This window comes from Mesorhizobium sp. WSM4310 (genome assembly GCF_007003935.1).
Lineage (GTDB): Bacteria > Pseudomonadota > Alphaproteobacteria > Rhizobiales > Rhizobiaceae > Mesorhizobium.
Genome location: NZ_VFTA01000012.1, coordinates 1 through 111,546 on the forward strand (window position 1 = coordinate 1; position 111,546 = coordinate 111,546).

Genomic DNA, 111,546 nt, shown 5'->3' on the forward strand with positions numbered 1-111,546 from the left:
CCCCCCCCCCCCCCCCCCCCCCCGCCCCCCCCCCCCCCCCCCCCGACCGGCAAATTGGTGGCAAGCTGCGGCATCGATCAGTCGTTCGACACGCTGGCCGGCTCGCCCTCGACAAGCACCGGCGTTGCGTAGCCGGGGGGCTTGTCGCCGGTTGCCGCACCACCGGTGACGCGCGCCTGTATCAGCGATCCGAAATAGGAATAGGGGAACGGCGCCGGCGTTCTGCTGACCGCATCCAGCCGGTCGCGAAGCCCTAGCGGAATCTCGAAATCCAGCGCGCCAAGATTGTCCTTGATCTGGGCAAGCGTCGTCGCACCGAGGATGACCGTGGCGATCCCCGGCTGCGTCGCCACCCAGTTGAGCGCGACCTGCGGCATGCTGCGGCCGAGTTCGGACGCGACCTTTTCGAGTTCGGCCACGATGGCCCAGTTGCGCTCCGTGAATTTCTGGAATCCCGGATGAGCCGAATTGCGGAAACCGTCGAGCCGGCCGGCATTTCCGGCCTGGGCCGGCCGATACTTGCCGCTGAGCAGCCCACTGGCGAGCGGGCTCCAGACCATGATGCCGGCGCCATGGCGCGTGCCGAAAGGCACGAACTCGTTCTCGATCGAGCGCTCGGCCAGGGAGTATTCGAGCTGCAGGGCAGAAACCGGCTCATACCCGCGCAGCTCGGCGATCGCCTGTGCCCGTCCCGCATACCAGGCCGGCACATCGGACAGGCCGACATGGCGAATTTTCCCCGCGCGCACGAGATCGTCCAGCGAGCGCATGACCTCCTCGGCCGGCGTCAGCCTGTCCCACACATGCATGAGATAGAGATCTATATAGTCGGTGCCCAGCCGCTTCAGCGAGGCATCGACCGCCCGCATGATGTTCTTGCGGCCGTTGCCGCCGGCATTCGGATTGCCCGGCTGCATGTTCATGGTGAACTTGCTGGCGATTACCGCGGTGTCGCGCAAGCCCCGCTCGGCGATGAATTCGCCAAGCCAGGCTTCGGCCGTGCCACCGGTGTAGAGGTCCGCCGTGTCGAAGAAATTGCCGCCCGTCTCGACATAGGCGTCGAACATCGCGCGGGCTGTCTCCCTGTCAGCTCCCCAGCCCCATTCCTTGCCGAAAGTCATCGTGCCGAGCGCCAGCCGGCTGACCCTGAGGCCGCTATTGCCGAGGGTGTAATAGGTCATGGTCATGATCGTTTTCCAATACTTGCTGGTGAAAGCTGTGGCCTCACAGGCCTGGGGTCGCCTTGACCCAAGGATTGCCGCGCTCATGCGTCATGCGGAACGTGAAGCCGTCGACTTTCCAGCCGGAGGAGGAGCGCGTCAGGTGATGCTCATAGGTACCCCAGACTTCCCAAAGCGGGTCGCCATTGCCTTCCATCCGGTTCCAGGCATAGCCATTCGAACAGACGGTCGCCGTGTCCGCCTTGAGAACGACCTGGTGATTGGTGCGCAAATGCAGGCTCCTCTTCGAGCCCTTGAGATTGCCGGCCCAGGTGCCGATCAGCTCGTCGGAGGCGATGTTGGCCGCAGGCTGCCCGGACAGGCTGCTGAAATCAGCGGTAATCCGATCCGCGAAGTAGCTGCGCGCCAGTTTCCAGTCCTGCGCGTCGACGGCGCGGTCGATGGCGTCCGCAATGCGGATGACCGCGCGTTCGTCCGCGAGCGCCTGCCAGCCGGAAGGTTCGGCCCCGCCGGCATCGATCGGCGCCAGCGCCATGCCTGCCGCGAACGTTACGTGCTTCAATGCATTCATGTCTCTTCTCCTTGATGCCATCGGCCGATTGCCGATGTGTGGGGGCGCCGACGTGTTGGCGACAATGTGGATCACCGCGTCGGCATCGATAAGATTGCATTGTCTGCAAACACCATGCGATATCGTGCATGAATGGATCGGGATCTCCTCACGCATCTGCCTGTCATCGTGGCCGTTGCCCGGCGTGGCGGCTTCGCGCTTGCCGCCGCCGAACTTGGCATGAGCCCGTCAGCGGTCAGCCATGCGGTGCGGCTGGTCGAGGAGCGCATCGGCCAGCCCTTGTTCGCGCGCACGACGCGCAGCGTCTCACTGACCGAAGCCGGCAAGGCGCTGGTGGAGACCGCGGCTCCTGCCCTTCAGGATATTGGCGAGCGGATCGATCGAATCCGCAGCGTCAAGGGCAGGCCCTCCGGCCTGCTCAGGATCAACGCCTCCACCATCGCGATTCCATTGGCGGTGACGCCTGTCGTCGCGGCGATGGCCGAGCGCTATCCGGACGTTACGGTGGAGATTTTCGCCGATCAGGGGCTGGTCGACATCGTCGGCGAAGGCTTTGACGCCGGCATCCGGCTGGGCGAGATGATCGCGCAGGACATGGTGGCCGTGCGGCTCACGCCTCCGTTCAAAACCGTCATCGTCGCTTCTCCCGCCTATATCGGGCGCCGCGGCCGTCCGCGCAGCGTCGCCGATCTCGCCAACCACAATTGCATCGGCTACCGGCTTGTCCGCTCCGGTGCCCTCTATCGCTGGGATTTGACCGAAGACGGCAAGGATGTCGTGATGCAGACCGGCGGTACGGTCGTCGTCACGGATTCGCTCGCGGCGATTGACCTGGCGCTAGCCGGAGTGGGCCTTGCCTATATGTTCGAACCGCTGGCGCGCGCCGATCTTGCGGCCGGCCGCCTGGTGCAGGTCCTGCCGCAATCGGCAATCGAGGAACCCGGCCTTTTCCTCTATTTCCCGCGCCGTGCGGCGATGGCGCCGAAACTACGGGCCTTTATCGACACCGCACAAGAAATCGGCCGGACATCCCTGCGGACATCCGGCCGAAAAACGCTTTCGGCATAAAGCGGTAGGAAGTTTACTTCTTGACCGCCGCCGCGACTTCCGCCGCGAAGTCGGTCTCTTCCTTCTCGATGCCCTCGCCGAGCGCGAAGCGCAAATAGGCCGTGATCTTGGCCGGCGCGCCGATTTCCTTCTCGGCATCCTTCAGCGCCTTCTCGACGGTGATGTCGGGATTGAGCACGAAGGCCTGCTTCAAGAGCACGACTTCCTCGTAGAACTTGCGCATGCGGCCCTCGACCATCTTTTCGATGATCGCTTCCGGCTTGCCGGACTGGCGCGCCTGATCGGAGAAGATCGCCTTCTCACGCTCGACCGCTGCCGGATCGATCTGCTCCGCCGTCAACGCCATCGGGTTGGTGGCGGCGACATGCATGGCGACCTGACGGCCGAAAGCATTGGCGGCATGCTCGTTGCCGGTGGTTTCGATCGCAACCAGCACGCCGAGCTTGCCGAGGCCGTCGGCGACCGCGTTGTGGACATAGGTCGCAACCGCGCCGTGCGGAACCGTCAGCTTGGCCGAGCGGCGGAAGCCCAGATTCTCGCCAATGGTGCCGACCGCATCCTTGATGGTGTCGGTGACCGACTTGTCCGAACCCGGATACTTCGCGGCAGCCACGGCTTCCGTCGTGCCGTAGGCGAGAGCAACCTTGGCAACGTTGGCGACGATCTCCTGGAACGCGGCGTTGCGGGCGACGAAGTCGGTCTCGGAATTGACCTCGACGACGGCAGCTTCGCGGACGCCGGCATCGACGCCGATCAGCCCCTCGGCCGCGGTGCGGCCGGCCTTCTTGTCAGCCTTGGAAATGCCCTTCTTGCGCAGCCAGTCGACGGCTTCTTCCATGTTGCCGTTGGTCTCGTTCAACGCCGCCTTGCAGTCCATCATGCCCGCGCCGGTCAAGTCGCGGAGTTCTTTGACCTGTGCAGCCGAAATGCTCATTGTCGCCTCTTTGTTTTAAATGCACCGACGCACCACCGCTACTCGATGATGCGTCCGTTTAGCGTGCCAAAATATTAGAAAGATGAAGGCCGGAACCGGCCCTCGCCGTTTTACGCCTGAGGGGTCTCGGTCGACGGAGCCGGATCGAGCGCCGGCTCGACCGGGGCTTCGACCGAAGCGCCGATATCGACGCCGAGCGCGCCCTGCTGACGGGCGATGCCGTCGATCGCAGCCTTGGCGATCAGGTCGCAATAGAGCTGGATGGCGCGGGCCGCGTCGTCATTGCCAGGGATCGGGAAGTCGATCTTGTCCGGATCGCAGTTCGAATCGATGATGGCGACGACCGGGATGCCGAGACGCTTGGCCTCGAGGATGGCGATCGCTTCCTTGTTGGTGTCGATCACGAACATCAGGTCAGGCGTCGAGCCCATGTCCTTGATGCCGCCCAGAGCCTTGTCGAGCTTCTCGCGCTCGCGGTCGAGGTTCAGGCGCTCCTTCTTGGTGAGGCCCTGGGCCTCGCCGGCCAGCATCTCGTCGAGCTTGCGCAGGCGCTGGATCGAATTCGAGATCGTCTTCCAGTTGGTCAGCATGCCGCCGAGCCAACGCGAATTGACATAGTACTGGGCCGAACGCTGCGCCGCATCGGCGACGATGTCGGACGCTTGGCGCTTGGTGCCGACGAACAGCACGCGGCCGCCCTTGGCAACGGTGTCGGAAACCTGCTTCAGCGCCTGGTGCAGCAAAGGCACCGTCTGCGAGAGGTCGATGATGTGGATGTTGTTGCGGGCGCCGTAGATGTACGGCGCCATTTTCGGGTTCCAGCGGTGGGTCTGGTGGCCGAAGTGAATGCCAGCTTCCAAAAGCTGGCGCATGCTGAAATCAGGCAGAGCCATTCTCATTTTCCTTTCCGGTTAGCCTCCACGGACACAGGCATTTTTGGACGATGTCCTCTAACGCCACCGGAGGTTTCAGCCGGATTTCTCCCGGGCAGACACCAAAGTCCGTGTGTGGAATGAGCGCGCATATAGAGGGGAAGCGCGACAAACGCAAGCGGGGCGGCGGTTTACCGCTCAACGTGCGGCAATCAGCGCTCCGGTGCCGATCATCGCGCTGCCGGCAAACCGGTTCATCAGCCGCATGCGCTTCGGTGTCCTGAACCAGCTAGACGCCCGGCCGGCAAGCGCCGCATAGACCCCCATGGTCAGGATATTGACGCTGATGACGGTGGCCACCACCAGCAGGCCGTCGACAAATGTCAGCGTGTCGAGGTTGAGGATCAGCGGCATGATCGAGGCGTGGAACAGGATCGCCTTGGGGTTGCCCAGCGCAATGGACGCGCCAAGGAAAAAAGACCGGGACAATCTCGCCTCGGCCGTCCGCGGCCCATTCGATTGCGCGGTCGAGGCGCGCCACATCCTGATGCCGAGAAAGATCAGGTAGGCGGCGCCGGCATATTTTAGCAGGAGAAAGATCCATTCGAAGGTTTGCGCCAGCGCCACCAGGCCGAGCAGCGCCAGGGTGACCAGCACGGCATCGCCGGCGGCGACCCCGACGCCGGCCATGAAGGCACGCAGGAAACCGCGTGACACACCATTGGTGATGACCGTGAACATAGCAGGCCCAGGCGTGGCGGCAGCGAGTGTGACGGCGGCGCAATAGGCGAGAAATGCTGTTGGTGTCATCGTTTGGCCTTTCCATTGGGCACCCGCACCCGCCGGAAGATCGCGACGATCTCCTCGCGGCTGCATTCGATGGCGCCGAGCCGCACCGCGCGGTCGCGCTCCAAGCCGGTTATGTCATAATGCGGAGCCGATGTCTTGGGCGGCCCCTGGTAGGATGAACGCTTGACGCCAAGCGCGGCGGCGAAACGATGCAGTTCGTCAGTGTCGTCGGCCATCAGGTGGCACCAGCGATGGCCGGCCCATTTCCAGATCGCCGCATCGACGTAGACCGCCATCAAGCCCGCCGCGGCCAGTTCAATTGAGCAACCCTGCTATTTCGAGACCGGGCAAGGCTTGGTCTGGTCGAACAGCGACAGGTTGACCAGCTTGCCGGTCATCGAGAAGTCGCCATAGTCCATGGTGAGATCGCGGGTGATGCCGTTGTCGTGCAGCTTGAAGCTGATCCGGTATTCCGGCACTTCTTCGCCGTTCTGGGCGCTGTCGTCGAAATAGGCGATGTCGACCGGCCAGTATTTGTCGGTGGCGAGCTTGGCCAGCGCCGGAGCCTCCGGATCGGCCTTGTCGGCTTCGGTCTTCTTGCCGACGACGACGGTGGTCGCCATTACCTTGTTGGCGTCCTCCGACCCGTCGAACAGGTTCGTCTGGTAGAAATTCTCGCCTTTTTCGGCCTTGCCGATCAGTTCGACCAAATGCTGGGTCGGAAACTGGGTCGCGGCGAGTTCCAGACTGCTCTTCTCGGGCTTGTCGATATCGACCTTGAGCCCCTTCTGATCTTTCGTGGCGATACCCTTGACCTCCTTGTCGAGGTTCTGGTCGACAAAGGATTTGGTCACAAATGAGAAGGTCTTGCCTTCGGCATCCTCGAAAGTCGTCGTCTGCTGGTCGGTCAATCGCGTATTGTCGTTGGTGACGATCTGGGTGACGAACCGGAATTTCACCGTATAGCCTTCGCAGGCCGAACCGTTGAATTCGTAGACCATGCGACCGGATATGCCTGTTATGCCGGAGCGGTCTGAGGCCTTTTTGAGGGTAAGGTCATACACGGCGCGATGCGCCTGCAGCGCCGGTACGGCGAAGGCGGGAACTATCGGGAACACCGCCGACAACAGAACGGCATGGAATGCAAGGCGCGCTGCGCGCATGGGGTACTCCGATCGTCGCGGCTGATGGCAGGCCGCAGGGAAAGATGGTCCAGCTTAAAAAAAGTCGTGGCGGAAGCGAGGCAAAAATAGCAATTTCGGCCCCGCCAGCGCGGCGCCTTCCAGCAATAGGGAAAAGCAATGAGTGAAACAATCGAAAAGCGGCTAAGCGATCTCGGCGTGACGCTTCCTGTCGCCGCCGCACCTGCCGCCAACTACGTCCCCTATTGCAGGTCGGGCACTCTGCTGTTCACCGCCGGGCAATTGCCGCTCAAGGACGGCAAGCTGCAGGCGAGCGGCCTGCTCGGCTGCGACGTCGACACGGCAGGCGGCAAGGACGCGGCGAAATACTGCGCGATCAACATTCTGGCGCAGGCCAAGGCCGCGCTCGGCGACCTGGAGAAGATCCGCCGGCTGGTGAAGATCACCGTCTTCGTTGCCTCTGCCCCCGACTTTGTCGAGCAGCATCTGGTTGCCAACGGCGCTTCCGATTTCCTGGTCGCCGCCCTTGGCGAGCGCGGCAAGCATGCCCGCTCCGCCGTCGGCACTGCCTCCCTGCCGCTTAATGCCGCAGTGGAAATCGAAGCCATCTTCGAAGTCGAATGAACGAAGGCCTGACATGACTGACCTATCCTGGCTGACTGCCCGGCCCGTTGCCCATCGCGGCTTCCACGACATGAACAAGACGCGCTGGGAAAACACGCTATCCGCCTTCACCGCCGCGGCCGAACGCGGCTACGCCATCGAATGCGACGTGCATCTGTCGTCTGATGGCGTTCCCATCATCATCCATGATGGCGACCTGAAAAGGCTGACCGGAGAGGACGGTTTCGTCTGGCAGCGCAGCGCGGCCGAACTGACCGCGCTCAGGGTTGGCGGCACATCCGACCGTGTGCCGACGCTGCAGGAAGCGCTCGACCTCGTCGACGGCCGCGTGCCCATGGTCGTCGAGCTGAAAGGGGTTCCAGGCCGCGACGAAGGCCTGGTGGCGCGCGTCGGCAAAATGCTCAAGCGCTACAAGGGCAAGGCGGCGATCATGTCGTTCGATCACTGGCTGATCCGCGATTTCCCGAAACATGCAGCCGGCATTCCCGCTGGCCTGACCGCCTACGGCAAGGACCTCAAGCTGATCGAGGCGCATTTTTCGATGCTGGCGCATGAGCTGTCCTTCACCTCCTACGCCGCCGGCGACCTGCCGAATCCGTTCGTCAGCTTCGTGCGTGAAAAGCTCAAAATGCCTGTCATCACCTGGACGGTGCACGATCAGCCCGCGATCGACTTGACCTTCAAATATGCTGATCAGATGACATTCGAAGGGTTCGAACCCGAGCTGGTCAAGGTCGCTTGAGCGGGGTGTCTGAAATGTGACTTGTAGCGGCCCGGATGGAGCTTAAATAAGCCTCATGGATCAGGGCGACGATGGCGACGGGCAAACTGCAAATGCGGATTATTCGATCCGTATCGCCGCAGGCATCGGCGCGTTCACCTGCGATGAGTGGAACGGCTTTGCAGGCACCACGCGCGGCGATGCGGAAAATGATTATAACCCGCTCGTTTCATTCGCTTTTTTAAGCGCGCTGGAAGATTCCGGCTGCGCCGTGCGACGCACCGGCTGGCAGGGGCATCATTTGCGGCTGGAGACCGCGCAAGGCAGGCTGCTGGGCGCCGTCCCCTGCTATCTCAAATCGCACAGCCAGGGCGAATATGTGTTCGACCACGGCTGGTCTGACGCCTTCGAGCGCGCCGGCGGCCGCTATTATCCAAAACTGCAATGCGCCGTGCCGTTCACGCCGGTCACCGGTCCTCGCCTGCTGGTCGGCAAGGGCGAGGATCCGGATGCGGTGAAGGCCGGGCTTGCCGCTGGCCTCAAAATGGTGACCGACAAGCTCGGCGTGTCCTCGGCGCATGTCACCTTCGCGCGGGAGAGCGATGTCGCAACGCTCGAGGCCGCCGGTTTCCTGCACCGTACAGACCAGCAATTCCACTTCTTCAACGAAGGCTTTTCGACCTATGACGACTTTCTCGCCACGCTTGCCTCGCGCAAGCGCAAGGCGATGAAGAAGGAACGGCGCGAGGCGCTCGCCGATGGCATCACCATCGACTGGCTGACCGGCAAGGACCTGACGGAAAAGGCGTGGGACAACTTCTTCGCCTTCTACATGGACACCGGCAGCCGCAAATGGGGCCGCCCCTATCTGAACCGCCAGTTCTTCTCGCTGATCGGCGAACGCATGGCCGACGACATCCTGCTGGTGATGGCCAGGCGAAACGGGCGCTACATTGCCGGCGCCATCAATTTCATCGGCTCCGACGCGCTCTACGGCCGCAACTGGGGCTGCATCGAGGATCACCCCTTCCTGCATTTCGAGGTCTGTTATCACCAGGCCATCGACTTCGCCATCGAACGCAAGCTGAAGGTGGTCGAGGCGGGCGCCCAGGGGGAGCACAAGCTGGCGCGCGGCTACCGGCCGGTAACGATGCATTCGGCCCACTACATTTCGCATCCCGGCTTGCGCAATGCGGTGGCCGACTATCTCCAGCGCGAGCGGCGCGAGGTGGAGCGGATGAGCGGCTATCTCGAAGAACACACGCCGTTTCGCAAGGATCTCGAGGAGTAGCAGGCCTTCTGGCATGGCCGATCTCGCCCGATCGCCCGTCCCATCGTCTTGCCGGTCCGGGACAGCTTCGCTACACGGGACGCGAGGCACAATCCGGAGTGTTCGCCATGGCTGAAACCGCCTATGAGACCGACAACATCTTCGCCAAGATCCTGCGCGGAGAAATTCCCTCGCACCGCGTCTACGAAGACGATGCCGTCGTCGCCTTCATGGATGTGATGCCGCAAGGGCCCGGCCATACGCTGGTGGTGCCAAAAGCCCCGTCGCGCAATCTGCTCGACGCCAACCCGTCGACCTTCGGCCCGCTCTTCAACGTCGTCCAGAAAGTGGCGCGGGCAGTCAAGAAGGCGCATAATGCCGACGGCGTTACCATCCTGCAGTTCAACGAGCCGGCCTCCGGCCAGACCGTCTATCACCTGCACGTCCATGTCATTCCGCGTTTCGACGGCATCCCGTTGAAGCCGCATAGCGGCGTGATGGAGAAACCCGAAGTGCTTGCCGGGAATGCCGAGAAAATACGGGCGGCGCTGGGAAGCTGAGCCGCAACTCGTTTCGCGGGCAGGAGAAAGTCTAGCTGGCGGCTCGAGCCAACCGCTCGATCGCGCCCGGCTGGGCGCCATCACGCAGGCGCCGGCGGATCGCTTGGGCGCACTGTTCAGGGCTGAGGACCGAGGTGTCGACCTCAAGATCATACACGCCCGGCCGGTGCACCGCTTCCTGCCACAGGCGCACGGGCAAAGGGGTGGGATCGTCCGAAGAGCGGGTGATATACCCCCTGCCCGCCTCGCTGGCGGCTCGCCTTTCCATGATGATTTCGATCGGACAGCGAACGCCGACAAACAGCACCGGCAGGCCGGCGAGACGGCGCGCGCAATCGGCCAGGCAATCGAGCGGCCTCGAATAGGCATCGTGATGGCCGACATCCGTCACGACGTTCAGCCCCAGCCGGCTATGCGCCGCGATCGATTCGTAAAGGGCGGCATAAAGGCGTGGCACGAACACTTCGAGGTCGGGGCGTTCGCCGCCGGGCCGCAGCCCTACTCCCGGGCGAAGTCGCGGCGGTATGATCTGGGCATAGCTGTCGACGCCCAGATTCATCCATGCGCCATCGAAGCTTTCCTGAATGGCGCGAGCGATGCTCGATTTTCCCGACCGCGGCGCGCCGTTGAGGATGACGATCTGGCCGGGCATAGCCACCCCATTGCTCAAAATGAAAAAGCCCCGTTGCCGGGGCTTTTTCGGGTGCGTGCCGATCAGCCCTTGCGGGGCAGTTGCGGGACCAAGCTGCGCTTGCCGCCATCCTTGCCCTTGGGCTCCGGCTTCTGCGCCACGACCTTCTTGGCGGCTGGCTTCTTGGCCGCGGTCTTGCGCGGCTTCGGCGCGTCTTCCGGCTCTTCCTTCTTCGGCTTGACAGGCGCCTCGTCGGCCAGCGATTCGAGCTTCAGGCCGGTCTCGCCGGTTTCCTTCTTCTCGACGGTGACGCGCACCGTGCCGCCCTTCTTGAGCTTGCCGAACAGCACCTCGTCAGCCAGCGGCTTCTTGATGTGCTCCTGGATCACACGGCCGAGCGGCCGCGCGCCCATGCGCTCGTCATAGCCCTTGTCGGCCAGCCACGCGATCGCATCCGGCGACAGGTCGAAGGTGACGCCACGCTCGGAGAGCTGCGCCTCGAGCTGCATGACGAACTTCTGCACCACCTGATGGATGACGGGAACCGGCAGCGAACCGAACGGGATGATCGCATCGAGACGGTTGCGGAACTCCGGCGTGAACAGCCGGTTGATCGCCTCGACATCGTCGCCTTCGCGCTTGGTCGACCCGAAACCGATCGCCGCGCGCTGCGCATCGGATGCGCCCGCATTGGTGGTCATGATCAGGATGACATTGCGGAAGTCGATCTGCTTGCCGTTGTGGTCGGTCAGCTTGCCGTGGTCCATCACCTGCAACAGGATGTTGAACAGGTCCGGATGCGCCTTCTCGACCTCGTCGAGCAGCAGCACGCAGTGCGGATGCTGGTCGACGCCGTCGGTGAGCAGGCCGCCCTGGTCGAAGCCGACATAGCCGGGAGGCGCGCCGATCAACCGCGAAACGGTGTGGCGTTCCATATATTCCGACATGTCGAAGCGGATCAGCTCGACGCCGAGCGAGGCAGCGAGTTGCTTGGCCACTTCCGTCTTGCCGACGCCGGTCGGACCCGAGAACAGATACGAGCCGATCGGCTTTTCCGGTTCGCGCAGGCCGGCACGGGCCAGCTTGATCGCCGAGGTCAGCGCCGTGATGGCGGTGTCCTGACCATAGACGACGCGCTTCAGCTCGATATCGAGGCCCTGCAGCACCTTCTCGTCATCGGCCGAAACCGTCTTCGGCGGGATGCGCGCCATGGTGGCGATCGTTGCTTCGATCTCCTTGATGCCGATGGTCTTCTTGCGCTTGGCTTCCGGCACCAGCATCTGCGAGGCACCGGTCTCGTCGATCACGTCGATCGCCTTGTCCGGCAGCTTGCGGTCGTTGATGTAGCGCGCCGACAACTCGACCGAGGCCTTGATCGCTTCGCTCGTGTAGCGGACCTTGTGGAACTCCTCGAAATAGGGCTTCAGGCCCTTCATGATCTCGATGGCATCCTCGATGGTCGGTTCGTTGACGTCGATCTTCTGGAAGCGCCGCACCAGAGCACGGTCCTTCTCGAAGAACTGGCGGAACTCCTTGTAGGTGGTCGAGCCGATGCAGCGGATCGCACCCGACGACAGAGCCGGCTTCAACAGGTTCGACGCGTCCATGGCGCCGCCCGAGGTGGCCCCTGCCCCGATCACCGTATGGATCTCGTCGATGAACAGTACCGCGCCCGGATAATCCTCGAGCTCCTTGACGACCTGCTTCAGCCGTTCCTCGAAATCGCCGCGGTAGCGCGTGCCGGCCAGCAACGTGCCCATGTCGAGCGCGAAGATGGTGGCGTTGTGCAGCACTTCGGGAACGTCGCCCTCGACGATGCGCTTGGCCAGACCTTCGGCGATCGCCGTCTTGCCGACCCCCGGGTCGCCGACATAAAGCGGGTTGTTCTTGGAGCGGCGGCACAGCACCTGGATGGTGCGGTTGATCTCCGACTCGCGGCCGATCAGCGGATCGATCTTGCCGGCCTTGGCCTTGTTGTTGAGGTTGACGCAATAAGCGGTCAGCGCATCCTGCTGCTGCTTTTTCTTGCCGCCTTCCTCCTGCGGCTCTGCGCCGTTCTGGCCGCCCTGCTCGTCATCGGCACCGCGCGGCGAGCGCGTCTCCGATGCGCCCGGACGCTTGGCGATGCCGTGCGAGATGTAGTTGACAGCGTCGTAGCGCGTCATCTGCTGTTCCTGCAGGAAATAGGCGGCGTGGCTTTCGCGCTCGGCGAAGATGGCGACGAGCACGTTGGCGCCCGACACTTCCTCGCGACCGGACGACTGCACATGGATCACCGCGCGCTGGATGACGCGCTGGAAGCCGGCGGTCGGCTTGGAATCCTCGTCGTAGCCGGTGACCAGATTGTCGAGCTCGGTGTCGATATAGGTCAGAACAGTGTGCTTGAGCTCGTCGAGATCGACGTTGCAGGCGCGCATGACGGCGGCCGCCTCGGTGTCGTCGATCAACGCGAGCAGCAGATGTTCAAGGGTTGCGTATTCATGGTGCCGCTCATTGGCGAGCGTCAGCGCCTGGTGAAGCGCCTTTTCCAGGCCTTGGGAGAAAGCCGGCATGTTACCTCACTTCTTCTCCATCACGCATTGCAGCGGATGCTGATTCTGTCGGGCGAAATCCATGACCTGAGACACTTTGGTCTCGGCCACCTCGAATGTATAGACCCCGCACTCGCCCACTCCATGATTGTGAACATGAAGCATGATGCGTGTGGCGGCTTCGCGGTCCTTCTGGAAAAAACGCTCCAGCACGTGAACCACGAACTCCATTGGAGTGTAGTCGTCGTTGAGGATGAGGACCCGATAAAGGCTGGGCTTCTTGGTCTTGGTTTTGGTGCGCGTGATGACGGCCGTCCCGCGGCCGGCCTCATTGCCGTCGCCGCCGCCGTTTTGCATCCGCGCCACTTGTCTCATGGCAGTCAAACCGATCGTCACGTAATCCTGCCTCTTTCGAATCCCCATGCGAGTTCAACATGTAGGTGTTCGATGGACGATTTTAAGCCCTTCTGGTTAGCTGACAATATGGCTAGGTGACCAAACTTGGCGGATTTTCGCAATCGTGAAGCGCCACGCCGCCGCAAACCGGAAATTAGCACGAAAAAACCCGGCCGCGTTTCCGCGACCGGGTTTCGCCCCGGGCCCAAAGGGTCCGGATCTAAAACTATTGGCCGAAATTACTTCGCCTTGGCAACGATCGATTCGAACGGCTTGTAGGCTTCCTTGGCGAGTTCGGCGTAGAGATCGCCGATCTTGGTGGCCTCGGCGACGAACGCCTCGTAGGACTGCTTGGCGTAGTCGGACTGGATCTCGATCGCCTTGTCCAGCGACTTGGCCGAAAACAGCTTCTCGAAAGCGGCGCTGCCGGCTTCGAAGCTCTTCTTGGTGTATTCACCGGCTTCGGTGGCGATCGCCTGAGCGCCCTTGGAGAGCGAAGCGAAGCTCTTCAAACCGGTGTCGGCGAATTCCTTACCGTATTTGCTGAAGTCCTCATAGGTCTGGGTCATTTCACGATTCCCTTGACGGTTGAGGCGTCCTTCTTCGGGGCGCCCTTGTGCAATGCACTAGAGTATATTGTGCGCCGCACAAAAGTCAATATTTCGCCGGCGGGCGCCGCCGCCTGCGCAGGCAATGGCTAAAAATCAAATAAAGTGCGTTTCAAGCCCGAAGAAAATGGTGAACGCGGCGGTTACCATAAACGGATTGGTAACGCTGCCCCGTTAGCTTGGCTGAAAGTGAGGCAGGACCCTTTGCCGCCTCCAACGCAACGAAGAATTCAAGGGAAATATCAGTGCGTAAGGCGTTGTTGGGCATCGTTTCCAAATCCACCTCCCCCCTCAAAGCGATGATGGTCTTCGCCCTGGCGATGACGTTCGTTTGCGCCGACGTTGCCTCCTCGCTGGCAGCACGGCCGGCCGCCATCGTCGTGGACGCCAAGACGGGCAAGGTGCTCTACTCCGCGGATGCCAACGGCAGGCGCTATCCGGCGTCGCTGACCAAGATGATGACGCTTTATCTGACCTTCGAAGCGATGGCGAAGGGCAAGATCAGCCGGAACACGCCTGTCGTGTTTTCCGCCAAGGCCTCCGCCGAAGCGCCGACGAAACTCGGCGTGAAGCCGGGCGGTTCGGTCTCGGTTGAAACCGCGATCCTGTCGATCGTCACCAAGTCCGCGAACGACTCGGCCACGGCACTTGGTGAAATGATTGGCGGCGATGAAACCACTTTTGCCCGCATGATGACCGCCAAGGCGCGGCAGCTCGGCATGAACGGCACGGTCTTCCGCAACGCCAACGGCCTGCCCGACCCCGGCCAGTTCACCACCGCGCGCGACATGGCGACGCTCGGCATCGCGCTCAGGGAGCATTTTCCCCAGTATTATGGCTACTTCTCGCAGCGTTCCTTTCTCTATGGCCGCCAGCGCATCAACGGCCACAACCGTCTGCTCGGACGCATCAAGGGCGTCGACGGCATCAAGACCGGCTACACCCGTGCCTCCGGCTTCAACCTCGTCTCATCCGTGGCCGACGGCAACCGTCGCCTCGTCGCCGTTGTCATGGGCGGCACGTCGGGCGGCAGCCGCGACAACCAGATGGCATCGTTGATCAACACCTACCTGCCGAGGGCCTCGACCCGCGGCGGCGGCGACCTGGTCGCCAAGGCCGACAGCAGCAACCCGATCAAGGCCCTTGCCAAGGTTCTCCTGCCCAAGCACGACGCGCCGACCCCGGACGAGAAGCCGGTCGCGGTGGCCAGCGCCGATGACGCCGTCGCCGACGACGCAACGGTTGCCGAGGATGACACCGCCGACAGCAATGCCCAGGCCGAAGCGCCCACGCTGGTCGCCCCGGCAAAGAAGGTGAAGACGGTCATCGTCTCCGCCCCCAAGGTCGCCACGGCGCAGGTCGTGGCCGCCTATGCCGAGCCGACGCAGGCCGCCGAGGCGGCGTCAAGCGTCGATCCGGTCAACACCGCTTCGGTGCCGTCGGGCTGGGCCATCCAAGTCGCCTCTTCACCGAAGCAGTCGGAAGCCCAGGCCGTCCTCGACAAGACCAGCAAGCAGGCACCAAAAGCGCTGGCGGATGCTTCCGGCTTCACCGTCGCGTTCGACAAGGACGGCGTCACCTACTACCGCGCCCGTTTCGGCGGCTTTGGCTCGAAAGACGCCGCCTGGAAGGCCTGTACCGCTTTGAAGAAGAAGAAAATCGAGTGCTACGCCGTCCAGCAGTAGGGCGGCGTGGAAGCATCTCCCGGAAAATTTTTTGCGTCGAAGGAGACTAGTTGTGATTGGAGAGCAAGACGTCCTTGGCTTCGTTGATTCGCGCCGCCAGGAAAGACGTGCCGCCGATATCGGGGTGCAGGCGCTGCATCAGGCGGCGGTGCGCCTTGCGGACATCCGCCGCGGCGGCCCCCGCTTCAAGACCAAGGACCTTGTAGGCCTCCTCCTTAGTCATGGCGCCCGGACCTGGCGCAACACCCAGCCCTTCGCCACCGTTCGTCTCAGTGTTTTTGCGCCAGACGGGAAATCTGCCGTCAAGATACGTCTCTAGCAGCTGGCGGCTCTCCGCATCGGCGGAGAGTTCGCGGTAGAGATGTTGCAACTCCGCAAGGCCCATAGCGCCAAGCATCTTGCCGTCATGGCGGCCGGCCAGAACCAGCCCTTCGAGGCCGCCGGTATCGTGATCCAGCTCCATTTCGAGCGCTGCCGTCCGCACCGTTGAGCGTTTTCCCGGCGCCGGCCTGGCATCAGGCCGGTTCGTGCGCGTGGCGGCATACCAGCCGATCGCCACGAACAGCATGATGCTGCCGATTCCGCTTCGGCCGACCAGAAGCACGGCGGTGCCTACCAGCGCCAGCAGGATCGGTCCCAGTGTTCTCATGCCGGTTGCCAGCCGGGCCGGATCGGCCCGCAGGAAGGCCGAGGCTATGCCCAGGAGCACCAGCAGCAATGCGACCAGACCGATAATTGCTGCTAACATTTCCCACCGCCCCGCAGATGCCCTGTCCGCCTGGACAGCCGCGTGATGTCATCCAACACTTTTTCTGCGCCGGAATGATGGCTTTCACCTGGACAGGACGAGAACCGCCACGCTGGCTGGCTCTCCAGCCCATTGGCCCTTGTCGGCTTCGTCAGCTTTTCATTGCGCATGAATTTCAAGATGTGGCGTTGTCGCGCCGCTTGCAAGTCCAGTGCGAAGCAAGATGGAGGGCCAGAAAAGCCCGCGCCAAAACAGGCAGCGCCTGCGTGCGACGGCCTACAGCAAGCCGAGATCGGCAAGCTCGCGCCTGAGTTTCGGCGGCATCTCGACCAGTCCCGCCTTGCCTTTGCCGAGATCAGGTGGTGCATCCGACGGTTTCAAATAGCGCCAACCCTGGAAGGCCCGGCGCGGCTGCCAGTCGGTGCGCACGACATGCGGATCAAGCATAAGGTGGCAGCGACCGATGCCCTCGTCGTCAATGAACGGCCGGATCTCGGTGATCAGCTGCCGGCATTGCACACTGCCCTTGATCACCCAGTAGAGCGAACCGCCATCGGTGATCTCGGCGCCACGCGTGGGCACCATGCGGGTGGTGTGCCAGTGTTCGGCCGGCTCGCCGGCCCGGCGCCGTTCGTCGAGACGGAACTCGATCCATTCCTCGAGATCCTCGACGCTGTCGCAGCCGACGCACAGTTTTAGGAGATTGAGATCCATTCGCTAAGGTTAGTCCGGAGCGCCGGGACGTCAACGGCATGAAGGGGCTTCTCCACAGTGGCCAGCGTTGCTCAGCACTCCACGACATTGACGGCGAGACCGCCGAGGCTGGTTTCCTTGTACTTCTCGTTCATGTCGAGACCGGTCTGGCGCATGGTCTCGATCGCCGCGTCGAGCGGCACGAAATGGACGCCGTCGCCCTTGATCGCCAGCGACGCGGCCGTCACCGCCTTGACCGCGCCAAGCGCATTGCGCTCGATGCACGGCACCTGGACCAGCCCGCCGACCGGATCGCAAGTCATGCCGAGATGGTGTTCGAGCGCGATTTCGGCGGCATTCTCGACCTGCTCGGGCGTGCCGCCCATGACGGCGCACAGGCCGGCAGCGGCCATCGCCGAGGCGGACCCGACCTCGCCCTGGCAGCCGACCTCGGCGCCCGAGATCGACGCATTGGTCTTGATGATGCCGCCGACGGCGGCAGCCGTCAGCAGGAAGTCGCGAATGCTGGGCTGGTCGGCCTCGGGATGGAAATGCAGCCAGTAGCGCAGTACTGCCGGCAGCGTGCCGGCCGCCCCGTTGGTCGGTGCGGTGACGACGCGGCCGCCGGCGGCATTCTCCTCGTTGACCGCCATGGCGTAGATCGACAGCCAGTCGTTGGCGAGCAGCGGATTTGGACGATTCTGCTGCCACTGTTCCTGCAGCTTGTCGTGCAACTGCCGGGCCCGGCGCCGCACCTTCAGCCCGCCCGGCATGATGCCGTCCTGCGACAGGCCACGGTCGATGCAGCTCTTCATCGCCCCCCAGATGGCGTCGAGGCCGGCGTCGAGCTCCTCGCGCGACATCTGCGTTTCCTCGTTGACGCGCTTCATCTCGGCGATGGAAAGCCCGCTCTTGGCCGCCATCTTGAGCATCTCGACGGCGTTCTTGAAGGGATAAGGCACTTTCTTGCCTTCCGATGTCACCGACCCCTTGGCCTTCATGCGCTGCAGCTCTTCTTCCGACACCACGAAGCCGCCGCCGATCGAATAGTAGATGCGCTTGAGCAGCAGGCGTCCGCCGGCGTCATAGGCATGGAACGCCATGCCGTTGGCGTGGCCGGTAAGCGGTGTCTTGCGGTCGAGCACCAGATCCGTGGCCGGGTCGAAATGGTAGGACGGGTGACCTGGCGGTGAAATCATCTTGTCGGCGGTGATGCGGCCGATGATGCCGTCGGCCTGGTCCGGATCGACCGTCTGCGGGGTCTGGCCGGCAAGGCCGAGGATGACGGCGCGGTCGCTGCCATGGCCGATGCCCGTATAGGCGAGCGAGCCATGCAGGCTGGCGCCGATGCGGGCGACCTTGGCGCCGGCGGGACGCGGCCAGTCGTCGCCCGCGACCTCGTCGAGAAACCGCCGCGCGGCCGTCATCGGCCCCATCGTGTGCGAGCTCGAGGGGCCGATGCCGATCTTGAACAGGTCGAAAACCGAAAGGAACACGCTGTCTCCTGGAGTCGCGTCGAGGATCCTACATATAGGAATTCCAAGGAATGTTTCCGCTCTTTTGACGGTCGCGGCGCAGCACCTGCCGACCTTGTTTGCTCCGGCAGCGACATTGCTGCCGATCGCGGGAGCCGGCATCGAAGCAACCACGCTGGATGTGATAAATTCAGCCCATGGGCGATTCCTTCTATCTTTCGATGGCTGATTTCGGGGCGCTGGCCTTCTTCCTGATCGCGTGGCTGCTGCACACGCTCGCCTCGGACGGCAAGCTGGTCAGCCGCATGTCGCTGACGACGGCGATGAATGCACAGCGCGAGGCCTGGATGCGCACCATGGCCGAGCGCGAAATCCGCATCGTCGACACCGCCATCATGAGCGGTCTGCAGCAAGGAACCGCCTTTTTCGCCTCAAGTTCGCTGATCGCGCTCGGCGGCTGCTTTGCCTTGCTCGGCGCGTCCGACCGGGTGCTGGAAGTGCTGAGCAACCTGCCGCTCGGCGGCGCGCCATCGCGCCCGGCCTTTCAGATCAAGGTGCTGGGACTGGTGCTGATCCTCGCCTTCTCCTTCTTCAAATTCGGCTGGGCCTACCGGCTGTTCAATTATTGCTCGATCCTGATCGGCGCGGTGCCGATCCCGCATGGCGAAGCCTCGCGCAATCCGGTCACGGAAACCGCGGTGTGGCGCGCGGCGCAGATGAACATGCTGGCCGGCAAGCATTTCAACTCGGGCCTGCGCGGCGTGTTCTTCTCGATCGGCTATCTCGGCTGGTTCGTCGATCCGGTGGTGTTCGTGCTGTCGACGCTTCTGCTGCTGGCCGTGCTGGTGCGACGCCAGTTCTTCTCGGCGGCGCGGCGCGCCGTCATCGGTCAGCCGCCCGGTCCTGGGAAAGGCTGATCGATGCGGCCGGAAAGCCAATAGGCGAAAAGCCCGATCCATTCGCGGAGCGCTATGGTGGTGTTCTGCACGGAATCAATCGCATTGTCGCGAAACAAGCCGACACCTTCCTTGCCGGAGGTGTGATAATCGACCGGCCATGGGATGGTTGGAAAACCAGCCTTGTCGAACAGCGCCTTGGCCCGCGGCATATGGAAGGCGGAGGTCACCAGCAGCCAGGTCTCGCCCGGCTTCGGGTCGACAAGTTTGCGGCTGAAGACGGCATTTTCATAGGTGTTGCGGGACTTGTCCTCCAGGACAAGACGATCGGCCGATACACCGAGCGGAACGAGCAGGCGGGACGCGGTGTCGGCGTCCCCCTCGGCGTCGATGAAAAACGCGCCGTGACCGCCTGATACAACCACCTTGGCCTGCGGGAAGCGCCGGGCGAGGATTGCGGTCTCGACCATGCGATCGCCGCTGCTGCTCAGTTCATAACCGCCACGCGCGAAGTTGATGGCGCCCTCGAAGCCGCCGCCGAGCACGACGATGCCGTCAACCTTTTGCGGCAGCGGCGGGCGCGCAAAGCGCTCCTCGAGCGGGTTGAGCATCATAGCGCCAAGCGACGTCCAGGTTGAGAGCGCCAGGATCAGAAACGCCAGGACACTGCCGGTGACGGCCAGCCGCCGCCGGCCGATCAGGCCGGCGATCAACCCGGCCAGAAGCAGGAAAATCGTCAGGTTGAGCGGCTGGATAAAGAACCAGAAGACCTTGGAAAGAAGAAAGAACATCGCACCCCTTCAGATGATCGATACCCTTACCACCACTTCTCAGGCTGAAATGTGCCAGCCGCCTGCTCGATGACGGCGGCAGTCTGGAACAGCGTCTCTTCCTCGAACGGCCGGCCGATGAGCTGCAGCCCGAGCGGCAGCCCCTTGGGGTCGAGGCCGGCAGGCACGGCGATGCCCGGCAGGCCGGCCATGTTCACGGTGACCGTGAAAATGTCGTTGAGGTACATTTTCACCGGATCGGCGGCCATGTCCTCATCCGCGATGCCGAAGGCGGCGGACGGCGTCGCCGGGGTCAGGATGACATCGACGCCGGCGGCGAACACATTTTCGAAGTCGCGCTTGATCAAATTGCGCACCTTCTGCGCCTGCAGGTAGTAGGCGTCGTAATAGCCTGCCGACAGCACATAGGTGCCGATCATGATTCGGCGCTTGACCTCGCGGCCGAAACCGGCGGCGCGGGTCTTTTCATACATCTCGACAATGTCCTTGCCCGGCACGCGCAGGCCGTAGCGGACGCCGTCATAGCGCGCCAGGTTGGACGAAGCCTCGGCGGGCGCCACGATGTAGTAGGCCGGCAGCGCGTATTTCGTATGCGGCAGGGAAATGTCGACGATCTCGGCGCCGGCATCCCTGAGCCAGGCAATGCCCTTCTGCCACAGCGCCTCGATCTCTTCCGGCATGCCGTCGACGCGGTATTCCTTGGGAATGCCGACCTTCATGCCCTTGATCGGCTTGCCGATCGCAGCCTCGTAGTCCGGCACCGGCCGGTCGACGGAAGTGGTGTCCTTCGGATCGACCGAGGCCATCGACCTGAGCAGGATCGCGGCGTCGCGCACGTCGCGCGCGATCGGGCCGGCCTGGTCGAGCGACGAGGCGAAGGCGACGATGCCCCAGCGCGAGCAGCGGCCATAGGTCGGCTTGATGCCGACGGTGCCGGTGAAGGCGGCCGGCTGGCGGATCGAGCCGCCCGTATCGGTCGCCGTCGCGCCGGCGCACAGGAACGCCGAGACGGCGGTCGCCGAGCCGCCGGAAGAGCCGCCTGGCACCAACTGCGCATTGTCCAGGGTGCGCTGGGTTTTCGTACCGCCGGCCGTCACGAAGCCGCCATCGCCCTGATGCGTCGTTGGCATCACCACCGTGTCGAGCCGCGAACGCCGCCACGGGTTGATGACCGGGCCATAATAGGACGTCTCGTTGGACGAGCCCATGGCGAACTCATCCATGTTGAGCTTGCCGAGCATGACCGCGCCATCCGCCCACAGATTGGCGGTGACGGTCGATTCGTAACGTGGCTTGAAGCCGTCGAGCACATGGCTGCAGGCCTGGGTATGGACACCTTCGGTGCCGAACAAATCCTTGATGCCCAGCGGAATGCCTTCCAGCGCACCGCCCTCGCCCTTGACCAGCCTGGCGTCGGACGCCTTGGCCATGTCGCGCGCCCTGTCGCCGGTCACCGCGACATAGGCATTGAGCGCCGGATTGGCGCGATCGATCGCCGAGAGATAGGCCTCGGTGATCTCGGTCGCGGTGATTTCCTTGCCACGCAGCTTGGCGCGGGCCTGCGAAATCGTCAGTCTGGTCAGGTCGCTCATCAAAGGCTCTTTTCGTAAAACACCGACCACTTGGAATCGGGATAATCCAGCACCGGGCCGCAGCGCGAAAACCCGGCACGTTCGTAGACGGTCCAGGCGGCGGGGTGGCGGTCGCCCGTCTCGAGCACCAGCCGCTTCAGCCCTTCCCGCCGCGCCAGTGCCTCGACGCGCTCAACGATGCTGGCGCCGATTTTCTGGCCGCGATGCGAAGGCCGCGTATACATGCGCTTGACCTCGCCAATGGCACCGCCATGGCGCTTCAGCGCGCCACAACCGATGGCGATGCCATTGTCGCGGGCGATGAAAACGGTCGTGTCTTGGCCGGCCATCTGCTCGACGGTCAGATGATAGCAGTGCTCCGGCGGCGTCAATTCGAGCAAGGTCTCGTTGAGTTCCTTGACCAGGCCGCGCACATCGTCCTGCAACGGTGTCTCGATGGCGATCTCGATTGCCATCGGCGCCCTACTCCACGACCTTCGGCACGAGGAAGAAATTCTCTTCGGTCGCAGGCGCATTGGCGACGATGTCGGTCGCCTTGCTGCCGTCGGTGACGACGTCCTGGCGCTTCTTCATCTCCATCGGCGTCACCGAGGTCATCGGCTCGACGCCGGAAACATCGACTTGGTTCAGCTGCTCGACGAAGCCCAGAATGGCGTTCAGTTCGCCGGTCATGCGTTCGGCATCTTCCTCGCTCACCGCAATGCGGGCGAGACGCGCGACGCGCTTCACAGTCTGAAGATCAACGGACATAGATTTGCCTCGGGGAAAACCAGTCCGGGCTATAGCGGCGCCGCGCGCGCGGCGCAACATGCATCATGCGAGAGACCAGGCGTGATGGCGGCCTGGTCTCGGCCATCGGTCCAAGGACAGGTCTATGGCAAGGCAACGCCCTCGCACAGATAATAGCTGCCGCTGTTGCCGCTCGCTTCGCTTTCGTCATCGATCGGCCGGACCGATACGAGATCGATCTGCGTCGGGCTGATCCGCGTCACCGACAGGACATCGGGAAAGACATAGCCCGGTTCCTGGCAGATGGCCGTCACCGCCCAGCTCGGCGAGCGTGTCGCCTTGCTGACCTGCACGAATTCGCAATTATATTCAACGCCCTGCAGGCCATGCACGGAAAGCACGACGTTGCCGGCATCGATCAGCGTCTGCAGCGTGTCCTTCCTGGCCTGCGTGCAAAGCTCCTCGGACTGCAGGTAGACGCCTTCGATGAAGTCATCCGCGGCGAGCGCGGGCGATGCCGCGACAAACATCGATACACAAAGAGATCGCCCCAACGCCATGGATTTGTTCCGCTTTGGCTGTTTCTAGATCGTAATCGTTTCACCGATTTTCGGCAACGCGACCTTCACACCGGACCCTTCGAGGCCGGCCTCGAATTTCTCGGACGTCGGATCGATCATCGGAAACGTGCCGAAATGGCAAGGGACGACCGTGTCGAACTTGAAGAAGCGCCGACAGGCAAGAGCCGCCACCGCGCCGCCCATGGTGAAACGATCCCCGATCGGCACGATGCCGATCTTCGGCTCATGCAATTCGTTGATCAGCGCCATGTCGGAAAAGATGTCGGTATCGCCCATATGGTAGAGCGTCGGGTCTTCCGGGAAATGCAGGACCAGCCCGCCCGGATTGCCGAGATAGACGTTCTTGCCGCCGTCTTCGCCAAACGAGGAAGAGTGCAGCGCCTGGACGAAAGTGGTGGTGAAGCCGCCGCAATCGACCGTGCCACCGATATTGCCGGGATTGATCTTGCTGCCGTCGGCGCCCTTGCCGACCAGATACATGCAGATCTCGAAATTGGCGACCAGCTGCGCGCCGCTCTTGCCGAGCACTTCCAGCGCGCCGCTGATGTGGTCGCTGTGTCCATGCGTCAGCAGGACATGCGTGATCCCTTCCGCCGGCCCTTCCCAGCCGCCCGTCCAGGACGGGTTGCCGATCAGATAGGGGTCGATGAGGATCTTGGCGTCGCCGGTTTCGATACGGAAGGCCGAATGGCCGTACCAGGTCAGTTTCATGAAATGCATTCCTCGATTATTGCCGGGCCAGAGGTTAAAACGCCGATGACCCCGATATCAAAGGGTATAGTGTCCGCCGCGCATCCGGAAGGACGCATGCTGCTGAAAAAGACAAGGAAAAACCGTTGGCTATCATCACGATTGAGCAATTGCCGGCATGGCTCGCCGACGGCAGGACGCTGGCGGGGCTCGATCTCGGCGACAAGACGATCGGCGTCGCGGTTTCCGACCGGGGATTCGCCTTCGCTCACCCGCGCCCGGTCATCATGCGGAAGAAATTCTCGCTCGATGCCGCCGTGCTTCTGGCCTTGCTGAAGAAGGAGAATGTCGGCGCGGTGGCGATCGGACTGCCGATCAACATGGATGGGTCGGAAGGTCCGCGTGCGCAGAAATCGCGCGCCTTCGTGCGCAACATGGCGCAGCTGAGTGACCTGCCCTTCGTGTTCTGGGACGAACGGCTGTCGACTGTGGCGGCGGAGCGGACGCTGATCGAAATGGATTTCTCGCGCGCCAAACGTGCCGGCAAGATCGATTCGGCGGCCGCGGCCTTTATTCTGCAGGGAGTCTTGGACCGGCTTCAGTCGCTCGATTCAGGCGATCGAAGGGAATTGGGCGGTCAAGCGGGACCGGGCCCGACCGACGCCGCCTGACCCAGTCCAGAATTTCGCGGCGACGGCGAAAAGCCCATATCGCCATCAGCAGAAAACCGTCGAAGATGCAGGCCTTCGCCACCATCCCCGGGATGATGGCCGGATCGATGCCGAGCATCTGGCCATAGAGCTGGAATACGAAATCGTGCAGCTGCCGGGTCAGCATCACATAGCCGAAATTCATGTCGTTGAGCGACAGGTAGAACCAGCCCCAGAACAGCGCCATCGGGGCCGCCCACAATGCGAAGATATAGCGCATCAGCGGCCTCCCTTCCCGTTCGGCCCGGTCCGGCCCGATATAAGGGAAAGCAGCGAATTATGCGCCGCTGCCTTCGCCATGCCGTGCGCCGTGGCGCGAAAATCAGCGTCATCAGACGCGGCCGCGGAGCGCCGCTCGGCGAGCATCGCGACATAGGAGGCCAGAAGCGCCGCCAATTGCACCGCAACGACCATGAACAGCCCGTTGATGCCTTGCGCGGCGCCACCGATCAGGATCATCGACAGGACGCCGGACGCGGAAATGAAGGCGATGCGAACGACGCTGTCGGCGCCCGGGCTGGCCGGATCGTTGATCAACGTATCGACAAAGGCCCAGAAGAACAGCACCGCCACGACCAGCAAGGCGATCGCCAGCGGCGCGACCACGACGACGTTCTGCAGATCGACGAACCGGGCGCTCTCGACGGTCACTCCAAGCACGCCGAGGGCTGCCGTCACACCGCGGTCTCCATCGATGCAGATCAGCGCCAGCAGGGCGAAGACGATCGCCCAGTGCACAGACAGAAAGGAGGTCAGTACGTGTCGCATCGTGGTTCCTGCTTCGGCAGGAATGACAGTGGGCTTTGCCGCCCGCCGCCGCAATGGAAACCATTTGTTAAGGTTAACGGCGATCCACAGGACGCACCCACTGCTCTCAGATGCGCTCAACTCATCGAAGAATCGGGCGATGCGGCCGCTCTCGGCTCAGGTCACCGGCGGGTAGAGCGTGTCGATGATCATGCGCGCGTCATGGCGCGAATCGATCATGCCGTAGGTGTTGCGCCACTGGCCGGCCAGGCGGGTCTCGACGAAGGCATCGGCAATCCGCCCTGCCCCCAGCCGGCGCAGCTCCGCCGCGGCGGCCGACAACGCCAGCTGTTCGGTCAGCAGCCGTGCCGAGCCCTCGTCGGTCGAAGCCACCTGCATCGCCGCCTTCAGAACGCCGATCGTGCCCCGCCCGCCGGCGCCGAGGTCGCGGTCGATGCCGGCCAGCACCTCTTCGAACAGGCCGGGCGCGCGCCCGAGCACGCGCAGCACGTCGAGCGCCATGACATTGCCCGACCCTTCCCAGATCGCGTTGACAGGCGCTTCGCGATAATAGCGGGCGAGCGGCGCCTCCTCGACATAGCCATTGCCGCCGAGACACTCCATCGCCTCATAGAGCAGCGGCGGCGCGATCTTGCACACCCAGTATTTGACGACCGGTGTCATGGCGCGGGCAAACGCCGCTTCGCCGCGATCGCTCGCCGCCTCGTCGAACGAGCGCGCCAGCCGGAACGACAGAGCGGTTGCGGCCGCAACATCCAGCGCCATGTCGGCCAGCACGCGCTGCATCAGCGGCTGTTCGATCAAGGTGGAGCCGAACACCTGGCGATGGCGGGCATGATGAACCGCTTCCGCCAGCCCTGCCCGCATGATCGCCGAGGACGCCACGGCGCAATCGAGCCGGGTCAAGGTCACCATGTCCATGATCGTCTTCACGCCGGCGCCGGGCTCGCCGACCATCTCGCCGATGGCGTTGACGAACTCGACCTCGGAAGAGGCGTTGGAGCGGTTGCCGAGCTTGTCCTTCAGCCGCTGGAATCGGAAGCCGTTGCCCGACCCGTCGCCGAGAACGCGCGGCACGAGGAAGCACGACAATCCCTCCGGCGCCTGCGCCAGCACCAGGAAGGCGTCCGACATCGGTGCCGACATGAACCATTTGTGGCCGGTCAGGCGATAGAAGCCGCTGCCGGCGCGCTCGGCCCTCGTCACATTGGCGCGCACATCCGTGCCGCCCTGTTTTTCGGTCATGCCCATGCCGAGCGTCAGCCCGGTCTTCTCGACCGGCGGCTTCTGGCTCTGGTCGTATTTGCGCGTCGTCACGCGCGGCGCCCATTCGCGAAACAGCTTTGGGCTGGCCATCAACGCCGCCAGCGAGGCGCTGGTCATGGTGATGGGGCAGAGATGCCCGGTCTCGAGTTCGGCGGTCAGGTAGAAACGGGCGGCGCGCACCTGGTGGCGGCGGCCGATCTCCGCGTCGCCATTTTCCCAGACCGAGGAATGCAACCCGTTCGCCACCGAGCGGCGCATCAAGGCGTGGTAGGCGGGGTGGAACTCGACGAGATCGATGCGCCGTCCCTGGCGGTCATGGGTCCTGAGCTTCGGCGTCTCGACATTGGCCAGGCGCGCCAGCTCCTGCGCCTCCTGCGTCAGGACGAAACGGCCGAGACCGTCGAGGTCCTTGCGCACCGGGTCGGAAAAGCGCTCGGCAAGCTGGATCAGCAACGGATCGCCTCGCCAGGCGTTGCCGCCCGTCAGCGGCGGCGGCTGGTTCGTCACGTCGTCGGTCACAATTCGTCCCTATCGTCGGAAAGCCTCGAATCCGGGGCCACCGGCTAGATATAGCCAAGCGTTGGCGCGTGCGCGACGAAAATACCGGGGAGAAAGGCGCCAATCCAAAGCTGGTGCTTGCGGGCGCAAAATCCGCACCCTATAGCAGCGCCTTGAGATGACCGACGCTTCGTCCCTGCCACTCTACCCTCACCGCCATCTTCTAGGCATCAGCGATCTTTCGCCCGCCGACATCGAGCTGTTGCTCGACCGGGCTGATCGGGCCGTCGCGATTTCGCGGCAGTCCGAGAAAAAGACCTCGACGCTGCGCGGCCGCACCCAGATCAATCTCTTCTACGAGGCCTCGACCCGCACGCAGTCCTCGTTCGAGCTGGCTGGAAAGCGGCTCGGCGCCGATGTCATGAACATGTCGGTGGCGAGTTCTTCGGTGAAGAAGGGCGAAACGCTCATCGACACGGCGATGACGCTGAATGCCATGCGGCCCGATATCTTGATCATCCGCCATCAGTCGGCGGGTGCCGCCGCCCTGCTGGCGCAGAAGGTCGGCTGTTCGGTGGTCAATGCCGGCGACGGCGCGCATGAACACCCGACCCAGGCGCTGCTCGATGCGCTGACCATCCGCCGCGCCAAGGGGCCGCTGTCGAAATTGATCGTGGCGATCTGCGGTGACATCCTGCATTCGCGCGTGGCGCGCTCCAACATCATGCTGCTCAACGCGCTTGGCGCGCAGGTGCGCGTGGTGGCGCCTTCGACGCTGCTGCCGTCCGGCATCGAGAAGATGGGCGTTATCGTCACGCGCTCGATGGCCGAAGGCCTCAAGGACGCCGACGTGGTGATGATGCTGCGCCTGCAGCGCGAGCGCATGGAAGGCGCCTTCGTGCCTTCGGTGCGCGAATATTTCCGCTATTTCGGCCTCGACGCCGAAAAGCTGAAGGCAGCCAAGGACGACGCGCTGGTGATGCATCCCGGCCCGATGAACCGCGGCGTCGAAATCGCCTCGGAAATAGCCGACGGCCCGCAAAGCGTGATCCAGGAGCAGGTGGAGATGGGCGTCGCCGTGCGCATGGCGGTGATGGAAGCACTGCTCGACCCCCGTCGCAACCAAGAGGGCCGCAATCAAGAGGGTCGCGGCGCATGAGCACGACAGTCTTTGAACGCGCCCGCATCGTCGACCCCTCGCGCGGCCTCGACGAAGTCGGCTCCGTCATCGTCGAGGGCCGCAAGATCGTTGCCGCCGGCAAAGCGGCGTTGAACCAGGGCGCGCCCGATGGCGCCACGACAATCGATTGCGCCGGCAAGGCGATCATTCCCGGACTGATCGATGGCCGCGTCTTTATCGGCGAGCCGGGCGGCGAACATCGCGAAACCATCGCCTCGGCAAGCGTCGCCGCAGCCGCCGGCGGCGTGACTTCCGTCGTCATGATGCCTGACACCGATCCGGTGATCGACAATGTCGCGCTGGTCGAGTTCGTGCTGCGCACCGCCAAGGACACGGCGATCGTCAACATCTTCCCGGCGGCGGCGATCACCAAGGGGCTCGACGGCCGCGAGATGACCGAGTTCGGCCTGCTGCGCGAGGCCGGCGCCGTCGCCTTCACCGATGGCCGCCACACCATCGCCAGTTCGCTGGTGATGCGCCGGGCGCTCACCTATGCCCGCGATTTCGGCGCCACCATCGTGCACGAGACGCAGGATGCAGATCTCGGTTCGTCCGGCGTGATGAATGAAGGTCTCTACGCCAGTTGGCTCGGCCTTTCCGGCATTCCGCGTGAAGCCGAATCGATCCCGCTCGAGCGCGATCTGGCTTTGGCGCGACTGACGCGCGGCTCCTATCACGCGGCCAAGATTTCGACGGCGATGGCCGCACACGCCGTGACGCGCGCCAAAGCCGATGGAGCTGATGTGACATCAGGCGTGTCGATCCACAACCTGTCGCTCAATGAAAACGATGTCGGTGAGTACCGCACCTTCTTCCGCCTGACGCCGCCATTGCGCGCCGAGGAAGACCGGCTGGCGATGATCGAGGCGGTCAGGGACGGCACGGTCGACATCATCGTCTCCTCGCACGATCCGCAGGATGTCGACACCAAGCGCCTGCCCTTCGCCGATGCCGCGGCCGGCGCGATCGGGCTGGAGACGCTGCTGGGTGCCGCCTTGCGGCTCTACCACAATGGCGACGTGCCCTTGCTGCGGCTGGTCGAAGCGCTGTCCACCGCGCCGGCAAGGCTGTTCGGACTGCCCGGCGGCGCGCTGAAGCCGGGCTCAGTCGCCGACCTCGCGCTCGTCGATCTCGACGAACCCTGGATCGTCAGTGAAGGCGGCATCCGCTCGCGCTCGAAGAACACCTGCTTCGAAGGCGCGCGCCTGCAAGGCAAGGTCTTGCAAACGCTGGTGGCGGGCCGCACAGTGTTCTCGGCATAGACCGGCAACGGGCGTCGCGCCCGATCGGGTTTAGTTGGGGGAAATGCGGGGGAAACAATGACTTACGGCCTGATCCTGGCGCTGGTATTCGGCTACCTCTTAGGCTCGATTCCCTTCGGGCTGCTGCTGACCCGCGCCGCCGGCCTTGGTGATGTGCGCAAGATCGGCTCCGGCAATATCGGCGCCACCAACGTGCTGCGCACCGGCAACAAGGGCCTGGCCGCCGCGACCTTGCTGCTCGATGCGCTGAAGGGCACCGCCGCCGTGGTGATATCAGGCCATTTCGCGCCGGAAACGGCGGTCTGGGCCGGCCTCGGCGCCTTTCTCGGGCATCTCTTCCCGGTCTGGCTTGGCTTCAAGGGCGGCAAGGGCGTCGCGACCTATCTCGGGGTGCTGATCGGCCTTGCCTGGCAGGTGGCGCTGATCTTCGCCGTCATCTGGCTGGCGATGGCATTCCTGTTCCGTTACTCGTCGCTTGCGGCACTTGCAGCGGCCGTCGTCGTGCCGATAGCCCTCTACTTTATGAGCGCACCGCAGATTGCCGTTCTGTTCGTGGTGATGAGCATCATCGTCTTTATCAAGCACAGGGCGAACATTTCGCGGCTGCTTGCCGGCACCGAGGGCAAGATCGGAGCCAAGGGATGAGCGAGCCGGCCGCCGGGCCGCGCCTCAGCGACCGGCAGCGGCTGAGCTGGCTGCGGCTGATCCGCACCCAGAATGTCGGCCCCGCCTCCTTTCGCGACCTGATCAACCGCTTCGGGTCGGCCGAAGTGGCGCTGGAAATCCTGCCGGAACTGATGATTTCGGGCGGCGCCAGCCGGATCGCCCGCATTCCGTCAATCGCCGAGGCCGAGTCCGAACTCGAGGCGGCCCGCCGGGTAGGCGCGCGTTTTGTCGGCATCGGCGAGCCCGACTATCCCCTGCTGCTGAGAAGCATGGACAATCCTCCGCCCCTTCTGGCGGTCAAGGGCAATGCCGCTGTGTTCCGGCTACCTGGGGTCGCCATCGTCGGCGCCCGCAACGCATCGCTTGCCGGCATCAAGATGGCGCGCATGTTGGCGGCCGAGCTTGGCGGCGACGGCTATGGCATTATCTCGGGGTTGGCGCGCGGCATCGACACGGCGGCGCATCAGGGCAGCCTGCAAACCGGCACGGTCGGTGTGCTGGCCGGAGGCCTCGACCTTCCCTACCCGCCCGAAAATGCCGGCCTGTGCGCGGAAATCGCCGAGCGTGGCGCCATCATCTCCGAAATGCCATTCGGCTGGCAGCCGCGCGCCCAGGATTTTCCACGCCGCAACCGTCTTGTCGCTGGCGCGGCCCTCGGGCTGGTGGTGGTCGAGGCCGCCCAGCGTTCGGGCTCGCTGATCAGCGCCAGGCTTGCCGGCGAAATGGGCCGGCTGGTTTTTGCCGTGCCCGGCTCCCCGCTCGATCCGCGCGCCGCAGGCACCAACGGCCTGCTCAAGGACGGCGCCACGCTGGTCACCGAGGCATCGGACATTTCCAGGGCGATCGCGCCGCTGACCGGCATGCGGGCGCCTGCCGTGCCACCATTCGAGGACCCGCCCGACTTTTCGGCCACACCGCCACCCGGCGAGAGCGACCGCGCCAAGGTCATCGAAGCGCTAGGCCCGACACCGGTGCCAGTCGACGACATCATCCGCCACACCGGTCTTCACCCGGCCCAGGTCTTCATGGTTCTGCTGGAACTCGACCTCGCTGGCCGGCTCGAACGCCATGCCGGCGGTAATGTTTCGCTGATTTTCGGGGAAGGCTGAGCACAGCCGTCAATGACGGTTAGGCTTCTTCTCCCCGGTGTCGGCATAATCCGGCGTGTTGGCTCCAAACAGATCGTTTTCGACGGCCTTGCGCCAGACTGCGTCCGCATCTTCGGGACGCAACGGCTCAGCTGTCGCCTGGCGATCTCGGCTGTTCGTCTTGGATTGCCGCCGGAGCCAGACGGGCATGATTTCCTCGATGAGGCTGGTCAGTTGGGTCATTGCAACTTCTTCCATGCGCGTGAACCGGCAATTAGGGCAGTCCGGTTCATTTGGACGTTGCGGCAAGCGTCGCCGCTTTCGCGGTCTCGCGTCTGCTCATCTCGTTCAGCCAGGCCAGGGCCGCATCCACGCCAGCCAGCGAAAAAGGCGCCGCTGTCGATCCCTGCGGCTTTATGCGAACCGAAATGCCGTCCAATTCGTTGACGGTCTCGAACCCGTTCTCGTCGGATGTATCGTCCCCAAGGAACACCGGGCGCCGTCCCCTGAAGGCCGGAACTTGCAGGAAGCGCCGGATGGCCGCTCCCTTCGCCGCCTCCAGCGGCATCAGTTCCACACCGGCATTTCCGGCCAGGATCCGATATCCCGCAGGCAATCTGTCCAGTGCCTGTTCGACCAACTCGGTCGCTCGCTGCAGCAGATGCGGTGCCGCGCGCGTATGAATGGCCAGGATTGGTCCCTTGCGCTCGATATAGACATCCGCATTGTCCAGTTCCGTAGCGATTTCGTTGGCGAGCGCGGCAATATCAGCCGGTTCGTCGGCCGCCTCGACCGGACCATCGCGCGCCAGCCTGTGCTCGAGGCCATAAAGCCCCGCGGCGCGCAATCTGAGAGGCTGGAAGAGATGGTCGACGGCAGCGATCGACCGTCCCGTGATGAACGCCAGCGCTCCATCCAATTGCGCTTCGAGCCGCACCAGCAGCGTGCGCAATTCGTCACCGACGACCACCGCATCGGGATGCGCGGCATGTTCGAGAAGCGTGCCATCGATATCGAGGAACAGGCTCCATGGCCCTTGCGGAACGACAGGCACGGCGAGGTTCGGCGAGATCGACATCATAGCGCCGCCACGCGTCTGCGATCGAGCAGCGATATCACATTGCCTGGGGCCGTTGGAGCGGTGGCAACGGCGCGATCGACGGCGTCGCGCTTGCGCAAGCGCGCCGCATCGAGAAGCATGCTGCCCGCCCACCGATAGACATTGTTGTCGCGCACGATTTCGCGCATGCGTCGCATGCGCTGGCTTTGCTCTTCCGGCGACATGGTCAAGGCCTGCAGCAAGGCATCGCCCATCATCGCCGCGTCATAGGGATTGACGATCAGTGCGTCCAGAAGCTCCTTGGAGGCGCCGGCGAACATGCTGAGCAGCAGCACGCCCTGTTCGTCCTCGCGCGCCGCGACAAACTCCTTGGCGACCAGGTTCATGCCGTCATGCAGGCTGGTGACCATGCAAACGTCGGCGGCACGGTAGATTTCGTAGACCTGCTGCTGCGAGTGATGTTCCGTTATCATCAGGATGGGTGTGTAGCCGTCGCGACCATAGCGCCGGTTGAGATCCCCGGCATGGCGCAGGCACTCCTCGTAGAGTTGCTGATAGGCTGGCAAGGTGCCCCGGCTGGGCGCGGCGATCTGCAGGAACGCCACCTTGCCGATCCATTCGGGATGAAGCGTCAGCAGTTCATCAAGTGCATTGAAGCGATCGAGGATGCCTTTGGTGTAGTCGAGACGTTCAACGCCCACGCACAGTTTGACATCTTCGGCCAGGCCGAATTTCTCCTGAACCTGCCGGCGGCACTGCGCCACGTCAGGCAGTTTGCCCAGTTGCGCCGGCGGCCATTCGATTGAGATAGGATAGGCATGGACCAGGCTGATCTGGCCACCATAGGAAATGGCCGAATCCTCGCGCTCGATCCGGCTTTCCAGGAAACGGTCGACGCTGTCGATAAAGTTGTTGCAATGGAACTGGGTGTGGAAACCGACGATCGAACTGCCGAGCAGGCCCTCGAGAATCCTCTCGCGCCATGGGCAGATGCTGAACACTTCGGAATTCGGCCACGGGATATGCCAGAAGGTGATGATGATCGCCTCCGGCAGACGCTCACGGATCATTCGCGGCAGCAGCGCGAAATGATAATCCTGGACCAGCACGATCGGCCGCTCGTTGCGGGCTTCCGCGATGACGGTGTCGGCGAATTTGCGGTTGACCGCCTCGTAGGCCTCCCAATCCGAGGCGCGGAATATCGGCCGGGTGAAGGCGATATGGCACAGCGGCCAGAGTCCTTCATTGGCAAAGCCGAGATAATAGCCTTGCTGTTCTTCCTCGCTCAGCCAGACACGGCGCAGCGTGTAGGAAGGATTGTCCGGCGGCACCTCGATCCGATCGTTCTTGTCGACCACCAGCTTGTCGGCCGAACCGCCGCCATAGGCGATCCACGTGCCCGCACAGGCGCGCGTGATCGGCTCCAGGGCCGAGACGAGCCCGCTCGCGGGTACGACCAGTTGGATGTCGTCGCCCTCGCGGTTGTGGATATACGGCTCGCGGTTTGAGACGACGATCACCTGGGCATCGGGAAGTTCGGTCGCCAGGATGTGACGCAGCGTTTCGGGCGACCACTGTACCAGTGCCGCGGCCGCCGACTGCCCGTTCTTCGCGAATTCCGGCAATGGGCCGCGAGCAGGGTCAACCTCCGCAGCGGCCAACCTGCCGCCCTTGCGCGCCCGCAACACCATCGTCACCAGCACAATAACCAGGACGCCGAGGGCTGCAACAACAAAGAGCCACAATGCGAATACGGGAACGACTAGATACGAACTGTTGTCGGGCATTGAAATCGATTACCTTTCAATGGGATACTGCTGCGGCTTTATGGACTGGAGTTTCGGCATCCCATGGCGTGGTGGTCCAACGCTCACGGTGCAGGATGGTTCCGATTTTTCAGCTCCTGACCACGAGTGGCACCAGCCCCTCATGCGGTTCGGCAAGGAAGGCGCCGACGCGATCTCCCACGCGCTGGAACGTCAGATCCACTGCCGCCTGCCCCACCGAAAGATGGCGGATGACGAGGTTGTCGATGCCGATCGGCAGGCGCGGCCGGGTCACATGGATCTCGCCTGTCCAGCCGTCGATCTGCAGGCCGAGGCACGATTGCATGAGCATGAAGGCCGAGCCGGCGGACCAGGCTTGCGGCAGGCAAGCCACCGGATAGGCGATCGGCGCTTCGCCGGCCGCGCGCGTGAAACCGCAAAACAGTTCCGGTAACCGCATGTTGAAATGGACGGCGGATTCGAAGGTGCCGCTCATCAGCCGCACGACGCTGTCGCGGCTGCCGTACCGTGCCAGTCCGGCAGCGCAGATCGCTGTATCGTGCGGCCAGATGGAGCCGTTGTGATAGGACATCGGATTGAAGAAGATCGCATCGTCCGCCAGCGTCCGCAGCCCCCAGCCGGAATGAAACGAGGCCGACAGCAGCTGGTCGGCGACCATGCGCGCGCGATCCGGGTCGGGAAGGCCGACATAGAGCAGGTGACCGGCATTGGACGTGCGCACCTTGCAAGGTTGACCATCGCCGTCCAGCGCGAGCGCATAGTAGCCGAGGTCTTCCATCCAGAAATGGCGCTCGACTGCTTGGCGAATGGCGTCGGCGCGTATTTCCCAGCTCTCGGCGCGTTCCGCCTCGCCACGCAGCCGTGCCAGCTTCGCCAACCCCTGGAACGCTGCAAAGACGTAGCCCTGCACCTCGACCAGCGCGATCGGCCCCTTCGGGATGCGGCCATCGGCGTGGAAGACGGAATCGAAACTGTCCTTCCATCCCTGGTTGGCAAGGCCGGATTCCGCGGCGCGCTGGTAGGTGAGGAATCCAGTCGAACGGCTCGCCGTTTCGATCCATTCGGCCGCGGCGCACAGTGAGGGCCACAGCGTATCAAGGAAGGCCGTGTCGCCCGTGCGGTCAGCATAGGCGCAGGCAAGATGGATATAGAGCGGCGTCGTGTCGACGCCGCCATAATAGCGGCCGAACGGCAACTCGCTCAGCGCCACCATCTCGCCCTTGCGGGTCTCGTGCATGATCTTGCCAGGTTCGGAATCGCTGAACGGAGAGGTTTCGGTCGCCTGGTGCTGAGCGAGAAACGCCAGGACGCCGCGCGCCAGGCCGGGATTGAGCCAAAGCATCTGCAAGGCGGAGATCACACCATCCCGGCCGAAGGCTGTGGAGAACCAGGGAATGCCGGCATAGGGATAGGGCCCGGTCGCCAGTTCCGTGGTGAGCAGCGCGACATCGGCGCGCGCCCGCTCCATCCAGTCGTTGAAGACGCGGCCGGAACTGTGCAGCGTCGCGCCATGCCGGCGCTTGGCGCGCATGCCGAAGCGAGCGCGGGCGGCAGCCGCGCGAAACCGGCGGCTTTCGGGGCGATCGTCCGTCGCGTTGCCCACTTCCACATAAAGCGTCTGGCTGCTGCGCTTGGTGACGGCGATGACGAAATCGGCGCGCTCGGAAGTCAGTTGATCGGGCGTCTGTGAGAAGGAAATCGCCGATGTCCGCACGACCTTGTCCAGGCCTTCGTAGCGAAGCACGACCGCATTCCCTGTGATCTCGGCCGTATGGGCGGTTCCACGCTTCGAGCGGGTCGAACCGCGGACCTCGAACATGTCGCGGAAATCGGCGGCAAAACGCAGCGATAGCAGGATCGTCGAATGCTCGCGGCTGTAGTTGGACAGTGTTATGCGCTCATACAGCCTTTCCTCCCACAACAGCCGCACGCGCTCGATATGCATAGCGCCTTGGGGAATCTGGCGCCCAGCGGCGCTCTCGATCGGCAGATTGGTGAGGTTGGTGGTGAAGAGCACGTTGTCCTGGCTGAGCGACGCGCCCAGCAACGACGTCGACCGCCCGCCGACGGTGAGGCGAAATTCGGAGAGCACGCGCGTGTCGTCGCGGAAGAACCCATCGCCGACACCGCGTATGTCGCCATAGGCATCGGCTACGGCAAAGCAATCGCCATGCTTGAGGGCGAACAGCCGATGCGGCTCCCTCGGCGCGGTTTCGTCCAGGGAAGCCAGAGCTATGGCAGGATCAAGCTTGCGCTCGTCGAGTTGGGTGATGGTCAACAGGATTGTCCCGTGCTGGGTTTTTCGGACGGGTGAAGGCCTACGAAGCTCTGCTTTGCTCATGGCCGTTGCGCAGCCGGGAATAAGCCTCGACGTAGTCCCTGGCCATTCTGTCGGCTGAAAACCGCCTTTCGAACACCGCCCTTATGCGCCGCCTGTCGAGCTGCAGGAGAGCCGGCATCGTGGCGACCGCATCCTCGATGGTCTCGACGACGAAGCCGGTAACCCCATAGTCGACGATTTCGGGCATGGCGCCGCAACTCCAGGCCATGACCGGAGTTCCACAGGCCATGGCTTCGATCACGGCAAGACCGAAGGGTTCGGGCCAATCGATCGGAAACAGCAGGGCGGCAGCATTGCCAAGAAACCTGCTCTTCTGGTCCTCGCCGATTTCGCCCACATATTCGACCCGGTCGCCATCGATCATCTGTTGCACGACTTCCTCGAAATAGGCGCGGTCGCCATCGCCGATCTTAGCCGCTAGCTTGAGTTTCAGCCCGGTGCGGCGGGCGATGTCGATCGCCCGGTCCGGCCGCTTGTCGCGCGACATCCTGCCGAGAAAGGCAAGATAGCCGCCATCCGAACCTGCCTCGAAATCGGGTTCGTAGAGATCGACGGGCAGGCCGTGATGGATCGTGGCAAGCCAGTTGGCGGACGCAAACCGCGCCCGCTGGCTGCGCGATATGGAAACCATCGGGAAGCGTGGGAACCGGTCATAGGCCTGCGCGAGATCCGCGTAATCCAGCCTGCCATGCGGCGTCGTCACCGTGCGCTGCGGCATGTCGCGGAAAAACGGGAAATGCAGAAAATGGCTGAGGTGGAAATGAATTACGTCAAAATCGTCGGCGCGTTTCCTCACCTCGTCGAGCATCGACAGATGCGCCGCGATCTCGGACTTCAGCGGGCGCGGATCGAGACGAAGCGCCCGCTCGCGGCATGGCACGAGTTTGGCGGAGGTCTTCGTGTCGCCGCTGGCGAACAGGGTCACGTCGTGGCCGAGGTCGACGAGGGCTTCGGTCAGGTAGGAGATGATGCGCTCGGTGCCGCCATAGAGCCTTGGCGGAACGGATTCGTACAGCGGCGCGACATGAGCGACCTTCATGGCCCGGCCTTCCCTCAATGCACTGGTCATGGAACGAAATGCTTCAGCCGCAGGATCGTTCCGGCCCATTGGCGGGTGCGACGAAATGATCGAAGGACGTTTGATGTCCGATCAAGCCGCCCTATTTCCTTTTGGCCGCCGAATTTGCGCGCACGGCAGGCCAGGGAGGCTCCGGTGGAACCCAAGGATGTGCAGGAACCCAGGGACATTGCAGCCCGCCGCCTGAGGATGATCATCGAACAATATGTCGAGGCCAGAAAACGGAGTTATGACTTCGTGTCGACGGATCTGGCCGCCAGGGTGATCCGCAAGATCCTGAAACCCGCGGACCCAGCCCTCTCCGACCGTAAGCTCGACGATATGGTCGCCGCCGTCGCCGTCAAGAACGGCCTTGCGGTCGTCTTCGATCGTGGCGTCAGAGCACCGACCGATGGCACCGTGGCCGACCTGAGCAGAAAGGAACCGACCATGCGAGCACCAAGGGAGACTCCCGATGTTGCCGGCGCGGTGGATGCCATTCTGGCCACCCAGACCGCCCCGATTTCCCAAAACTCCCCGCTTTCCCAAATTACTCCGCTTTCAATGAGCGCAGTGATCTCGTTGCTGCGCGAACGAACCGGCACCAAGCGATCGGACGCGGATCTGGAAGGCCTGATCGCCAAGAAGGCTGCCGTCCTGGACGTGCATTTGTCGCGGAACGGCTGAACGGTCGGTCGCAACGCGCTGCGGAGGCCTGCGAGCGAGGCGAATGTCCTCCCTCGCGACATTCGGTTGCAGCCGAAAGCCACGGACCGGCCCCACAACGCCCTCGAACGAAACAAATCCTGTGTCCGGCCTTTCCCATGATCGGCACATCCTGTAATTGCCCGCAGGTTCAGGCTGCCGCGCTTCAACTGGCGTCTGGCTGGCCTTAACCGGAACGTTATCCGATCGGATTTCTTACCTACAAGAACGTGTGTTTCGTCCAATGGCCGATAATTTTGGTTCGACGTCGGAACGCTCGTCGAAGGACTATCTGGCTTTCCTTGACGGGCTCCGGGCCATCGCGATCCTGTCAGTAGTGTTCTACCATCTGTATGGCGACCGCTTCCCCAATGGTTTTTTAGGGGTTGATGTTTTCTTCGTAATTTCTGGTTTCGTCGTCAGCTATACCGTGTCGAGGCGCTACCGCGGCCAGTCCGCTTTTCATTTTGTCTTGGAATTCTATGCGCGCCGATTCACAAGAATCATGCCGGCCCTGTTGCTGTGCTTATTGGTCAGTGCACTCGCCACCTTTCTGTTTGTTCCGGACGCATGGCTGAGCACATCAATCAGCAAAACCGCTTCTTCGGCCTTCGTCGGCCTGAGCAACATCTTCCTGGCCAAGGGAACCGACTATTTTTCACCCGTGACCGAGTTTAACCCATTCACCCACACGTGGTCTCTTGGGGTTGAGGAACAATTCTACGTCGTCTTCCCGCTGCTGTTCTTTCCTTGGGTCATGGGACCGCGCGGGAAGAGATTCTCGGCGCTTGTATACGGTGCGCTCGCCGTCGCGTCGGTGGCGATATGGCTTCATCTACTGGATGCGAAACCGCTTCAGGCCTTCTATATGCCCCATGCTCGCTTTTGGCAGTTGGCATGCGGCATATTGTGCTTTCAGCTTGTCAGCCGGATAGGGGAACGGACGGGCTTCGAAAGGCATTGCAATCTTGCAGCCACGACCGCGCTGATAGGACTCGTGGCAACGTTCGCGCTCGACTTTGGCCAGGGCTCCGAAGGGCTTGAGAACATCGCTGCGGTTGCCTGCACAACAGTCTTGATCGGATGCCTCTACTACCTGGGAAGCGACCGTGCGCCACACTTTGCGGTGTTGGAAATAAAGCCCGTCAGGTTCGTCGGATGGATCTCTTATTCTCTCTACCTGTGGCATTGGCCAGTCTTCGTGATCGCAAGATGGACGATGGGCACCGAAACCACCGCCACAAAATTGGCGGCGTTGCTGGTCGCCGTGGCGTTCAGCCTCGGCTCGTATTTCTGGATCGAAACACCGACGCGTCGAATGCGGCTTCTGAGAACCGCCCCCGACATAGCCGTTGTCGCCCTCTTTCTGGCTGTCATCGCTGCTGCATTTTTTAGCTTCAAACTGATGCGCGACAATCGATATGAAATCGCCTTGAGCACGGTCATGAGGAATCGAGGCGAATGGTATGCGACCTCACCAGACACCTCTCCCCAGTCTCCTGGTTGCGCCGTCGTCACGGAAACTGTGGAAGAAGCGCTGTTCTTCACCAAAGGTGGGTGCCCGGCCGAAGGGCGTAGCGAGACCATGTTCGTGCTGGGCGACTCTCACGCGGGAGCCTACATTCCTCTCCTGAAGCGCTTCACGCTCGAAACCGGTATCCGAACAGTGGTGGTGTCGACCGCCGGTTGCCCGTTTGTCAGCTTGGATCTTCGCCACGACACTGAGCCGACGTGCGCTCATGCCACGGCTGCCGGTGCGGCCTACATAGCCAAGCTTGCCAAGCCTCGCGACCTGCTGTTCCTGCCCTCGCTCCGGCTGACTCGACTTAGCCTTCAATGGGCTTCTGGCCCCGACAGCAGCCCGCAGAGCAGCGAGCAGCAGAGGGAACAAGCCGTCAAGAACGCTATCGATCAACTTACCCCCCTCTCCAAGGCGGGACTGTCGATTGTTTTCGAAGGCCCAAAGCCAATCTTCAGGGCCCCGGCATTTCGATGCAGTGATTGGTTCAATTCAATGAACCCGTCCTGTACCAACGGATTCGACATCGATCGAAAGCTGATAGTAAATCTTCGATCACCAATTTTGAAGGGCTACGCTGAGATATCAGCGGCTGTGCCGAATGTTCACGTCTGGGACCCTTTGCCTACGCTGTGCCCACAAGTTACATGTTCGGCATTCAGGAACGGACACCCGTTGTTCTTCGACGGCGATCATGTCACGGCCTATGCCAATTCGCTTCTGGTGGAGGACTTCGTGTCGAAGATCGAGTCCACAATCTCCAAAGACCAAGTAGCACGCTTTGGGATGTGAACCACGTGCCGGCCGGCTTTGATCGCAGCAATGCCACAAGGGCGGCCTGGTTGTGCGCCTTGGCTTTGGACGCGGAACCGTGACACGCGGGTTGTAACGATCGCCATTCCTCTGATCGAAATTTGCGGTGCATTTCTGGTCACTGCGACGGCCTACCACGGTGGACTGCTTGTCTACGAACTTGGCGTGAACGTCGCCAAGACCGCGATAGCTGGTCGACCGGTTCGCGCCCTGTCATTCACGGCTCCAGCCTTGGACCATTTGCCTCCACCGACAAATGATTCAGATCAAGGCGCTTCGTGCATATGAAAGCTAAAGAAGCCGGACGTTGGAGAAACTCCGGAGAGCGAACATGCAAGCCGAAGCCATAATGAGCAAGCCAGTCGTCGGCATAGATCCGTCCGCATCGATCGCCGAGGCCGCCGGGTTGATGCTCTCCAAAAAGCTCAGCGGCCTCCCCGTCATTCGCAACGACGGCAGGATGGTGGGGATCGTCAGCGAGGGCGATTTCCTGCGACGCGGGGAACTGGGTACGGAGCGCAAGCGCTCGCGCTGGCTGGAATTTCTCGTCAGCCCAGGAAAGGCCGCCGACGAATATGTCCGCGCCAATGGTCGACGGGTTGAAGAGGTGATGTCGCAGGATGTCGTGACGGCATCCCCTGCGGCATCACTCGCGAAAGTCGTCGAGCTCATGACGCGTCACCATGTCAAACGCATTCCCGTCGTAGAAGCTGGGAAAGTCGTTGGCATCATCACCCGCTCTGATCTTCTGCGGGCATTGCTCGGCGTCCTTCCGGATGGAGGCGCTACGGTCATCGATGACGAACAGATTCGGCAGAACATCGCTACCGAGCTTGCGAGGCAGAAATGGGCTGGCAACGATTTGATCAACGTGATGGTGGACAAGGGCGTGGTGACACTGAGCGGCGCCATCTTCGACGAACGCGAGCGCCAGGCAGCAATAGTCGCCGCCGAAAACGTCGCCGGCGTCAATGCAGTCAAGGACAATCTCTTCTGCGCCGATCCCGTGTCGGTCGTCCTTGTTTCGTAGCGGAGCTGACATTGATCCGCAGCAAGGCACCATTGCCCTCTGTGTTGCCAGTCCTCGCCCAAGGCTTCGTCGCGCCTAGGGCGCGACCATGGGTATCAATGGTCGAAGGAGCAACAGGGCAAAGGCAATAAGCGCCGCGCCCGCAACTTTTTCTGCCAGTGTTTTGCCTCCGCAGAAGCGCCGCCCCAGCAAAAGCCACACCCGGTGGAACGTAAACCTATCAACTGCAACACGTGGCTTGCGTTGACTCTCGTTAAAAACACGGACAGCACGACATCGTCCAGGCTGAGTATTCGAATGATTACCGTTGACCGGCCGCATGCCGCAACCGAGCGATCAGGTCGCTGTTGCGGCAATAGTCTGGCGGGTTATCGGCTTGCTGATGTTCGTCGAGCCAAACCGAGCATTCGTCCTGGTGCCCGCAGGATTGGCAGCGGTCCACCGCCCGGTTGGTGACGGCGGTATGGTCTGCCACGACCTTCAATTGTCTGTCGACGCCCAGCTTCCGCATCATGCGGTCCATCAAGGTGGTTCTGGCATCAATTGAAATCAGGTAATCCAGAAAGGTCATGGTGATCACTCCTGCCTAGTGGCCATCATTGGCATGTTGGCGGCAGGCGGCGTTGATCTCGATCAACAGGCGGCATCGTTGCCGATCCCTGAGCCCCCAACAGGGAGCATGGCGTTAAACCTTGGCCACAAGGCGATCGAGAAAGGACCGCTGACCGGCAAGCAACTTCTTGCGGGCCCGGCTCTCTTGTCCGAAAAACCAGCGCTTGGTCGCCTCCGAGGCGAGTAGATAGAGCGCGGTAATTGCGACAAGTCCGGCAAGTACGGGCAGAGGCAAGGGCACGAAGCCGAACCAGGCCGCAAACGGCAGATAGGGGATCATGATCGCGATAATCCCGACAGCCAATGTAAGCCAGGCAAGCAACGGGCTTGGACGGCTCGCCCAGAAAGCCCTGTGCGTGCGCACAATGAGCACGATGGCAAGCTCCGTCAGCAACGACTCGACAAACCAGGCGGTCTGGAATGCGGCCTCCGTGGCATGCGCGAAGAACAGAAGGAATGCGAAGGTCGCGAAGTCGAACAGCGAACTGACCAAGCCAAAGCTGATCATGAACCGCCGCACAAAACGGATATCCCAGTGGCGAGGTCTGTGCAGTTGGTCGGGATCGACGTTGTCACTTGCAATGGCGAGTGAAGGAACGTCGGAAAGGAAATTGTTGAGCAGGATCTGCTTGGCCAGAAGCGGCAGGAAAGGCAGGAACAGCGAGGCGACAGCCATGCTGATCATGTTGCCGAAATTGGCGCTGGTGGTGATGGAAATGTACTTCATCGTGTTCGCGAAGGTCTTGCGGCCATCGTCGACGCCGCGCACCAGCACGCCGAGATCCTGCTTGAGAAGGATGATATCGGCCGCCTCGCGCGCGACATCGACGGCGCTGTCGACCGAGATGCCTATGTCTGCCTCATGAAGGGCGGGCGCATCATTGATGCCGTCGCCCAGGTAACCAACGACACGGCCCCTGCTCCGCAAAGCCTGAACGATGCGCTCCTTCTGGTTGGGGTCGATCTCGACGAAGACGTCGGTGTGCTGCACGCCTGCGAAGAGCGCGCTCTTCGTCAATTTCGAAAGCTCCTCGCCGGTCATGATCCTGTCGGCCCGCAAGCCGATCGCCTGGGCGAGATGCGCGGCAACGTAACGGTTGTCGCCAGAAATGACCTTTACCGCGATGCCGCGCTGGGCGAGTTCGGCAAGCGTCTCCTTGACGCCTCTCTTTGGCGGGTCGAGGAAAAGCAGGAAGCCCGCGAAGGCGAGATCGATCTCGTCTTTCCTGCTGAACGTTTTCTGGCGCTCAAACCGACGGATTGCCAAGCCCAGAACGCGGTAGCCGCCCGCGCTCCAGCGTCGGAATTTTTCCTCGATTGCCGCCCGGTCCATTTCATTGAGAGGTTCCAGCCCCTTGGCTGTTCGGACGAAGCTGCAGGTTTCGAGGACATTTTGTACGGCACCTTTGGTAATCAGAAGATCCTGGGCGTCCTTGTTCCGCACCACGACCGATAGTCGCTTGCGAATGAAATCGTAGGGGATTTCGTCGACTTTCGTGAAGGCCGCCAATGATGCGCCCTCGCCTGGCGCACCGGCGATTGCTTCGTCCAGTGGATTCTTCAGTCCGGTCTGCAGGGTCGCGTTGAGACGTCCCCAGAGCAGGATATCGGTTGATGGATTGCCGTCGACATCGAGCCATCCATCCAGGTGGATAACGCCTTCAGTCAGCGTCCCCGTTTTGTCGGTGCACAACAAATCCATGCTGCCCAGGTTCTCGATGGCATCGAGACGGCGCACGATGACGCCATTGACTGCCATCGCGCGAGCCCCTCGAGCCAGTGTCACGCTGATGATGGCCGGGAGAAGTTCGGGCGTAAGACCAACCGCCAGTGCCAGCGAAAACAGCAGCGATTCAATGAGCGGCCGATGCAGCATCAGGTTGGCGAAGAACACCAGGATGACAATCGCCAGCATGATCTCAGTCATCAGATAGCCGAACAGCCTGATGCCCCGGGCAAACCCTGTTTCGGGGATTTGTCGCTCCAGGGCCGCGGCGATCGACGCAAATTCCGTGCGGGGGCCGGTTGCTGCTGCAAGCACGGTTGCGGTGCCGCTACGGACGGATGTTCCCGTAAAGACCGCGTTGGTGCGCAGCGTGAGCGCGGCATCCGGCGCCGAGCGTCCCGGTGTCTTCACGGCGGGAAAGGTCTCGCCGGTCAGCACGGCCTCGCTGACATTGAAATCGCGCGCTTCCAGAATGATACCGTCGACAGGGATGAGGTTTCCGGCCGAAAGCCGGATCACGTCGCCCGGCACGATGTCGTCGGCGGCGACCGAGCACTCGGCGCCGTCGCGCAACACAATAGCCTTGCGCGAAATACGCTGTTTCAGTGCTTCGGTCGCCCGCGACGCACCGTACTCTTGGGTGAAGCTCAGGACGCAGCTTGCCAGCACGATCGCGCCGATGATCGCAGCCTCCTGGCCATCCCCGACGAAGGCCGATACGCAGGCCGCGAAAATGAGGATTAGGACCAGCGGGCTGCGGAACTGGCGGGCAAACACTGCCAAGGCCGACGCGCTTGACGTCGACGCGGGTGTGTTTCGGCCGAATTTTGCGAGCCTCGATGCCGCCTCGGACGAAGCAAGCCCCGAGACTGAGGTCTCAAGGCGTAGCAGGAGGTCATTGGTCTCGATCGACCAATAGGCACCGTCCTCTGGTGAGACGGATTGCTGGTCAGCCTCGCCTATCATCAATACGACATGAAGCGGTTGATGCCGCTCTCTTCGATCAGCGTGCGGGTAACACCGCCGAACGCCCATTCCCGCAAGCGACTATGGCCATAGGCGCCCGAGACGATGAGGTCCGTATGGATCGAGCGTGCGAATGTCAGCAACCGGTCGCCATCAGCCTCACCGGCGATCAGCTCGGTTCGCGCCTTGATGCCATGGTGCTCGAGAAAGACCGCGACATCGGCGAGGCTGTCGCGAATGCTTTCGTCGCGGTCGGTGTCAATCGTGGCAATCACGACTTCGCTGGCTTTGGCCAGGAAAGGCAACGCATCAGCCATCGCCCGCCGCGCCTCCCTGGTGTCCTTCCACGCGACAAGAACGGTTTTTGCAAGGACGTGCTCGACGTTGGTTGCGGCGACCAGGACCGGACGCCCGGTGCCCAGTGTCAGGCTGCCGACATCCACGGCGCGAAACACATTGTCTCCTGCCTGGCCGGTAACGACGAGGTCGGCCGCTCTGGCGGAAACACAGAGGAACCGGGTCGGACTGCAAACAGCTTGCCCCCATTCGCTGAAGATCGAAGCCGGAACCAGCCTTTCGAACTCGGCTCGCAGTTCTGCAAGCCGCTTTTCGATTTCCGTCCGTTGGATCTGCATGATCTCGCCTTCGTAGACCATGCCCTGGCCAGTCGCGACCAGGGGCGGAACATCCGCTGCCGCCAGACCGATGAGACGGGCTCCAAACCGTTCCGCCAGTTCGACCCCAACGTTTACGATCGGTGCGGGAGGTGCATCCACCGCAAGGTTTACGATGATCGACTTGTAGCACATTGCCGGCCTCTTTTCTGAAACGCAGGAATGCGCGATGAATTGCATTCGCGGGCGCCCGGCACCTTGATGCGCATCAAATGGCCCGACGCTGGCATTCCACGCGGAAGCCCCGATCCGTTTTGCGTGTGTGGCGAGAAGTGATAACTACGCCTTCGGCAAGTCTTTCGAATCCAGGGGCGTCAGCAGGTGAGCCAAGACGAAGCGCTTATTTTGTCGGCCGACGGGCCGATGCTGAAATCCGTCTTGTCGCAGATGTTCGAGCAGGCACCGGGCTTCATGGCGCTGCTGCAAGGACCAGACCATGTCTTCGAACTGACCAATGCGGCCTACCAAAGGCTTATCGGAGACCGGCAAGTCATTGGAAAGTCCATCCGCGATGCCTTTCCGGAACTTGAGGGACACGAATTTTTCGAACATCTGGATCAGGTGCACAAGACCGGCGTGCCCTACAGGGGACAAGGTGTGAAGGTCGGCCTCCGCAACCATGAAGACGGGCCGATCGAAGAGCGCATCCTTGATTTCGTCTATCAGCCGATCAAGGGCGATGACGGGCGGATCACCGCGATCTTCATTGAAGGCACGGATGTCAGCGAACTCTCCTTTGCCAACGCCGCCCTTCGGTTGCGTGAGGATCATTTGCGTTCGATCCTGGCCACTGTGCCCGACGCCATGGTCGTCATCGACGAACAGGGGCGGATCCAGTCCTTCAGCACCGCTGCCGAAACGCTGTTCGGCTACCAGTCAAGCGAGGTCATCGGGCAAAACGTCAATCTGCTGATGCCCTCGCCCTATCGCGACGAGCATGATGCCTATCTGCTTCGCTATTTGACGACAGGAGAGCGTCGGATCATCGGGCTCGGCCGCACCGTTACCGGGGCACGCAAGGACGGCACGACTTTCCCGATGGAGCTTTCCGTCGGCGAGATGCACCCGGGAACCGGACGCTTCTTCACGGGCTTCTGCCGCGACCTGACCGAACGCCACCGGGCGGAAGCGAGAATCCAGGAGCAGCAGCAGGAGCTTCTCCATATGGCGCGGTTTACCGCTCTCGGCGAAATGGCTTCGACCTTGGCCCATGAGATCAACCAGCCGCTTACGGCGATCACGAACTATTTGAAAGGCAGCCGGCGACTTCTCGAGAACAGCAAGGAAGAAAATGCGCCAATGCTGCGGGATGCCGTGGATAAAGCCGCCGAGCAGGCCCTGAGGGCGGGAAACGTCATCAGGCATCTGAGGGATTTCGTTGCAAGAGGCGAAAGCGAGCGCCAGGTCGAACGACTGCCGACGCTGATCGAGGAAGCTTCGTCCCTGGCACTGGTCGGAGCACGGGAGATAAACGTCCTCGTCAGCTACAAGCTCGACCGTGCCGCCGAACTGGTGTTGACCGATCGCATCCAGATCCAGCAGGTTCTGCTCAACCTGATGCGCAATGCCGTAGAGGCAATGCAAGGCTCGCCGCGCCGCGAATTGACGGTCACAACTGTCGCCCGCGATGATGGAATGGCCGAAGTGAGCGTGATCGATACTGGCCCAGGCCTTGCCCCGGAGGTCTCGGCGCAACTCTTCCAGCCCTTTGTGACCACCAAGAAGCACGGCATGGGCGTCGGGCTTTCGATTTGCCGCACCATCGTTGAATCGCATGGCGGTCACATATGGGCCGAGGCAATGCCGACCGGCGGGACGGCTTTCCGGTTCACCTTGCGCATCGTGGAGAAGGAAGAGGTCTCAAATGGCCGATAGTGATCTGGTGCACGTGGTCGACGACGATGTGGATGTTCGCAAGTCGCTCGGTTTTCTTCTGGCGACAGCGGATTTTGCGGTGCGCCTGTACGAATCGGCCACCGCTTTTCTGTCAACGGCAACGGGCAGGCTCGAGGGCTGCATCGTCACCGACGTACGCATGCCGGGTATAGACGGTATCGAGTTCCTGCGGCAGCTCAGAGCCGGCGGCCATACGATTCCGGTTATTGTCATGACAGGCCATGCCGATGTGGCGCTCGCCGTCCAGGCGATGAAGGAGGGAGCCGCCGACTTCATCGAGAAGCCGTTCGATGACGAGATGCTGATCGAGGCGATCCGTTCCGCATTGGCCAACCGCAACCAGGCGCATGCGGCGCATCCCCGGTCGGCGGATATCCGCGATCGCCTGTCCACCTTGTCGGAGCGCGAGCGCCAGGTGCTGGATGGGCTGGTGTCCGGCCTGCCGAACAAGACGATCGCATATGATCTGGGCATCAGCCCGCGCACCGTCGAAATCCACCGGGCCAATGTCATGAGCAAGATGGCGGCAGGCAGCCTGTCACACCTCGTGCGCATGGCACTTATCGTGGAGTCCAAATCCTAGACTTATCGGCCAGGCTGAAGTCCATCGTCCTCGTTGAGCGTTTTCTCCATCATCCAATCGCGCCAATGGGTCGGTCGGATATCGACACGCGCGCCGGTGGTCACGTTCTTCCAACCCTCCCCCACCCTTTGGCAGGGAAATACAAGCGCGTGCGCGCCGTCCTCGTCAAGGACGGCAAGTTCGAGATCGCGACCAAACGGAGCGTTTAGGATTGGCTTCCACATCGTATCAAGATGTCCGCAAACGATGGGCCGCGCTTTGATCTGCATCATTTTCTGGAATCGCCCCGATCGCCGTCGGAATGAGGTCGTTCTTGCCGCTCCTGATCGGATCCACCCCGGCTGTGCCTACTCTGCTGGTGTCTCGATCACGGTTGCTGCAGGCTGCTGATATAGGCGATGATCGCCTCGATCTGGTCAGGGCTCGCAACCCACTCAGGCATGTCCGGATGTCCCGTCGAGATGCCTTCCGCGAGAGCTTCCTCGAGATCCGCGATCGGATAGCGCTTCGACAAGGTGCGAAAGGCGGGCGCATCCGGATGGCTGCTCTTGTCGGTTCTGCCAACCGCGTGGCATCCGGCGCAATTGAACTCAACCAATGCCTTGCCGCGTTCGACCGTGCTATTTGCCAAGGCTGGCGGTGCGCAGCCAAGCCAAACCGCCACCAACACGGAAATCCACGCGCAATATCTGCGGCTGCTATTGTCCATACGGGTGTTCATGGCTGCCAGCCTCCGCATTTCCCCTCAAGCGACTGTCCTCGCCGCTATGCCTTCAATCGCGTTTCTGGCTTCCTTGCGCACCAGCCCGGCCGATTCCGATGCAAGCTTGGACGTCAGTGTCGCAACCTTGCCGGCTTCGGTGACATAGTCCGAGGCCGCATTCTGCAGGAAGGTGGAGACGACCTCGAAGGCATCATTGAATTCAGGACCACCGATGAGATCGTCCGCCAGCTTGATATCCCGCTCGCAACGATGCCTCAGAAAGGCAAGCGTTTCGATCTGATAACGCATCATCGCCTTGAAGGCGTGCGCCTGGAGTGACACGGCGGCAAGAACCGCCTTCTGGCCATTTTCCGCCATTGGCAGCAGCTGCGTGCCGGATCGCGGCGGTCCTGGATAGCTGTGCATGATCGGCTGCTCCGTTGCGAGATGCCGCAACGCTAATGCCATTCGCCTCGGGGTCGTTGATCAGGATCAAGCCCTTTGACCTTTGCCGGGTAGGCAGCCCTTCAGATTGGTCGAGAGATTTACGGCTGATCTGATCATTGCGGGCGGTTACGGCCCAGCCGTGTCCGTGAAATGGCCTTTGGCGGCGTGACGCATTCTGTGCTGCGCAGCGGATCGCTGCATCGATTCATATCGAACTGAGCAAAAACACCTTCGCCCCTGAAGTTGACCTGAATCAAGGTCGCCCCTTCCCGCAAGGGGTTACGTCTAGCCCCGCCAAATGAGCGAGGAACCGGTGCGGCGACACCTGCGATCGTTCCACAGAAAAGGAGTTCGGACATGAACTACCAGCGGTTCTTCGAAGAAGCGATCGACCAGCTCCACGCGGAGCGGCGCTATCGTGTCTTCGCCGACCTCGAGCGCATCGCGGGCAAGTTTCCGCGTGCCATCTGGCGCTCCAATGGCCGCGCCGAGGAAATCACCGTCTGGTGCTCCAACGATTATCTCGGCATGGGCCAGCACCCCGACGTCATCGCCGCGTTCCAGGACGCGGCCGGCAAGATGGGCTCGGGCGCCGGCGGCACCCGCAACATTTCCGGCACCTCCAACCCGCTGGTCGAGCTCGAGCATGAGCTTGCCGACCTGCACGGCAAGGACGCGGCCCTGGTCTTCACCTCCGGCTTCGTCTCCAACGAAGCCTCGATCTCGACCATCGCCCGGCTGTTGCCCAACTGCCTGATCATCTCGGACGAGCTGAACCACGCCTCGATGATCGAAGGTGTTAGGCGCTCCGGCGCCGAGAAGAAGATCTTCCGGCACAATGACGTCGCGCATCTGGAAAGCCTGCTGCAGGCGGCGGGGCGCGAACGCGCCAAGCTGATCGTCTTCGAAAGCGTCTATTCGATGGACGGCGACATCGCGCCGATCCGGGAGATCGTCGAGCTCGCCGAGCGCTACAACGCCATGACCTATATCGACGAGGTGCATGCGGTCGGCATGTACGGACCGCGCGGCGGCGGCATCACCGAGCGCGAGGGCCTGGCCGACCGCATCGACATCATCGAAGGCACGCTGGCCAAGGCATTCGGCACGCTGGGCGGCTACATCACCGGCACCAGCGCGGTCATCGACGCGGTGCGCTCCTATGCGCCGGGCTTCATCTTCACCACGGCGCTGCCGCCGGCGATCGCGGCCGCGGCCACCATCTCGATCCGCCATCTCAAGCACTCGCAGGCCGAGCGCGACGCCCAGCAGCGGCAGGCCGCGCGGACCAAGCAGATCCTGTCGGCCGCCGGCCTGCCGGTGATGGACTCGCCAACCCATATCGTGCCGGTGCTGGTCGGCGATCCCGAACTCTGCAAGATGGCCAGCGACCGCCTGCTCGGCGTGCACGGCATCTACATCCAGCCGATCAACTACCCGACCGTGCCGCGCGGCACCGAACGTCTGCGCATCACGCCGACACCGTTCCATTCCGATGCGCTGATCGCCGAGCTGCAGGACGCGCTGGTCGAGACCTGGGATGCGCTCGGCATTCCCTACGGCTCGGCAGGACGGCCCATTGTTGCGAAGAGCGATCGGATCGTTCCGCTGATCATGGCGAAGGCCGGAGGCTGAAGCGGCCATGTGCTCAGTCGTCTTCATCCATTTCGGCTTCCTCTGAATTTTAGGGAGTAGAACCATGAGCCACATGTCCCACACCTCTTTTTCCGGCTTCACCCACGCTGCGCAGCAGGCACAGCAGTGGGTAAAAGAGCTCGCCGCTGATCTCCGCTGGAGCGAGCCAAGTGCGTGCCGGCTTCTAAGGTCCGTTCTGCACGCGATGCGAGATTGGTTGCCGCCGGCGGAAACGGCCGATTTCTCGGCGCAACTGCCCGTTTTGATTCGCGGCATATACTTCGAGGGCTGGGCCCCATCGGCGCCTGGGCATGAGCGCAAGAAGCGTGATTTTGTCCTCACCGTCAGAAACAGCTTCGGCTACGATGACGACGTCGATTTCGACGTCGCCATCAGGGCGGTGTTCAAGCTGCTCGATCGCCATATATCGCATGGTGAGATCACTCAGGTGAGAAACTCGATGAAGAAGTCCCTTCGCGAACTCTGGCCGGCGGATTGAACAATGTTTCGCGACCGTAAGCAGGCAGGAGAGAGACTCGGCATCGAATTGGCCGGGCTCGATCTTTGCCAGCCGGTCGTTCTCGCGCTGCCTCGCGGTGGGGTTCCTGTCGCCGCCGAAGTCGCCAAAGCCCTGGGCGCGCCTCTCGACGTACTCGTCGTCCGCAAAGTCGGTGCCCCGGGCAACGCGGAACTGGCGGTAGCCGCTGTCGTGGATGGCAATCCACCCGACGTCGTGCTCAACCGGGAGATCGTCGAGGCTTATGCGCTCGACGATGCCGAACTTGCCTCGCTGGTCGCTCTCGAACGCCCGGAACTCGAACGTCGGCGCCTCGCCTACAAGGGTAATCGCAGGTCGTTGTCAGTAGGAGGTAAAACGGTGATCCTCGTCGACGACGGGGCAGCAACCGGAACGACCATGAAAGTCGCCATACGCGCGCTCAGGCACCGGGCGCCCAGGGAGATCATCGTGGCGGTTCCGGTGTCTCCTCCGGATACATTGGCCGATTTGGCGACGGAGGCCGATCGCGTGGTATGTCTTAGCCAGCCAGGGCGGTTCCGTGCATTGGGTTATCACTACCTGCGGTTCCCGCAGCTTTCCGACAGTGAAGTGACAGCCGCGCTGGATGAGGCTGGCCGGCTGTACAAGACCCGCAAGCGCCATATGGTGGGCGACGGGTCGGCGGCAGAGAAGAACAGGAGATCACATTGATGCTGGTCCGCACGCTTTCTGCCTTGGAATGCACGAAAATCCTGACGGCCAATCGTGTTGGCCGCCTGGCATGCGCGAAGGACGGGCAGCCCTACGTCGTGCCCCTCTACTATGCCCATTCGGATGCTCATCTTTATGCTTTTTCCATGCCAGGCAAAAAAATCGAATGGATGCGGGCCAATCCGCTGGTGTCGGTCCAGGTCGACGAACACGGGCAGGGCCGAGGATGGAGAAGCGTCATTGTCGATGGCCGATATGAAGAGCTGCCGGATCGTATCGGGTACAAGCTTCAGCGGGATCATGCCTGGTCTGTGTTGAGCAAGCACACCGACTGGTGGGAACCCGGCTCACTCAAGCCGGTCGCGCCTCCCGCTGCCGACAATGCACCGCATGTTTTCTTCCGGATTCTGATCGAGCAGGTCTCCGGGCGAGAGGCGAGCGAGTAAATACGCGACCCTTCAAGAATGGGAGCGGGCCGGCGCAAACCGCACCGGCCCGCTTTTTCCTCGTGCGAACCGCTACCGCGCCATCAAGACCGGCAGCGATTGCCCCTCAAGCATCGACTTGGTGACGCCGCCGAAAACGCGCTCGCGCAACCGGGAATGACCGTAGGCACCCATGACCATCAACTCGGCCGCAACGTCGCCGGCATGCTGGCGAAGCACTTCGGCAACCGAATGGTTCGAGCTCGGCAGCCGGTCAACCGTAACCTTCACGCCGTGCCGGGCAAGATAGGTCGCGGCATCGGCCCCCGGTTCGGCCCCGTGATGGAATTCGCCCTCCAACGGATCGACCATCACGAGGCGCACGTCATCGGCGCCTTTCAGCAGATCCAGCGACTCGCGAACAGCGCGCGATGACTCAAGGCGAGCGTCCCATGCGACCAGGATGCGTTTCGGTGTCAGCGTTGGCCGCGAGCCCTCGGGAACCACGAGCATGGGCTTTCCCGATGAGAACAAGACGCCCTCGATGACCTTATCCTTCAAAGTGTGGCCGGCCAGCAGATCCGGCCCCAGAATGGTCAGATCGGCGTAGCGAGCACGCCTCCCGATCACGTCGTCGGCCCATCCAATGTCGGGATAGTCGTCACTCAGATCAGCCGATACCGCACTTCGGGAAAGAAAGGCGGCGACATCCGAAATTCGTTTCTCAAGCCTCTTCAGCTCGGCCTGCCGCTCCTCCAGCCAGGCTGGCGAGACGACAGCAGCATACTCACCACCCGAGGGCGGTGCGGCAATCTCGAGGACGAGCACGGAAAGGTGCGCATCGATCTGTTCGCACAGGTCAGCGGCGAGCTTCAGATCGCCCCTGCCCTGGTTCGGCCCGGTAACTGTAAGCAGTGTCCTGAAAGTCACGCCGGCGACTCCTGATTTCGAGTGAAGGTTCAGTCGTGATGTCAGTCATTAGCGGCGGCGCCCGGTGATATCATTGCGCTGAGTCAAACACCGGAGTGGCGGCATTTGATCCGTATCAACGTGCGGGGAAGCCAACGCTGTAGTTTCGGTCGATCAATCGGGGAAACGCAGATGAAATTCCTGATCGCGGCGATTCTGGCGGGATTGGCCCTCAACGCGGCTGGCGCCCAGGAACTCGGCAACGGCAAGGCGGAATACATGAACTCATGCGCCGTCTGCCATGGCCCAGACGGCAAGGGCGACGGCCCGTTGGGCGACGAGTTGTTGAAGCGGCCGAGCGACCTGACGCGCCTCTCCAGGCGCAATGGCGGCGAATTCCCTTATTGGCGCGTTTTTGCCGTCATCGACGGTCGCGGCATGGTGCCGGCGCATGGCGATCGCGACATGCCGGTCTGGGGCCGGCAATTCCTTCCCGGTGACGTGAAGAAATATGGCCCGAATGCCGGGGAAATCGTCACCAGGGAACGGATCCATGATCTGGCCGGTTATGTCGAGACGTTGCAGCAATGAAAGCACAAGGCCCAAACAGTCTCAGCACGATGCCTGCATGGAAGAGGCCGGACATGGTCGTTGACGAGCAGCAATCCGCTATCGCGTTCCTGCTTGATCCCGCCTCCTATGGCATGACGGGACCGGTCGAAGCGATCGAGACCCATATATCGCGAATTTTCTTGATTGGTGGACGTGCCTTTAAGATCAAACGGGCGGTCAAGCTGCCCTATGTCGATTTCTCGACGCCAGCACTAAGGCTGGCCGCTTGCGAGAAAGAGGTGGAACTCAACGCCAAGACCGCACCCGGCCTTTATCTGGGCGTGCGGCGCATTACCCGCGAAGTCGACGGCAAACTCGTTTTCGATGGTGCCGGCCAAATGGTCGATGCGGTGATCGAGATGGTCCGGTTTGATCAGTCGAGGCTCCTTGATCGGATGGCGACCGCAGGAGAACTGACGCCAGCGTTGATGACGGCCGTCGCACGCATGGTCGTGGGATATCATCGTGCCGCGCCGAAGATCCACAACGGCACCGGCTCGTTCAATTTGATGGGCGTGCTCGACATCAACGAGGCCGGCTTTGGCACCAGCCATGTTTTTACAAAGCGGGAGATCGAGACGTTTGCCGCGGCTTTCCGCACCGCACTCGCGCGCCATTCCGGATTGCTGGATCGCCGGGAGGCTGCGGGCAAAATCCGCCAGTGTCATGGCGATCTGCACCTGCGCAACATCTGCCTTTTCGATGGCGAGCCTCGCCTCTTCGATTGCATCGAATTCAATGACCAGATCGCCAGCATCGATGTCTTGTACGACCTTGCCTTCTTGCTGATGGACCTTTGGCATCGCGGTTTCCCAGAGCTCGCCAATCTCGTGATGAACCGCTACCTCGACGAGGCCGATGACGAGGATGGCTTTGTCCTGCTGCCTTTCTTCATGGCGGTGCGCGCAGCGGTGCGCGCGCATGTCACAGCCACCCAGGTCGAGGAAGGCAGCGCCGATTCCGGCAAATTGACTGCCGAGGCCCGATCCTATTTCGAACTGGCCCGAACATTTCTGCAGCAAACGCCGCCGAGGCTCGTTGCCATCGGCGGCCTCAGTGGTTCAGGCAAGACGACTATTGCCGAGGCGCTCGCCGCCCTCGTCGGTGCGCCGCCCGGAGCGCGCATAGTCGAAAGCGACCGCATCCGCAAAGCGATGCACGGCGTCCCCGCCGAGACCAGGCTGCCGGACAAGGCCTACCGACCGGATGTGTCCGACCGCGTCTACAACGAAATGGCATGGCGCGCCGGCCTGATTCTCTCCGAGGGCGGCTCGGTTGTAGCTGATGCGGTCTTCGACAGACCGGCCGATCGTGAGCGGATCGAGAAGGCGGCGCGAGACCGGGGTATTCCATTCTTCGGTTTCTGGCTGGAGGCGGATCCACTCGTCCTTTGGCAACGGGTCAGCGAACGCAAGGGCGGTCCCTCGGATGCAACGGTGGATATCCTCTCGCGTCAATTGCAGCGAAAAGCCGGCAAGGCCAGCTGGCGCAGGACCGATTCCGATCGAAAGCCCGTCGACATCGCCGCGGAACTGAGGAGATGTTGGCAGCGCGATGCTTCCGAGACCTTGCGCACGGCCTCCTGACTGTTGCGGATGATCGACCTCAACCGAGTTCGAGCTTGGCCTCGACAAGCCCCGGCTCGTTCGGAAGGCGCATGATGGAGAAGCCGAATTCACGGCACATTGCCAGCATCTTGCTGTTCTCACTGAGCACGATACCTTCGATGCAGCGGATCCCGTCGGCCTTTGCATAATCGATGATCTGGCTGAGCAACTCCCAACCCAGACCATGACCCTGCAAGTCCGTCCGCACCAGCAACGCGTATTCGGCGCTGACGTGGTCGGGATCGCAGGACAAGCGGCTGATGCCTGCCAGCGCGCCAGTGCTCGTGTCCAATGCGACGAAAGCCATGTTGCGGTCGTAGTCGAGCTGGGTGAGCCGCTTCAACATCTGGTCGGAGAAGCCTTTGCGCGGCGACAGAAACCGCAGGCGCAGATCGTCGGGCGAAATCCTGCCGAGGAATTCGGGATAGAGCGCAATGTCCGCCGGCCTGATCGGCCGGATACGATAGCGAGCGCCTCCTGCCGAAATTTCCTTCTCCCAACCTGACGGGTAAGGCCGGATGCACAGTGCGGGATTTGGCCCGGCTTCTTCCACGCGCTCCGGTTCGATCTCGATGCGTGCATCCAATGCGATCACACCGTCGGTGTCGGCGAGCAACGGATTGATGTCCATTGATACGAGGCACGGAAAGTCGACGACCATCTGCGACAGCCCGTTGAGCACCGCGACGATCGCCTGCCGATCCGCGGGTTTGCGATCGCGGAATCCGGCGAGCAGCCGGCCGATCCGCGTTTGCCCGATCAGGTCACCGGCAAGAACGTCGTCGAGCGGCGGCAACGCGATTGCGGTATCGTCGGTCACTTCAACGGCGACGCCACCCGCCCCGAACAGCAGAACCGGGCCGAAAATTGGATCGCGGCTGACACCAAGGATCAGTTCCTGAGCCTGCTTTCGCACCACCATCGGCTGTACGGCATAACCCTCGATATCGGCCTGGGGGTCGTGCTTGCGCAACCGGGCCTTCACCGAGCGGGCGGCCTCCTCGGCTGCCGCCGCGGATGCTATGCCGAGCACCACCCCGCCAATGTCCGATTTGTGCGAGATCGCCTTTGACAGCAGCTTGACGACGACCTGCTCGGATGTCTTGAGAAGCCGGCTCGCCGCTTTCCCCGCTTCGGCAGGGGATCTGGCGATGATCGTTTCGGGCACCGGGATGCCGTAGGCGGAAATCGCCGCCTTGGCCTCGGGTTCGGTCAGCATGCACCGGCCTTCCCTGGCGACCCGCCTGAATAGGGCAAGCACCGCTTCTCGACCGCTCGTGGCGGCCTCGCCGTGGCTCGACGGCGTACGCAGCAGGGCCCGCTGCGCTCGCGACCAGTCGGCGAGGTAGGATACGGCCGTCGCGGCATCAGCGGGTGTCTCGAGGCTGGCAATCCCGGCGTCCTGAAGAACACGTCGCCCTTCGCGCGCCGTGTGTTCGCCAAGCCAGCAGGTCAGGACCGGTTTGCCGCCGATCTTGCCGTCCTGCGCGAGCGTTGCCACCGCGCTTGCCGCAGCGAGCGGCGAGCCGAGCCCGGTTGGGCAGTTCATGACCAGGACAACGTCGGTCCCGGCATCGGCCGCGATGGCCTCGACCGCGGCCCGGTAACGCTCAGGCGGAGCGTCGCCGATGATGTCGACCGGATTGGCATGCGACCATGTGGCCGGCAGGACGGCATCCAGGCGGGCAATCGTTCCCGGTGCGAGTACGGCCAGTTCCCCGTTGCAGTCGACAAGTTGGTCGACGGCAAGCACGCCGGCGCCACCGCCATTGGTGACGATGCCGACGCGGGCTCGCTCCAGCGGAGCGAAGCGGGCGGTCGTTTCAACCGCATCGAACAACTCGGCCAGGCCTTTGACGCGCAGGATGCCTGCGCGCAGCAATGCGGCATCGACCACACGATCCGCCCCGGACAGCGCGCCGGTATGGGTGGCGGCGGCCTTGGCCGCCTGCTCGTGCCGGCCCGATTTGATAACGATCACCGGCTTGAGGCGCGCGGCGGCGCGCGCCGCCGACATGAACTTGCGCGGATTGGGAATGGTTTCGAGATACATCACGATGGCGTGGGTGTGCATGTCGCCCGCCAGCATGTCGAGGCAGTCCCCCACATCGACATCGGCCATGTCGCCGAGCGAGACGATCTGGGAGAAGCCGACATTGTTATCGCCTGCCCAGTCGATCAGCGACGTGGCAATGGCGCCTGATTGCGACAGCAGTGCGATGTTGCCAGGCTTGGCGGCCATATGCGCAAATCCGGCGTTGAGTTTGACGGGCGGGATCATCAGTCCGACCGTATTCGGCCCGATGATGCGGAACAGTGTGGGCTTGGCAGCGTCGAGCATGGCCTGACGCAGGCCGTTCTCGCGGGTAAGCCCGGCGGTGATCACGACCGCGGCCCGCGTCCCCCTGTCACCGAGCTCGCGCACGATGCCGGGAACCGTGTCCGGCGGCGTGACGATGACACCGAGGTCTGGAATATCAGGCAGAACGGCAGTCTTGGCGTAGCACGGCCGATTTCCAATTTCGGAATATTTCGGGTTGACCGGCCAGATCTCGCCTTCAAAGCCGCCGTTGACGATGTTGTCGAACACGACACGGCCGACCGAGCCGTCACGCCCTGATGCACCGAAGATGGCGACCGACTTCGGAGCGAACGCATATTCGAGATTTCGGATCGTCACCCCTATGCCTCCTGTTCGTAGCGATAATCGCCTGTCGATCTTGCCCGTTCGTTGCGTTGGATCAAAGTCTTCACCAGCCTGTCGGGACTAGCTGTTTGCTTGAGTTCGACACGCCCGTCAGTGCCAGCGAGAATTGGTGGGCATCGATCAAATCGGAAGGCATCGCATGAACGAGTCCACTCTGCGGCGCGCATTGCTGGTCATCGCGATCCTGGGTTTCGCTGGCGGCATCGGAGCCTGGCGAAGCGGGCTCGGGCCCTTTGATGCCGGCACGATCTGGACGGTGGCCACCTTGCCCGTGGTGGCGGCTCTCGCCATCTCCATTCTGCGTGATTTCTGGATCGGCCGCTTTGGTGTCGATGCAATTGCGTTGGTGTCCATGTCCGCCGCGCTGCTGCTTGGACAACCGCTGGCCGCGATAGTGGTCGCCATCATGTATGCCGGCGGCACCGTGCTCGAGGATTTTGCCCGCGGCCGTGCCGAGCGGAACCTCAAGGCACTCACCGACCGGTCACCGCGTGTCGCACACCGCGAATCGACACACGGAACGGAAAGGATTTCCGTCGAAAAGGTCGTTGTCGGCGACACCCTTCTGGTACGCGCCGGCGAACTGCTTCCGGTCGACGGTATCCTGCTCGATGCTTCAGCCTCGATCGATGAGTCCGCGGTGACCGGAGAGCCGCTGCCGGAACGACGGACCGCGGGCGACATGCTGCGTAGCGGTACTGTCAATGCGGGCGAGACCTTCAGCATGCGGGCTTCGGCCCTCGCCGAGGAAAGCACTTATGCAGCGATCGTGCGCATGGTCGCCGCAGCACAGACCGCGAAATCTCCGTTCATTCGCATGGCGGACCGCTTTGCCCTGTTCCTGTTGCCAGCCACTCTGCTGGTTTCCGGCGCCGCCTGGTATATTTCCGGCGACCCGATCAGGGCGCTTGCGGTGCTGGTCGTCGCAACGCCCTGCCCGCTCATCCTCGCTGCTCCTGTTGCGTTCATCGGCGGCGTCTCGCGAGCCGCACGGGCTGGCATCCTGATGAAAGGCAGCACGGCCCTGGAGGCCCTCGCGCAAGCCCGAACAGCGATCTTCGACAAGACGGGGACCTTGACCATCGGCGGCGCCGAGCTCATCGAAATCGAAGCCGCGCCCGGCCGCGACGCGAACCATCTGCTGCGCCTGTTGGCATCCCTGGAGCAGGCCTCGCACCATGTGCTCGCCGACTCGATCATCCGGACGGCGCGCGGCAGACAGCTGATGCTTTCGCCTCCGCGTGATGTCCGCGAGCATCGCGGCGCGGGCCTGAAGGGTCGGGTCGAAAACATGGCGATCGCGGCGGGATCGCGGGCTCTCGTGCTCGCCGACAAGCCGCTGCCCGGCTGGGCGAAAAGCGGCGAAGAAAAATACCGGGACGAGCCGGTGCTCAGGATTTTTGTCGCACTTGGCGGACGACTTGCCGGCGTGTTTACTTTCGGCGATGCGATGCGTGCCGATGCACACGACACGCTCGTCAACCTGCGCTCGGCCGGCATCACGCGCATGGTCTTGCTGACGGGTGATGACGGTGCCGCCGCAAAGCGTATCTCTTCCATGCTGGATCTGGACGCCGTCGTCGCCGATGCCATTCCCGCGGACAAGGTCGCGATCGTCGAGGCCGAGAAAGCAAGAGCGCCGACAATGATGGTTGGCGATGGCATCAACGATGCGCCCGCCCTTGCCGCGGCGACGGTCGGCGTCGCCATGGGCGCGCGCGGGGCGACAGCCTCGTCCGAAGCGGCCGATGTCATCGTTCTCACCGACCGGCTGGGGCCTGTCGCCGAGGCGGTGCGGATCGCCCGACGGACGCGTGCGATCGCCCTGCAGAGCATCGTTGTCGGGCTGGCGCTCTCGGGTGTGGCAATGGCTGCGGCGGCCATGGGGCAGATCGCACCGGTGGCAGGTGCATTGCTTCAGGAAGGGATCGACGTGGCGGTCATCTTGAACGCACTGCGCGCCCTTGGCGACGGACGTCTCCGGCGCGCATAGTGGACAACAACGGATCGGTGAACGGGCATGGCACAGCAGAATCTGGTGGTTTGCGGCAAATGCGGCGGGGTCAATCGCCTGCCGCCGGCGCGCAATGCCGACGAGGCCAAATGCGGAAAGTGCGGGAACAGGCTGTTTTCAGGTCACCCGCTGGACGTCGACGCCAAGGCGTTCGACCACGAGATTGCGCGCAGCAGTATTCCCGTTGTCGTCGACATCTGGGCACCATGGTGTGGCCCGTGCAAGATGATGGCTCCGGCCTACGAAGCGGCGGCGCGCGAACTGGAGCCACATGTTCGCCTGCTCAAGCTCAACTCAGACAATGAGCAGGGTGTTGCGGCAAGGCTCGGCATTCGCGGCATCCCGACGATGATCCTCTTCCATGGCGGGCGTGAAATCGCGCGCAGATCAGGCGCAATGACGGCAGGCCAGATCGTCGGGTGGGTTCGCGACCGTCTGTCGACGGTCGCCGCCTGAAAGCCGCAGCGGCAATGGATCCGCTTATCGCCCGGCTCGGACTGGCCCTGGCAATTGGCTTGCTCGTTGGACTGGAACGTGGCTGGCGCGAACGGGAGGCGCCCGATCGCAGCCGCACGGCGGGCATTCGCACCTTTGGCATATCCGGCCTGCTCGGCGGCGTTCTGGCCGCACTTGCCAACGCACTCGGTGCAGTATCGGTGCTGGTCGGCGGGTTCATCGCCTTTGCCGCAATCTTTGCCTGGTACAAGGCGCGCGAAGCTGCCCATGACGAGGATTTCAGTGTCACGAGCGTGATCGCGGGGCTTGGCGTTTTTGCGCTGGGCGCGCTTTCGGTCACCGACGACTATCGGGCGGCTGCCGCCGGCGGTGCGGCATTGGCGGCAATCCTGGCCAGCCGAGAGGTGCTGCACGGCCTGCTGAAGCGACTGACCTGGATCGAACTGCGATCGGCTCTCATCCTGGCGGTGATGACGGCGATCGTCCTGCCCTTGCTGCCGAACCGGACGATGGACCCGTGGGGAGGTTTCAATCCGTGGGAGGTCTGGTTCCTGACGGTGCTGATGGCCTCGATTTCGTTCGCTGGCTATGTGGCTGTTCGTATTCTGGGAAATACGCGCGGCCTGCTCGTCAGTTCGCTCGCCGGGGCGATCGTCTCGTCCACCGCCGTGACCTTGGCGCTTGCCCGCAACGCCGCTTCGGCAAGCAACCCGCTTTCGCTCGCAGGAGCGGCATCATTGGCTGCATTGGTTTCCGTGCTCCGCGTCTGCGCCGTGGTTCTGATCATCGAGCCGAGCGTCTTCGCCTGGGTCGGCATTCCGGCCATCGCGGCTGCCCTCGTCTTCGCTGCCTGCGGCGCATTGCTGCTGACCCGCGATAAAGGGAATGGCGAAGGGAGCGCCATGGCACGCAATCCGTTCGAACTTGGCCCATTGCTGCTCTTCGCCTTGCTCTTCGCGATCGTCGCGACCGCGAGCGCCGGATTGGCCGCCCAATTCGGCGGGCGCGGCTTGCTGGCGAGTTCGGCGCTTGCAGGTACGTTCGATGTCGATGTTGCGGTGCTCGGCGCGTTGCGCCTGGTCAAGCATTCCGTGTCCATCGAGACGGTGGGCCGGGCCGTGCTCGCGGCGCTGGCGGCAAATGCTGTCGGCCGGCTGTCGCTCGCGGTATTTGCCGGTCCGGTCAGATTCTGGGTGCCTCTGGCCGGCGCAACCCTGGCCGCTGCGGCCGCCGGCTACGGCGCCATGCTGTTGCTCGGCACCTGAAAGACGCGCGGCGACCGGGTTTTGTTTGATGCGGATCAAGGGCCAGGTCCAGCCACCGCTCTATGAAACTCCGTAAAGGAGTTTCCCATGACCAGTTTGAAGGATCTCACCCCCAAATTCCGCCACGTCCGGCTGCTGCTGGCCCGTGAAAAGGGTCACCCGGAAGGCGACCGCGAAGAGGGCTACGACGTGCTGGCTCCGCTGACCGGCGAAGGCCGGATCGATGCGGAAGAGTGGAAATCGCACAGGGCTTCCTGTCGCGTTCGCCGCTTCCGCACCGGCGAGGAGGACCTGATCGGCAGACTGAGGCGCAAGCCGGGCGGACAATGGTATTTCGACTACGCCGAAGGCGATCGCGACGACGAAATCGGCTTTCATCTCGGCGACGAACGGTTCGTGACCGGCGAATATGTGTCGATCGAGCGCAACGGCGCCATGCACACCTACCAGGTGGCACGGGTCGAGCGGCCTTGACGCCGCGACGACAGATTTGCTGCGAGTAGACCATGTCGCGACGCATCCTCATTGTGGTCGGCCATCCCGACCCGTCCCCCGAGCGGCTCTGCCGCGGCCTTGCCAAAGCCTATGGCGATGGCGCGGAGAAGGCGGGACACGCCGTGCGCCGGGTCGATCTGGCGGCGCTCGATTTTCCAATGCTGCGGACAATGCAGGAGTTCGAGCATGGTGCGGTTCCCGCCGGCCTCAGGGAGGCCGCCGACGCGATCGTCTGGGCCGAGCACATCGTCTTTGTCTTTCCACTGTGGCTCGGAACCATGCCGGCCATGCTCAAGGCATTCCTGGAACAGGTCATGCGGCCGGGAACCGCCTTTGCCTACCCGGACAAGGGCGGCGGCTTCACCAAGACATTGCTTCGCGGCCGCTCCGCACGCGTCGTGGTGACGATGGGCATGCCTGCCGTTCTCTACCGCCTGTGGTTCCTTGGACATGGCCTGGCCGGCATGCGGCGGAGCATCCTGCATTTCGTCGGCATCAGTCCGGTGCGTGAGACATTGTTCGGCATGGTCGCCGGCGCCGGCGATGCGACCCGTGCGAAGTGGATCCGGCAAATGCGCGGTCTGGGAGGACGGGCCGGATAATTCTCGACTGTCAATCACGGCACCAGGACGGCGGCGCCGCTCAATCTGCCTTGCCTCAGATCGCCCAGTGCCTGGTTGGCCTGTTCCAGCGGGTACACCTTGGTGTGCGTGTGCACCTGGGCGCACCAGTTCACGCTCTTGCCAGAGCAACTCATAGGCCATCGCCGGAATGTCGCTCATGTGGATGCCGCCGCAAACCACCCTGCCGCCCTTGCGGACAGCGCCAAGCGCGATCGGCACCAGGTCACCGACGGGAGCGAAGATGATCGCGGCATCGAGCTGCCTTGGCGGAAGTTCATCAGACCCGCCCGCCCAGGTCGCTCCGAGCGAACGAGCAAATTCCTGCGCTTGCTTGTCACCCGGCCGGGTGACAGCGAAGATCTCACGACCTTGCCAGATCGCGATCTGGGCGACGATATGCGCGGCAGCGCCGAAGCCGTAGATCCCGAGCCGCTTGCCGTCACCGGCCTTCTTCAGGCATCGCCAGCCGATCAGGCCAGCGCAAAGCAACGGCGCCAGCGATACGGGATCGGCATCCCGGTTCAGATCGAAAGCGAATTGCGCGTCCGCAATGACATGGCTGGCGAAGCCGCCATCGCGCGTGTAGCCCGTGAAATCCGGCTGATCGCAAAGGTTTTCACTCCCTGCGAGGCAGTAGGGACAATGCCCGCAAGTGTCACCGAGCCAAGGTACGCCAACTCGGCGCCCCACCCTGGACCGCGCGACGCCCTTGCCCACAGAATCGACGATGCCGACGATTTCGTGACCCGGAATGAGCGGCAGTTTTGGATGACGCAGATCCCCATCAATCACGTGCAGATCAGTGCGACAGACAGCGCATGCCTCGACCTTCAGCCTTATCTCGCCCGTCCCAGGCATGGGATCGGGCCTGTCGACCAGCTTCAAGGGGGCGCCGACCTTTTCGAGCACCATCGCTTTCATGACGCGCTCCATACGCCGCAGGAAAAAATGCCCAGACCGCCCAATCCGTCTGTTTCGTCGAGCCAACGCTCGGCCCAACCGTTGACCTTGCCTTCGGTCGTAACCTTGCCGTCCTGCGGCAGCCAAACCGACAGGACCGGCGATCCCGGCGAGCTTTCAAAAACTGCGACAATCGCAGGGTCGCCAGGTTCAAGGCCTATGGATCGACAGTGAATTCGGTCCACATGCCGGCTCCATAGTGACCCGGTACGTTGCAGACAAGCAGGTATTTTCCAGCCTTCAGTTCGACGGTCAATGCGCCTGATTTGCCGGGATCGAGCTCTGAAACCTCGCCCTTGTCGCCTGCTTTGTCTTCGTCGACCCGGTTCTCGGCATCCAGATAGGGAAGCGGCTTGCCGGGATCGGCAAGATACATGACGATCATTTCGTGAACGGTGTCCTTGGAGTCATTTTTCACGTTGAATGTGACCTCCCCGGCCTTCACCGCTCCGGGGGAAGCCTTCATACCCATGGTGGCCTTCGAAAGATCGATCCCGGGCGTCGCATAAGCGAGCCCCATGGGCATTTGCACGCTTGCCCCCTTGTCCCACAAAGAGACCTGGACAATCGAAGCAGCCCGGGTCGCGCTGGCGCTGCCGAGCATAAGCATTATGGCGGCAACCCCAAGCGAAGCTCTCCTCAACATGGTTTTCATGACTTTTCTCCTTGGGATAGTAGCAGAAGCGCTCTGTATCCCGGCCACCATCCTGCTCGCGGCGCCACCCGCGATCCTTGCGCCAAATCAAACCGACCGGCGGTGAGCCCGATCGGCGATGCCGAAGCCGCTGTCAGCCAGTTGTCAGGTTGAATTGGCTATCCCGCACCAATGACGGTCATACCGCCGTCTGGCCGAACCGGTCGAAATCCACCCCTCAAGGCGCAACATCAGCGCCCAACCTCTCGAATGGAGCCATTATGTATCGCACACTCGTCCTCGCCGCGCTCGCCGGCATGCTTGCAGGACCGGCGCTCGCTGCTGGCGGCAGCTGCAGCACCGCGCCGAAATCACAGTTCAAGCCCAAGGCAACGCTCGAGGCGCAATTGGTCGGCGAAGGTCTCACCGTCCGCCAGATCAAGGTCGAGAAGGGTTGCTATGAAGTCTACGCAGTCGACAAGGCCGGCAAGAAAGTGAATCTCGCCTACAATGCCGAGACCCTTGAAAAGCTCGATAATGCCGAAGCCGGCGAAAACTGATCGGAACGCTTCAATAGCGGCGGACGCGCAACCATCGCTGGAGATGGTGCGCGTCTGGGACCGAGTCGTGCGAGGCTTTCACTGGGCGCTGGTGCTCAGCTTCGTCACGGCCTGGCTCACTTCCCATTCTTCGGAGGACGTCCACTATTGGGCTGGCTACACTGCTGCCGGGCTGGTCGTGACGCGGCTCGTGTGGGGTGTCCTTGGCACACCCTATGCGCGCTTCTCGCAATTCGTGCGTGACCCGGAAACGGTGCTGCGTTACCTATGGGCGTTGCTGCACGGTCGCGAAGCCCGCTACATCGGCCACAACCCTGCCGGCGGCGCAATGATACTCATGCTGATCGCGGCGATGGGTTCAACCGCACTGACCGGTTGGCTGATGACGACGGACGCCTATTTCGGCGTGTCGTGGGTCGAAACGATGCACAGCCTCAGCGCACACGGTCTACTTCTGCTGGTCCTTTTCCATATAGGCGGCGTCGTTCTGGCAAGCTTTCGCCATCGCGAAAACCTGGTACGGGCCATGATCACGGGGCGAAAACGCAAAGCCGAGCCGGCGGACATTGCCTGACAGCCATTAGCCGACCGGATCCGATTTGCGCCCTGGACGATTTCTGGGGCGCAAGTCGGTCGCTCCTGTTCGACACGGCTCGGAAAGCACGCGATGCGACCCAGAAACCGGAACACCATCGCCACTCTTTTATTCAGTTTTATTCAGCAAAGGCTTATTGACCCGCATCAAAGCCGTTGGTGCTGGCTTCCTGTCTATTGCCTCCCATCAGAGCCTTCAGATTAGGGAGAGCGCCCATGACTACGACTGATATCAACGTCCCAGTTCGGAAAGTCGCGACTGCGGCGCCAACGAAACTTCGTGTAGGAGCCCTCACCGCACTGGTGATCGGTTCGATGGTCGGCTCCGGCGTATTCAGCCTTCCGCAAAATATGGCTGCAGGGGCCGCCCCCCTTGCCATCCTGATCGGCTGGGCGATCACAGCCGTGGGCATGCTGGCACTGGTCTTCGTCTATCAATCGCTAGCCACCCGCAAGCCCGAGCTGGACGCAGGGCCCTACGCCTACGCCAAGGCCGGTTTCGGCCCCTTCATCGGCTTCAACAGCGCCTGGGGCTACTGGATCAGCGCCTGGGTCGGCAACGTCTCCTACGCAGTGATCGTGTTCAGCGCGTTGTCCTATTTCTTTCCGGCCTTCGGTGATGGGAACACATGGCAGGCGGTGCTCGGCGCATCGATCCTGCTTTGGCTAATCCACGTCCTGGTTCTCGCCGGTATCCGGCAGGCAGCGATCGTGAACCTCATCGTCACGGCGGCAAAGATCGCTCCGATCGTCTTGTTCGTCGGGGTTGTCGTGGTTGCCTTCAAACTGCAAGTCTGGTCGCTCGACTTCACCGGTCTGGGCAACGCCAGTCTCGGTTCGATTACCGCACAGGTGAAGAGCACGATGCTGGTGACCCTGTGGGTGTTCATCGGCATCGAAGGCGCCAGCGTCTTTTCCGGCCGCGCAGAACGTCGCAAGGACATCGCCACGGCAACTGTTCTCGGCTTCTTCACCTGCCTTGCGCTCTACGCCCTGGTGTCGCTGCTGTCGCTCGGCATCCTCAGCCAACCCGAGCTCGCAGTGCTGAAGAATCCGTCTATGGCGGGCGTGCTGGAAGCGGTTGTCGGTCCCTTCGGCGCTATCCTGATCAACCTCGCGCTTGTGGTATCGGTGGTTGGCGCCTTCCTGAGCTGGACGCTGCTCGCGGCAGAAATTCCACATGTCGCCGCCAAGGATGGGACAATGCCGAAATTCTTCGGCCGTGAAAGCGATCACGGTGTGCCGGCGACCTCACTTCTGATCACCAACCTCCTTGTCCAGGCTTTCCTGGTGATCACGCTGTTCGCGCAAAGCACCTATCAGGCATTGTTCTACATCGCGTCGGCCGCAATCCTTGTTCCCTATATCTTTTCTGGAGCTTACGCTGCCAAGCTCGCGCTGACCGGCGAGAGCTACGAGAGCGGCGAGCAACGCACTGGCCCGCTTTTGGCCGGGTTGGTGGCAACGGTCTACGGCTTGTGGCTCGTCTATGCAGCAGGCCCGGCCTACCTGTTCATGTGCGCGATCCTCTATGCCCCAGGCATCATCTTCTACGTCTGGGCGCGCCGTGAAACCAATCAGCGCGTGTTCCATACCGCCGAGGCCGCCCTCGCCGGGATCCTCATCGCGGTCGCCATCCTCGCGGTCTACGAGATGTGGACCGGCGCCGTCAGTCCGCTGTGAGAGGCCCGCTGTGCGAGGGTTGACGCGATGACAAGCCTGGGTGTCCATTCCGAAGTCGGCCGGCTGCGCGAGGTGATGGTCCACCGTCCGGACCTCAGCCTACGCAGGCTGACACCGGACAACTGCAAGGCGCTGCTCTTCGACGACGTGCTGTGGGTCAAGCGAGCCCGCCACGAGCATGACGTCTTCGTCGATGCCTTGCGCGAACGCGGCGTGCTGGTGCATTCCTTCGGGGAACTCCTGGCTGAGACAATGCGCCTGAGCAAGGCGCGCGACTGGCTCCTCGACCGCCGGATTCATCCCGGCGTCGTCGGGCTGGACATGGTCGGCGAACTGCGGGGATGGCTCAACGAGATGTCATCGGAGCAATTGTCGTCCTGCCTTGTCGGCGGCATTGCCCGGGCAGAGCTTCCTTTCGAACCCAAAGGCCTGACCGGAAGGACGCTCGCTCCTCAAGATTTCGTAGTGCCGCCGCTGCCGAACCAGCTTTTCACGCGTGACAGCTCCTGCTGGATCTACGGGTCGGTCTCGGTCAATTCCATGTATTGGCCTGCAAGGCGCCCGGAGGCGGCCAATGTCGAAGCCGTCTACCGCTTCCATCCCCGCTTCCGCGACAGCGGGGTGCCCTTTGTTTCGCCGGATCTGGGAACAGGAACCAGCCTGGAAGGCGGCGACGTCATGCCGATCGGTGGTGGAGCGGTTCTCGTCGGCATGGGCGAGCGCACCACGCCGCAAGCCGTCGGCGATCTCGCGCGCAGCCTGTTTGCCTCCGGCGAGGCGACGCGTGTGATTGCTGCGCTGATGCCCAGGGACCGAAGTTTCATGCATCTCGACACCGTCTTCACTTTCTGCGATCGCGACCTTGTCACGTTGTATCCGCCGGTGGTCGACCGGATGCGCACTTTCTCACTGCGGCCTGGCGATGGAGAGACGGCCGTCGAGGTCACCGATGAGGCAAAGCCGTTCACGACGGTGGTTGCGGAAGCCCTTGGTCTGAAGTCGCTGCGCATCATCGCCACCGGCGGCGACCGCTACGAGGCCGAGCGCGAGCAATGGGATGATGGCAACAACGTCGTTGCGGTCGAGCCCGGCGTGGTCATCGGCTACGACCGCAACGTCTACACCAACACACTGCTGCGCCGTGCCGGGATTGAAGTGATCACGGTCGAAGGCGCCGAACTCAGCCGCGGCCGAGGCGGCGGGCACTGCATGACCTGCCCGATTGTGCGCGACCCGATCTGAACCGAAAGGAATTCCCATGTCGATCAATCTTCATGGCCGCTCCGTCCTGACCTTGGACGATCTCACGGCCGACGAGATCCGTTTCCTGCTGAAGCTCGCAGCCGACCTGAAGGCAGCCAAGCTCGCCGGCCACGAAATCCCGCGTCTTGTCCGGAAGAACATCGCGTTGATCTTCGAGAAGGATTCGACGCGCACGCGGACCGGGTTCGAGGTAGCGGCCTATGACCAGGGCGCTCATGTTACCTATTTCGGCCCCACCGGCAGTCATATCGGCCACAAGGAATCGATGAAGGATACTGCTCGCGTGCTCGGCCGGATGTACGACGCGATCGAATACCGAGGCTTTGGCCAGCATCAGGCCGAACTGCTTGCCGCGCATGCCGGCGTGCCCGTCTACAACGGCCTCACCGATGAGGCGCATCCGACCCAGATTCTCGCCGACTTCATGACCATGCGCGAATTCACGCACAAGCATCTTTCTGACATGACCGTCGCCTTCGTTGGTGAAGGGCGCGACAATGTCGCGCTGTCGCTGGCGCTTGGAGCTGCCAAGGTCGGCATCGACATGCGCATAGCCTCGCCAAGGGAGCTCTGGCCGGATGAGGCATTCTGCGCCCATGTCCGAGGGCTGGCAGCACAAAGCGGCGGCCGCTTCCGGCTCGACGAGGACGTGCCGAGTTGCGTGCAGGATGCTGATTTCATCTACACCGACGTGTGGATGTCGATGGGCGAGGACAAATCGGGCTGGGCCGAGCGCATTCGCCTTCTGACACCATATCGGGTCACCGGCGAGGTGATGGCTGCCGCCGGCAATCCCCACGTCAAATTCATGCATTGCCTGCCGGCGTTCCACGACACCGGTACCGAGATCGGCGAGTTCATCGCAAAGGAGTACGGCATCGACTGCATGGAGGTCACCGACGACGTATTCGAGTCGGCTGCGTCGATTGTCTTCGACCAGGCCGAAAACCGGATGCACACGATCAAGGCCCTGCTCGTCGCCACGATCGGCAACTGAGATGCTTGTCGTTGTTGCGCTCGGCGGAAACGCATTGCTGCGTCGTGGAGAACCGATGACAGCCGACAACCAGCGCGCCAACATCGTGCGCGCCGCTTCGGTGCTCGCGGAACTTGTCGACGACGGGCACTCGATTGTCGTCACACACGGCAATGGGCCCCAGGTGGGACTTCTGGCCCTGCAGGCAGCGGCAACGTCGGACGGCGGCACGTTTCCGCTCGACGTGCTTGGCGCCGAGAGCGCCGGCATGATCGGTTACGTGATCGAGCAGGAGCTCGGCAACCTCCTCAAGGAGAGGCTTTTTGCGACCCTGCTGACGCAGGTGAAAGTAGATCCGCAAGATCAGGCTTTCGCTCACCCGACGAAGCCGATCGGCCCGGTCTACGACAAGGCAACCGCGCATAGGCTTGCCGGCGAGCGCGGCTGGCAGATCGCGCCCGATGGCGAAAAATGGCGCCGTGTCGTGGCCTCGCCCAAGCCGTTGGAGATTCTGGAAGCGTCCGTGATTTCGTTTTTGGTCGAACGTGGCGTGATCGTCGTCTGCACCGGCGGCGGCGGGGTTCCGGTGATAGCCCGGGATGACGGCAGTCTTTGCGGCGTGGAGGCCGTCATCGACAAGGATCTGGCAAGCTCGCTTCTCGCTCGCGCGTTAAAGGCCGACATGCTGCTCATGCTGACGGATGTCGACGCCGTCTATGTCGACTATGGAACGGCTGCCGCGCATGCGCTTCGGCGCGTGACCGCCAAGGAGATCTCGGAACGGAATTTTCCAGCCGGCTCCATGGGGCCCAAGGTCGGTGCCGCAATCGAATTCGCTGAAGAAACGGGGAAACCCGCGGCGATCGGCAAGCTCGATGATGCCGTCGCAATCGTCAGAGGGGAACGCGGTACCTGGGTCGAGCCCGGCGCTCCAGCCACCGAACCTGGACGATCCTAGGCCACCGCCGCGATGGCGACGACATAGTTCTTGCCGTAGGCTTCGGCGCATTTCGGGCATGTCGTGTAGAAGAAATAGACCTCGCGCCCCTCTGCGTTTCGATGACGCGCAATTTCCCGCATTTCTTCGTCCCACGCCCTCGCCTGGCTGTATGGCCCCTCGAACAATTTGGTCACATAGTCGCCGCTCAGCGTGGTCATCTCTTCGTTGGCGACAGGTTTCGAGGCCGCAAACAGATGCTCGCTGCTCCAGGGCGAGACATCCCTGCTGAGAACGATGAGCTGATCGGGATCGGAAGCACCGGCGTCCTCGATGTGTTTGTTGACGCGCGCGAAGACGCTGCCCATGTTCACCGGGATATGCATGACGCTGTGGGTCGTGGCTTTGACAAACCGTTTGTCCCTGAAGTGCAGTTCCTGACCGTCCCAGCCCTCGGGATTGAATCTGGGGCAGCAACCGGTCGTGTTGACGCTGGCGTCGTATCGAGGCGTTGCATTCGTCTGCATGGCTCTTCTCCATTTGAACAGCCATCTGACGGGCAAGGACACCAGCCTTCCTTGATCGGAGTCAAACACCCTAGAACGCATCAAAGCGGCCGCGCTTGTTCCTCGACGACCTTCAGTCGGACCACCGAGACCGAGCAAAGAGCCTGTGCGACCACTTTGGTCGAAACGCTGCCGAGGTGGCGGCGGATTGCCGAAGATGCCCGGGCACCAACGACGATGTGGCCGACGTCATTGTGCTCGGCATAGTCGAGGATCGCATCAGCGGGGCTGACCGCTTCGAGCACATGATAACTGATGCGGTCTTCCGGCAGATGAAGTGGGTGAGCCCAATCCTTCAGCGCCACCAGCCGTTTCAAGTAGACGGGGCGTCCGGATTCGTCGACCGCCCGCGTCTCGCCTATGATCTCGGTCCTCAGGACCGTCACGCAGGCCAGGCGGGAATCCTCGCGCGAAGCAAGCACACGAGCGGTTTCATTGAGGACCTCGCCCGCCAGCGCATCGCTGCCATTGGCCAGATCGACCGCGGCGAGGACAATAGACGGGCCGGCCTGCGCCCTCGACAAGGTCGGCTTGCCGACAAGCGATCTGTCATCCGTCTTGCGAAACAGCCTGGCGATCGCGGCCCATACTCCCTTGTCCTGGGGTTTGCGCCTGGCGACCACCACCTGGTCGGGGTTCCTCAGGTCGGACAGAAGGTGCGCCGCCTCGACATATCGTCGAGACCTGTCCACTTCCATGCATCTCAGGATGATGGCTTCCAGCCAGCGCGGAATGGCATCGTTGATATCTCTCGGCGACCTTGGAGCGTGATAGAGCCTGCGCTTCATCCCCGCAAAAGTCGCCGGCCGCCCGAACGGCTCCTCGCCCGTTGCCAGCTGATAGAGGATGCAACCCAGAGCAAACAAGTCACTTGCAGGATCGGACCGCTCTCCGAGCACCTGTTCTGGTGAAATATAGGCGGCCGTGCCCATCGGCACCGAGCTTTCCGCGCCGAGAAGATCGGGAAGCTCCGCGTGCCAAGCGAGCCCGAAGTCGAGGAGCACTGCCCCGCGCTCGGCGAGAATGACATTCTCGGGTTTGAGATCGAGATGGACGACCTTCTGCCGGTGCAGGGCAGCGAGTGCGGTCGCGATCTCGGCGCCGATCCTTGTCACCTCGTCCACGGGGAGCGGCGCGTTGCCGACGAGATCCGCCAGGCCGGTGCCCGCCACGAACTCCATGGCAAGATAGGGCACCCGCGACAAGCTGCCGGCTGCCGCAAAACGCGGCACATGCGGGCCTGACAGGCGTTTGAGGATCAGCTCCTCAGCCTCGAAACCGAGGATGACGGAAACCTCCCCGCCCGGGTCGAGAAACGGTATCTTCAGCACAAGCGGGAATTCGTATCGCGGGTTGGTCGCCCGCCAGAGCGAGGCCATGCCGCCGGCAGGCAGCTTTTCCACCAGCTCGAAGCCATCGATGACTGCCCCTGCCTCAAACCTTTGCATGGGAATACGTCTCCTCAGCGGCCGATCTTCAAACGCATGCCAAGCCAACCGGGCAGACCGGCGGCCTGGATCTTGCGTGCCGTTTCTTCATGATCATAGGGGACACGAACCATCGTGACCTCGTGGCGTTGCGGGTCGACAAGAACAAAGCATGCCGCCGGGTTGCCATCGCGAGGTTGACCAACAGCGCCGGCAATTATCAGATGCCTCCTCAGCGCCGACAGTGGCGCCGCCACGTTGTCCAGCGGCTGAAAATGCATCGGTCGACGCCCGGGTAACGCATAATAGATGGCCGGCACGTGGGTATGGCCGCAGAAAATGAACTGGGCATCCGTTGAAGACAGGCAGCGTTCTGCCGCATCGACGTCGCGTATATACGACCATCTTTCTGGCCTCTCGGCACTGGCGTGCACATACAGCCGGTTCTCGGATTGCAGTGAAAGCGGCAATCGCGCCAGGAAATCGAGGTGCGTGGAAGCGAGGCGTTCACGGGTCCACTGGGCCGCGAACCGTGCATTCTCAGTCATGTTGCTCAGGTTCCGCGCCACTGCCTCGTCGTGGTTGCCCATGATGCAAAGCGCGCCGCGCGCCACCAGATCGATGGCCTTCTCGATCACATAGATGGGATCCGGCCCGTAGCCGACCAGATCGCCGAGCAACACCACCTCGTCCGGATCGTGCCTTCGGACGGCCTCCAGGGCTGCGTCGAACGCCTCGCGATTGGCATGGATATCAGACAGGATCGCGATGCGCATTCAACCTATCCCGAGCGTAGGCAAACCATAGGCAATCGGCGGCGCGAATGATTTGATCCGGCTCAACACCCATGCGCGAGATAATCGGGAGGAGCAATAACCAAGCTGCCAACCACGACAGTCGCATCCGCGGAGCCGGTATATCGCGGATATCACGACACCATCTGCAAAGTCGAAGACGCAGGGTCGGATGGCAGCGGGATCGCAGCCGACGCCAGGGCGGCCGCCTGACGTCCAGGCCCCGCCTAGGTAGTTTCCCGTAGGGACATAACCGAATTTCGGCACCCGCCGATTTGCGCGATTGCTGTGTCACGGATCAACCGGGAAGACAGCCATGCAAGCCTACACCTCCTCCAGGATTTCATTGTCGTCGCATCTTGCTCAGCCGGGCCTGCCAGCGCCACTCGATTCCGGGCCGGTGCAGCCGGTCAGCTTCTTCCCAGCGGGTTCAGAGATCTATGCCCAGGGCGGGAAGGCGGGAGCCTTCTACCAGGTCGAGTTCGGCGCCGTTCGCATCTACCGACTGCTTGCCGATGGCCGCCGGCAGATAAGTGCCTTCCACCTGGCTGGAGAGACATTCGGCTTCGAAGCTGGCACGACGCACCACTTCTTCGCCGAAGCGATCAATGCCACCTGTGTTCGTGTCTTCCGCTTCAATGCTGGGGCGGACATGTCACATCAGTTGCTGCCCCTGGCGCTCAAGGGGTTGACCAGGGCCCAGGAACACCTCCTCGTCCTGGGTCGCCAGAACGCCATCGAACGCGTGGCCGCCTTCCTGGTGGATATGGTGGAGCGCCAAGGCGGCCTGCGGCAGGTGGAACTTCCGATGTCGCGCATGGACATCGGCGACTATCTGGGACTCACCATCGAGACCGTGTCACGGGTTTTCACCCGGCTGAAGGACAAGGGCGTCATCCGCCTGCTCAACCTGCGCAGCGTCGAAATCCTCAAGCAGGACGTGTTACGGACCATGGGCGAATGAGCCCTCCCAAGCAGCGAGCGTAACGTCAGCCTCAGATCAGGGATCTTGTTGTCATGAACGATACACTTACCACCCACACCGGATTTCGCTTCGAAGTGCGTCGCGCGCGCCCTGAAGACGAGGCCGGGCTGGCCGAGTTCTTCACGCATGTGACCGCGGAAGATCTGCGCTTCCGCTTTCTCGGCGCTGTGAAGGAAGTTTCGCATGAACGGCTGGTGGCGATGACGCGTTCAGACGACGCGCATATCCATAATTTCGTGGCCTTCTCGACCGACGGGATGTTGATCGCCGTTGCGACGCTGGCAAGCGATCGCGCCGACCGAACCGGCGAGGTCGCAATCTGCATTCGCGCGGATCGCAAGCATCTGGGCGTTGGCTGGGAACTGCTCGCCTATATCTCGAAATATGCCGAAAAACTTGGACTCGAAGCGATCGAAGCGATCGAGAGCCGTGAAAACCGTGCCGCCATCGAGGTCGAGCGCGACATGGGTTTCACCGTGACCACCGATCCCGACGATGCGACACTCGTCCAGGTTCGAAGGGAACTGGGCGCACGATCAGCCGGTTAGGGGCTCGGCCCCTCCTGGTTTGCCGAAGACGCAAAGATCGACATCTCTACCGCGACGGCACGTTCTTCATCTGCTGGAATGACAAGGACATCGACGCGGGAATTGCGATTGCTAACAACGTCCTCGCCTCGTCGGTTTCGTTGTTCATCGATGCCAACTCCAAGCCAGGCCGCGGCGGCGCCGATCCTTTCCCGGACCAACGGCGCGTTTTCGCCAATGCCGGCAGTGAACACCAGTGTGTCCAGTCCTCCCATGGCAGCGGCCAGCGATCCTATCTCGCGTCCGATCCGATAAACGAAGAGATCGACAGCCTGAACGGCAGCAGGATCCTCCGAGCCGATCAGGGTCCGCATATCGCCAGATATACCAGACACGCCGAGTAGGCCTGATTGCTCGTAGAGAAGCATGACCAGTTCTTCGGCGGACAGCCGCCGTTCCTGCAGCAAGTGGAGGATGACCCCCGGATCGAGCGCACCGCAACGCGTGTTCATGACAAGGCCGTCCAGGGTCGAAAACCCCATGGTCGTGGCGACGCTTCGTCCAGAGTCCATGGCGCACAGGCTGGCGCCGCTGCCGAGATGAGCGACGATCGTGCGGCCGCCGGCGACGGCGCCGTATCGGTCATGCAGCTTCGCAGCGATGTGGCTGTAGGACAGCCCATGAAAGCCGTAGGAAACGATGCCCGCCTCGGTCATCGCGCGCGGCAGCCCGTAGGTTTTGGCAAGCTCCGGCCGGGTCGAATGAAACGCCGTGTCGAAGCATCCTACCTGGACGGCCTGCGGGAGGAGTGCAGTGGCCAGCGCGACAATCTCGAGATTGATCCGTTGGTGGATGGGCGCCATTGGCTCGAGCAAGCGCAGTGCTTTGAGCGTGCGTTCGTCGAGCTGCGTTGCTTCGGTGAAGTCGCGCCCGCCGTGAACGATCCTGTGCCCTACCCTGTCGATGCGACGCAAGAGATCGTTTTCGACGAGCACGGAGGCAACCGCCGCGAACGCCTTGTCCATATCGATTGGTTCTTTGCTCAGGCTCCTGTCGACTTTGGAGCTGCCGGCTACGGCCTCGACACGCAGCCGCGGTTGTTGACCCAGAGAGGAGACGTTGCCGCGCAGCAGCAGCGCCAGCTCACCGCGTCGCCCGAATACGGCGAACTTCAGGCTCGAAGAACCGCCGTTGAGAACAAGGATCGCGTCGGTCATGAAGCCATCCGAAATGTTGCCGTTCCCATGCGCTTGCGAACGGGTGTCCGTTCAATCCGGACGCTTCGGCGCCGCATCAGCATCCTGTCCCCACTTCCAGTCAAGGATCTCCGGCATGTCCTGCCCATGGGCGCGAATATAGGCTCGATGTTTAAGCAGCTTGCTGTCCATCGCCTGCTTCAGGCTGACCCGCATGCCCTTCAGTCGCGGAACCCAGTCGAGGACGCTTTGGACGATATGAAAGCGGTCAAGGCCGTTCAGCACCGTCATATCGAAAGGGGTCGTCGTCGTCCCTTCCTCGTTGTAGCCGCGCACATGGATGTTGTCATGGTTGGTGCGCCGATAGGTCAGGCGGTGAATGGTCCAGGGATAGCCATGATAGGCAAAGATGACCGGTTTATCCGGGGTGAACAGCGCATCGAAATCACGATCCGACAGACCGTGCGGATGATATTCCTTCGGCTGAAGCGTCATCAGGTCGACGATATTGACCACCCTGATCCTGAGGTCGGGAGCCTGTTGCCTGAGGATCTGCACGGCGGCCAGCGTTTCGAGGGTCGGGACGTCGCCGGCGCAAGCCATCACGACGTCGGGCTCAGCCCCATCGTCCGTCGACGCCCAGTCCCAGATGCCGATCCCTGCCCGGCAGTGAACGATCGCCTTGTCCATCGGCAGCCACTGCCATGACGGCGGCTTGCCTGCGACGATGACGTTGATGCGGTTCCAGGTCTGCAGCACATGGTCGGTCACGCACAGCAAGGTGTTGGCGTCCGGTGGCAGGTAGACCCGTACGATGTCGGCCTTCTTGTTGAGGGCGACGTCGATGAAACCAGGGTCCTGATGGCTGAAGCCGTTATGTTCCTGATGCCAGACATGGCTGGACAACAGATAGTTCAGCGATGCGATCGGCCGGCGCCACGGGATCTCGCGGCAGGCATCCAGCCATTTCGCATGCTGGTTGAACATGGAATCGACGATGTGGATAAACGCCTCGTAGCAGGAAAACAGGCCGTGGCGCCCGGTGAGCAGGTAGCCTTCCAGCCAGCCCTGGCAGGTGTGCTCGGAGAGGATTTCGAGAACTCGGCCGTCGCGCCCGAGATGAACGTCTTCGGGCAGAATCTTTTCCATCCAGCCGCGCTCGGTGACTTCAAACACGTCCTGAAGACGGTTTGAGGCAGTCTCGTCCGGGCCGACGATGCGGAAGTTCTTCGCGGCCTCATTCAACCGCATGACGTCCCGCAGGAAGCTGCCCATCGCCCGCGTCGACTCGGCCTTGATGGCGCCGGGGCGCTCGACCGCAATGGCGTGGTCATGCAACCCGGGCAGTTCGAGGGACCTGCGCAGCAGCCCGCCATTGGCGTGCGGGTTGGCACTCATTCGTTTCGTTGCCTGCGGGGCCGTGGCGCGGATCGAAGCGACAGGAGCGCCAGCGGCGTCGAACAGTTCCTCGGGCCGGTAGCTTCTCAGCCACTCCTCAAGCAGCTTGAGATGCGCGGGGTTTTCGGCAAGGCCCGACAATGGAACCTGGTGCGAGCGCCAGAAGCCCTCTGTCTTCAGGCCGTCGACCTCTTTCGGCCCGGTCCACCCCTTAGGGCTGCGCAGCACGATCATCGGCCATTTTGGTCTTGGCTCGGTCGGGGCTAGTCCGTTGCGCGCGGCATGCTGGATAAGCTTGATGCGATCAAACGCATCGTCGAGCACGCTCGCCATCCGCTCATGCATCAGGACCGGCTCGTGGCCTTCCACGAACAGCGGCTCATAGCCGTAGCCGGCAAACAGCGCGCGCAATTCCTCTTCGGGAATGCGGGCCAGTATAGTTGGATTGGCGATCTTATAGCCGTTGAGATGCAGGATCGGCAGCACGGCCCCGTCGCGCGTCGGGTTGAGGAATTTGTTGGAGTGCCACGCGGCCGCCGACGGTCCGGTTTCTGCTTCACCGTCACCGACGACGCAGGCAACGATGAGATCAGGATTGTCAAAGGCCGCGCCATAGGCGTGCGAAAGCGAATAGCCCAACTCGCCGCCCTCATGGATCGAGCCCGGCACGTCCGGTGCGGCATGGCTCGGTATGCCGCCGGGAAACGAGAACTGCCGGAACAGCTTGCGCATCCCCTGCTCGTCCATCGCAATGTCCGGATTGAGCTCGCTGTAGGTGCCTTCCAGATAGGTATTCGCCACCATTGCCGGGCCGCCATGACCGGGTCCGCAGATATAGATCACATTCGCGTCCCTGAGCCGGATGACGCGATTGAGGTGGGCATAGATGAAACTCAATCCGGGCGACGTTCCCCAGTGGCCGAGGAGACGCGGCTTGACGTGCTCAAGCCGCAACGGTTCGCGCAGCAGCGGATTGTCGAGCAGGTAGATCTGGCCGATCGTCAGATAGTTGGCTGCGCGCCAATAGGCATCGATATCATGCAGCTCGCGATCCGACCGAAGGCCGCCGGAAGCTGGTATCGTCCTATGCTCGGTCATGTCTGGCTCCCATCCTGTTGGCGCCCTGTCGCCGGAGCGCGACATGGGCTTGTGTTCGTCGATCCGCGGGGAATGGACACCAACGCGTGTGCACGCTTTCCGTTCATCGCTTCGCAACCTTACGTATCCGTGTCCTCGAGCGCGCGCGCCTCCGGGTATGTCGCCATGCAGAGACATGCTATTGGCTTCATGAGATTTCGCGTCCTTCGCAACATGCCTGCGCTCGCGACATCTATGGAGGCCGCGGACAGCGCTGCATTGATTCACCGCAAATGCCGCCATCGGTGCGACCAAGGAATGAAGGTTGGGCATGCTCGGTCGGGAGGCCCACCCGCGAATGCTGACATTCACTGCTCCTGAACGACCTAGCGGGTTGTGGTGCCGCTGATAGTGCTCCGTTACCGGCGCCGAATGGATCGAGGCAAGGCCCGACTTGAACAGCCCCGACTTGAACAGCAGGTGAGGGTCGAAGCGTCCGATTTGAAGAACTCTAGCGTGTCGAAGGACTTGCACGACCATTGACGGCCAATGGCAAGCTTAGCCACCTCTCCTTACGGGCACTACGCGGACACAAATGCGGCGCTGTGGCAAAACAATCCCGTCAGCCTCGTGTAATTTATTGATTTCATTGAAATATTGGTGAGCGCGATGGGATTCGAACCCATGACCTACTGATTAAAAGTCAGTTGCTCTACCGGCTGAGCTACGCGCTCCCGCGGGCGCGAAAGGGCGGCCCTCGAAATTGCGCGGAACATAGGGAGAGTGCCTCGACCGGTCAACCGGAAAAAGAGCATCCGCAAGCCATACCGCGCAAGCATTCCCACTGTGGCACTCCGCCTGCTTCGATCAACGGCGCAACGCCCCCGGCGAAGCGCTGGCGTCACCCCACGTCGGCGCTGGTGGGAGGTCGGAGAAACATTACAATTCATCAACTTGGGATTTAGCGAGGAACCTTCCCCAAAGACCACCCGTTGTCTCGCCTCAAGGGACGTCAATCACGCTTTCGAAGGAGAAGGTCATGAACAAGATCGTATCGGGTATGCTGGCGACCACCCTGTCGGCTTCGTTTGCCGCGACTGCTCTGCCTGCCAATGCCTCACAGATGTTGGTGCCGCAGGCGGCTTCGAGTGATGTGCAGACGGTCGATTACAAGCCGTGGATGAAGAACCGCCATTTCGACGGCAATCGTAACTTCGCGCGTAACGGCGACGCCTATTGGAATGGCCATCGCGGCTATCGCGAATATCATCGCGGCTATCGCCGCCACGGCGACTACTGGTTCCCGCTGGCAGCTTTCGCGACTGGCGCGCTGATTACGGGTGCCATCGTCAACAGCGAGAACAACCGCGTCTCCGAAGGCAATGCGCATGTGCAGTGGTGCTACGACCGCTATCGCAGCTATCGTGCTTCGGACAACACATTCCAGCCGAACTACGGACCGCGCCAGGAGTGCCGTTCGCCTTACTGACCCAGGGATGAGTGTCAGTGGCTGGCAAGTCTGATTACAAGGCCCGCGTTGGAAATGGCGCGGGCCTTTTCGTTGAGACTTTCAGCATCCCGGTCAACGGAATGAAGTTTCCTGTCAGTTGGTCCAGCTTGCGCTTTTGAGTATCAGATAAAGGCCTCCACCTTCTCCGCGCGGAGAGCGATAGGCTCCGAGCGCGTCGCAGACTCGCACCATTGCAGCGGCCAGTTCCCAGCCGAGTGCTTCCAGGTCATCTGTCGTGTCGGTCACAAAAGCCTGCTGAAGTTCGGCAATATCATTCTCCTCGCCGAAGGAACGAACGCGATTGGCGTCGGCAAGAAGTTCGTTGGGCAAGTTGGAATTCGACCACGCCCAAAGCCAGTTGCCGGCCTTGGCGCTTGTCGAGCCAGCAATCTGAATCTCGGCAACGACCTTGACGGCACCATTGTCCGAAAACAAAAGCCTGCCGGTCGTCAGGTCATAGTCATAGCGCGGCCAGCGGCCGAGGCGAAACTCCTTCTCCAAAATGGCATTCTTCGCGGTCAGCTGTTCAAAAGCCTCGTCCCGCCAAGCAGGATACCAGTCTGGCTGCATGTCCCCCACCTCAAGTCCGTTCCTGTGGTGACCGTTATGACACGCTCAGAGTCCTGCGCACAGCATCGCGCCAGCCTGCCAGCTTGGTGGATCGCGTGGCGCTATCCATCTCCGGCTTGAACCGCCGCTCGAGCGCCCAGCTCTTGGCGAATTCCTTCGCCTTGGGCCAGACACCAGCCTTCGAACCGGCAAGCCAGGCCGCACCCAGCGCGGTCGTCTCGAGGATGGTCGGGCGATCGACGGGAGCATCGAGAATGTCGGCCAGCCGCTGCATGGTCCAGTCCGACGCGACCATGCCGCCATCGACCCTCAGCACCGTTTTCGCCGAAGTGCCCTTCCAGTCCTTGCGCATGGCGTCGAGCAGGTCGCGGGTCTGATAGGCGACTGCCTCCAGGGCGGCGCGCGCGAACTCCGCAGGACCGGAATTGCGTGTCAGTCCGAAAATCGCGCCGCGCGCCTCGGCGTCCCAATGCGGCGCGCCGAGACCGACAAAGGCCGGCACCAGATAGACGTTTTGCGTCGGATCGGCTTCATCAGCGAGTTTGCCGCTCTGCTCGGCCTTGCCGATCACCTTGATGCCGTCCCGCAGCCATTGCACGGCAGCGCCGGCAATGAAGATCGAGCCTTCCAGGGCATAGGTGGTCTTGCCGTTCAGCCGATAGGCGATGGTGGTCAAGAGCCGGTTCTTCGAACGCACCAGATCGCCGCCGGTGTTGAGCAGCGCGAAGCAGCCGGTGCCATAGGTGGATTTCATCATGCCCGGCTCGAAGCAGGCCTGGCCGATGGTCGCGGCGTGCTGGTCGCCGGCAACGCCGAGAATCCTTATTGCGGCGCCGAAGAGATTCTTCTCCGTGACGCCATAGTCATCTGCGCAATCCTTCACTTCGGGCAGCATCGCGGGGGGAATGCGCAGGATGGCCAGTAGCTCGTCGTCCCAGACATTTTTCTCGATGTTGTAGACCAGCGTGCGCGAAGCGTTGGTGGCATCGGTGGCGTGGAGCTTGCCGCCGGTCAGCCGCCAGATCAAAAAGCTGTCAATCGTGCCGGCGAGCAGCTCGCCCTTCTCGGCACGCTTCCTCGCCCCCTTCACCTTGTCCAGCATCCAGGCGATCTTGGTGCCCGAGAAATAGGGATCGAGCAGAAGGCCGGTCTTGCGCGTGAAATTCTTCTCCAGCCCCTGCTTCTTCAGTTTCTGGCAGAGCGGCGCGGTGCGCCGATCCTGCCAGACGATGGCGTTGTGGATCGGCTTGCCGGTCGCCCTGTCCCAGATCACGACGGTCTCGCGTTGGTTCGTGATGCCGATGGCGGCGACATCAGATCCTTCGCGGCCAGCATTCTTCAGCGCAGCCTTCACGGTCGTCACGACGCTTGCCCAGATCTCTTCCGGGTCATGCTCGACCCAGCCCGAGGCCGGATAGTGCTGGGTGAATTCCTTCTGCCCGCTGCCGGCGACTTTCATCTCACCGTCAAACAGGATCGCCCGGGTCGATGTCGTTCCCTGGTCGATTGCCAGCACAAAACCGCTCATTGCGTCCTCCGCCTTCACACAAACAGGGGAGACGGCAACATGCCGCCTCCCCCAATTTCACACGGGCGCGAGCGCCCGCATAGGGCAGTCCTATTTCTGCCAGCTCTTCACCAGTTCGTCGTAGTTGATGGTGATCGGCTTGTCCTTCTCCTTCTCGAGCTTCAGCTGAGGCGCCAGATTGCCGCCCTTGACCGCGTCGGCGTTCCAGTAAGCAAGGTCATGCTCTTCGGCCATCTTCGGTCCGATGTCGCCCTGGACACCGGATTTCTCGATACGTGCCATGACTTTTTCCTGATCGGCGCAGAGCGAGTCCATGGCTTCCTGCGGTGTTTTGGCACCAGACGATGCGTCACCGATGTTCTGCCACCAGAGCTGAGCCAGCTTCGGATAGTCCGGCACGTTGGTACCGGTCGGCGTCCACTGCACACGGGCCGGCGAGCGATAGAACTCGATCAGACCGCCGAGCTTCGGCGCACGTTCGGTGAAGCTCTTGTCATGGATGGTGGAGTCGCGAATGAAGGTCAGGCCAACCTGGCTCTTCTTCACATCGACGGTCTTCGAGGTGACGAACTGGGCATAAAGCCAGGCGGCCTTGGCGCGGTCGGTCGGCGTCGACTTCATCAGCGTCCAGGAGCCGACGTCCTGATAGCCGAGCTTCATGCCGTCCTTCCAGTAGGAGCCGTGCGGAGACGGCGCCATGCGCCACTTCGGCGTGCCGTCCTCGTTCATGACCGGCAGGCCGGGTTTGACCATGTCGGCGGTGAAGGCGGTGTACCAGAAGATCTGCTGAGCGACATTGCCTTGCGACGGCACGGGGCCGGATTCGGAGAAGGTCATGCCCTGGGCTTCCGGCGGCGCATAGGCTTTCAGCCAATCAAGATACTTCTGGATGGCATAGACCGATGCTGGTCCATTGGTGTCGCCGCCGCGCGCGGTGCACGAGCCGACAGGCCGCGAATTCGCATCGACCTTAATGCCCCATTCGTCGACCGGCACACCGTTCGGCAGGCCCTTGTCGCCATTGCCGGCCATCGACAGCCAGGCGTCCGTGAACCGCCAGCCGAGCGACGGGTCCTTCTTGCCGTAGTCCATGTGGCCATAGACCTTCTTGCCGTTGACGTCGCGGCCAGTGAAGAATTCGGCGATATCCTCATAAGCCGACCAGTTGACCGGCACGCCGAGATCATAGCCGTACTTGGCCTTGAAGTCGGCCTTGTTCTTCTCATCGTTGAACCAGTCGTAACGGAACCAGTAGAGGTTCGCGAACTGCTGGTCGGGCAGTTGGTAGAGTTTCTTGTCCGGCGCGGTGGTGAACTTCGTGCCGATGAAGTCGTCGACGTCGAGCATCGGATCGGTGACGTCCTTGCCTTCGCCCGCCATCCAGTCGGTCAGGTTGCGCACCTGCTGGTAACGCCAGTGGGTGCCGATCAGATCGGAATCGTTGACCCAGCCGTCATAGATGTTCTGGCCGGTCTGCATCTGGGTCTGGATCTTCTCGACGACGTCGCCTTCCTGGATGACGTCATGCGTGACCTTGATGCCGGTGATGGCGGTAAAGGCCGGTGCCAGCACCTGAGACTCGTACTGGTGGGTGGTCAAGGTTTCAGACACGACTTTGATTTCCATGCCGGCGAAGGGCTTGGCCGCGTCGATGAACCACTGCATTTGCTTTTCCTGGTCGGCGCGGGAAAGCGTCGACACGCCGCCTATCTCTTTGTCCAAAAAGGCTTTTGCCTCATCCATCCCGGCATAGGCATTGCCGACGCCGAGCAACAGGACAAGGGCCGTTGTTGATGTTAAAAATTGCCGTCGCATGTGTTTCCTCCACTGTTTCAGGTTTGAAGTGCGATCTGGTGCGGTCGCCGGCATGCGGCCGCTCCAACAGTATCCCCCTCTATACGTAGCGGAACACGCCGATGGCGTAGACCACGGAGAGAGCGAGAGCCCACCACAGGTTGGATCCAACGAGACCCAGCCAAGCGAGATGAATAAAGGCGCTGCCAAGCAGCGACAGGAAAAGACGATCGCCGCGCGTCGTCTCGAAGCGCAGGATGCCGACGCGCGGATTGCCGCCCGGCGAGGCGTATTCCCAGGCCGCCATGCCGCACAGCAACAGCAGAACAGTCGCGAAGAAGGCCGCCGTCGGCCACGTCCACGCCATCCAGGAGAGATCTAGGTTCATGATCATACCCTCCCCAGGGCAAAGCCCTTGGCGATATAATTTCGCACGAACCAGATGACGAGCGCGCCGGGGATCAGCGTCAGCACGCCGGCGGCGGCGAGCAGGCCCCAATCCATGCCTGCGGCCGAAACGGTGCGCGTCATGGTGGCGGCGATCGGCTTGGCGTCGGTTGTGGTCAGCGTGCGTGCGATCAGCAATTCGACCCACGAGAACATGAAGCAGAAGAAGCAGGCGACACCGATGCCGCTCGCGATCAGCGGCATGAAGATTTTTACGAAGAAGCGCGGGAAGGAATAGCCGTCGATATAGGCGGTCTCGTCGATTTCCTTCGGCACGCCCGACATGAAGCCCTCGAGAATCCACACCGCCAGCGGAACGTTGAACAGGCAATGCGCCAGCGCCACGGCGATATGCGTGTCGATAAGCCCGAAGGCCGAGTAGAGTTGGAAGAACGGCAGCGCGAACACCGCTGGCGGCGCCATGCGGTTGGTCAGCAGCCAGAAGAACAGATGCTTGTCGCCAAGGAAGCGGTAGCGCGAGAAGGCATAGGCCGCCGGCAGCGCCACCGATACCGAAATCACCATGTTCATGACCACATAGGTGATCGAGTTGATGTAGCCGGAGTACCAGGCCTTCTCGGTGAAGATGGTGACGTAGTTGGCGATTGTCGGCGCGTGCGGGTAGAGCGTCATCGAGTTGACGATCTCGGCATTGGTCTTGAAGCTCATATTGATGAGCCAGTAGATCGGCAGCAAAAGTACGATGATGTAGAGCGTCGGCACGATCCACCACCAGCGCGATTCCTCGCCGCGCCGGCGCATGCGCCTGTCGAGATCGCTCTGCGACAGCGTACCGGCGAGACCTCCCGAAGCAGTCCCGTTCATCGCATTGCGCTCGGTTCGTTCATTGGCGCCAGCCATTTCAGCGCTCCGCGTCGTAATTGGTCATCACGGTGTAGAACACCCATGACAACAACAGGATGATGAGGAAGTAGACCAGCGACATGGCGGCCGCCGGGCCAAGGTCGAACTGGCCGAGCGCCGTCTTGACGAGGTCGATCGACAGGAAGGTCGTCGAGTTGCCCGGCCCGCCGCCGGTGACGACGAACGGTTCGGTGTAGATCATGAAACTGTCCATGAAGCGCAGCAGCACGGCGATCAAAAGCACGCGCTGCATCTTCGGCAGCTGGATGTAGCGGAACACCGCCCAGCGCGAGGCCCCGTCGATCTTGGCCGCCTGGTAGAAGGCATCGGGGATCGAGACCAGTCCGGCGTAGCAGAGCAGCACGACGAGGCTGGTCCAGTGCCAGACATCCATGACGATGATCGTCACCCAGGCATCGAACGGATCCTGCACGTAATTGTAGTCGATGCCGATCGCGTTGAGGTAATAGCCCAACAGTCCGATGTCGTTGCGTCCGAACACCTGCCAGATGGTGCCGACGACGTTCCACGGGATCAGCAGTGGCAGCGACATCAGCACCAGGCAGACCGGCACGCCCCAGCCCTTCTTCGGCATGTTGAGCGCGATGAAGATGCCGAGCGGCACCTCAATCGCCAGGATGACGAAGGAAAAGATCAGGTTGCGGACCATCGCTTCCCAGAAGCGGCTGGACGACAGCAGTTCCTCGAACCATTCGGTGCCGGCCCAGGTGAAGACATTGTTGCCGAATGTGTCCTGCACCGAATAGTTGACGACCGTCATCAGCGGGACGACGGCGGTGAAGGCTACCAGCACCAGCACCGGCAGCACGAGGAACCAGGCCTTGTTGTTCCAGGTCTTGTCCATCTATGCCCCCATCTCGACACGCCAGGAATCGGCATAGATGTTGATGCCGGCCGGATCGAACCGCACCTTCGGTTCGGCTGGCACGGTCTCGTCCTCACCGATGACGGCAGCGATGTCCCTGCCTTCCAGCTTGGCGCGCACCACCTTGTGGCGCCCGACATCCTCGACCTTGCTGATCGAAACGGCCATGCCGTCGCGGCCGAGCCGCACATATTCGGGGCGGATGCCAAGTTCGATGGCGCCGCTGTCGGCCTTCGGCGCGCCCGGCAGTTCGATCCGCTGCGACCCGAGCGTCGCCGTCCTGCCGTCGATCGCCACCGGCATGACGTTCATGCCGGGCGAGCCGATGAAATAGCCGACAAAAGTGTGGCGCGGCCGTTCGAACAGTTCCGCCGGCGTGCCGATCTGGACGATGCCGCCATCATACATCACCACGACTTGGTCGGCGAAGGTCAGCGCCTCGGTCTGGTCGTGGGTGACATAGACCATGGTGTAGCCGAAGCGGCGATGCAGCTGCTTCAATTGCGAGCGCAGCACCCACTTCATATGCGGGTCGATGACGGTCAACGGCTCGTCGAACAGGATGGCGTTGACGTCGGAGCGCACCAGGCCGCGGCCGAGCGAGATTTTCTGCTTCTGGTCGGCGGTCAGGCCCCTCGCCTTCTTCCTGGCCCAGGACGCCAGATCGATCATCTCCAGCGTCTCGCGCACCTTGCGGTCGACATCGGCCTCCGGCACGCCGCGATTGCGCAGCGGAAAGGCCAGATTGTCGTAGACGGTCATGGTGTCGTAGATGACCGGAAACTGAAACACCTGCGCGATGTTGCGCTCCTGCGTCGACAGATTGGTCACGTCCCTGCCGTTGAACAGCAACTGGCCGTGCGAGGGATGCAGCAAGCCCGAAATGATGTTGAGCAGCGTGGTCTTGCCGCAGCCGGATGGGCCGAGAAGCGCATAGGCGCCGCCATCCTCGAATGTGTGGTGCACTTCCCTGAGCGCGAAATCGGCATCCTTCTGCGGGTTCGGCAGGTAGGAATGCCTGACATGGTTGACGTCGATGCGCGCCATATCGCCCTCCTCAAGCCGCCAGCTTCGGCGCGGTCACGGCGCGGCCGTGCTCGTCGAAGACCATGATGTGACGCGGATCGATGAACACCTCGACCACTTCGTCGGTCTCGAAATCCCGGATGCCGTGGGTCAGCATGACCCAGCGCACGTCGGCAAAATCGAGATGGATGAAGCTCTCCGACCCGGTGATTTCCGTGATGGTCACCTTGGCCCGCACTGGCACTGCGCTGGCATTGGGCCGTTCGAGCGAAAGATGGTGCGGCTGAAAACCGATCGTGTAATTGCCATCGGCAATGCCGACGAGTTCGGGCGGCACCGGCAGCTTCACCCCGCCTTCGAGCAGGAAGTCGGCGCCCTTCTTGGCCAGCACGATGGTGTTGAGGGGCGGATCGGCGAAGGTCCGAGCCGTCACCAGGTCGACCGGTTTGCGGAAGACGTCGATGGTCGGTCCGAACTGCGTGATGCGGCCTTCCGACAGCGTTGCCGTGTTGCCGCCGAGCAGCAGCGCCTCATGCGGCTCTGTCGTGGCGTAGACGAAGATGGTGCCGGCGGCGGCGAAGATCCTCGGCAGTTCGGCCCGCAGTTCCTCGCGCAATTTGTAGTCGAGATTGGCAAGCGGCTCGTCGAGCAGCACCAGGCTGGCATTCTTGACGATGGCGCGCGCCAGTGCGGTGCGCTGCTGCTGGCCTCCCGACAGGCTGAGCGGGGTGCGGTCGAGATAGGGCGTCAGCTTCAGCAGCGCCGCGGCCTCGCGCACCTGGCTGTCGATCTTGCCTTGCTCCGCGCCGGCCACCCGGAGCGGCGAGGCGATGTTCTCATAGACGGTCATCGCCGGATAGTTGATGAACTGCTGGTAGACCATGGCGATCTTGCGCTTCTGCACCGGCACGCCGGTGACATCCTGGCCGTCGAACCAGACCGAGCCGGAGGTCGGCAGATCCAGGCCGGCCATCAGCCGCATCAGGCTGGTCTTGCCGGAAAGCGTCGGCCCGAGCAGCACGTTGAGCGAGCCGTGCTGAAGCGTCAGCGACACGTCGCGGATATGCTCGGTCGCACCGACCGTCTTGGTGACGTTTCTCAGTTCCAGCATGACGCCTCCTCCCAGGCTTTCCGCATCAGCTCAAACCCTCTTCATTCGGCAGCCGCGACATGCCGCCGGCTTATGCCGCGCATGAATTCATCGAGTGCCGCCACCTGCTCGCGGTTGAGATGCAGGCCGCGCTTTGTGCGACGCCACAGTACATCCTCTGATGTGACGGCCCACTCATTTTCAACGAGATAGCGCACTTCGGCCTCATAGAGATCGCCGCCGAAACTGCGGCCGAGCTCGGCATTCGACTTGGCAAGACCAAGCAGACGCTGGGCCCGCGTCCCGTAGAGCCGCGTCAACCGCCGGGCGAGGCGCGCATCGAGGAAAGGATAGGCTGTCTTCAGCTTCGCCACCTGTGCGTCGAACCCGGTCGCCGGGAAATCGCCGCCCGGCAACGGCGCGTCCGATGTCCACGGCTTGCCGCGCTTGCCGAGAAAACCCTCGATCTTTTCCAGCATCGATTCCGACAGCCGGCGATAGGTGGTGATCTTGCCGCCGAAAGCATTGACGATCGGGGCTGCACCCTCACCGCCATCGGCCTTGAGCACGTAGTCGCGTGTCGCTTCCTGCGCCTTGGAGGCGCCGTCATCGTAGAGCGGACGGACAGCCGAATAGGTCCAGACGATGTCCGAACGCTTGACGGGTTGCGCGAAATACTCACTGGCCGCGGCGCAGAGATAATCGATCTCGGTGTCGCTGATCTTCACATCGTGCGGATCGCCGGGATAATCCCGGTCGGTGGTGCCGATCAGCGTGAACTCGTCCTCGTAGGGGATGGCGAAAATGATGCGACCATCCTTGTTCTGGAAGAAATAGGCGCGCGGATCGTCGAACTTCTTGGCGATGACGATATGGCTGCCCTGCACCAGGCGGACATTGTGCACGTCGTTCTGGCCGACGACGCCGGAAAGTACATGATCGACCCAAGGTCCGGCGGCATTGACCAGCAGCCGCGCCTTGATCTCTTCCGTTTCTCCGCTCCGCAGGTTCTCGATCTTGATTGTCCAAAGGCCGTTTTCGCGGCGCGCGCCGACCACCTTCGTGCGGGTCCGGATCGTTGCGCCACGATCGGCGGCATCGCGTGCGTTGAGCGCCACCAACCGCGCATCGTTGACCCAGCCGTCAGAATATTCGAACGCCTTTTTGAACAACGGCTTCAAAGGCTTGCCAGCCGGATCGCTCGCCATGTCGAGCGTCCTGGTCGCCGGCAGCAATTTTCGTCCGCCAATGTGGTCGTACAGGAACAGGCCGAGCCGGATCAGCCAGGCCGGACGCAGCCCCTTGGCATAGGGCAGCACGAAGCGCATCGGCCAGATGATGTGCGGCGCGTTCTTCCACAGAACCTCGCGCTCCATCAGCGCCTCGCGCACCAGGCGGAACTCGTAGAATTCGAGATAGCGCAGGCCGCCATGGATCAGCTTGGTGGAACCGGAGGAGGTTCCGCTGGCGAGGTCGTTCATCTCGGCGAGAAAAACCGAAAACCCGCGCCCAACTGCATCGCGGGCTATGCCGCAGCCGTTGATACCGCCACCTATGACGAAAATGTCCCGGACTGAAGACGTGTCCACTTAACTCCTCCACGATTTCGCATTGCACCATTTTTGGTCTTTTGCGAAACCGTGACGGAATTATTTCGAACTCATAACGAATGTCAAACGAAATATATAACAAACCCGTGAGACGATTGGGAAAGGGCCTCACCCCAGCGACGTCTCGATCAGCTGAACCTCGGCCTCCTGGCAGATCTTGCGCACCGAGGGGATGTCGCAGCGGTCGGTGATGAAGGTGTTGACCTGCGACAGGTGACCGATGCGCACCGGCGCCGTGCGCTCGAACTTGGTCTGGTCGGAGACCAGAATCACATGCCTGGCATTGGCAATGATCGCCTGCGCCACCTTCACCTCGCGAAAATCGAAGTCGAGCAAGGCGCCGTCATGGTCGATGGCCGAGGCGCCGATAACGGCGTAGTCGACCTTGAACTGCCTGATGAAATCGACCGCTGCCTCGCCGACGACGCCGCCATCCGACCCGCGCACCACCCCGCCGGCAATCACCACCTCGATCGAAGGATATATACGCATCCTATTGGCAACATTGATATTATTGGTGATCACCATCAGGCCGTTATGGTCGAGCAACGCCTTGCTGACCGCCTCCGTCGTGGTGCCGATATTGATGAACAGCGAGGCGTTGTCGGGGATCAACCTTGCCGCCGCGCGGCCGATGGCTTCCTTCTCGTCCGCAGCGATCTTGCGCCTCGCCTCATACTCCATGTTCTCGATACCGGACGGGAACAATGCGCCGCCATGAATGCGGGAAAGCAGGCGCTGGTCACAGAGATCATTGAGATCCTTGCGAATGGTCTGCGGCGTCACGTTGAAACGCGTGGCCAGATCGTCGACCAGCACGCGGCCATGGTCCTTGGCCATCTGGATGATCTCGGCATGGCGTGGCGACAGATACATGGGCGGCCTCCCGTTTTCGTTTTTCTTGTCTATAGCCGAAAACGAAAGCAATGAAAAGGCATAAGCCGGCTAAGGGAAATCACCTGATTGCAAAGGCAAACTCCAGCGCAATCCTACATGGGCCTGTCAGGCCAGGCCGCGCGCGATTTCGGTGATGACGGCAAAAGCCGCATCGACATCGCTAGCGGTCGCCTCGAACTGGCCGACCTGGAAGCGGATTGCCACCTGCCCGTCGACCCTCGTCTGCGTCAGGTAGATGCGGCCATCGTCGTTGATCGCATTGACGAGCCGCAGATTGTGCGCGTCGGCATCGGCGCTTGAGGGCGCCCTGTGCCGGAACGAAAACAGCGACAGCATCGGTTCGCTGACGATCTCGAAATCCGACTCCTTTGCCAGCCGCCCGGCAAGGCCCTCGCTCCAGTTCACATGGTTGCGGATCATGGCGCGCAGGTTTTCCAGCCCGTGGGCGCGCAGCAGGAACCACAGTTTCAGGGCTCGGAAGCGCCGGCCAAGCGGCACCGACCATTCGGAATAGTTGATGATGCCGTCATGACCGTGGGTTTTCAGATAGTCCGGCTTGATGGCCAGCGTCCTGACATGGCTTTCGGGGTCGCGCAGGAACTGGATCGAGCAGTCGAACTGTGCGCCCAGCCATTTGTGCGGATTGAAGACGATCGAATCGGCACCTTCGACACCGGTCCAGAAGTGCCTGTACTCGGGGCAGATCATCGCCGATCCGGCCCAGGCCGCATCGACATGAAGATACAGTCCATGCCGCTTGGCGACCTCGGCGACCGCCGCAATGTCGTCCGTGCCGCCGGTGCTGGTACCGCCGACGCAAGCGATGATGCCCGCCGGCAGCAGGCCGGCTTGCCGGTCGGCCACGATGGCCGCCTCCAGGGCGGCGGTATCCATGGCGCGAAAGGGGCCGGAGACCGGAATGCGCACCAGATTGTCCTCGCCGATGCCCGACACCCAGATCGCCCTGTCGATCGACGTGTGCACCTGATCCGAGGAATAGATGCGCAACTGGCCCTGCCCGGCCAACCCCATTTTGTTGCCTTGCCAATCCAGCGCCCGCTCGCGCATGGTCAGCACGGCATTGAGTGTCGCCGACGAAGCCGAATCCTGGATGACGCCGGAAAATCCCTCGGGAAGACCAAGTGCCTGGCGCATCCAGTCGACGGCGCGGGTCTCAAGTTCGGTCGCCGCCGGCGAGGTCTGCCAAAGCATGCACTGCGCGGCCATTGCGGAGACGAGATACTCAGCCACCACCGAAACCGGCGCCGCATTGGCCGGGAAATAGGCGAAGAAGCGCGGGTGCTGCCAATGCGTCATGCCCGGCACGATCTTCTCTTCGAAGTCGGCGAAGATCCTGTCCATCGGTTCAGCGTCTTCCGGCGGCGAGGCCTCAATGCTCCTGAAAATGTCACCCGGTTCGACCAGCGGCCGCACCGGCCGCTCGCGCAATGAATTGCGATAGTCGGCGCCCCAGTCGGCGGCGCGCCGCGACCACTGCCGGAACTCGTCATTGTTCATCCTGTCCTCCCGACACGAATGCAATGCCGGCACTCCTCGCCCGGCTCTCAAATTCCATCAATAATTAACATGTGAAATAGATGCAAGCGCTGGCGCTACGGCAAGCGCCCTAAAGCGCATCGCTTGATAGGATCCAAGCGGATGCGCTTTAGATCCTTGTTCTTGTGCATGTCGTTCGCCCAAAACCGGGGCCACTTTTGGGCGGCATGCATCACCCCGGAAAATCCGGCAGGCTGGCAAAGGCGCTCTTCAGCGCATTCGACCAGCCGTCAGAGATGGTGCGGTAATACTGGTCGTCCTGAGCAATCCGCTTCTTCAGGCCGACCTTGAAGGCGTCCTTCTCCAGGAACAGCAGGTCGAGCGGCAAGCCGACCGACAGGTTGGACTTGAGTGTCGAATCGAACGACACCAGCAGCAGCTTCACCGTCTCGGCCAGGCTCATCGTCCGCTCATAGGCGCGGATGATAATCGGCTTGCCGTATTTGGTCTCGCCGATCTGGAAGAACGGCGTGTCGTCGGTCGATTCGATGAAATTGCCCTCGGGATAGATCATGAACAGCCGCGGCGGACTGCCCAAGATCTGCCCGCCGAGGATGAAGGAGGCGTTGAAATAGGAATCGGCCTTCTCGCCGGCGGGAGACGATTGCGCGATCACTTCTTTCACCGTGTCGCCCACCAATCGCACCGTCTGGTACATGGATGGTGTCTCGAGCAATTTCTCGTGGCGGTCGGTCACCGCCTTGGTGCGTTCGTCGAGCAGGCTGACCACGGCCTGCGTCGTCGCCAGATTGCCGGCCGACATCAGGACGATGACGCGCTCACCCGGCTGTTCCCAGACATGCATCTTCTTGAAGGTCGAGATCGAATCCATGCCGGCATTGGTGCGCGTGTCCGACATGAACACGAGCCCGCGATCGATCTTCAGGCCGACGCAATAGGTCATGGAATCTCTTCTGGCACTAATCCTTGCGGGATTACTGCTCTACCGTGACGGTGACCGCAAGCCGTTCTTCCGCCTGTCCCAGTCGAATTCCCGACACCGGCGAGGCGTCGCGGTAGTCGCGGCCGGTCGCCACCTTCACATAACGCTCGTCGGGAGAAATACCATTGGCTGGGTCGAAGGCAACCCAGCCGAGACCCGGAACATGCGCTTCAGCCCAGGCATGGCTTGCCGCCTGCTCGACAGCATCCATCATCAGATAGCCGGAGACGTAGCGCGACGGAAATCCCATGGCGCGCGCGGCGGCGGCAAAGATATGGCTATGGTCCTGGCAAACCCCGGTCTTCAGCGCCAACGCCGCTTCGGCCGGTGTGGTCGCATTGGTTGTGCCTGGCGTGTAGGCGACGCGCTCGCCGATCATGGCCATCAGCCGGTGCAGCCGTTCGATATCGGTGCCCGTGCCGACCGCTTCGGCCAGCTTGCGGATGCCGCCGCCGATGGTGGTCAAGGGCGTTTCCTGCGCGAACAGCCACAGCGGCGCAAAGCCCTGATGCGACCCGCAAACGCCTGACGTGTCGCGCGTCACCACCTCGCCGGACGCCTCGACCGTGATGAAATCTCGGTCACCCTCGACACTCAACAGCCTTGTGTCGTTGCCGTAGTGATCGGTAAACCGCACTTCCTCGCGCGCGCCTTCGACCTTCAGCGCCCAGGACAGCACCGTCTGTGTCTGTCCGCTGACCGGAAGCAGCCGCAGCCGCTGCAGCAGATATTGCACCGGCGCGTCGTAGCGGTATTCGGTCCGGTGGGTGATCTTGAGCCGCATGAGGTCCTCAATAAAACCGGTAATCCTGCGCGATCTCGTCGCCGAGCCGGGTGTTGTCGCGAATGAACCCGGCGAGGAACTCGTGCAGACCCGCGTCGAATATATCCTTGATCGACCCGGCCCTCAGCATGGCTTGCGTTTTTTCCGCCGTCGCGTGGCAGGCGTGGCGCTCGCCGTAATCGTCGCTCAGGAACTTCAGATGTTCGGACAGGAAGCGGTAGCAGAAGGTCAATGAACGCGGCATGCGGACGTTGAGGATCAGGTAGTCGGCGATGTTGGTCGGCTTGTAGTCCGCATCATAGACCCAACGGTAGGAGCGGTGCGCCGACACCGAGCGCAGGATCGATTCCCATTGATAGTTGTCGAGCGTCGAACCAACCCAGGAGATCGACGGCAGCAGCACGTAATATTTCACGTCGAGGATGCGCGCCGTGTTGTCGGCGCGCTCGACATAGGTGCCGAGCTGCGAGAAGTCGAAAATCTCGTTGCGCAGCATGGTGCCGTAGAACGAGCCGCGGATCAGCGCCGTCTCGCGCTTGATGGCGTCGAGGACGTTTGGCAGGTCGCGCTCGTCGATTGGCCTCGCCAGCATCCGCTTCAGCGACATCCAGGCTTCGTTGATGCTTTCCCAGGTCTCGCGCGTCAGCGCGGTGCGCACCATGCGGGCATTGTTGCGGGCCGTCTCGATCGACGACATAGTGCTCGACGGGTTCGAGGTGTCGCGCAAAAGGAAATCAGCGACATCGGCGGCCGTATAGTCCGAATACTTCTGCTTGAAGGCCACGTCGGAGCCGGCGCTGAGCAGCACCGAATTCCATTCCTCCGACGCGCTTTGCGTGCGGGTCAGCGCCATGCGCAGGCCGGCATCGACCAGCCGCGCCATGTTTTCGGCCCGCTCGATATAGCGGTTCATCCAGTAGAGCCCGTTGGCGGTGCGGCCGAGAAGCATAGGAAGGCCCTTTGGGCTAGTGAGTAGGGAATAGTGAGTAGTCAGTAGTAAACAGTTGAATTTCAATGGAATATGGCATGCGCTTCTCCTCTACTGCTGACTACTCACTACCGACTATTCCCTACTCACTCATCTCGTCTCAATCATCCAACACCCAGGTATCTTTCGTTCCGCCGCCCTGCGACGAGTTCACGACCAGAGAGCCTTCCTTCAACGCCACGCGCGTCAGGCCGCCGGGCACGATCTGGATGCGGTCGGAAACCAGAACGTAAGGCCTGAGGTCGACGTGGCGCGGCGCCAGCCCCTTGTCGGTCAGGATCGGGCAGGTCGACAGCGCCAGCGTCGGTTGGGCGATATAGTTGGAAGGCTTCGCCGCCAGTTTCTTGGCGAAGGCTTCGCACTCTTTCTTGGTCGCCGCCGGTCCGACCAGCATGCCGTAGCCGCCGGAGCCGTGCACTTCCTTGATCACCAGTTCCTGGATGTGCTCGAGCACATATTTCAGGCTGTCCGGCTCCGAACAGCGCCAGGTCGGGATGTTGCCGAGGATCGCCTTGCGGCCGGTGTAGAATTCGACGATCTCGGGCATGTAGGAATAGATCGCCTTGTCGTCGGCGATACCGGTTCCCGGCGCGTTGGCGATGGTGATGTTGCCGGCGCGATAGACATCCATGATGCCGGGTATGCCGAGGGCCGAATCCGGTCGGAAGGTCAGCGGGTCCAGGAAGGAATCGTCGACGCGGCGGTACAGCACGTCGATCTGCTTGTAGCCTTCGGTCGTGCGCATCGCCACATGGCCGTCGACGACGCGCAGATCCTGGCCCTCGACCAGTTGCACGCCCATCTGGTCGGCAAGGAAGGCGTGTTCGAAATAGGCGGAATTGAAGCTGCCGGGCGTCAGCACGGCGATGGTCGGCGCGCCCTTGGTGCTTTGCGGCCGAACCGCCGCCAGCGACTGGCGCAGCAGCTGCGGGTAGTTCTCCACCGGCCGCACCTTGATCTTCTGGAACAGCTCGGGGAACAGCTGCATCATCGTCTCGCGGTTCTCCAGCATGTAGGAGACACCGGACGGGGTGCGCGCATTGTCCTCCAGCACGTAGAACTCGTCCTCGCTGATGCGCACGATATCGACGCCGATGATGTGGGTGTAGACGCCGGCCGGCGGCCGCACCCCGATCATCTCCGGCAGGAACGCCTCGTTCTTGGCGATCAGGTCCCTGGGAACGCGGCCTGCACGCAGGATCTCCTGGCGATGGTAAATGTCGTCGAGGAAGGCGTTCAGCGCCTGCACGCGCTGCTCGATGCCTTGCGTCAGGCGCCGCCACTCATTGCCTGAAATGATGCGCGGAACGATGTCGAAGGGGATCAGCCGCTCGGAGGCTTCCTGCTCGCCATAGACGGCGAAGGTGATGCCGGTCTTGCGGAAGACGCGTTCGGCGTCCTGCATCTTCTCGGTAAGTCTGGCTGGATCCTGTTCCTTCAGCCAGCGATCATAAGCCGAATACGGTCTTCTCAATCCGGAAACTTCCGGAAGCATTTCATCGAACGCTGCCAATCGCATACTCCCCTGTGACGCCATTTCACTGGCGTCGCCGAAGAAAATCAAGCGCAATCGGTGATTTGGGAGATGCGGACGATCAGTATGTTGCGGCTGCCTAAAATTGAGGCAGTCGAAATACGACCTTGATCAGGCTTTGCCTCGTGCCCGGGCAAATGCCTTCCCGGCTAGAAGGCGCGGAAGGTGACGACCGTGAACGTGTCCTTGATGCCGGGGAGAATCTGCACCTTCTCGTTGACGAAATGGCCGACATCTTCCTCGTCATCGACATAGAATTTGGCGAGCAGGTCGTAATTGCCGGCGGTGGAATAGATTTCCGAAGCGATCTCGGCATCGGCAAGCGCGCTGGCAACCTCATAGGATTTGCCCAACTCGCATTTGATCTGCACGAAAAACGCCTTCATGGCTTCGTCCCGCTAAACGTCCAAGTCCAAGCGGCCCTTCTGGCAGACTGGAGGCGGCCTTTCAAGCACTGGAATCCGCACTTGGCCGGCACGGACCCTGGCCACGGCCTCGCGTAGCCCGGCAACCGGCAGGACATTCCGGTGGCGAATATTCGCAATCGGTGAAACCGGGATGCACCGCCGAGCGTATGTTATCGTGCGTCATCGGACATTATTTTTGAGGGACCATTCCGAGGGACAACGGAGACAGGCCATGCGCCGCGCTTTTTTCGCATTCGCAGTCATTCCATTCCTCTTCACATCCTCGGCCTTTGCCGGCGATGCCGAAATCAAGGCAGGCCAGGTCGTCATCGACGGTCAGTTGAAGGCGTTGCTGGCCGATGACGGCGCCAAGGCCTACAGCTTCGCCGCCCCGAATGTGAAGCAGGTGTTCCCGACCGTCGACGCCTTCATGAACATGGTGACCAATGGCTACCCGCCGGTGCGCAGGCCACAGTCCTATGCCTTCGGCAAGGTCGAGCAGACGGGTCCGGGCTCGATTATCCAGCAGGTGCTGATCGTCGGCCCCGACGGCAAGGATTATGAGGCGGTCTATACGCTGCAGCAGCAACCCGACGGCACGTTCCAGATCACCGGCTGCAGCCTGCGCGCATCCAACTCGCTGAACACGTGAGGACTTTCTTGTTCGAGCATTATCTTTTCCGAAAACCGGTCTCCACTTTTCGGGATCATGCTCTACAGGACGGGAATATCGCCCCTCGCCCAACCCTCTTTGATCTCGGCCCCACGCGCTTCGAAGCTGCCGGTCTCGATCGCGGCGCGAATGTCCTGCATCAGCTTCTGATAGTAGGACAGGTTGTTCCAGGTCAGCAGCATGGCGCCCAGTGCCTCCTGCGAGCGCACCAGATGATGCAGATAGGCGCGCGAATAATCGCGCGCCGCGGGACAATCGCTTTCCTCGTCCAGCGGGCGCGGATCGTCGGCATGGCGGGCGTTGCGCAGATTGACCTTGCCTCGCCTGGTGTAGGCCAGGCCGTGCCGGCCGGCCCGTGTCGGCATCACGCAGTCGAACATATCGATGCCGCGCGCCACCGATTTCAGGATATCGTCTGGCGTGCCGACACCCATGAGATAGCGTGGCTTGTCCGCGGGCAGTTCGGGACAGGTGATGTCGAGCATTTCCAGCATCACCGCTTGCGGCTCGCCGACCGCCAGGCCGCCAACCGCATAACCCTTCAGCTCCATCGCGCTCAGCGCCTGCGCCGAGCGCACCCGAAGTGCCGCGTTGTCGCCGCCCTGCACGATGCCGAACATCGCCTTGCCCGGTTGGTCGCCGAACGCCGTCTTGCAGCGCTCGGCCCAGCGCAGCGACAGTTCCATGGCGCGCTCGATCTCCTTCAGGTCGGCCGGCAGCGCCGTGCATTCGTCGAGCTGCATCTGGATGTCGGAATCGAGCAGGCCCTGGATCTCGATCGAACGCTCCGGCGACATTTCATAGGGCGCGCCATCGATATGCGAGCGGAACGTGACGCCCTTTTCGGTCAGTTTCCTGAGCTTCGACAACGACATCACCTGGAAGCCGCCGCTGTCGGTCAGGATCGGATGCGGCCAGCGCGCGAATTCATGCAATCCGCCAAGCCGCGCGACACGCTCGGCGCCGGGCCGCAGCATCAGGTGATAGGTGTTGCCCAGGATGATGTCGGCGCCGACGCCGCGCACCTGGTCCATATACATGGTCTTGACGGTGCCGCCGGTGCCGACCGGCATGAAGGCAGGCGTGCGGATTTCGCCGCGCGGCATGTCGATGACACCGCGCCGCGCCTTGCCGTCGGTGGCAAGGACCTTGAAGCTGAACGGCTTAGCCATTGAATTCCTTGTCGTGGATCGGCGCGTCAGGCGCCTGTCTGTCGAGCGACTGGCGGTATTGGATGCAGCCGCGCATGAATTTGGGCCAGGGCGGCACCGCGATCGACGGCTCGGTCTTTTCCGGCAGCAGATCCCACAAATCGGGGTGATGCCAGCAGAGATCATGGCCTGACGTGTCGCGATGAGCGCGAATGCCGGCGCGCAGTTTCTTCACCTCGGCGATCAGGGCATCGCGACCGAGGGTTTCCAGGTCATCATCCATCGCTCGTCTCCGCTCGATAAAGCAGGCTTGCGTCTCCATAGGAGTAGAACCTGTAGCGGTTGGCAATCGCATGCGCATAGGCCGCACGCATCGTGTCGAGGCCGCTGAAGGCCGAAACCAGCATGAACAGCGTCGAGCGCGGCAGATGGAAATTGGTCATCAGCATGTCCGCGGTGCGAAAGCGGTAGCCGGGCGTGATGAATATATCCGTCGGCCCGGACCACGCAGGCACCGTCCCGTCTTCACGCGCCGCGCTCTCCAGCAGGCGCAGCGAGGTCGTGCCGACGGCGACGATGCGCCCGCCTCTTGCCTTGGCCGCGTTCAGCGCATCGGCGGTTGCCGCGCTGACTGAGCCGATCTCGGCATGCATCTTGTGGTCGGCGGTGTCGTCTGCCTTGACCGGCAGGAACGTGCCCGCACCAACGTGGAGAGTGACGAAGTGGCGCTCTACCCCTTTGGCGTCGAGAGCCGCAAACAGCTCCGGTGTGAAATGCAGGCCCGCCGTGGGCGCCGCAACAGCGCCTTCCTCCCGAGCATAGATTGTCTGGTAGTCGGCCCGGTCGCGCTCGTCGTCGTCGCGTTTGGAAGCGATATAGGGCGGCAGCGGAATGTGGCCGACGGCGTGCAGCGCCTCGTCGAGGAACGGCCCCGACAGGTCGAAGCCAAGCAAGGCTTCGCCGCCCTCGCCCTTCTCTATCACCGTGGCATCGAGTTGGCCGAGGAAGCAGGAATTGCCGTCATGGCCGAAATGGATGCGGTCGCCGGCGGCAATGCGCTTGCCTGGCCGCATGAAGGCGAGCCAGCGATCCGGCGCCACGCGCATATGCAGCGTGGCCTCGACCTGCGCCTGGGCTTCGCCGCGGCGCCTTATGCCTTTGAGCTGCGCCGGAATGACCTTGGTATCGTTGAACACCAGCACGTCGCCGGCCCTGAGCAGGGATGGCAGGTCGCCGACTGTGCGGTCGCCGAGCGCCTCGCCCGGTTTGACCACCAGCATCTTGGCGCTGTCGCGCGGCTCCGCCGGGCGAAGCGCGATCCGCTCCTCCGGCAGGTCGAAGTCGAAGAGATCGACGCGCATCAGTAGAGCCGGACGAGCAGCGCTCCGACCAGCAGCAGCACCGCGCCGGCGACGCGGCCGAGCGAGATTTCACGCACCGCGACGCCGAGGAAGCCGATGCGGTCGATGAGCATGCCGGCGAGCAGCTGGCCGGCCACCAGGAACGCCATCAGGGCGGCGGCGCCGATGCGCGGCGTCAGGATTGTGGAGAGCGTGACATAGAAGCCGCCGAGCATGCCGCCGGCGACGAAAAGCCAGGGTGCCGGCGCCTTCCATTCGAGCGAAATGCCTTGCAGCTTCACCACGGTGGCCGCGATGATGCCGAGCACGATGGCGCCCGACAGGAACGAAAACGCTGCCGCCGCGACCGGGAGACCCAGGCCGCGCGCAAGCTGCGAATTGATCGGTGCCTGAATGGCAATGAAGGCGCCGGACAGGATGCCGAGAAGCGACCAGACGACGCCCATCATTGTCGTTTCGCCTTACTTGACGTCGGCCGCGACCTTCAACGTCACGATCTTGTCGGGATCGACCACCGGTTCGCCGCGCTTGATCTTGTCGACATTGTCCATGCCTTCGATGACCTGACCCCAGACCGTGTACTGGCGGTTGAGGAAGGCGGCATCGTCGAAGCAGATGAAGAACTGCGAATTGGCCGAGTTCGGATTTTGTGAACGGGCCATCGAGCAGGTGCCGCGGCCATGGTTGGCGTTGGAGAACTCAGCCTTAAGGTCCGGCTTGTCCGAGCCGCCCATGCCCGCGCGCGACGGCGCGAAGGTGGGTTTCGAGGAATTGCCGAACTTCACGTCGCCGGTCTGCGCCATGAAGCCGTCGATGACGCGGTGGAAGACCACGCCGTCATAGGCGCCTTCCCTGGCCAGTTCCTTGATGCGGGCGACATGGCCGGGGGCCAGATCGGGGAAAAGTTCGATCACGACCTTACCCTTGGTCGTTTCCATGATGAGCGCGTTCTCGCGGTCCTTGATTTCGGCCATGTCAGATATCCTTTTGAGAAAACAGAAATTACTTGTCGGCGGCGATGCGCACCTTGATCATCCGGTCGGGGTCGGAGACCGTACCATTGTCCGCCTCGTCACCCTTCTTGATGTGGTCCACCAGCTCCATGCCGCCGACGACATTGCCGACGATGGTGTACTGGCCGTCGAGCGGCGGCGCCGGCGCGAACATGATGAAGAATTGCGAATTGGCGGAGTTCGGATCTTGCGAGCGGGCCATGCCGACCACGCCGCGCTTATAGTGCTCGGTCTGCGAGAATTCGGCCGGCAGGTCAGGCAGGTCCGAACCGCCGGTGCCGACGGCCTGGGAGTTGAATCCCTTCTTCATGTTGCCGAACTTGACGTCGCCGGTCTGCGCCATGAAGCCGTCGATGACGCGGTGGAAAGCGACATTGTCATAGGCATGGTCACGCACGAGCTTCTTGATCTGCGCGACATGCTTGGGCGCCAGATCGGGCCGCAACGCGATGGTCACGTCGCCGTCCTTCAGCGTGATGATCATGGTGTTTTCGGGATCGGCGGCATAGGCCGAGACCGAGGCGGTCACAAGACCGGCAAGCACGACGAGGAACGAGGCGAGCCTTTTGAGCTGCATGAGGATTTTCTCCGGGCTTATTTCGCGAATTTTGCGGTGAGCGCGCCAGCAACAGCCGCCGGCACGAAGGCGCGGATGTCGCCGCCCATCGAGGCTATCTGGCGCACAAGTGTGGCGGTAATGGTGCGCACGGACGGGCTGGCGGGCAGAAAAACCGTCTGCAGCTCGGGCGCCATGGTTTCGTTCATGCCGGCCATCTGCATTTCGTAATCGAGATCGGTGCCGTCGCGCAGGCCGCGGATCATGATCGAGGCGCCCTGCTTCCTGGCGGCATCGATCACCAGCCCGTCGAAGGCAACGACTTTGATGCGAGCGCCATCGCGGCCGAATTCGGCCTTCGTGGCGGTTTCGATGAGCTGCACCCGCTCCTCGAAGGAAAACAACGGCTTCTTGCCCGGATGAATGCCGATCGCGGCATAGACGATGTCGGCCACCGCCAGCGACGCTTTCAGCACATCGAGATGGCCGTTGGTCAGCGGGTCGAAGGAGCCGGCGTAAAGGGCGATGCGTTCAGTCATGGCAGGTGCTTCTAGCGAGCCTCTCTCGCAAAGGCAAATCCGATCGGCGCGCGAGCCCATGAACCTTTTCCGGCACATGAACGACAGATGAACACGCTGATCACGAAGCCTTCACGCAGCGTTCACTAGGTTGCACCTTAATAAGATGAAACCAAAATCCCATCTATCCGTTGTAAGGCGCAGGAGAACACGCAAATGCTGATCTACATGCTCGCCACCGCAATGACAGTCGCCATGCTGATCGCCACCGTATTCGGGCTGCATCAGGAGGCGCAACGCATTCGCGTCAAGGCAACCACCAAGCGCTTCGAAGGTTTCGGCCCCCGCAAGCCGTATCGTCACTACTAAGCCGTCTGGACTTGCTGCCGCGCCGGCCGTTGGGCCGGCGTTGCCATGTCAAAAGCAGGCCCAGGATTTACTCGCCGCTGTCCGGACCGGCATCAGCCTCTGGAGCAGACCCAGCGCCGCCCTCGATGATCTCTTCGCTTTCCTCGTCCGATTGCGGCTCGGAAATCCGCTCGACCGAAACCACCTTCTCACCCTCGGCGGTATTGAAGATGGTCACGCCCTTGGTGGCGCGGCTGGCGAAACGGATGCCATTGACCGGCACCCGGATAACCGTGCCGCCATCCGACACCAGCATGATCTGATCATCGTTGCCGACCGGGAAGGTCGCCACCAGCCGACCGATTTCAGCCGTCTTCGACACGTCGGTGGCGCGGATGCCCTTGCCGCCGCGGCCAGTCAGGCGGAAATCGTAGGACGACGAACGCTTGCCGTAGCCATATTCGGTCACCGTCAGCACATACTGCTCATGCGCCTTGAGGAACTCATAGCGTTCGTCTGAAAGCTCGGCCTCCTCGCCGATCTCCTCATTGGTCAGCGCAATCTCTTCCTCCTCGCCGCTGGCGCCCGCGGCAAGGCGGCGCTCGGCCGCTGCGCGCTTGAGATATGCGGCACGCTCTGCCGGCGACGCGTCCACATTCTCGATCACCGACATCGAGATGATGCGGTCCGTCTCGGCCATGGTGATGCCGCGCACGCCGACCGAGTTGCGGCTCTGGAAGACGCGCACGTCGCCGACGGAGAAGCGGATGCACTGGCCGGAACTGGCGGTCAAAAGCACGTCGTCATTGTCGGTGCAGGTTTCGACGCCGAGTATCTCGTCGCCCTCCTCCTCCAGCTTCATGGCGATCTTGCCGTTGCGGTTGACCTGCACGAAATCGGACAGCTTGTTGCGGCGCACGGTGCCGCGCGTGGTGGCGAACATCACGTCGAGTTCGCCCCAGCTGGTCTCGTCCTCGGGCAGCGGCATGATGGTGGTGATGCGCTCGCCCTGCTCGAGCGGCAGCATGTTGATCAGTGCCTTGCCGCGTGACTGCGGGTTGCCGATCGGCAGCCGCCAGACCTTTTCCTTGTAGACGATGCCGCGTGAAGAGAAGAACAGCACCGGCGTGTGCGTGTTGGCCACGAACAGCCGGGTGACGAAATCCTCTTCCTTGGTCGACATGCCCGAGCGGCCCTTGCCGCCGCGGCGCTGCGCCCGGTAGAGCGAAAGCGGCACGCGCTTGATGTAGCCGGAATGGCTCACCGTCACGACCATGTCCTCGCGCTGAATCAGGTCCTCGTCTTCCATGTCCGCGCCGCCGTCGGTGAGTTCGGTGCGGCGTGGCGTGCCGAACTCGTCGCGCACGGCCGCAAGCTCGTCCTTGACGATCTGCTGGACACGCGCCCGGGACGACAAAATGTCCAGATAATCAACGATTTCGGCGCCGATCGTGTTCAACTCGTCGGCGATCTCGTCGCGGCCGAGCGCGGTCAGCCGCTGCAGGCGCAGTTCGAGGATGGCGCGGGCCTGTTCCTCGGACAGATTGTAGGTGCCGTCCTCGTTGATGCGATGGCGCGGATCGTCGATCAAAAGGATCAGCGACTCGACATCACCCGCGGGCCAACGCCGTTCCATCAACTGCTCGCGCGCCGTCTGCGGATCCGGCGCGGTGCGGATCAGCTTGATGACCTCGTCGATATTGGCGACGGCGATGGCAAGGCCGACCAACACATGGGCGCGGTCGCGCGCCTTGCGCAGCAAGAATTTCGTCCGTCTTGTGATGACCTCTTCGCGGAAGGAGACGAACGCCTTCAGCATGTCGGTCAGCGTCAGCAGTTCTGGCTTGCCGCCATTCAGCGCCACCATATTGGCGCCGAACGAGGTCTGCAGCGGCGTGAAGCGGTAAAGCTGGTTGAGGATGACGTCGGCGACGGCGTCGCGCTTCAGCTCGATGACGACGCGATAACCCTGGCGGTCGCTTTCATCGCGGATGTCGGAAATGCCTTCGATGCGCTTGTCGCGCACCAGCTCGGCCATCTTCTCGATCATCGAGGCCTTGTTCACCTGGTAGGGAACCTCGGTGATGATGATCGATTCACGGTCATTGCCGCGCTGTTCGATGTTGACCTTGCCGCGCATGACGATCGAGCCACGGCCCGTCGAATAGGCGCTGTAGATGCCGGAGCGGCCAAGCACGATGCCGCCGGTCGGGAAATCGGGCCCAGGAATGATCTCCATCAGCGCCGGCAGGTCGATCGCCGGATTGTCGATGATGGCGATGGCGCCGTTGCAGACTTCGCCCAGATTGTGCGGCGGGATGTTGGTGGCCATGCCGACGGCGATGCCGCCGGAGCCGTTGACCAGCAGATTGGGAAAGCGCGCCGGCAGAACCTTCGGTTCGGTGTCCGAGGCATCATAAGTCTCCTGGAAATCGACGGTGTCCTTGTCGATGTCCTCCAGCAGCTCATGCGCGACCTTGGTCAGCCGCGATTCGGTGTAGCGCATCGCCGCCGGCGGGTCGCCGTCGATCGAGCCGAAATTGCCCTGCCCGTCGATCAGCGGCACGCGCAGCGACCAGTCCTGCGCCATGCGCACCAAGGCGTCATAGATCGAGGCGTCGCCATGCGGATGGTATTTACCCATCACGTCGGCGACCGGGCGGGCCGACTTCACATATTTGCGGTTCCAGTGGTAGCCGCTCTCATGCGCCGCATAGAGAATGCGGCGATGCACGGGCTTCAGGCCGTCGCGCACATCCGGCAGCGCACGGCTGACGATCACGCTCATGGCGTAAGAAAGATAGGAGCTCTGCATCTCCTCGATGATGGAGATCGGCTCGATGCCGGTGGGGCCGCCGTCGGCGCCGCGCGGTGTCTTTTGGTCGGTCAAATCGGATCACAATCTAATCAGGAATCACTGACCGCTTATATAGGAAGCAAGGCCGAAACTCCAATGTTCGCGGCACTTTTCCAGTGTCATTTTTGGTGGTAATTTCAAAAGGATACCGCTGATTGCGACGATATGGCCATGACGCTTTTCGCCGCCACAAGGCAAAAGCCGGCAATGGACCAACTTTCCCAAGCGAAAGCCGCAAGCGCCATGAATTGGCGCCGGCGGCTGCCTTTGCAGGCGCTGAGCGGCTGGCAGTTCCGGGATCTCAATGGTGATCTGATCGCCGGCCTGACATTGGCCGCGATCGCCATTCCCGAGCAAATGGCAACGGCCCGGCTCGGAGGTTTTGCTCCCGAGATTGGTTTTTTCGCTTTTGTCGCCGGTTCGGTGGCGTTTGCCCTGTTCGGCGCCAATCGTCACCTCTCGGTTGGCGCGGATTCGACCATCACGCCGCTGTTCGCCGGCAGCCTGGCGCTGCTCGCCACATCCGGCTCGCCGCATTATCTGGCACTGGCAGCCATGCTGGCGTTGATGGTCGGGCTGATCGTAACCTTGAGCGGCGTCTTTCGCCTCGGCTGGATCGCCGATCTCCTGTCCGTGCCGGTCACCACAGGGTTTCTGGCGGGCATCGCCGTCCATATCATCGTCTCGCAGATGCCCGGGCTGCTTGGCCTGCCGGCCGAGAGTGGAGAAACGTTGCGGCGTGTCGGCGAGATCAGCGGCAATCTCCATCTCACCAATCCCTGGAGCCTAGGGCTCGGCCTCGGCGTGTTCGCCATCGTGTTCTGTTCGGAACGGATCAGCGCCCGCATCCCCGGCGCCTTGATCGGCATGGTGCTTGCCACGCTCGCGGTCGTCGTCTTCGGCCTCGGGGATCGCGGCGTCGAGGTGCTAGGCGCCTTGCCAAACGGCCTGCCGCGAGCCGACCTGCCGGAGGCCAGCCTCGACGATATCCAGGCGCTGGTGCCACTGGCGCTGCTGATCGCCATTGTCGTCATGGTGCAGACGGCCGCCACCTCGCGGTCCTTTGCCTCGCAGCAGGACGACGCACCCGACGTCAACCGCGATTTCATCGGCGTCGGCGCCGGCGGCATTTTGTCGGGCCTGTTCGGCGCCTTTGCCGTCAATGCCAGCCCGCCGCGCACGGCCATCGTCTCCCAGTCGGGTGGCCGCTCGCAACTGTCCGGCCTCATTGCCGCGGCCATCGTGCTGGCACTCGGTGCCTTTGGCGGCGGCCTGCTCGCCAATGTTCCGCAGGCCGCCCTTGCCGGCGTCCTGATGTTCGTTGCCCAGCACATATTGCGCTGGAAGGTGTTCGCCAGCGTCTATCGGCAGGCGCCGGTCGAATTCGTGTTGATCCTGGTCACCATGGCGGCAATCGTGGTGTTGCCGATCGCAACCGGCGTGGCGGTGGGCATCGGCCTGTCGCTGCTGCATGGCATATGGAGCGCGACGCGCACGGAGCCGATCGAACTCGAACAGGTGCCGGGCACGTCCGTCTGGTGGCCTCCGGCCAAGCCCAGCGCTGGCGAACAACTCCCGGGCGTGCTGGTCGCGGCCTTCCAGGCGCCACTGTCCTTCGTCAATGCCGATCGCTTCAAGCGCGGCGTTTGCGACCTTGTCGATGCCAGGGACGAAGCCGTGAAACTGGTCGTGCTGGAGGCCAGCAACATCGTCGAGATCGACTACACCGCCGCGCAGGCCCTGATTGACACCATCCTTCATTGCCGCAAGGCGGGCGCGGTCTTTGCCATAGCGCGGCTGGAATCGCTGCGGGCCCAGGCAGCGCTGGCGCGGTTCGGCATCGCTGAAATGGTCGGACCGCAGCGCATATTCCACAGCGTCGACGCGGCGATCAAATCACTTGGTCCGGGAAAACAGCACCAGCAAGGACAGGATGGAGTGTCATGATCGACCCGCGAGAACCCATTGTGACGCCGGTTCCCGTCGAGGAACTGAGGCCGACGCAGATAACGGTCGGCATGAGAGAAGTTGCGTTGAAGCGCCAGATGATCCGGGAGCAGGACGCCAAGAAGAAGACCGGCGCTTTTCTCGGCAAACACATGGTGCCGGTCGTATTGGGTCCCAAAAATCGCAACTACGTCACCGATCACCATCACCTCGCCCGCGCCCTGCTCGAGGAAGGCGTCAAGGACGTGCTTGTGGCCGTGACCAGCGACCTGTCCGCGCTCGACAAGGACACGTTTCTTTTCGTGCTCGATAACAGAGGCTGGATGCACCCGTTCGATGAGAGCGGCCGGCGCCGCGATTACTCGGCCATTCCGAAGACAATCGGCGAGCTGATCGACGATCCTTACCGGAGCATGGCGGGCGAACTGCGCCGGATGGGCGGCTTTGCCAAGGACACGACGCCGTTCAGCGAATTCATCTGGGCGGATTTCCTTCGTCGGCGCATCGATCGCAACGCGGTTGCGAAGAACTTCGACAAGGCGATGAAAGAGGCACTTAGCCTGGCCAAGGGCAAGGACGCGGACTATCTGCCGGGCTGGTGCGGCCCGACCTCGGATTGAGCCTGCTTCGGCCGAGGCGCGATGCCGTTTGACTGACGGGCTCGATAATCGCTTGGCGTCTCGCCCATGATGCGTCGAAACCGGCGATTGAACGTCGACAGGTCGTTGAAGCCGGCGTCGAAGGCGATCGCCGAGATCGCATCATCCGACAGGCGCAGTCGCAATGCCGCACGGTGGAGACGGATCTTGAGCAGGAACTGGTAGGGCGTCATGCCGGCAACCTGCCGGAAAATACGCAGGAAATGATACGGGCTGGTCGCCGTCTCTTCTGCCAGCGCAGACAGCGAAACCGGCCCGTCGGCATCCAGTTCGATCCGCCGCACGGCTTCGGCCACCCGTTTCTGATCGCGACGGCTTGGTCCGCGCCTCATGGACGTAGCGCCGGAAATCGTGGCCACAGCCGCAGCAGCGATGCGCACACCGAGTTCCTCGAATGCCTCGCTGTCGCCCGTCTCCCGCGCGGCTTCCGCCTCGGCCAGCAGCGGCGCCAAGGCCGGCAAAGGCGGCAGGCGCGGCGCATCGAAGGTAAGCGTGCTCGCGCCCGGCAAACCGGCGACAATCCGTTCCATGTAGGCAGGCTTGAAATGGAACGAGAGACAGCGGTCGCCGCTGCCGTGTTCGTGTCCGCATTCATAGCATGTGCCGGAATTGCCGAGCAGCAGCGCGCCTGGCGCCAGCATGGCGGTGCCTTGCTGCGCGCGGTAGCGGAACGTGCCGCCGGTGACCGCTGCAACACAGAAATCCTGATGGGCTTCCTCGAACGGCCGGTCGCCCGCGCCGGCCGTGCAGATCACATCCGCCACGTGCCAGCCGGGTCCGGATGCGAGAGTGCGGGTCGTCGCTGTCATGGCCGAAATATAGCAATTTTTCCCAAGCCCAGAACCCCGTCAGCGCCTATTCCTCCCGGTCTCCTGACAGAAAGAGGCCGCAGCCATGTTCGACCCCTTTGCCGAAGCCCTGCACAGTCCCGGACCAATCGACGGGCTCGCCGAAGAACTGAACCTTTATGGCCGCTTCGTCGGCGCCTGGACTTTCGATGCCTCACGCCACCTCGAGGATGGCACCGTGCTGACCGGACGTGGCGAGGTGCATTTCGGCTGGGTGCTCGAAGGCCGCGCCATCCAGGACGTCTGGATCCTGCCCGCGCGGAACACCGGTTCCCAGCCTTCCCTGGGCAAGTGGACGTTCTACGGCACGACGCTGCGGGTCTATGATCCCGGCGCAGACGCCTGGCACATTTTCTGGAGCGATCCGCGCAATCAGTATTTCAGCCGCCAGCTCGGCCGGGCCGAGGGCGACGCGATCGTGCAGGTCGGCGCCGACGGCACCGGTTCCTCGGTGCGCTGGAGCTTTTCGCGGATCACCGAAAATTCCTTCCGCTGGCGCGGCGAGCGCTCGCACGACAATGGCGCGACATGGCGGCTGGAGGTTGAGTTCCTGGCGCGGCGCGTCGCAACAGCCTGAACCAGCAACACTTTGTAACAATGGAGAAAACGATGTTCGATCATATCTCGATCGGTGTTCGCGACGCCAACACCTCCAAGCGCTTCTATGACGCAGCGCTGAAGCCGCTCGGCTACACCTGCCTCAGCCAGTCACCGGGTTCGCTCGGCTATGGCGCCGAAAGCGTCGCGCTATGGGTCAACGAGGCAGCGCGGCCGGTTCCGGCGAACGAAAAATCAGGCCTGCATTTCTGCTTCGCCGCGCCGACACGCGACAGCGTCGATGCCTTCCATGCCGCTGCCTTGCGCGAAGACGGCAGCGACAATGGCGCGCCGGGCCCGCGCGCCGACTACGGCGACAATTATTACGCCGCCTTTGTTATCGACCCGGATGGTTATCGCCTCGAGGCCTATTGCGGCGCTGCCGGCTGACCCGTCGAGAGCCGTGGTTTCGCGGTCCTGACAGTTTCCACCGACCAGGCTTTGCTCTACCAATGGCATGGTACGGGCTCGGCCCGGCGGGAGGGTCAGCGATGCCGAGTTTCGACAGCCTGTTCAATGCCTTCGTCACCATTCTCGTGACCATCGATCCGCCCGGCCTGGCGCCACTGTTCCTCGCCGTGACGCGCGGCATGAACCGCGAGGAGCGCCAGCAGGTGTCGGTCCGCGCCTCGGTCATCGGCTTCCTGGTGATGGCGCTGTTCGCGGTGGCCGGCGCCTCGATCCTGTCGGTGTTCGGCATCACGCTGCCGGCCTTCCGCGTCGCCGGCGGTTTCCTGCTGTTCTTCATCGCCTTCGAGATGGTCTTCGAGCGGCGACAGGACCGCAAGGAGAAGATCGGCGACGTCGCCATCACCAAGGACATGATCCACAACATCGCCGCCTTCCCGCTGGCGATCCCGCTGATCGCCGGCCCCGGCGCGATTTCGGCGACGGTGCTGCTCTCCGGCTCGTTTCAGGGCTTTGCCGCGCAGGCAGCACTTGTCGGCATCATCTTCGTCTGCCTCGCCATCACCTATCTGGTGTTCGTGCTGTCGGAACGCATCGACCGCATCCTCGGCCAGACCGGCCGCTCGATCCTGACCCGCCTGCTCGGCGTCATCCTGGCCGCACTGGCCGTACAATTCGTGGCCGACGGCATCAAGGCGCTGATGGTGGGGTGAACGGCAGTCCCTACTGCCCTACTGCCCTACTGCCCTACTTTGCTGTGGTGTCGACGACTTCGAAATCATGCGTGATCGTGGCCGTCTTGGCCATCATGGCGGAGGCCGAGCAGTATTTTTCGATCGAAAGATTGATCGCCCGCTGAACCTTGTCGGGCGACAGCGCGCGGCCCTTGACGATGAAATGCATGTGGATGCGGGTGAACACCTTCGGGTCGGTCTCGGCGCGATCGGCGTCGAGTTCGACGACGCAGTCCTCAACCGCCTCGCGACCCTTTTCCAGTATATGCACGACATCATAGGCCGAGCAGCCGCCGGTGCCGATCAGCACCAGTTCCATCGGGCTCGGGCCCGGCGTCTTGCCTTCAGGGCCGGGTGCCGTTCCCAGCACCAGCTTGTGGCCGCTGCCGGACTCGCCGACGAAGGTGCGCTCTTCGACCCATTTTATCCGTGCCTTCACCGCTTTGTCCTTTCAGTCCTTTGGCCGCGCCTGCTGTCAGGCCAAATCAACAATGCAAAACCCCGAAAGTCCATGCAGGACCCTCGGGGCATCGATCACGCGACCTCAGCCGTCTGATGTTGCTTTCGATCAGAACGGGATCTCGTCGTCCAGTTCGCGCGACGAACCGCCGCCACCGCCGCCCCTGGGGGCGCCGCCGCCACGGTTGAAGCTCTCGTTCGGGCTGGACTGGCCGAAATCGGAACCGCGGCTGCTGCCGCCGCCGGAATAACCGCCGACCTGGCCGCCCTCACCCTGGCGCCCGTCGAGCATCTGCAGTTCGCCGCGGAATC

113 protein-coding genes, 1 tRNA gene and 1 pseudogene (1 of these 115 only partly in view) are annotated in these 111,546 nt (G+C 62.4%); 44 read left to right on the plus strand and 71 right to left on the minus strand.

The features are described from left to right. Window positions 1-77: 77 nt before the first annotated feature. Together FJV80_RS14910 and FJV80_RS14915 are read right to left on the minus strand one after the other, a co-directional pair. Entirely contained in the window at window positions 78-1,187 is a 1,110-nt protein-coding gene (locus FJV80_RS14910; RefSeq protein ID WP_142876782.1) for an aldo/keto reductase, read from the minus strand. A gap of 37 nt (window positions 1,188-1,224) precedes the next feature. Then, window positions 1,225-1,752 carry a nuclear transport factor 2 family protein gene (locus FJV80_RS14915; protein WP_142876783.1) on the minus strand — a complete coding sequence of 176 codons (528 nt, stop codon included), beginning with the start codon at window positions 1,750-1,752 and terminating at the stop codon, window positions 1,225-1,227. Between the two features lie 132 nt (window positions 1,753-1,884). On the opposite strand from FJV80_RS14915, the gene FJV80_RS14920 reads away from it, so the two are divergent. Then, entirely contained in the window at window positions 1,885-2,820 is a 936-nt protein-coding gene (locus FJV80_RS14920; RefSeq protein WP_142876784.1) for a LysR family transcriptional regulator, read from the plus strand. 13 nt (window positions 2,821-2,833) lie between these two features. Here FJV80_RS14920 and tsf read toward each other — a convergent pair whose 3' ends face one another. The 5 genes from tsf to FJV80_RS14945 form a co-directional block, all read right to left on the minus strand. After that, complete coding sequence (tsf, locus tag FJV80_RS14925; protein ID WP_010909555.1) at window positions 2,834-3,754, minus strand: translation elongation factor Ts; 921 nt, start codon at window positions 3,752-3,754, stop codon at window positions 2,834-2,836. A 110-nt stretch (window positions 3,755-3,864) separates the two neighbouring features. After that, complete coding sequence (gene rpsB / locus FJV80_RS14930; RefSeq protein WP_019858207.1) at window positions 3,865-4,647, minus strand: 30S ribosomal protein S2; 783 nt, start codon at window positions 4,645-4,647, stop codon at window positions 3,865-3,867. A gap of 177 nt (window positions 4,648-4,824) precedes the next feature. Then, window positions 4,825-5,436, minus strand: a complete 612-nt coding sequence (locus FJV80_RS14935; protein WP_095788821.1) for a LysE family translocator — start codon at window positions 5,434-5,436, stop codon at window positions 4,825-4,827. Continuing rightward, window positions 5,433-5,711: a DUF4031 domain-containing protein gene (locus tag FJV80_RS14940; protein WP_095774332.1), complete on the minus strand. Its 279-nt coding sequence runs from the start codon at window positions 5,709-5,711 to the stop codon at window positions 5,433-5,435. The genes FJV80_RS14935 and FJV80_RS14940 overlap by 4 nt, the downstream gene beginning before the upstream one ends. A 36-nt stretch (window positions 5,712-5,747) precedes the next feature. Then, on the minus strand, window positions 5,748-6,578 hold the full coding sequence (locus FJV80_RS14945) for a cell envelope integrity EipB family protein (RefSeq protein ID WP_095774331.1): 831 nt from the start codon (window positions 6,576-6,578) through the stop codon (window positions 5,748-5,750). A 138-nt stretch (window positions 6,579-6,716) separates the two neighbouring features. Between FJV80_RS14945 and FJV80_RS14950 the strand changes: the two genes are divergently transcribed. From FJV80_RS14950 to FJV80_RS14965, 4 genes are all read left to right on the plus strand, one after another. Further along, the gene (locus FJV80_RS14950; RefSeq protein ID WP_142876785.1) at window positions 6,717-7,181 is read left to right on the plus strand and encodes a RidA family protein; all 465 of its coding nucleotides are present in this window, start codon (window positions 6,717-6,719) and stop codon (window positions 7,179-7,181) included. 13 nt (window positions 7,182-7,194) lie between these two features. Further along, complete coding sequence (locus FJV80_RS14955) at window positions 7,195-7,923, plus strand: glycerophosphodiester phosphodiesterase (RefSeq protein ID WP_095774329.1); 729 nt, start codon at window positions 7,195-7,197, stop codon at window positions 7,921-7,923. 55 nt (window positions 7,924-7,978) lie between these two features. Continuing rightward, window positions 7,979-9,193 carry a GNAT family N-acetyltransferase gene (locus FJV80_RS14960; RefSeq protein WP_142876786.1) on the plus strand — a complete coding sequence of 405 codons (1,215 nt, stop codon included), beginning with the start codon at window positions 7,979-7,981 and terminating at the stop codon, window positions 9,191-9,193. Window positions 9,194-9,300: 107 nt separating this feature from the next. Continuing rightward, on the plus strand, window positions 9,301-9,732 hold the full coding sequence (locus FJV80_RS14965) for an HIT family protein (protein ID WP_095774469.1): 432 nt from the start codon (window positions 9,301-9,303) through the stop codon (window positions 9,730-9,732). Window positions 9,733-9,763: 31 nt separating this feature from the next. Here FJV80_RS14965 and FJV80_RS14970 read toward each other — a convergent pair whose 3' ends face one another. The 4 genes from FJV80_RS14970 to FJV80_RS14985 all read right to left on the minus strand — a co-directional run bounded on the left by FJV80_RS14970 (window position 9,764) and on the right by FJV80_RS14985 (window position 13,859). Beyond that, window positions 9,764-10,384 carry a chloramphenicol phosphotransferase gene (locus FJV80_RS14970; RefSeq protein WP_142876787.1) on the minus strand — a complete coding sequence of 207 codons (621 nt, stop codon included), beginning with the start codon at window positions 10,382-10,384 and terminating at the stop codon, window positions 9,764-9,766. A gap of 62 nt (window positions 10,385-10,446) precedes the next feature. After that, complete coding sequence (gene clpA / locus FJV80_RS14975; RefSeq protein ID WP_142876788.1) at window positions 10,447-12,915, minus strand: ATP-dependent Clp protease ATP-binding subunit ClpA; 2,469 nt, start codon at window positions 12,913-12,915, stop codon at window positions 10,447-10,449. A 6-nt stretch (window positions 12,916-12,921) separates the two neighbouring features. Next, entirely contained in the window at window positions 12,922-13,251 is a 330-nt protein-coding gene (clpS, locus tag FJV80_RS14980; protein WP_010909565.1) for an ATP-dependent Clp protease adapter ClpS, read from the minus strand. A 278-nt stretch (window positions 13,252-13,529) separates the two neighbouring features. Further along, window positions 13,530-13,859 carry a phasin family protein gene (locus FJV80_RS14985; RefSeq protein WP_095774324.1) on the minus strand — a complete coding sequence of 110 codons (330 nt, stop codon included), beginning with the start codon at window positions 13,857-13,859 and terminating at the stop codon, window positions 13,530-13,532. A 284-nt stretch (window positions 13,860-14,143) separates the two neighbouring features. On the opposite strand from FJV80_RS14985, the gene FJV80_RS14990 reads away from it, so the two are divergent. After that, window positions 14,144-15,583, plus strand: coding sequence for a D-alanyl-D-alanine carboxypeptidase (locus FJV80_RS14990; RefSeq protein WP_142876789.1), 1,440 nt, complete (start codon window positions 14,144-14,146; stop codon window positions 15,581-15,583). A 46-nt stretch (window positions 15,584-15,629) separates the two neighbouring features. Here FJV80_RS14990 and FJV80_RS14995 read toward each other — a convergent pair whose 3' ends face one another. The 3 genes from FJV80_RS14995 to FJV80_RS15005 form a co-directional block, all read right to left on the minus strand. Then, window positions 15,630-16,331 carry a DnaJ domain-containing protein gene (locus FJV80_RS14995; protein ID WP_095788827.1) on the minus strand — a complete coding sequence of 234 codons (702 nt, stop codon included), beginning with the start codon at window positions 16,329-16,331 and terminating at the stop codon, window positions 15,630-15,632. A 276-nt stretch (window positions 16,332-16,607) separates the two neighbouring features. Continuing rightward, window positions 16,608-17,045, minus strand: a complete 438-nt coding sequence (locus tag FJV80_RS15000; protein ID WP_142876790.1) for a DUF1489 family protein — start codon at window positions 17,043-17,045, stop codon at window positions 16,608-16,610. 71 nt (window positions 17,046-17,116) lie between these two features. After that, a complete protein-coding gene (locus FJV80_RS15005) occupies window positions 17,117-18,520 on the minus strand; it encodes an L-serine ammonia-lyase (protein WP_142876791.1) in 1,404 nt (467 codons plus the stop codon). A 176-nt stretch (window positions 18,521-18,696) separates the two neighbouring features. Between FJV80_RS15005 and FJV80_RS15010 the strand changes: the two genes are divergently transcribed. Continuing rightward, window positions 18,697-19,416, plus strand: a complete 720-nt coding sequence (locus tag FJV80_RS15010) for a DUF599 domain-containing protein (RefSeq protein ID WP_095774319.1) — start codon at window positions 18,697-18,699, stop codon at window positions 19,414-19,416. Here the strand turns inward: FJV80_RS15010 and FJV80_RS15015 are convergent. From FJV80_RS15015 to FJV80_RS15040, 6 genes are all read right to left on the minus strand, one after another. Continuing rightward, window positions 19,389-20,186: a YdcF family protein gene (locus FJV80_RS15015; RefSeq protein ID WP_142876792.1), complete on the minus strand. Its 798-nt coding sequence runs from the start codon at window positions 20,184-20,186 to the stop codon at window positions 19,389-19,391. The two genes, FJV80_RS15010 and FJV80_RS15015, sit on opposite strands and share 28 nt — an antisense overlap. Window positions 20,187-20,212: 26 nt before the next feature. Beyond that, the gene (locus tag FJV80_RS15020; protein ID WP_095793009.1) at window positions 20,213-21,778 is read right to left on the minus strand and encodes an amidase family protein; all 1,566 of its coding nucleotides are present in this window, start codon (window positions 21,776-21,778) and stop codon (window positions 20,213-20,215) included. Next, window positions 21,778-22,233, minus strand: coding sequence for a GNAT family N-acetyltransferase (locus FJV80_RS15025; protein ID WP_142876793.1), 456 nt, complete (start codon window positions 22,231-22,233; stop codon window positions 21,778-21,780). Before FJV80_RS15025 ends, FJV80_RS15020 begins: the two co-directional genes overlap by 1 nt. Before the next feature lie 7 nt (window positions 22,234-22,240). Next, window positions 22,241-22,528 (minus strand): Asp-tRNA(Asn)/Glu-tRNA(Gln) amidotransferase subunit GatC, encoded by a 288-nt coding sequence (gatC, locus tag FJV80_RS15030; RefSeq protein ID WP_095774315.1) that lies wholly within the window; start codon window positions 22,526-22,528, stop codon window positions 22,241-22,243. Window positions 22,529-22,650: 122 nt separating this feature from the next. Continuing rightward, the gene (locus tag FJV80_RS15035) at window positions 22,651-23,067 is read right to left on the minus strand and encodes a hypothetical protein (protein ID WP_095774314.1); all 417 of its coding nucleotides are present in this window, start codon (window positions 23,065-23,067) and stop codon (window positions 22,651-22,653) included. 24 nt (window positions 23,068-23,091) lie between these two features. After that, entirely contained in the window at window positions 23,092-23,799 is a 708-nt protein-coding gene (locus FJV80_RS15040; protein ID WP_142876794.1) for a metal-dependent hydrolase, read from the minus strand. Between the two features lie 125 nt (window positions 23,800-23,924). Here FJV80_RS15040 and ruvX point away from each other — a divergent pair, with 125 nt between their 5' ends. Continuing rightward, window positions 23,925-24,449: a Holliday junction resolvase RuvX gene (gene ruvX, locus FJV80_RS15045; protein WP_095774313.1), complete on the plus strand. Its 525-nt coding sequence runs from the start codon at window positions 23,925-23,927 to the stop codon at window positions 24,447-24,449. Here the strand turns inward: ruvX and FJV80_RS15050 are convergent. From FJV80_RS15050 to FJV80_RS15060, 3 genes are all read right to left on the minus strand, one after another. After that, a complete protein-coding gene (locus FJV80_RS15050; protein WP_095774312.1) occupies window positions 24,349-24,708 on the minus strand; it encodes a DUF6105 family protein in 360 nt (119 codons plus the stop codon). The genes ruvX and FJV80_RS15050 overlap by 101 nt on opposite strands. Then, entirely contained in the window at window positions 24,708-25,256 is a 549-nt protein-coding gene (locus tag FJV80_RS15055) for a hypothetical protein (protein WP_095774311.1), read from the minus strand. The genes FJV80_RS15050 and FJV80_RS15055 overlap by 1 nt, the downstream gene beginning before the upstream one ends. Before the next feature lie 156 nt (window positions 25,257-25,412). Next, window positions 25,413-27,041 (minus strand): DNA alkylation response protein, encoded by a 1,629-nt coding sequence (locus FJV80_RS15060; protein ID WP_095774310.1) that lies wholly within the window; start codon window positions 27,039-27,041, stop codon window positions 25,413-25,415. A 157-nt stretch (window positions 27,042-27,198) separates the two neighbouring features. On the opposite strand from FJV80_RS15060, the gene FJV80_RS15065 reads away from it, so the two are divergent. Genes FJV80_RS15065 through dprA form a run of 4 tightly spaced genes read left to right on the plus strand, consistent with a single transcriptional unit; the run spans window position 27,199 to window position 31,237 of the window. Continuing rightward, complete coding sequence (locus FJV80_RS15065; RefSeq protein ID WP_019858236.1) at window positions 27,199-28,179, plus strand: aspartate carbamoyltransferase catalytic subunit; 981 nt, start codon at window positions 27,199-27,201, stop codon at window positions 28,177-28,179. Continuing rightward, a complete protein-coding gene (locus tag FJV80_RS15070; RefSeq protein ID WP_142876795.1) occupies window positions 28,176-29,462 on the plus strand; it encodes a dihydroorotase in 1,287 nt (428 codons plus the stop codon). Before FJV80_RS15065 ends, FJV80_RS15070 begins: the two co-directional genes overlap by 4 nt. Window positions 29,463-29,519: 57 nt before the next feature. Further along, on the plus strand, window positions 29,520-30,107 hold the full coding sequence (gene plsY / locus FJV80_RS15075) for a glycerol-3-phosphate 1-O-acyltransferase PlsY (protein WP_095774308.1): 588 nt from the start codon (window positions 29,520-29,522) through the stop codon (window positions 30,105-30,107). After that, the gene (dprA, locus tag FJV80_RS15080; protein WP_142876796.1) at window positions 30,104-31,237 is read left to right on the plus strand and encodes a DNA-processing protein DprA; all 1,134 of its coding nucleotides are present in this window, start codon (window positions 30,104-30,106) and stop codon (window positions 31,235-31,237) included. The genes plsY and dprA overlap by 4 nt, the downstream gene beginning before the upstream one ends. A gap of 9 nt (window positions 31,238-31,246) precedes the next feature. On the opposite strand, the gene FJV80_RS15085 is transcribed toward dprA, so the two are convergent. From FJV80_RS15085 to FJV80_RS15105, 5 genes are all read right to left on the minus strand, one after another. Then, the gene (locus FJV80_RS15085; protein ID WP_095788862.1) at window positions 31,247-31,459 is read right to left on the minus strand and encodes a hypothetical protein; all 213 of its coding nucleotides are present in this window, start codon (window positions 31,457-31,459) and stop codon (window positions 31,247-31,249) included. A 46-nt stretch (window positions 31,460-31,505) separates the two neighbouring features. Further along, complete coding sequence (otsB, locus tag FJV80_RS15090; RefSeq protein WP_095788833.1) at window positions 31,506-32,297, minus strand: trehalose-phosphatase; 792 nt, start codon at window positions 32,295-32,297, stop codon at window positions 31,506-31,508. Further along, the gene (locus tag FJV80_RS15095) at window positions 32,294-34,063 is read right to left on the minus strand and encodes a trehalose-6-phosphate synthase (protein ID WP_095788834.1); all 1,770 of its coding nucleotides are present in this window, start codon (window positions 34,061-34,063) and stop codon (window positions 32,294-32,296) included. The genes otsB and FJV80_RS15095 overlap by 4 nt, the downstream gene beginning before the upstream one ends. A gap of 109 nt (window positions 34,064-34,172) precedes the next feature. After that, window positions 34,173-36,335: an amylo-alpha-1,6-glucosidase gene (locus FJV80_RS15100; RefSeq protein WP_095788863.1), complete on the minus strand. Its 2,163-nt coding sequence runs from the start codon at window positions 36,333-36,335 to the stop codon at window positions 34,173-34,175. Between the two features lie 46 nt (window positions 36,336-36,381). After that, window positions 36,382-37,443, minus strand: a complete 1,062-nt coding sequence (locus FJV80_RS15105; RefSeq protein ID WP_142876797.1) for a glycosyltransferase family 4 protein — start codon at window positions 37,441-37,443, stop codon at window positions 36,382-36,384. 174 nt (window positions 37,444-37,617) lie between these two features. Between FJV80_RS15105 and FJV80_RS15110 the strand changes: the two genes are divergently transcribed. The 3 genes from FJV80_RS15110 to FJV80_RS15125 all read left to right on the plus strand — a co-directional run bounded on the left by FJV80_RS15110 (window position 37,618) and on the right by FJV80_RS15125 (window position 41,528). After that, complete coding sequence (locus FJV80_RS15110) at window positions 37,618-38,148, plus strand: hypothetical protein (protein ID WP_246688973.1); 531 nt, start codon at window positions 37,618-37,620, stop codon at window positions 38,146-38,148. 262 nt (window positions 38,149-38,410) lie between these two features. Next, window positions 38,411-40,477, plus strand: coding sequence for an acyltransferase family protein (locus FJV80_RS15115; RefSeq protein ID WP_142876798.1), 2,067 nt, complete (start codon window positions 38,411-38,413; stop codon window positions 40,475-40,477). A gap of 352 nt (window positions 40,478-40,829) precedes the next feature. Next, the gene (locus FJV80_RS15125) at window positions 40,830-41,528 is read left to right on the plus strand and encodes a CBS domain-containing protein (RefSeq protein ID WP_142876800.1); all 699 of its coding nucleotides are present in this window, start codon (window positions 40,830-40,832) and stop codon (window positions 41,526-41,528) included. Between the two features lie 301 nt (window positions 41,529-41,829). Here the strand turns inward: FJV80_RS15125 and FJV80_RS15135 are convergent, their stop codons facing one another. From FJV80_RS15135 to FJV80_RS15145, 3 genes are all read right to left on the minus strand, one after another. After that, window positions 41,830-42,099: a DUF6455 family protein gene (locus FJV80_RS15135; protein WP_095774464.1), complete on the minus strand. Its 270-nt coding sequence runs from the start codon at window positions 42,097-42,099 to the stop codon at window positions 41,830-41,832. 114 nt (window positions 42,100-42,213) lie between these two features. Beyond that, the gene (mgtA, locus tag FJV80_RS15140; protein WP_246688974.1) at window positions 42,214-44,832 is read right to left on the minus strand and encodes a magnesium-translocating P-type ATPase; all 2,619 of its coding nucleotides are present in this window, start codon (window positions 44,830-44,832) and stop codon (window positions 42,214-42,216) included. Next, a complete protein-coding gene (locus FJV80_RS15145) occupies window positions 44,832-45,641 on the minus strand; it encodes a universal stress protein (protein WP_179296501.1) in 810 nt (269 codons plus the stop codon). Before FJV80_RS15145 ends, mgtA begins: the two co-directional genes overlap by 1 nt. A gap of 228 nt (window positions 45,642-45,869) precedes the next feature. On the opposite strand from FJV80_RS15145, the gene FJV80_RS15150 reads away from it, so the two are divergent. Both FJV80_RS15150 and fixJ read left to right on the plus strand, forming a co-directional pair. Continuing rightward, a complete protein-coding gene (locus tag FJV80_RS15150) occupies window positions 45,870-47,381 on the plus strand; it encodes a PAS domain S-box protein (RefSeq protein ID WP_246688981.1) in 1,512 nt (503 codons plus the stop codon). Further along, window positions 47,371-47,985 carry a response regulator FixJ gene (fixJ, locus tag FJV80_RS15155; RefSeq protein WP_095788842.1) on the plus strand — a complete coding sequence of 205 codons (615 nt, stop codon included), beginning with the start codon at window positions 47,371-47,373 and terminating at the stop codon, window positions 47,983-47,985. Before FJV80_RS15150 ends, fixJ begins: the two co-directional genes overlap by 11 nt. Before the next feature lie 2 nt (window positions 47,986-47,987). Here fixJ and FJV80_RS15160 read toward each other — a convergent pair whose 3' ends face one another. From FJV80_RS15160 to FJV80_RS15170, 3 genes are all read right to left on the minus strand, one after another. Then, window positions 47,988-48,257 (minus strand): hypothetical protein, encoded by a 270-nt coding sequence (locus FJV80_RS15160; RefSeq protein ID WP_246688975.1) that lies wholly within the window; start codon window positions 48,255-48,257, stop codon window positions 47,988-47,990. A gap of 95 nt (window positions 48,258-48,352) precedes the next feature. Beyond that, window positions 48,353-48,706 (minus strand): cytochrome c, encoded by a 354-nt coding sequence (locus FJV80_RS15165; protein WP_095774297.1) that lies wholly within the window; start codon window positions 48,704-48,706, stop codon window positions 48,353-48,355. Between the two features lie 24 nt (window positions 48,707-48,730). Beyond that, entirely contained in the window at window positions 48,731-49,114 is a 384-nt protein-coding gene (locus tag FJV80_RS15170) for a phasin family protein (protein WP_246688976.1), read from the minus strand. A 378-nt stretch (window positions 49,115-49,492) separates the two neighbouring features. On the opposite strand from FJV80_RS15170, the gene hemA reads away from it, so the two are divergent. The 4 genes from hemA to FJV80_RS15190 all read left to right on the plus strand — a co-directional run bounded on the left by hemA (window position 49,493) and on the right by FJV80_RS15190 (window position 52,426). After that, window positions 49,493-50,770 (plus strand): 5-aminolevulinate synthase, encoded by a 1,278-nt coding sequence (gene hemA / locus FJV80_RS15175; protein WP_142876805.1) that lies wholly within the window; start codon window positions 49,493-49,495, stop codon window positions 50,768-50,770. Between the two features lie 64 nt (window positions 50,771-50,834). Then, the gene (locus FJV80_RS15180; RefSeq protein ID WP_142876806.1) at window positions 50,835-51,269 is read left to right on the plus strand and encodes a DUF2267 domain-containing protein; all 435 of its coding nucleotides are present in this window, start codon (window positions 50,835-50,837) and stop codon (window positions 51,267-51,269) included. A gap of 3 nt (window positions 51,270-51,272) precedes the next feature. After that, window positions 51,273-51,980 (plus strand): phosphoribosyltransferase, encoded by a 708-nt coding sequence (locus FJV80_RS15185; RefSeq protein WP_095775430.1) that lies wholly within the window; start codon window positions 51,273-51,275, stop codon window positions 51,978-51,980. Continuing rightward, complete coding sequence (locus FJV80_RS15190) at window positions 51,980-52,426, plus strand: pyridoxamine 5'-phosphate oxidase family protein (RefSeq protein WP_095775429.1); 447 nt, start codon at window positions 51,980-51,982, stop codon at window positions 52,424-52,426. Before FJV80_RS15185 ends, FJV80_RS15190 begins: the two co-directional genes overlap by 1 nt. 72 nt (window positions 52,427-52,498) lie before the next feature. Here the strand turns inward: FJV80_RS15190 and FJV80_RS15195 are convergent, their stop codons facing one another. After that, entirely contained in the window at window positions 52,499-53,335 is an 837-nt protein-coding gene (locus tag FJV80_RS15195) for a universal stress protein (RefSeq protein WP_142876807.1), read from the minus strand. A gap of 171 nt (window positions 53,336-53,506) precedes the next feature. Between FJV80_RS15195 and FJV80_RS15200 the strand changes: the two genes are divergently transcribed. Next, entirely contained in the window at window positions 53,507-53,905 is a 399-nt protein-coding gene (locus FJV80_RS15200) for a cytochrome c (protein WP_095789733.1), read from the plus strand. A gap of 29 nt (window positions 53,906-53,934) precedes the next feature. Continuing rightward, complete coding sequence (locus FJV80_RS15205) at window positions 53,935-55,512, plus strand: AAA family ATPase (RefSeq protein ID WP_246688977.1); 1,578 nt, start codon at window positions 53,935-53,937, stop codon at window positions 55,510-55,512. Between the two features lie 19 nt (window positions 55,513-55,531). Here FJV80_RS15205 and FJV80_RS15210 read toward each other — a convergent pair whose 3' ends face one another. Beyond that, window positions 55,532-58,213 (minus strand): bifunctional acetate--CoA ligase family protein/GNAT family N-acetyltransferase, encoded by a 2,682-nt coding sequence (locus FJV80_RS15210; RefSeq protein WP_142876809.1) that lies wholly within the window; start codon window positions 58,211-58,213, stop codon window positions 55,532-55,534. A gap of 166 nt (window positions 58,214-58,379) precedes the next feature. Here FJV80_RS15210 and FJV80_RS15215 point away from each other — a divergent pair, with 166 nt between their 5' ends. From FJV80_RS15215 to FJV80_RS15235, 5 genes are all read left to right on the plus strand, one after another. Continuing rightward, on the plus strand, window positions 58,380-60,233 hold the full coding sequence (locus FJV80_RS15215; protein WP_095793750.1) for a heavy metal translocating P-type ATPase: 1,854 nt from the start codon (window positions 58,380-58,382) through the stop codon (window positions 60,231-60,233). A 27-nt stretch (window positions 60,234-60,260) separates the two neighbouring features. After that, window positions 60,261-60,710 carry a thioredoxin TrxC gene (trxC, locus tag FJV80_RS15220; protein WP_095789731.1) on the plus strand — a complete coding sequence of 150 codons (450 nt, stop codon included), beginning with the start codon at window positions 60,261-60,263 and terminating at the stop codon, window positions 60,708-60,710. 14 nt (window positions 60,711-60,724) lie between these two features. After that, entirely contained in the window at window positions 60,725-61,975 is a 1,251-nt protein-coding gene (locus FJV80_RS15225; protein ID WP_142876810.1) for an MgtC/SapB family protein, read from the plus strand. A gap of 87 nt (window positions 61,976-62,062) precedes the next feature. Continuing rightward, complete coding sequence (locus FJV80_RS15230) at window positions 62,063-62,449, plus strand: hypothetical protein (protein WP_095775423.1); 387 nt, start codon at window positions 62,063-62,065, stop codon at window positions 62,447-62,449. A 32-nt stretch (window positions 62,450-62,481) separates the two neighbouring features. Continuing rightward, entirely contained in the window at window positions 62,482-63,072 is a 591-nt protein-coding gene (locus tag FJV80_RS15235; protein WP_095789729.1) for an NAD(P)H-dependent oxidoreductase, read from the plus strand. Window positions 63,073-63,086: 14 nt separating this feature from the next. Here the strand turns inward: FJV80_RS15235 and FJV80_RS15240 are convergent. Then, a pseudogene (locus FJV80_RS15240) lies at window positions 63,087-64,014 on the minus strand (zinc-dependent alcohol dehydrogenase family protein). Between the two features lie 196 nt (window positions 64,015-64,210). Continuing rightward, the gene (locus FJV80_RS15245) at window positions 64,211-64,708 is read right to left on the minus strand and encodes a sulfocyanin-like copper-binding protein (protein ID WP_095789728.1); all 498 of its coding nucleotides are present in this window, start codon (window positions 64,706-64,708) and stop codon (window positions 64,211-64,213) included. Window positions 64,709-64,968: 260 nt separating this feature from the next. On the opposite strand from FJV80_RS15245, the gene FJV80_RS15250 reads away from it, so the two are divergent. The 6 genes from FJV80_RS15250 to arcC all read left to right on the plus strand — a co-directional run bounded on the left by FJV80_RS15250 (window position 64,969) and on the right by arcC (window position 70,721). Further along, window positions 64,969-65,247, plus strand: coding sequence for a PepSY domain-containing protein (locus FJV80_RS15250; RefSeq protein ID WP_142876811.1), 279 nt, complete (start codon window positions 64,969-64,971; stop codon window positions 65,245-65,247). A 43-nt stretch (window positions 65,248-65,290) separates the two neighbouring features. Continuing rightward, on the plus strand, window positions 65,291-65,821 hold the full coding sequence (locus FJV80_RS15255; RefSeq protein WP_095775419.1) for a cytochrome b/b6 domain-containing protein: 531 nt from the start codon (window positions 65,291-65,293) through the stop codon (window positions 65,819-65,821). Between the two features lie 179 nt (window positions 65,822-66,000). Next, window positions 66,001-67,524, plus strand: a complete 1,524-nt coding sequence (arcD, locus tag FJV80_RS15260; protein WP_246688982.1) for an arginine-ornithine antiporter — start codon at window positions 66,001-66,003, stop codon at window positions 67,522-67,524. 27 nt (window positions 67,525-67,551) lie between these two features. Further along, window positions 67,552-68,766, plus strand: a complete 1,215-nt coding sequence (locus FJV80_RS15265; RefSeq protein ID WP_095789725.1) for an arginine deiminase — start codon at window positions 67,552-67,554, stop codon at window positions 68,764-68,766. A 16-nt stretch (window positions 68,767-68,782) separates the two neighbouring features. After that, window positions 68,783-69,784, plus strand: coding sequence for an ornithine carbamoyltransferase (gene argF / locus FJV80_RS15270; protein ID WP_095775416.1), 1,002 nt, complete (start codon window positions 68,783-68,785; stop codon window positions 69,782-69,784). A gap of 1 nt (window position 69,785) precedes the next feature. Further along, window positions 69,786-70,721 carry a carbamate kinase gene (gene arcC / locus FJV80_RS15275; RefSeq protein WP_142876812.1) on the plus strand — a complete coding sequence of 312 codons (936 nt, stop codon included), beginning with the start codon at window positions 69,786-69,788 and terminating at the stop codon, window positions 70,719-70,721. Here arcC and FJV80_RS15280 read toward each other — a convergent pair. The 3 genes from FJV80_RS15280 to FJV80_RS15290 all read right to left on the minus strand — a co-directional run bounded on the left by FJV80_RS15280 (window position 70,718) and on the right by FJV80_RS15290 (window position 73,469). Then, window positions 70,718-71,227 (minus strand): hydrolase, encoded by a 510-nt coding sequence (locus FJV80_RS15280; protein WP_095775414.1) that lies wholly within the window; start codon window positions 71,225-71,227, stop codon window positions 70,718-70,720. The genes arcC and FJV80_RS15280 overlap by 4 nt on opposite strands. Before the next feature lie 80 nt (window positions 71,228-71,307). Then, window positions 71,308-72,714 (minus strand): bifunctional serine/threonine-protein kinase/universal stress protein, encoded by a 1,407-nt coding sequence (locus tag FJV80_RS15285; protein ID WP_142876813.1) that lies wholly within the window; start codon window positions 72,712-72,714, stop codon window positions 71,308-71,310. Between the two features lie 14 nt (window positions 72,715-72,728). Beyond that, entirely contained in the window at window positions 72,729-73,469 is a 741-nt protein-coding gene (locus FJV80_RS15290) for a metallophosphoesterase family protein (protein WP_095775412.1), read from the minus strand. Window positions 73,470-73,803: 334 nt separating this feature from the next. Between FJV80_RS15290 and FJV80_RS15295 the strand changes: the two genes are divergently transcribed. Beyond that, window positions 73,804-74,451, plus strand: coding sequence for a helix-turn-helix domain-containing protein (locus FJV80_RS15295; RefSeq protein WP_095793730.1), 648 nt, complete (start codon window positions 73,804-73,806; stop codon window positions 74,449-74,451). Window positions 74,452-74,504: 53 nt separating this feature from the next. Next, entirely contained in the window at window positions 74,505-75,020 is a 516-nt protein-coding gene (locus FJV80_RS15300; RefSeq protein ID WP_095775410.1) for a GNAT family N-acetyltransferase, read from the plus strand. Here FJV80_RS15300 and FJV80_RS15305 read toward each other — a convergent pair. The 3 genes from FJV80_RS15305 to FJV80_RS15315 all read right to left on the minus strand — a co-directional run bounded on the left by FJV80_RS15305 (window position 75,017) and on the right by FJV80_RS15315 (window position 79,404). Further along, window positions 75,017-76,216, minus strand: coding sequence for an acetate/propionate family kinase (locus FJV80_RS15305; protein WP_142876814.1), 1,200 nt, complete (start codon window positions 76,214-76,216; stop codon window positions 75,017-75,019). The genes FJV80_RS15300 and FJV80_RS15305 overlap by 4 nt on opposite strands. Before the next feature lie 51 nt (window positions 76,217-76,267). After that, window positions 76,268-78,691 (minus strand): phosphoketolase family protein, encoded by a 2,424-nt coding sequence (locus FJV80_RS15310; protein ID WP_095775408.1) that lies wholly within the window; start codon window positions 78,689-78,691, stop codon window positions 76,268-76,270. A gap of 637 nt (window positions 78,692-79,328) precedes the next feature. Further along, window positions 79,329-79,404: transfer RNA gene (locus tag FJV80_RS15315), tRNA-Lys, on the minus strand. A 305-nt stretch (window positions 79,405-79,709) separates the two neighbouring features. On the opposite strand from FJV80_RS15315, the gene FJV80_RS15320 reads away from it, so the two are divergent. Beyond that, window positions 79,710-80,159 carry a BA14K family protein gene (locus FJV80_RS15320; RefSeq protein ID WP_142876815.1) on the plus strand — a complete coding sequence of 150 codons (450 nt, stop codon included), beginning with the start codon at window positions 79,710-79,712 and terminating at the stop codon, window positions 80,157-80,159. 114 nt (window positions 80,160-80,273) lie between these two features. Here the strand turns inward: FJV80_RS15320 and FJV80_RS15325 are convergent, their stop codons facing one another. The 16 genes from FJV80_RS15325 to FJV80_RS15400 form a co-directional block, all read right to left on the minus strand. Beyond that, window positions 80,274-80,750, minus strand: a complete 477-nt coding sequence (locus FJV80_RS15325; RefSeq protein ID WP_142876816.1) for a DUF6882 domain-containing protein — start codon at window positions 80,748-80,750, stop codon at window positions 80,274-80,276. 34 nt (window positions 80,751-80,784) lie between these two features. Continuing rightward, window positions 80,785-82,278, minus strand: a complete 1,494-nt coding sequence (gene glpK, locus FJV80_RS15330; protein WP_142876817.1) for a glycerol kinase GlpK — start codon at window positions 82,276-82,278, stop codon at window positions 80,785-80,787. A 90-nt stretch (window positions 82,279-82,368) separates the two neighbouring features. Continuing rightward, window positions 82,369-84,093: an ABC transporter substrate-binding protein gene (locus FJV80_RS15335; RefSeq protein WP_095775404.1), complete on the minus strand. Its 1,725-nt coding sequence runs from the start codon at window positions 84,091-84,093 to the stop codon at window positions 82,369-82,371. A 79-nt stretch (window positions 84,094-84,172) separates the two neighbouring features. Then, entirely contained in the window at window positions 84,173-84,460 is a 288-nt protein-coding gene (locus tag FJV80_RS15340; protein ID WP_038652733.1) for a DUF2160 domain-containing protein, read from the minus strand. Between the two features lie 2 nt (window positions 84,461-84,462). Continuing rightward, entirely contained in the window at window positions 84,463-85,380 is a 918-nt protein-coding gene (locus FJV80_RS15345) for a carbohydrate ABC transporter permease (RefSeq protein ID WP_095775403.1), read from the minus strand. A 1-nt stretch (window position 85,381) separates the two neighbouring features. Beyond that, complete coding sequence (locus FJV80_RS15350) at window positions 85,382-86,248, minus strand: sugar ABC transporter permease (RefSeq protein WP_142876818.1); 867 nt, start codon at window positions 86,246-86,248, stop codon at window positions 85,382-85,384. Next, on the minus strand, window positions 86,249-87,316 hold the full coding sequence (locus FJV80_RS15355; RefSeq protein ID WP_095775402.1) for an ABC transporter ATP-binding protein: 1,068 nt from the start codon (window positions 87,314-87,316) through the stop codon (window positions 86,249-86,251). Between the two features lie 10 nt (window positions 87,317-87,326). Then, window positions 87,327-88,406 (minus strand): ABC transporter ATP-binding protein, encoded by a 1,080-nt coding sequence (locus tag FJV80_RS15360; protein WP_142876819.1) that lies wholly within the window; start codon window positions 88,404-88,406, stop codon window positions 87,327-87,329. 41 nt (window positions 88,407-88,447) lie between these two features. Beyond that, a complete protein-coding gene (glpD, locus tag FJV80_RS15365; RefSeq protein WP_095775400.1) occupies window positions 88,448-89,974 on the minus strand; it encodes a glycerol-3-phosphate dehydrogenase in 1,527 nt (508 codons plus the stop codon). A gap of 129 nt (window positions 89,975-90,103) precedes the next feature. Then, window positions 90,104-90,871 carry a DeoR/GlpR family DNA-binding transcription regulator gene (locus FJV80_RS15370; protein ID WP_095775440.1) on the minus strand — a complete coding sequence of 256 codons (768 nt, stop codon included), beginning with the start codon at window positions 90,869-90,871 and terminating at the stop codon, window positions 90,104-90,106. 126 nt (window positions 90,872-90,997) lie between these two features. Further along, window positions 90,998-92,410: an aspartate aminotransferase family protein gene (locus FJV80_RS15375; RefSeq protein ID WP_142876820.1), complete on the minus strand. Its 1,413-nt coding sequence runs from the start codon at window positions 92,408-92,410 to the stop codon at window positions 90,998-91,000. A 211-nt stretch (window positions 92,411-92,621) separates the two neighbouring features. Next, entirely contained in the window at window positions 92,622-93,353 is a 732-nt protein-coding gene (locus tag FJV80_RS15380; protein ID WP_010909605.1) for a peptidase, read from the minus strand. Window positions 93,354-93,384: 31 nt separating this feature from the next. Then, window positions 93,385-94,176: a transglutaminase family protein gene (locus tag FJV80_RS15385; RefSeq protein WP_142876821.1), complete on the minus strand. Its 792-nt coding sequence runs from the start codon at window positions 94,174-94,176 to the stop codon at window positions 93,385-93,387. A gap of 7 nt (window positions 94,177-94,183) precedes the next feature. Further along, a complete protein-coding gene (locus tag FJV80_RS15390) occupies window positions 94,184-95,125 on the minus strand; it encodes an alpha-E domain-containing protein (RefSeq protein ID WP_095775397.1) in 942 nt (313 codons plus the stop codon). Window positions 95,126-95,264: 139 nt separating this feature from the next. Further along, entirely contained in the window at window positions 95,265-96,677 is a 1,413-nt protein-coding gene (locus FJV80_RS15395; protein ID WP_185975214.1) for a circularly permuted type 2 ATP-grasp protein, read from the minus strand. 170 nt (window positions 96,678-96,847) lie between these two features. Beyond that, the gene (locus FJV80_RS15400; RefSeq protein WP_010909609.1) at window positions 96,848-97,084 is read right to left on the minus strand and encodes an Lrp/AsnC family transcriptional regulator; all 237 of its coding nucleotides are present in this window, start codon (window positions 97,082-97,084) and stop codon (window positions 96,848-96,850) included. Between the two features lie 253 nt (window positions 97,085-97,337). Between FJV80_RS15400 and FJV80_RS15405 the strand changes: the two genes are divergently transcribed. Next, window positions 97,338-97,757: a DUF4864 domain-containing protein gene (locus tag FJV80_RS15405; protein WP_142876823.1), complete on the plus strand. Its 420-nt coding sequence runs from the start codon at window positions 97,338-97,340 to the stop codon at window positions 97,755-97,757. Window positions 97,758-97,819: 62 nt separating this feature from the next. On the opposite strand, the gene tgt is transcribed toward FJV80_RS15405, so the two are convergent. The 7 genes from tgt to coaD are packed head-to-tail and all read right to left on the minus strand — an operon-like array spanning window position 97,820 to window position 102,398. Then, window positions 97,820-98,950: a tRNA guanosine(34) transglycosylase Tgt gene (gene tgt, locus FJV80_RS15410; RefSeq protein ID WP_142876824.1), complete on the minus strand. Its 1,131-nt coding sequence runs from the start codon at window positions 98,948-98,950 to the stop codon at window positions 97,820-97,822. Continuing rightward, window positions 98,943-99,212, minus strand: coding sequence for a hypothetical protein (locus FJV80_RS15415; protein ID WP_095789709.1), 270 nt, complete (start codon window positions 99,210-99,212; stop codon window positions 98,943-98,945). Before FJV80_RS15415 ends, tgt begins: the two co-directional genes overlap by 8 nt. Continuing rightward, window positions 99,205-100,290, minus strand: a complete 1,086-nt coding sequence (queA, locus tag FJV80_RS15420; protein ID WP_142876825.1) for a tRNA preQ1(34) S-adenosylmethionine ribosyltransferase-isomerase QueA — start codon at window positions 100,288-100,290, stop codon at window positions 99,205-99,207. The genes FJV80_RS15415 and queA overlap by 8 nt, the downstream gene beginning before the upstream one ends. Beyond that, window positions 100,290-100,739, minus strand: a complete 450-nt coding sequence (locus FJV80_RS15425; RefSeq protein ID WP_095775392.1) for a DMT family transporter — start codon at window positions 100,737-100,739, stop codon at window positions 100,290-100,292. The genes queA and FJV80_RS15425 overlap by 1 nt, the downstream gene beginning before the upstream one ends. Before the next feature lie 12 nt (window positions 100,740-100,751). Beyond that, a complete protein-coding gene (locus tag FJV80_RS15430; protein ID WP_095775391.1) occupies window positions 100,752-101,264 on the minus strand; it encodes a peptidylprolyl isomerase in 513 nt (170 codons plus the stop codon). Window positions 101,265-101,292: 28 nt separating this feature from the next. Then, window positions 101,293-101,880, minus strand: coding sequence for a peptidylprolyl isomerase (locus FJV80_RS15435; protein WP_095789706.1), 588 nt, complete (start codon window positions 101,878-101,880; stop codon window positions 101,293-101,295). Window positions 101,881-101,897: 17 nt separating this feature from the next. Next, window positions 101,898-102,398, minus strand: coding sequence for a pantetheine-phosphate adenylyltransferase (coaD, locus tag FJV80_RS15440; RefSeq protein WP_142876826.1), 501 nt, complete (start codon window positions 102,396-102,398; stop codon window positions 101,898-101,900). A gap of 195 nt (window positions 102,399-102,593) precedes the next feature. Between coaD and FJV80_RS15445 the strand changes: the two genes are divergently transcribed. Beyond that, on the plus strand, window positions 102,594-102,746 hold the full coding sequence (locus FJV80_RS15445) for a hypothetical protein (protein WP_019858284.1): 153 nt from the start codon (window positions 102,594-102,596) through the stop codon (window positions 102,744-102,746). 67 nt (window positions 102,747-102,813) lie between these two features. Here the strand turns inward: FJV80_RS15445 and gyrA are convergent, their stop codons facing one another. Then, window positions 102,814-105,615 carry a DNA gyrase subunit A gene (gene gyrA / locus FJV80_RS15450; protein WP_095775388.1) on the minus strand — a complete coding sequence of 934 codons (2,802 nt, stop codon included), beginning with the start codon at window positions 105,613-105,615 and terminating at the stop codon, window positions 102,814-102,816. Window positions 105,616-105,825: 210 nt separating this feature from the next. Here gyrA and FJV80_RS15455 point away from each other — a divergent pair, with 210 nt between their 5' ends. Further along, window positions 105,826-107,529 (plus strand): SulP family inorganic anion transporter, encoded by a 1,704-nt coding sequence (locus FJV80_RS15455; protein WP_142876862.1) that lies wholly within the window; start codon window positions 105,826-105,828, stop codon window positions 107,527-107,529. Next, window positions 107,526-108,149, plus strand: coding sequence for a ParB-like protein (locus tag FJV80_RS15460; RefSeq protein WP_142876827.1), 624 nt, complete (start codon window positions 107,526-107,528; stop codon window positions 108,147-108,149). Before FJV80_RS15455 ends, FJV80_RS15460 begins: the two co-directional genes overlap by 4 nt. On the opposite strand, the gene FJV80_RS15465 is transcribed toward FJV80_RS15460, so the two are convergent. Beyond that, on the minus strand, window positions 108,113-108,997 hold the full coding sequence (locus tag FJV80_RS15465; protein ID WP_246688978.1) for an AraC family transcriptional regulator: 885 nt from the start codon (window positions 108,995-108,997) through the stop codon (window positions 108,113-108,115). The two genes, FJV80_RS15460 and FJV80_RS15465, sit on opposite strands and share 37 nt — an antisense overlap. Window positions 108,998-109,082: 85 nt before the next feature. Here FJV80_RS15465 and FJV80_RS15470 point away from each other — a divergent pair, with 85 nt between their 5' ends. The 3 genes from FJV80_RS15470 (at window position 109,083) to FJV80_RS15480 (ending at window position 110,754) form a co-directional block, all read left to right on the plus strand. Next, complete coding sequence (locus FJV80_RS15470) at window positions 109,083-109,613, plus strand: hypothetical protein (protein WP_142876828.1); 531 nt, start codon at window positions 109,083-109,085, stop codon at window positions 109,611-109,613. Between the two features lie 32 nt (window positions 109,614-109,645). Beyond that, window positions 109,646-110,023 carry a VOC family protein gene (locus tag FJV80_RS15475; protein WP_095789741.1) on the plus strand — a complete coding sequence of 126 codons (378 nt, stop codon included), beginning with the start codon at window positions 109,646-109,648 and terminating at the stop codon, window positions 110,021-110,023. A gap of 101 nt (window positions 110,024-110,124) precedes the next feature. Further along, window positions 110,125-110,754: a MarC family protein gene (locus FJV80_RS15480; RefSeq protein ID WP_140773427.1), complete on the plus strand. Its 630-nt coding sequence runs from the start codon at window positions 110,125-110,127 to the stop codon at window positions 110,752-110,754. Window positions 110,755-110,788: 34 nt separating this feature from the next. Here the strand turns inward: FJV80_RS15480 and FJV80_RS15485 are convergent, their stop codons facing one another. Both FJV80_RS15485 and FJV80_RS15490 read right to left on the minus strand, forming a co-directional pair. Beyond that, a complete protein-coding gene (locus tag FJV80_RS15485; RefSeq protein ID WP_095789703.1) occupies window positions 110,789-111,214 on the minus strand; it encodes an OsmC family protein in 426 nt (141 codons plus the stop codon). Window positions 111,215-111,343: 129 nt separating this feature from the next. Next, a protein-coding gene (locus tag FJV80_RS15490; RefSeq protein WP_064985641.1) for a single-stranded DNA-binding protein crosses the window boundary here: on the minus strand, window positions 111,344-111,546 show its 3' portion. The gene runs 316 nt beyond the window's last position; 203 of the gene's 519 nt are visible here — the last part of the coding sequence; its start codon lies off the right edge, out of view — the gene reads right to left on this strand; the stop codon is at window positions 111,344-111,346.

Excerpts from the sequence above, each read along its gene's own strand:
- FJV80_RS15380 (WP_010909605.1), bottom strand. The coding sequence starts at position 93,353 with ATGACCTATTGCGTCGGCCTGAAGATCGATCGCGGGCTCGTGTTCATG.
- FJV80_RS14970 (WP_142876787.1), bottom strand. The coding sequence starts at position 10,384 with ATGCCCGGCCAGATCGTCATCCTCAACGGCGCGCCGCGGTCGGGAAAA.
- FJV80_RS15055 (WP_095774311.1), bottom strand. The coding sequence starts at position 25,256 with ATGCGACACGTACTGACCTCCTTTCTGTCTGTGCACTGGGCGATCGTC.
- FJV80_RS15170 (WP_246688976.1), bottom strand. The coding sequence starts at position 49,114 with ATGCACAGCTATCCAGGACCGCCGCGATCCGGCACGCAGCTGCTGCCA.
- FJV80_RS15245 (WP_095789728.1), bottom strand. The coding sequence starts at position 64,708 with ATGAAAACCATGTTGAGGAGAGCTTCGCTTGGGGTTGCCGCCATAATG.
- FJV80_RS14985 (WP_095774324.1), bottom strand. The coding sequence starts at position 13,859 with ATGACCCAGACCTATGAGGACTTCAGCAAATACGGTAAGGAATTCGCC.
- FJV80_RS15230 (WP_095775423.1), top strand. The coding sequence starts at position 62,063 with ATGACCAGTTTGAAGGATCTCACCCCCAAATTCCGCCACGTCCGGCTG.
- FJV80_RS15265 (WP_095789725.1), top strand. The coding sequence starts at position 67,552 with ATGACAAGCCTGGGTGTCCATTCCGAAGTCGGCCGGCTGCGCGAGGTG.
- arcC (WP_142876812.1), top strand. The coding sequence starts at position 69,786 with ATGCTTGTCGTTGTTGCGCTCGGCGGAAACGCATTGCTGCGTCGTGGA.
- FJV80_RS14945 (WP_095774331.1), bottom strand. The coding sequence starts at position 6,578 with ATGCGCGCAGCGCGCCTTGCATTCCATGCCGTTCTGTTGTCGGCGGTG.
- FJV80_RS15340 (WP_038652733.1), bottom strand. The coding sequence starts at position 84,460 with ATGAACCTAGATCTCTCCTGGATGGCGTGGACGTGGCCGACGGCGGCC.
- FJV80_RS14915 (WP_142876783.1), bottom strand. The coding sequence starts at position 1,752 with ATGAATGCATTGAAGCACGTAACGTTCGCGGCAGGCATGGCGCTGGCG.
- FJV80_RS15020 (WP_095793009.1), bottom strand. The coding sequence starts at position 21,778 with ATGAGCGACCTGACCAGACTGACGATTTCGCAGGCCCGCGCCAAGCTG.
- FJV80_RS15125 (WP_142876800.1), top strand. The coding sequence starts at position 40,830 with ATGCAAGCCGAAGCCATAATGAGCAAGCCAGTCGTCGGCATAGATCCG.
- FJV80_RS14920 (WP_142876784.1), top strand. The coding sequence starts at position 1,885 with ATGGATCGGGATCTCCTCACGCATCTGCCTGTCATCGTGGCCGTTGCC.
- FJV80_RS15065 (WP_019858236.1), top strand. The coding sequence starts at position 27,199 with ATGACCGACGCTTCGTCCCTGCCACTCTACCCTCACCGCCATCTTCTA.
- FJV80_RS15200 (WP_095789733.1), top strand. The coding sequence starts at position 53,507 with ATGAAATTCCTGATCGCGGCGATTCTGGCGGGATTGGCCCTCAACGCG.
- gatC (WP_095774315.1), bottom strand. The coding sequence starts at position 22,528 with ATGTCCGTTGATCTTCAGACTGTGAAGCGCGTCGCGCGTCTCGCCCGC.
- FJV80_RS15445 (WP_019858284.1), top strand. The coding sequence starts at position 102,594 with ATGCTGATCTACATGCTCGCCACCGCAATGACAGTCGCCATGCTGATC.
- FJV80_RS15310 (WP_095775408.1), bottom strand. The coding sequence starts at position 78,691 with ATGACCGAGCATAGGACGATACCAGCTTCCGGCGGCCTTCGGTCGGAT.
- FJV80_RS15345 (WP_095775403.1), bottom strand. The coding sequence starts at position 85,380 with ATGGCTGGCGCCAATGAACGAACCGAGCGCAATGCGATGAACGGGACT.
- FJV80_RS15300 (WP_095775410.1), top strand. The coding sequence starts at position 74,505 with ATGAACGATACACTTACCACCCACACCGGATTTCGCTTCGAAGTGCGT.
- dprA (WP_142876796.1), top strand. The coding sequence starts at position 30,104 with ATGAGCGAGCCGGCCGCCGGGCCGCGCCTCAGCGACCGGCAGCGGCTG.
- FJV80_RS14995 (WP_095788827.1), bottom strand. The coding sequence starts at position 16,331 with ATGTTAGCAGCAATTATCGGTCTGGTCGCATTGCTGCTGGTGCTCCTG.
- FJV80_RS15000 (WP_142876790.1), bottom strand. The coding sequence starts at position 17,045 with ATGGATCTCAATCTCCTAAAACTGTGCGTCGGCTGCGACAGCGTCGAG.
- FJV80_RS15250 (WP_142876811.1), top strand. The coding sequence starts at position 64,969 with ATGTATCGCACACTCGTCCTCGCCGCGCTCGCCGGCATGCTTGCAGGA.
- FJV80_RS15295 (WP_095793730.1), top strand. The coding sequence starts at position 73,804 with ATGCAAGCCTACACCTCCTCCAGGATTTCATTGTCGTCGCATCTTGCT.
- FJV80_RS15145 (WP_179296501.1), bottom strand. The coding sequence starts at position 45,641 with ATGTGCTACAAGTCGATCATCGTAAACCTTGCGGTGGATGCACCTCCC.
- FJV80_RS15415 (WP_095789709.1), bottom strand. The coding sequence starts at position 99,212 with ATGGATGATGACCTGGAAACCCTCGGTCGCGATGCCCTGATCGCCGAG.
- tsf (WP_010909555.1), bottom strand. The coding sequence starts at position 3,754 with ATGAGCATTTCGGCTGCACAGGTCAAAGAACTCCGCGACTTGACCGGC.
- FJV80_RS15425 (WP_095775392.1), bottom strand. The coding sequence starts at position 100,739 with ATGATGGGCGTCGTCTGGTCGCTTCTCGGCATCCTGTCCGGCGCCTTC.
- FJV80_RS15400 (WP_010909609.1), bottom strand. The coding sequence starts at position 97,084 with ATGAAGGCGTTTTTCGTGCAGATCAAATGCGAGTTGGGCAAATCCTAT.
- FJV80_RS15455 (WP_142876862.1), top strand. The coding sequence starts at position 105,826 with ATGAATTGGCGCCGGCGGCTGCCTTTGCAGGCGCTGAGCGGCTGGCAG.
- otsB (WP_095788833.1), bottom strand. The coding sequence starts at position 32,297 with ATGATGTCGATCTCGCCGAACCTCGCCGTGCCTGTCGTTCCGCAAGGG.
- tgt (WP_142876824.1), bottom strand. The coding sequence starts at position 98,950 with ATGGCTAAGCCGTTCAGCTTCAAGGTCCTTGCCACCGACGGCAAGGCG.
- FJV80_RS15015 (WP_142876792.1), bottom strand. The coding sequence starts at position 20,186 with ATGTTCTTTCTTCTTTCCAAGGTCTTCTGGTTCTTTATCCAGCCGCTC.
- FJV80_RS15135 (WP_095774464.1), bottom strand. The coding sequence starts at position 42,099 with ATGACCTTTCTGGATTACCTGATTTCAATTGATGCCAGAACCACCTTG.
- FJV80_RS15285 (WP_142876813.1), bottom strand. The coding sequence starts at position 72,714 with ATGCAAAGGTTTGAGGCAGGGGCAGTCATCGATGGCTTCGAGCTGGTG.
- FJV80_RS15355 (WP_095775402.1), bottom strand. The coding sequence starts at position 87,316 with ATGGCGCGCATCGACGTCAACCATGTCAGGCATTCCTACCTGCCGAAC.
- FJV80_RS15160 (WP_246688975.1), bottom strand. The coding sequence starts at position 48,257 with ATGATGCAGATCAAAGCGCGGCCCATCGTTTGCGGACATCTTGATACG.
- FJV80_RS14940 (WP_095774332.1), bottom strand. The coding sequence starts at position 5,711 with ATGGCGGTCTACGTCGATGCGGCGATCTGGAAATGGGCCGGCCATCGC.
- FJV80_RS15375 (WP_142876820.1), bottom strand. The coding sequence starts at position 92,410 with ATGAACAATGACGAGTTCCGGCAGTGGTCGCGGCGCGCCGCCGACTGG.
- FJV80_RS15150 (WP_246688981.1), top strand. The coding sequence starts at position 45,870 with ATGCTGAAATCCGTCTTGTCGCAGATGTTCGAGCAGGCACCGGGCTTC.
- FJV80_RS15325 (WP_142876816.1), bottom strand. The coding sequence starts at position 80,750 with ATGCAGCCAGACTGGTATCCTGCTTGGCGGGACGAGGCTTTTGAACAG.
- FJV80_RS15105 (WP_142876797.1), bottom strand. The coding sequence starts at position 37,443 with ATGAAGGTCGCTCATGTCGCGCCGCTGTACGAATCCGTTCCGCCAAGG.
- FJV80_RS15320 (WP_142876815.1), top strand. The coding sequence starts at position 79,710 with ATGAACAAGATCGTATCGGGTATGCTGGCGACCACCCTGTCGGCTTCG.
- argF (WP_095775416.1), top strand. The coding sequence starts at position 68,783 with ATGTCGATCAATCTTCATGGCCGCTCCGTCCTGACCTTGGACGATCTC.
- FJV80_RS15470 (WP_142876828.1), top strand. The coding sequence starts at position 109,083 with ATGTTCGACCCCTTTGCCGAAGCCCTGCACAGTCCCGGACCAATCGAC.
- FJV80_RS15390 (WP_095775397.1), bottom strand. The coding sequence starts at position 95,125 with ATGCTTCTCGGCCGCACCGCCAACGGGCTCTACTGGATGAACCGCTAT.
- rpsB (WP_019858207.1), bottom strand. The coding sequence starts at position 4,647 with ATGGCTCTGCCTGATTTCAGCATGCGCCAGCTTTTGGAAGCTGGCATT.
- FJV80_RS15475 (WP_095789741.1), top strand. The coding sequence starts at position 109,646 with ATGTTCGATCATATCTCGATCGGTGTTCGCGACGCCAACACCTCCAAG.
- clpA (WP_142876788.1), bottom strand. The coding sequence starts at position 12,915 with ATGCCGGCTTTCTCCCAAGGCCTGGAAAAGGCGCTTCACCAGGCGCTG.
- FJV80_RS15035 (WP_095774314.1), bottom strand. The coding sequence starts at position 23,067 with ATGGCGTTGGGGCGATCTCTTTGTGTATCGATGTTTGTCGCGGCATCG.
- FJV80_RS15115 (WP_142876798.1), top strand. The coding sequence starts at position 38,411 with ATGGCCGATAATTTTGGTTCGACGTCGGAACGCTCGTCGAAGGACTAT.
- hemA (WP_142876805.1), top strand. The coding sequence starts at position 49,493 with ATGAACTACCAGCGGTTCTTCGAAGAAGCGATCGACCAGCTCCACGCG.
- FJV80_RS15205 (WP_246688977.1), top strand. The coding sequence starts at position 53,935 with ATGCCTGCATGGAAGAGGCCGGACATGGTCGTTGACGAGCAGCAATCC.
- FJV80_RS15370 (WP_095775440.1), bottom strand. The coding sequence starts at position 90,871 with ATGTATCTGTCGCCACGCCATGCCGAGATCATCCAGATGGCCAAGGAC.
- FJV80_RS15070 (WP_142876795.1), top strand. The coding sequence starts at position 28,176 with ATGAGCACGACAGTCTTTGAACGCGCCCGCATCGTCGACCCCTCGCGC.
- clpS (WP_010909565.1), bottom strand. The coding sequence starts at position 13,251 with ATGCAAAACGGCGGCGGCGACGGCAATGAGGCCGGCCGCGGGACGGCC.
- FJV80_RS15360 (WP_142876819.1), bottom strand. The coding sequence starts at position 88,406 with ATGCTGGAACTGAGAAACGTCACCAAGACGGTCGGTGCGACCGAGCAT.
- FJV80_RS15025 (WP_142876793.1), bottom strand. The coding sequence starts at position 22,233 with ATGGCAATCGAGATCGCCATCGAGACACCGTTGCAGGACGATGTGCGC.
- FJV80_RS15095 (WP_095788834.1), bottom strand. The coding sequence starts at position 34,063 with ATGCCCGACAACAGTTCGTATCTAGTCGTTCCCGTATTCGCATTGTGG.
- trxC (WP_095789731.1), top strand. The coding sequence starts at position 60,261 with ATGGCACAGCAGAATCTGGTGGTTTGCGGCAAATGCGGCGGGGTCAAT.
- FJV80_RS15235 (WP_095789729.1), top strand. The coding sequence starts at position 62,482 with ATGTCGCGACGCATCCTCATTGTGGTCGGCCATCCCGACCCGTCCCCC.
- FJV80_RS14965 (WP_095774469.1), top strand. The coding sequence starts at position 9,301 with ATGGCTGAAACCGCCTATGAGACCGACAACATCTTCGCCAAGATCCTG.
- FJV80_RS15010 (WP_095774319.1), top strand. The coding sequence starts at position 18,697 with ATGGGCGATTCCTTCTATCTTTCGATGGCTGATTTCGGGGCGCTGGCC.
- FJV80_RS14935 (WP_095788821.1), bottom strand. The coding sequence starts at position 5,436 with ATGACACCAACAGCATTTCTCGCCTATTGCGCCGCCGTCACACTCGCT.
- FJV80_RS14955 (WP_095774329.1), top strand. The coding sequence starts at position 7,195 with ATGACTGACCTATCCTGGCTGACTGCCCGGCCCGTTGCCCATCGCGGC.
- coaD (WP_142876826.1), bottom strand. The coding sequence starts at position 102,398 with ATGACTGAACGCATCGCCCTTTACGCCGGCTCCTTCGACCCGCTGACC.
- glpK (WP_142876817.1), bottom strand. The coding sequence starts at position 82,278 with ATGAGCGGTTTTGTGCTGGCAATCGACCAGGGAACGACATCGACCCGG.
- FJV80_RS15385 (WP_142876821.1), bottom strand. The coding sequence starts at position 94,176 with ATGCGGCTCAAGATCACCCACCGGACCGAATACCGCTACGACGCGCCG.
- FJV80_RS15190 (WP_095775429.1), top strand. The coding sequence starts at position 51,980 with ATGCTGGTCCGCACGCTTTCTGCCTTGGAATGCACGAAAATCCTGACG.
- plsY (WP_095774308.1), top strand. The coding sequence starts at position 29,520 with ATGACTTACGGCCTGATCCTGGCGCTGGTATTCGGCTACCTCTTAGGC.
- FJV80_RS15040 (WP_142876794.1), bottom strand. The coding sequence starts at position 23,799 with ATGAAACTGACCTGGTACGGCCATTCGGCCTTCCGTATCGAAACCGGC.
- FJV80_RS14960 (WP_142876786.1), top strand. The coding sequence starts at position 7,979 with ATGGATCAGGGCGACGATGGCGACGGGCAAACTGCAAATGCGGATTAT.
- FJV80_RS15350 (WP_142876818.1), bottom strand. The coding sequence starts at position 86,248 with ATGGACAAGACCTGGAACAACAAGGCCTGGTTCCTCGTGCTGCCGGTG.
- fixJ (WP_095788842.1), top strand. The coding sequence starts at position 47,371 with ATGGCCGATAGTGATCTGGTGCACGTGGTCGACGACGATGTGGATGTT.
- FJV80_RS15255 (WP_095775419.1), top strand. The coding sequence starts at position 65,291 with ATGGTGCGCGTCTGGGACCGAGTCGTGCGAGGCTTTCACTGGGCGCTG.
- FJV80_RS15290 (WP_095775412.1), bottom strand. The coding sequence starts at position 73,469 with ATGCGCATCGCGATCCTGTCTGATATCCATGCCAATCGCGAGGCGTTC.
- FJV80_RS15335 (WP_095775404.1), bottom strand. The coding sequence starts at position 84,093 with ATGCGACGGCAATTTTTAACATCAACAACGGCCCTTGTCCTGTTGCTC.
- FJV80_RS15465 (WP_246688978.1), bottom strand. The coding sequence starts at position 108,997 with ATGACAGCGACGACCCGCACTCTCGCATCCGGACCCGGCTGGCACGTG.
- FJV80_RS15305 (WP_142876814.1), bottom strand. The coding sequence starts at position 76,216 with ATGACCGACGCGATCCTTGTTCTCAACGGCGGTTCTTCGAGCCTGAAG.
- FJV80_RS14950 (WP_142876785.1), top strand. The coding sequence starts at position 6,717 with ATGAGTGAAACAATCGAAAAGCGGCTAAGCGATCTCGGCGTGACGCTT.
- FJV80_RS15430 (WP_095775391.1), bottom strand. The coding sequence starts at position 101,264 with ATGGCCGAAATCAAGGACCGCGAGAACGCGCTCATCATGGAAACGACC.
- FJV80_RS15165 (WP_095774297.1), bottom strand. The coding sequence starts at position 48,706 with ATGAACACCCGTATGGACAATAGCAGCCGCAGATATTGCGCGTGGATT.
- FJV80_RS14910 (WP_142876782.1), bottom strand. The coding sequence starts at position 1,187 with ATGACCATGACCTATTACACCCTCGGCAATAGCGGCCTCAGGGTCAGC.
- FJV80_RS15215 (WP_095793750.1), top strand. The coding sequence starts at position 58,380 with ATGAACGAGTCCACTCTGCGGCGCGCATTGCTGGTCATCGCGATCCTG.
- queA (WP_142876825.1), bottom strand. The coding sequence starts at position 100,290 with ATGCGCGTCGATCTCTTCGACTTCGACCTGCCGGAGGAGCGGATCGCG.
- FJV80_RS15180 (WP_142876806.1), top strand. The coding sequence starts at position 50,835 with ATGAGCCACATGTCCCACACCTCTTTTTCCGGCTTCACCCACGCTGCG.
- FJV80_RS15480 (WP_140773427.1), top strand. The coding sequence starts at position 110,125 with ATGCCGAGTTTCGACAGCCTGTTCAATGCCTTCGTCACCATTCTCGTG.
- FJV80_RS15185 (WP_095775430.1), top strand. The coding sequence starts at position 51,273 with ATGTTTCGCGACCGTAAGCAGGCAGGAGAGAGACTCGGCATCGAATTG.
- FJV80_RS15085 (WP_095788862.1), bottom strand. The coding sequence starts at position 31,459 with ATGACCCAACTGACCAGCCTCATCGAGGAAATCATGCCCGTCTGGCTC.
- FJV80_RS15050 (WP_095774312.1), bottom strand. The coding sequence starts at position 24,708 with ATGCGCTATATCTTCGCATTGTGGGCGGCCCCGATGGCGCTGTTCTGG.
- FJV80_RS15435 (WP_095789706.1), bottom strand. The coding sequence starts at position 101,880 with ATGCAGCTCAAAAGGCTCGCCTCGTTCCTCGTCGTGCTTGCCGGTCTT.
- FJV80_RS15405 (WP_142876823.1), top strand. The coding sequence starts at position 97,338 with ATGCGCCGCGCTTTTTTCGCATTCGCAGTCATTCCATTCCTCTTCACA.
- FJV80_RS15280 (WP_095775414.1), bottom strand. The coding sequence starts at position 71,227 with ATGCAGACGAATGCAACGCCTCGATACGACGCCAGCGTCAACACGACC.
- FJV80_RS15460 (WP_142876827.1), top strand. The coding sequence starts at position 107,526 with ATGATCGACCCGCGAGAACCCATTGTGACGCCGGTTCCCGTCGAGGAA.
- mgtA (WP_246688974.1), bottom strand. The coding sequence starts at position 44,832 with ATGATAGGCGAGGCTGACCAGCAATCCGTCTCACCAGAGGACGGTGCC.
- FJV80_RS15225 (WP_142876810.1), top strand. The coding sequence starts at position 60,725 with ATGGATCCGCTTATCGCCCGGCTCGGACTGGCCCTGGCAATTGGCTTG.